The organism is Nonomuraea muscovyensis (assembly GCF_014207745.1).
GTDB classification, from domain to species: domain Bacteria; phylum Actinomycetota; class Actinomycetes; order Streptosporangiales; family Streptosporangiaceae; genus Nonomuraea; species Nonomuraea muscovyensis.
The window spans coordinates 1,016,259-1,125,776 of sequence record NZ_JACHJB010000002.1 but is presented as its reverse complement, the minus strand read 5'-3'; the positions used below and the strand labels follow the sequence as shown (position 1 = coordinate 1,125,776).

General features: G+C 70.0%; 111 protein-coding genes and 8 pseudogenes (2 of these 119 running past the window's edge). 61 read left to right on the top strand and 58 right to left on the bottom strand.

Annotated features, from left to right (window positions below; translation table 11 throughout):
* The 4 genes from FHU36_RS21870 to FHU36_RS21855 form a co-directional block, all read left to right on the top strand.
* A protein-coding gene (locus tag FHU36_RS21870) for a S41 family peptidase (protein ID WP_185085781.1) crosses the window boundary here: on the top strand, positions 1-1,167 show its 3' portion. 255 nt of this gene lie to the left of the window's left edge; only the last 1,167 of its 1,422 coding nucleotides appear in the window; its start codon lies off the left edge, out of view; the stop codon is at positions 1,165-1,167.
* Between the two features lie 11 nt (positions 1,168-1,178).
* Positions 1,179-2,336 carry an alpha/beta hydrolase family protein gene (locus tag FHU36_RS21865; protein WP_185085780.1) on the top strand — a complete coding sequence of 386 codons (1,158 nt, stop codon included), beginning with the start codon at positions 1,179-1,181 and terminating at the stop codon, positions 2,334-2,336.
* A 641-nt stretch (positions 2,337-2,977) separates the two neighbouring features.
* A complete protein-coding gene (locus FHU36_RS21860) occupies positions 2,978-3,775 on the top strand; it encodes a MerR family transcriptional regulator (RefSeq protein ID WP_185085779.1) in 798 nt (265 codons plus the stop codon).
* Positions 3,775-4,620: a hypothetical protein gene (locus tag FHU36_RS21855; protein WP_185087515.1), complete on the top strand. Its 846-nt coding sequence runs from the start codon at positions 3,775-3,777 to the stop codon at positions 4,618-4,620. Before FHU36_RS21860 ends, FHU36_RS21855 begins: the two co-directional genes overlap by 1 nt.
* A gap of 41 nt (positions 4,621-4,661) precedes the next feature.
* Here FHU36_RS21855 and FHU36_RS21850 read toward each other — a convergent pair whose 3' ends face one another.
* Both FHU36_RS21850 and FHU36_RS21845 read right to left on the bottom strand, forming a co-directional pair.
* Positions 4,662-5,294, bottom strand: a complete 633-nt coding sequence (locus tag FHU36_RS21850) for a cysteine hydrolase family protein (RefSeq protein ID WP_185085778.1) — start codon at positions 5,292-5,294, stop codon at positions 4,662-4,664.
* A gap of 214 nt (positions 5,295-5,508) precedes the next feature.
* Positions 5,509-6,753 carry an MFS transporter gene (locus tag FHU36_RS21845; protein WP_185085777.1) on the bottom strand — a complete coding sequence of 415 codons (1,245 nt, stop codon included), beginning with the start codon at positions 6,751-6,753 and terminating at the stop codon, positions 5,509-5,511.
* 135 nt (positions 6,754-6,888) lie between these two features.
* On the opposite strand from FHU36_RS21845, the gene FHU36_RS21840 reads away from it, so the two are divergent.
* Positions 6,889-7,824: a LysR family transcriptional regulator gene (locus FHU36_RS21840; RefSeq protein WP_185085776.1), complete on the top strand. Its 936-nt coding sequence runs from the start codon at positions 6,889-6,891 to the stop codon at positions 7,822-7,824.
* Positions 7,825-8,243: 419 nt separating this feature from the next.
* Complete coding sequence (locus FHU36_RS21835; RefSeq protein WP_246502531.1) at positions 8,244-8,447, top strand: DUF4158 domain-containing protein; 204 nt, start codon at positions 8,244-8,246, stop codon at positions 8,445-8,447.
* A 285-nt stretch (positions 8,448-8,732) separates the two neighbouring features.
* On the opposite strand, the gene FHU36_RS21830 is transcribed toward FHU36_RS21835, so the two are convergent.
* Positions 8,733-10,223: an MFS transporter gene (locus FHU36_RS21830; RefSeq protein WP_246502530.1), complete on the bottom strand. Its 1,491-nt coding sequence runs from the start codon at positions 10,221-10,223 to the stop codon at positions 8,733-8,735.
* Positions 10,224-10,276: 53 nt separating this feature from the next.
* On the opposite strand from FHU36_RS21830, the gene FHU36_RS21825 reads away from it, so the two are divergent.
* The gene (locus FHU36_RS21825) at positions 10,277-11,257 is read left to right on the top strand and encodes a helix-turn-helix transcriptional regulator (protein ID WP_185085775.1); all 981 of its coding nucleotides are present in this window, start codon (positions 10,277-10,279) and stop codon (positions 11,255-11,257) included.
* A gap of 69 nt (positions 11,258-11,326) precedes the next feature.
* On the opposite strand, the gene FHU36_RS21820 is transcribed toward FHU36_RS21825, so the two are convergent.
* A complete protein-coding gene (locus tag FHU36_RS21820) occupies positions 11,327-12,325 on the bottom strand; it encodes an ArsR/SmtB family transcription factor (RefSeq protein WP_185085774.1) in 999 nt (332 codons plus the stop codon).
* 59 nt (positions 12,326-12,384) lie between these two features.
* Between FHU36_RS21820 and FHU36_RS21815 the strand changes: the two genes are divergently transcribed.
* Positions 12,385-13,593 (top strand): MFS transporter, encoded by a 1,209-nt coding sequence (locus FHU36_RS21815; protein WP_185085773.1) that lies wholly within the window; start codon positions 12,385-12,387, stop codon positions 13,591-13,593.
* Positions 13,594-13,884: 291 nt separating this feature from the next.
* Here the strand turns inward: FHU36_RS21815 and FHU36_RS21810 are convergent, their stop codons facing one another.
* The 6 genes from FHU36_RS21810 to FHU36_RS21790 all read right to left on the bottom strand — a co-directional run bounded on the left by FHU36_RS21810 (position 13,885) and on the right by FHU36_RS21790 (position 18,584).
* Complete coding sequence (locus FHU36_RS21810) at positions 13,885-14,658, bottom strand: MerR family transcriptional regulator (RefSeq protein WP_185085772.1); 774 nt, start codon at positions 14,656-14,658, stop codon at positions 13,885-13,887.
* Between the two features lie 5 nt (positions 14,659-14,663).
* A complete protein-coding gene (locus FHU36_RS21805) occupies positions 14,664-15,467 on the bottom strand; it encodes an alpha/beta fold hydrolase (protein ID WP_185085771.1) in 804 nt (267 codons plus the stop codon).
* A gap of 128 nt (positions 15,468-15,595) precedes the next feature.
* On the bottom strand, positions 15,596-15,718 hold the full coding sequence (locus tag FHU36_RS45785; protein WP_281394322.1) for an OsmC family protein: 123 nt from the start codon (positions 15,716-15,718) through the stop codon (positions 15,596-15,598).
* 403 nt (positions 15,719-16,121) lie between these two features.
* Positions 16,122-17,432 carry an FAD-binding oxidoreductase gene (locus tag FHU36_RS21800; RefSeq protein WP_185085770.1) on the bottom strand — a complete coding sequence of 437 codons (1,311 nt, stop codon included), beginning with the start codon at positions 17,430-17,432 and terminating at the stop codon, positions 16,122-16,124.
* Between the two features lie 64 nt (positions 17,433-17,496).
* Positions 17,497-17,910: a DUF4267 domain-containing protein gene (locus FHU36_RS21795; RefSeq protein ID WP_185085769.1), complete on the bottom strand. Its 414-nt coding sequence runs from the start codon at positions 17,908-17,910 to the stop codon at positions 17,497-17,499.
* Between the two features lie 35 nt (positions 17,911-17,945).
* Positions 17,946-18,584, bottom strand: coding sequence for a hemerythrin domain-containing protein (locus tag FHU36_RS21790; RefSeq protein WP_185085768.1), 639 nt, complete (start codon positions 18,582-18,584; stop codon positions 17,946-17,948).
* Positions 18,585-18,685: 101 nt separating this feature from the next.
* Between FHU36_RS21790 and FHU36_RS21785 the strand changes: the two genes are divergently transcribed.
* A complete protein-coding gene (locus tag FHU36_RS21785; RefSeq protein WP_185085767.1) occupies positions 18,686-21,916 on the top strand; it encodes an ATP-binding protein in 3,231 nt (1,076 codons plus the stop codon).
* A 352-nt stretch (positions 21,917-22,268) separates the two neighbouring features.
* Here FHU36_RS21785 and FHU36_RS44715 read toward each other — a convergent pair whose 3' ends face one another.
* Genes FHU36_RS44715 through FHU36_RS21775 form a run of 3 tightly spaced genes read right to left on the bottom strand, consistent with a single transcriptional unit; the run spans position 22,269 to position 23,943 of the window.
* On the bottom strand, positions 22,269-22,997 hold the full coding sequence (locus tag FHU36_RS44715; protein WP_246502529.1) for a hypothetical protein: 729 nt from the start codon (positions 22,995-22,997) through the stop codon (positions 22,269-22,271).
* A complete protein-coding gene (locus FHU36_RS44710) occupies positions 22,997-23,503 on the bottom strand; it encodes an epoxide hydrolase N-terminal domain-containing protein (protein WP_246502528.1) in 507 nt (168 codons plus the stop codon). The genes FHU36_RS44715 and FHU36_RS44710 overlap by 1 nt, the downstream gene beginning before the upstream one ends.
* 11 nt (positions 23,504-23,514) lie before the next feature.
* Positions 23,515-23,943 carry a MarR family transcriptional regulator gene (locus FHU36_RS21775; RefSeq protein WP_185085766.1) on the bottom strand — a complete coding sequence of 143 codons (429 nt, stop codon included), beginning with the start codon at positions 23,941-23,943 and terminating at the stop codon, positions 23,515-23,517.
* A gap of 172 nt (positions 23,944-24,115) precedes the next feature.
* Between FHU36_RS21775 and FHU36_RS21770 the strand changes: the two genes are divergently transcribed.
* Positions 24,116-24,940 (top strand): nucleotidyltransferase domain-containing protein, encoded by an 825-nt coding sequence (locus tag FHU36_RS21770; protein WP_185085765.1) that lies wholly within the window; start codon positions 24,116-24,118, stop codon positions 24,938-24,940.
* Positions 24,941-25,228: 288 nt separating this feature from the next.
* Here the strand turns inward: FHU36_RS21770 and FHU36_RS21765 are convergent.
* Positions 25,229-25,419: pseudogene (locus tag FHU36_RS21765) on the bottom strand (IS5/IS1182 family transposase); the annotation flags it as partial.
* Between the two features lie 35 nt (positions 25,420-25,454).
* Here FHU36_RS21765 and FHU36_RS21760 point away from each other — a divergent pair.
* On the top strand, positions 25,455-26,189 hold the full coding sequence (locus FHU36_RS21760) for a PASTA domain-containing protein (RefSeq protein ID WP_185085763.1): 735 nt from the start codon (positions 25,455-25,457) through the stop codon (positions 26,187-26,189).
* On the opposite strand, the gene FHU36_RS44705 is transcribed toward FHU36_RS21760, so the two are convergent.
* On the bottom strand, positions 26,175-26,594 hold the full coding sequence (locus FHU36_RS44705) for an MmyB family transcriptional regulator (protein WP_376774173.1): 420 nt from the start codon (positions 26,592-26,594) through the stop codon (positions 26,175-26,177). The genes FHU36_RS21760 and FHU36_RS44705 overlap by 15 nt on opposite strands.
* Positions 26,595-26,934: 340 nt before the next feature.
* On the opposite strand from FHU36_RS44705, the gene FHU36_RS21750 reads away from it, so the two are divergent.
* Positions 26,935-27,657 carry a VOC family protein gene (locus FHU36_RS21750; RefSeq protein ID WP_185085762.1) on the top strand — a complete coding sequence of 241 codons (723 nt, stop codon included), beginning with the start codon at positions 26,935-26,937 and terminating at the stop codon, positions 27,655-27,657.
* Positions 27,658-27,769: 112 nt separating this feature from the next.
* Here FHU36_RS21750 and FHU36_RS21745 read toward each other — a convergent pair whose 3' ends face one another.
* From FHU36_RS21745 to FHU36_RS21730, 4 genes are all read right to left on the bottom strand, one after another.
* Positions 27,770-28,915 carry an RNA polymerase sigma factor gene (locus FHU36_RS21745; RefSeq protein ID WP_185085761.1) on the bottom strand — a complete coding sequence of 382 codons (1,146 nt, stop codon included), beginning with the start codon at positions 28,913-28,915 and terminating at the stop codon, positions 27,770-27,772.
* A 6-nt stretch (positions 28,916-28,921) separates the two neighbouring features.
* The gene (locus tag FHU36_RS21740; protein WP_221496743.1) at positions 28,922-29,329 is read right to left on the bottom strand and encodes a YciI family protein; all 408 of its coding nucleotides are present in this window, start codon (positions 29,327-29,329) and stop codon (positions 28,922-28,924) included.
* Between the two features lie 338 nt (positions 29,330-29,667).
* On the bottom strand, positions 29,668-30,015 hold the full coding sequence (locus tag FHU36_RS21735) for a VOC family protein (protein ID WP_185085759.1): 348 nt from the start codon (positions 30,013-30,015) through the stop codon (positions 29,668-29,670).
* Positions 30,016-30,214: 199 nt separating this feature from the next.
* A complete protein-coding gene (locus FHU36_RS21730; RefSeq protein WP_185085758.1) occupies positions 30,215-30,940 on the bottom strand; it encodes a DUF4158 domain-containing protein in 726 nt (241 codons plus the stop codon).
* 210 nt (positions 30,941-31,150) lie between these two features.
* On the opposite strand from FHU36_RS21730, the gene FHU36_RS21725 reads away from it, so the two are divergent.
* Positions 31,151-31,354, top strand: a complete 204-nt coding sequence (locus FHU36_RS21725) for a hypothetical protein (protein ID WP_185085757.1) — start codon at positions 31,151-31,153, stop codon at positions 31,352-31,354.
* A 240-nt stretch (positions 31,355-31,594) separates the two neighbouring features.
* Here the strand turns inward: FHU36_RS21725 and FHU36_RS21720 are convergent, their stop codons facing one another.
* On the bottom strand, positions 31,595-33,985 hold the full coding sequence (locus FHU36_RS21720) for a helix-turn-helix transcriptional regulator (RefSeq protein ID WP_185085756.1): 2,391 nt from the start codon (positions 33,983-33,985) through the stop codon (positions 31,595-31,597).
* A 24-nt stretch (positions 33,986-34,009) separates the two neighbouring features.
* On the opposite strand from FHU36_RS21720, the gene FHU36_RS21715 reads away from it, so the two are divergent.
* The 3 genes from FHU36_RS21715 (at position 34,010) to FHU36_RS21705 (ending at position 35,673) form a co-directional block, all read left to right on the top strand.
* Entirely contained in the window at positions 34,010-34,903 is an 894-nt protein-coding gene (locus FHU36_RS21715; RefSeq protein ID WP_512699250.1) for an efflux permease Rv1217c-related protein, read from the top strand.
* 5 nt (positions 34,904-34,908) lie between these two features.
* Positions 34,909-35,064: a hypothetical protein gene (locus FHU36_RS21710; protein WP_185085754.1), complete on the top strand. Its 156-nt coding sequence runs from the start codon at positions 34,909-34,911 to the stop codon at positions 35,062-35,064.
* A 189-nt stretch (positions 35,065-35,253) separates the two neighbouring features.
* Positions 35,254-35,673 (top strand): sigma-70 family RNA polymerase sigma factor family protein, encoded by a 420-nt coding sequence (locus tag FHU36_RS21705; RefSeq protein WP_185085753.1) that lies wholly within the window; start codon positions 35,254-35,256, stop codon positions 35,671-35,673.
* Between the two features lie 166 nt (positions 35,674-35,839).
* Here the strand turns inward: FHU36_RS21705 and FHU36_RS21700 are convergent, their stop codons facing one another.
* On the bottom strand, positions 35,840-36,451 hold the full coding sequence (locus tag FHU36_RS21700; RefSeq protein WP_185085752.1) for a TetR/AcrR family transcriptional regulator: 612 nt from the start codon (positions 36,449-36,451) through the stop codon (positions 35,840-35,842).
* A 93-nt stretch (positions 36,452-36,544) separates the two neighbouring features.
* Between FHU36_RS21700 and FHU36_RS21695 the strand changes: the two genes are divergently transcribed.
* Both FHU36_RS21695 and FHU36_RS21690 read left to right on the top strand, forming a co-directional pair.
* Positions 36,545-37,714 carry a cytochrome P450 gene (locus FHU36_RS21695; RefSeq protein ID WP_185085751.1) on the top strand — a complete coding sequence of 390 codons (1,170 nt, stop codon included), beginning with the start codon at positions 36,545-36,547 and terminating at the stop codon, positions 37,712-37,714.
* Positions 37,715-37,719: 5 nt separating this feature from the next.
* Entirely contained in the window at positions 37,720-38,382 is a 663-nt protein-coding gene (locus FHU36_RS21690) for a class I SAM-dependent methyltransferase (protein WP_185085750.1), read from the top strand.
* Positions 38,383-38,461: 79 nt separating this feature from the next.
* Here the strand turns inward: FHU36_RS21690 and FHU36_RS21685 are convergent, their stop codons facing one another.
* Positions 38,462-39,685, bottom strand: a complete 1,224-nt coding sequence (locus tag FHU36_RS21685) for a cysteine desulfurase family protein (protein ID WP_185085749.1) — start codon at positions 39,683-39,685, stop codon at positions 38,462-38,464.
* A gap of 299 nt (positions 39,686-39,984) precedes the next feature.
* Positions 39,985-40,671 carry an alpha/beta fold hydrolase gene (locus FHU36_RS21680; RefSeq protein ID WP_185085748.1) on the bottom strand — a complete coding sequence of 229 codons (687 nt, stop codon included), beginning with the start codon at positions 40,669-40,671 and terminating at the stop codon, positions 39,985-39,987.
* A 127-nt stretch (positions 40,672-40,798) separates the two neighbouring features.
* On the opposite strand from FHU36_RS21680, the gene FHU36_RS21675 reads away from it, so the two are divergent.
* Positions 40,799-41,791, top strand: coding sequence for a helix-turn-helix transcriptional regulator (locus tag FHU36_RS21675; protein WP_185085747.1), 993 nt, complete (start codon positions 40,799-40,801; stop codon positions 41,789-41,791).
* A 137-nt stretch (positions 41,792-41,928) separates the two neighbouring features.
* A complete protein-coding gene (locus tag FHU36_RS21670) occupies positions 41,929-42,744 on the top strand; it encodes a DUF899 domain-containing protein (protein ID WP_185085746.1) in 816 nt (271 codons plus the stop codon).
* Between the two features lie 210 nt (positions 42,745-42,954).
* Here the strand turns inward: FHU36_RS21670 and FHU36_RS21665 are convergent, their stop codons facing one another.
* Complete coding sequence (locus tag FHU36_RS21665) at positions 42,955-43,470, bottom strand: MarR family winged helix-turn-helix transcriptional regulator (protein WP_185085745.1); 516 nt, start codon at positions 43,468-43,470, stop codon at positions 42,955-42,957.
* Positions 43,471-43,578: 108 nt separating this feature from the next.
* Here FHU36_RS21665 and FHU36_RS21660 point away from each other — a divergent pair, with 108 nt between their 5' ends.
* Together FHU36_RS21660 and FHU36_RS21655 are read left to right on the top strand one after the other, a co-directional pair.
* Positions 43,579-44,520, top strand: coding sequence for an EamA family transporter (locus FHU36_RS21660; RefSeq protein ID WP_185085744.1), 942 nt, complete (start codon positions 43,579-43,581; stop codon positions 44,518-44,520).
* A 2-nt stretch (positions 44,521-44,522) separates the two neighbouring features.
* Positions 44,523-45,407 (top strand): SDR family oxidoreductase, encoded by an 885-nt coding sequence (locus tag FHU36_RS21655; protein WP_185085743.1) that lies wholly within the window; start codon positions 44,523-44,525, stop codon positions 45,405-45,407.
* Between the two features lie 326 nt (positions 45,408-45,733).
* On the opposite strand, the pseudogene FHU36_RS44700 reads toward FHU36_RS21655, so the two are convergent.
* The 3 genes and pseudogenes from FHU36_RS44700 to FHU36_RS21645 all read right to left on the bottom strand — a co-directional run.
* Positions 45,734-45,865 (bottom strand): annotated as a pseudogene (locus tag FHU36_RS44700) (IS701 family transposase); the annotation flags it as partial.
* A gap of 187 nt (positions 45,866-46,052) precedes the next feature.
* Positions 46,053-46,442 carry a hypothetical protein gene (locus FHU36_RS21650; RefSeq protein ID WP_185085742.1) on the bottom strand — a complete coding sequence of 130 codons (390 nt, stop codon included), beginning with the start codon at positions 46,440-46,442 and terminating at the stop codon, positions 46,053-46,055.
* Positions 46,443-46,940: 498 nt separating this feature from the next.
* Positions 46,941-47,552 carry a CGNR zinc finger domain-containing protein gene (locus FHU36_RS21645; protein WP_246502527.1) on the bottom strand — a complete coding sequence of 204 codons (612 nt, stop codon included), beginning with the start codon at positions 47,550-47,552 and terminating at the stop codon, positions 46,941-46,943.
* Between the two features lie 161 nt (positions 47,553-47,713).
* Between FHU36_RS21645 and FHU36_RS21640 the strand changes: the two are divergent.
* Together FHU36_RS21640 and FHU36_RS21635 are read left to right on the top strand one after the other, a co-directional pair.
* A pseudogene (locus FHU36_RS21640) lies at positions 47,714-48,109 on the top strand (VOC family protein); the annotation flags it as partial.
* Positions 48,001-48,420 carry an SRPBCC family protein gene (locus FHU36_RS21635; RefSeq protein WP_185085741.1) on the top strand — a complete coding sequence of 140 codons (420 nt, stop codon included), beginning with the start codon at positions 48,001-48,003 and terminating at the stop codon, positions 48,418-48,420. The pseudogene FHU36_RS21640 and the gene FHU36_RS21635, both read left to right, overlap by 109 nt.
* A 715-nt stretch (positions 48,421-49,135) precedes the next feature.
* On the opposite strand, the gene FHU36_RS21630 is transcribed toward FHU36_RS21635, so the two are convergent.
* Positions 49,136-49,621, bottom strand: a complete 486-nt coding sequence (locus tag FHU36_RS21630) for a hemerythrin domain-containing protein (RefSeq protein WP_185085740.1) — start codon at positions 49,619-49,621, stop codon at positions 49,136-49,138.
* Positions 49,622-49,910: 289 nt separating this feature from the next.
* Here FHU36_RS21630 and FHU36_RS45780 point away from each other — a divergent pair, with 289 nt between their 5' ends.
* From FHU36_RS45780 to FHU36_RS43655, 3 genes are all read left to right on the top strand, one after another.
* Positions 49,911-50,033: a hypothetical protein gene (locus tag FHU36_RS45780; RefSeq protein ID WP_281394320.1), complete on the top strand. Its 123-nt coding sequence runs from the start codon at positions 49,911-49,913 to the stop codon at positions 50,031-50,033.
* A 353-nt stretch (positions 50,034-50,386) separates the two neighbouring features.
* The gene (locus tag FHU36_RS21620; RefSeq protein ID WP_221496509.1) at positions 50,387-50,989 is read left to right on the top strand and encodes a hypothetical protein; all 603 of its coding nucleotides are present in this window, start codon (positions 50,387-50,389) and stop codon (positions 50,987-50,989) included.
* Positions 50,990-51,035: 46 nt separating this feature from the next.
* Positions 51,036-51,701, top strand: a complete 666-nt coding sequence (locus tag FHU36_RS43655) for a hypothetical protein (protein WP_221496508.1) — start codon at positions 51,036-51,038, stop codon at positions 51,699-51,701.
* A 53-nt stretch (positions 51,702-51,754) separates the two neighbouring features.
* Here FHU36_RS43655 and FHU36_RS21610 read toward each other — a convergent pair whose 3' ends face one another.
* On the bottom strand, positions 51,755-52,954 hold the full coding sequence (locus FHU36_RS21610; RefSeq protein ID WP_185085739.1) for a DUF418 domain-containing protein: 1,200 nt from the start codon (positions 52,952-52,954) through the stop codon (positions 51,755-51,757).
* A gap of 109 nt (positions 52,955-53,063) precedes the next feature.
* On the opposite strand from FHU36_RS21610, the gene FHU36_RS21605 reads away from it, so the two are divergent.
* Positions 53,064-53,822: a TetR/AcrR family transcriptional regulator gene (locus FHU36_RS21605; RefSeq protein ID WP_185085738.1), complete on the top strand. Its 759-nt coding sequence runs from the start codon at positions 53,064-53,066 to the stop codon at positions 53,820-53,822.
* Positions 53,823-54,184: 362 nt separating this feature from the next.
* Here the strand turns inward: FHU36_RS21605 and FHU36_RS21600 are convergent, their stop codons facing one another.
* Positions 54,185-54,613 carry a helix-turn-helix domain-containing protein gene (locus tag FHU36_RS21600; protein ID WP_246502526.1) on the bottom strand — a complete coding sequence of 143 codons (429 nt, stop codon included), beginning with the start codon at positions 54,611-54,613 and terminating at the stop codon, positions 54,185-54,187.
* A gap of 62 nt (positions 54,614-54,675) precedes the next feature.
* Here FHU36_RS21600 and FHU36_RS21595 point away from each other — a divergent pair, with 62 nt between their 5' ends.
* Together FHU36_RS21595 and FHU36_RS21590 are read left to right on the top strand one after the other, a co-directional pair.
* Positions 54,676-55,620 (top strand): NAD(P)/FAD-dependent oxidoreductase, encoded by a 945-nt coding sequence (locus FHU36_RS21595; RefSeq protein ID WP_185085737.1) that lies wholly within the window; start codon positions 54,676-54,678, stop codon positions 55,618-55,620.
* 2 nt (positions 55,621-55,622) lie between these two features.
* Positions 55,623-57,059 (top strand): MDR family MFS transporter, encoded by a 1,437-nt coding sequence (locus FHU36_RS21590; RefSeq protein WP_185085736.1) that lies wholly within the window; start codon positions 55,623-55,625, stop codon positions 57,057-57,059.
* Positions 57,060-57,132: 73 nt separating this feature from the next.
* Here the strand turns inward: FHU36_RS21590 and FHU36_RS21585 are convergent, their stop codons facing one another.
* From FHU36_RS21585 to FHU36_RS21570, 4 genes are all read right to left on the bottom strand, one after another.
* Entirely contained in the window at positions 57,133-58,119 is a 987-nt protein-coding gene (locus FHU36_RS21585; protein WP_185085735.1) for a hypothetical protein, read from the bottom strand.
* Positions 58,120-58,220: 101 nt separating this feature from the next.
* Entirely contained in the window at positions 58,221-58,454 is a 234-nt protein-coding gene (locus FHU36_RS21580) for a hypothetical protein (RefSeq protein WP_185085734.1), read from the bottom strand.
* Between the two features lie 432 nt (positions 58,455-58,886).
* A complete protein-coding gene (locus FHU36_RS21575) occupies positions 58,887-59,540 on the bottom strand; it encodes a response regulator (protein ID WP_185085733.1) in 654 nt (217 codons plus the stop codon).
* The gene (locus FHU36_RS21570) at positions 59,528-60,607 is read right to left on the bottom strand and encodes a sensor histidine kinase (RefSeq protein WP_246502525.1); all 1,080 of its coding nucleotides are present in this window, start codon (positions 60,605-60,607) and stop codon (positions 59,528-59,530) included. The genes FHU36_RS21575 and FHU36_RS21570 overlap by 13 nt, the downstream gene beginning before the upstream one ends.
* Before the next feature lie 176 nt (positions 60,608-60,783).
* Between FHU36_RS21570 and FHU36_RS21565 the strand changes: the two genes are divergently transcribed.
* Positions 60,784-61,161, top strand: a complete 378-nt coding sequence (locus FHU36_RS21565) for a DUF6069 family protein (RefSeq protein ID WP_185085732.1) — start codon at positions 60,784-60,786, stop codon at positions 61,159-61,161.
* A 162-nt stretch (positions 61,162-61,323) separates the two neighbouring features.
* A complete protein-coding gene (locus FHU36_RS21560; RefSeq protein WP_185085731.1) occupies positions 61,324-62,496 on the top strand; it encodes an alpha/beta hydrolase in 1,173 nt (390 codons plus the stop codon).
* Between the two features lie 848 nt (positions 62,497-63,344).
* Here FHU36_RS21560 and FHU36_RS21555 read toward each other — a convergent pair.
* The gene (locus FHU36_RS21555) at positions 63,345-63,959 is read right to left on the bottom strand and encodes a helix-turn-helix domain-containing protein (RefSeq protein WP_185085730.1); all 615 of its coding nucleotides are present in this window, start codon (positions 63,957-63,959) and stop codon (positions 63,345-63,347) included.
* 80 nt (positions 63,960-64,039) lie between these two features.
* On the opposite strand from FHU36_RS21555, the pseudogene FHU36_RS21550 reads away from it, so the two are divergent.
* From FHU36_RS21550 to FHU36_RS21535, 4 genes and pseudogenes are all read left to right on the top strand, one after another.
* Positions 64,040-64,210: pseudogene (locus FHU36_RS21550) on the top strand (FAD-binding protein); the annotation flags it as partial.
* 113 nt (positions 64,211-64,323) lie between these two features.
* The gene (locus FHU36_RS21545; protein ID WP_185085729.1) at positions 64,324-64,668 is read left to right on the top strand and encodes a YbaB/EbfC family nucleoid-associated protein; all 345 of its coding nucleotides are present in this window, start codon (positions 64,324-64,326) and stop codon (positions 64,666-64,668) included.
* Entirely contained in the window at positions 64,665-65,570 is a 906-nt protein-coding gene (locus tag FHU36_RS21540; RefSeq protein WP_185085728.1) for a WXG100-like domain-containing protein, read from the top strand. The genes FHU36_RS21545 and FHU36_RS21540 overlap by 4 nt, the downstream gene beginning before the upstream one ends.
* Positions 65,571-65,584: 14 nt before the next feature.
* Complete coding sequence (locus tag FHU36_RS21535; RefSeq protein ID WP_185085727.1) at positions 65,585-66,094, top strand: LysM peptidoglycan-binding domain-containing protein; 510 nt, start codon at positions 65,585-65,587, stop codon at positions 66,092-66,094.
* Positions 66,095-66,741: 647 nt separating this feature from the next.
* Here FHU36_RS21535 and FHU36_RS21530 read toward each other — a convergent pair.
* Positions 66,742-67,332, bottom strand: coding sequence for a TetR/AcrR family transcriptional regulator (locus FHU36_RS21530; RefSeq protein ID WP_185085726.1), 591 nt, complete (start codon positions 67,330-67,332; stop codon positions 66,742-66,744).
* 328 nt (positions 67,333-67,660) lie between these two features.
* On the opposite strand from FHU36_RS21530, the gene FHU36_RS46460 reads away from it, so the two are divergent.
* The 7 genes and pseudogenes from FHU36_RS46460 to FHU36_RS44685 form a co-directional block, all read left to right on the top strand.
* Positions 67,661-68,827: an amidohydrolase family protein gene (locus FHU36_RS46460; RefSeq protein ID WP_185085725.1), complete on the top strand. Its 1,167-nt coding sequence runs from the start codon at positions 67,661-67,663 to the stop codon at positions 68,825-68,827.
* A gap of 11 nt (positions 68,828-68,838) precedes the next feature.
* The gene (locus tag FHU36_RS21520) at positions 68,839-69,297 is read left to right on the top strand and encodes an anthrone oxygenase family protein (protein WP_185085724.1); all 459 of its coding nucleotides are present in this window, start codon (positions 68,839-68,841) and stop codon (positions 69,295-69,297) included.
* Positions 69,297-70,535: an SGNH/GDSL hydrolase family protein gene (locus FHU36_RS21515; RefSeq protein WP_185085723.1), complete on the top strand. Its 1,239-nt coding sequence runs from the start codon at positions 69,297-69,299 to the stop codon at positions 70,533-70,535. The genes FHU36_RS21520 and FHU36_RS21515 overlap by 1 nt, the downstream gene beginning before the upstream one ends.
* Before the next feature lie 163 nt (positions 70,536-70,698).
* Positions 70,699-71,112 (top strand): hypothetical protein, encoded by a 414-nt coding sequence (locus tag FHU36_RS21510; protein ID WP_185085722.1) that lies wholly within the window; start codon positions 70,699-70,701, stop codon positions 71,110-71,112.
* A 185-nt stretch (positions 71,113-71,297) separates the two neighbouring features.
* Positions 71,298-71,951 (top strand): maleylpyruvate isomerase family mycothiol-dependent enzyme, encoded by a 654-nt coding sequence (locus FHU36_RS21505; protein WP_185085721.1) that lies wholly within the window; start codon positions 71,298-71,300, stop codon positions 71,949-71,951.
* A gap of 146 nt (positions 71,952-72,097) precedes the next feature.
* Positions 72,098-72,250, top strand: a pseudogene (locus FHU36_RS44690) (transposase domain-containing protein); the annotation flags it as partial.
* Positions 72,251-72,265: 15 nt separating this feature from the next.
* Positions 72,266-72,608 (top strand): annotated as a pseudogene (locus tag FHU36_RS44685) (transposase); the annotation flags it as partial.
* Between the two features lie 103 nt (positions 72,609-72,711).
* Here FHU36_RS44685 and FHU36_RS21490 read toward each other — a convergent pair.
* The 7 genes and pseudogenes from FHU36_RS21490 to FHU36_RS21460 all read right to left on the bottom strand — a co-directional run bounded on the left by FHU36_RS21490 (position 72,712) and on the right by FHU36_RS21460 (position 79,996).
* On the bottom strand, positions 72,712-73,059 hold the full coding sequence (locus tag FHU36_RS21490) for a VOC family protein (protein ID WP_185087508.1): 348 nt from the start codon (positions 73,057-73,059) through the stop codon (positions 72,712-72,714).
* A 231-nt stretch (positions 73,060-73,290) separates the two neighbouring features.
* Positions 73,291-73,743 (bottom strand): annotated as a pseudogene (locus tag FHU36_RS21485) (recombinase family protein); the annotation flags it as partial.
* 199 nt (positions 73,744-73,942) lie between these two features.
* Complete coding sequence (gene pflA / locus FHU36_RS21480; RefSeq protein ID WP_185085720.1) at positions 73,943-74,719, bottom strand: pyruvate formate-lyase-activating protein; 777 nt, start codon at positions 74,717-74,719, stop codon at positions 73,943-73,945.
* The gene (gene pflB / locus FHU36_RS21475; RefSeq protein ID WP_185085719.1) at positions 74,716-76,962 is read right to left on the bottom strand and encodes a formate C-acetyltransferase; all 2,247 of its coding nucleotides are present in this window, start codon (positions 76,960-76,962) and stop codon (positions 74,716-74,718) included. The genes pflA and pflB overlap by 4 nt, the downstream gene beginning before the upstream one ends.
* A 105-nt stretch (positions 76,963-77,067) precedes the next feature.
* Positions 77,068-78,108 (bottom strand): zinc-dependent alcohol dehydrogenase family protein, encoded by a 1,041-nt coding sequence (locus FHU36_RS21470; protein WP_185085718.1) that lies wholly within the window; start codon positions 78,106-78,108, stop codon positions 77,068-77,070.
* Between the two features lie 302 nt (positions 78,109-78,410).
* A complete protein-coding gene (locus FHU36_RS21465; protein WP_185085717.1) occupies positions 78,411-79,235 on the bottom strand; it encodes an alpha/beta hydrolase in 825 nt (274 codons plus the stop codon).
* An 83-nt stretch (positions 79,236-79,318) separates the two neighbouring features.
* Positions 79,319-79,996 carry a hypothetical protein gene (locus tag FHU36_RS21460; RefSeq protein ID WP_185087767.1) on the bottom strand — a complete coding sequence of 226 codons (678 nt, stop codon included), beginning with the start codon at positions 79,994-79,996 and terminating at the stop codon, positions 79,319-79,321.
* A 21-nt stretch (positions 79,997-80,017) separates the two neighbouring features.
* Between FHU36_RS21460 and FHU36_RS44680 the strand changes: the two genes are divergently transcribed.
* A complete protein-coding gene (locus FHU36_RS44680; RefSeq protein WP_246502524.1) occupies positions 80,018-80,494 on the top strand; it encodes a hypothetical protein in 477 nt (158 codons plus the stop codon).
* Positions 80,495-80,615: 121 nt separating this feature from the next.
* Here FHU36_RS44680 and FHU36_RS44675 read toward each other — a convergent pair whose 3' ends face one another.
* The 6 genes from FHU36_RS44675 to FHU36_RS21430 form a co-directional block, all read right to left on the bottom strand.
* Positions 80,616-81,065 carry a hypothetical protein gene (locus FHU36_RS44675; protein WP_246502523.1) on the bottom strand — a complete coding sequence of 150 codons (450 nt, stop codon included), beginning with the start codon at positions 81,063-81,065 and terminating at the stop codon, positions 80,616-80,618.
* A 5-nt stretch (positions 81,066-81,070) separates the two neighbouring features.
* Positions 81,071-81,811, bottom strand: coding sequence for an ABC transporter ATP-binding protein (locus tag FHU36_RS21450; RefSeq protein WP_185085716.1), 741 nt, complete (start codon positions 81,809-81,811; stop codon positions 81,071-81,073).
* The gene (locus tag FHU36_RS21445; protein ID WP_185085715.1) at positions 81,808-82,341 is read right to left on the bottom strand and encodes a PadR family transcriptional regulator; all 534 of its coding nucleotides are present in this window, start codon (positions 82,339-82,341) and stop codon (positions 81,808-81,810) included. Before FHU36_RS21445 ends, FHU36_RS21450 begins: the two co-directional genes overlap by 4 nt.
* Positions 82,342-82,492: 151 nt before the next feature.
* Positions 82,493-82,984, bottom strand: a complete 492-nt coding sequence (locus FHU36_RS21440; RefSeq protein WP_185085714.1) for a hypothetical protein — start codon at positions 82,982-82,984, stop codon at positions 82,493-82,495.
* Entirely contained in the window at positions 82,981-84,471 is a 1,491-nt protein-coding gene (locus FHU36_RS21435) for an ATP-binding protein (RefSeq protein ID WP_312891727.1), read from the bottom strand. Before FHU36_RS21435 ends, FHU36_RS21440 begins: the two co-directional genes overlap by 4 nt.
* Positions 84,472-84,478: 7 nt before the next feature.
* Positions 84,479-85,153: a response regulator gene (locus FHU36_RS21430; RefSeq protein WP_185087507.1), complete on the bottom strand. Its 675-nt coding sequence runs from the start codon at positions 85,151-85,153 to the stop codon at positions 84,479-84,481.
* 191 nt (positions 85,154-85,344) lie between these two features.
* On the opposite strand from FHU36_RS21430, the gene vanY-N reads away from it, so the two are divergent.
* Together vanY-N and FHU36_RS21420 are read left to right on the top strand one after the other, a co-directional pair.
* Positions 85,345-86,157 carry a D,D-peptidase/D,D-carboxypeptidase VanY-N gene (gene vanY-N, locus FHU36_RS21425; RefSeq protein WP_246502522.1) on the top strand — a complete coding sequence of 271 codons (813 nt, stop codon included), beginning with the start codon at positions 85,345-85,347 and terminating at the stop codon, positions 86,155-86,157.
* Between the two features lie 2 nt (positions 86,158-86,159).
* Positions 86,160-87,500 (top strand): aspartyl protease family protein, encoded by a 1,341-nt coding sequence (locus tag FHU36_RS21420; protein ID WP_246502754.1) that lies wholly within the window; start codon positions 86,160-86,162, stop codon positions 87,498-87,500.
* Positions 87,501-87,620: 120 nt separating this feature from the next.
* On the opposite strand, the gene tnpA is transcribed toward FHU36_RS21420, so the two are convergent.
* On the bottom strand, positions 87,621-88,037 hold the full coding sequence (gene tnpA, locus FHU36_RS21415) for an IS200/IS605 family transposase (protein ID WP_185085711.1): 417 nt from the start codon (positions 88,035-88,037) through the stop codon (positions 87,621-87,623).
* A 22-nt stretch (positions 88,038-88,059) separates the two neighbouring features.
* Between tnpA and FHU36_RS21410 the strand changes: the two genes are divergently transcribed.
* On the top strand, positions 88,060-89,295 hold the full coding sequence (locus FHU36_RS21410) for an RNA-guided endonuclease InsQ/TnpB family protein (RefSeq protein WP_185085710.1): 1,236 nt from the start codon (positions 88,060-88,062) through the stop codon (positions 89,293-89,295).
* 48 nt (positions 89,296-89,343) lie between these two features.
* On the opposite strand, the gene FHU36_RS21405 is transcribed toward FHU36_RS21410, so the two are convergent.
* On the bottom strand, positions 89,344-89,688 hold the full coding sequence (locus tag FHU36_RS21405; protein WP_185085709.1) for a hypothetical protein: 345 nt from the start codon (positions 89,686-89,688) through the stop codon (positions 89,344-89,346).
* Positions 89,689-90,044: 356 nt separating this feature from the next.
* Between FHU36_RS21405 and FHU36_RS21400 the strand changes: the two genes are divergently transcribed.
* Together FHU36_RS21400 and FHU36_RS21395 are read left to right on the top strand one after the other, a co-directional pair.
* Entirely contained in the window at positions 90,045-90,968 is a 924-nt protein-coding gene (locus tag FHU36_RS21400; protein WP_185085708.1) for an endonuclease/exonuclease/phosphatase family protein, read from the top strand.
* A gap of 15 nt (positions 90,969-90,983) precedes the next feature.
* Positions 90,984-91,121 (top strand): hypothetical protein, encoded by a 138-nt coding sequence (locus tag FHU36_RS21395; protein ID WP_185085707.1) that lies wholly within the window; start codon positions 90,984-90,986, stop codon positions 91,119-91,121.
* 130 nt (positions 91,122-91,251) lie between these two features.
* On the opposite strand, the gene FHU36_RS21390 is transcribed toward FHU36_RS21395, so the two are convergent.
* Positions 91,252-91,866 carry a TetR/AcrR family transcriptional regulator C-terminal domain-containing protein gene (locus tag FHU36_RS21390; RefSeq protein WP_312891726.1) on the bottom strand — a complete coding sequence of 205 codons (615 nt, stop codon included), beginning with the start codon at positions 91,864-91,866 and terminating at the stop codon, positions 91,252-91,254.
* Between the two features lie 247 nt (positions 91,867-92,113).
* Here FHU36_RS21390 and FHU36_RS21385 point away from each other — a divergent pair, with 247 nt between their 5' ends.
* Both FHU36_RS21385 and FHU36_RS21380 read left to right on the top strand, forming a co-directional pair.
* Positions 92,114-93,082: an NAD(P)-dependent alcohol dehydrogenase gene (locus FHU36_RS21385; protein WP_221496502.1), complete on the top strand. Its 969-nt coding sequence runs from the start codon at positions 92,114-92,116 to the stop codon at positions 93,080-93,082.
* A gap of 95 nt (positions 93,083-93,177) precedes the next feature.
* Entirely contained in the window at positions 93,178-93,654 is a 477-nt protein-coding gene (locus FHU36_RS21380; RefSeq protein ID WP_185085704.1) for a DUF6326 family protein, read from the top strand.
* Between the two features lie 158 nt (positions 93,655-93,812).
* On the opposite strand, the gene FHU36_RS21375 is transcribed toward FHU36_RS21380, so the two are convergent.
* Positions 93,813-94,592: a class I SAM-dependent DNA methyltransferase gene (locus FHU36_RS21375; RefSeq protein ID WP_185085703.1), complete on the bottom strand. Its 780-nt coding sequence runs from the start codon at positions 94,590-94,592 to the stop codon at positions 93,813-93,815.
* A gap of 169 nt (positions 94,593-94,761) precedes the next feature.
* Positions 94,762-95,952 (bottom strand): cytochrome P450, encoded by a 1,191-nt coding sequence (locus FHU36_RS21370; protein WP_185085702.1) that lies wholly within the window; start codon positions 95,950-95,952, stop codon positions 94,762-94,764.
* A gap of 1,411 nt (positions 95,953-97,363) precedes the next feature.
* Here FHU36_RS21370 and FHU36_RS46885 point away from each other — a divergent pair.
* The 5 genes and pseudogenes from FHU36_RS46885 to FHU36_RS21350 all read left to right on the top strand — a co-directional run bounded on the left by FHU36_RS46885 (position 97,364) and on the right by FHU36_RS21350 (position 100,391).
* Positions 97,364-97,699 (top strand): rhamnogalacturonan lyase family protein, encoded by a 336-nt coding sequence (locus FHU36_RS46885; RefSeq protein WP_376774149.1) that lies wholly within the window; start codon positions 97,364-97,366, stop codon positions 97,697-97,699.
* A pseudogene (locus FHU36_RS46880) lies at positions 97,614-98,019 on the top strand (rhamnogalacturonan lyase family protein). Before FHU36_RS46885 ends, FHU36_RS46880 begins: the two are co-directional and overlap by 86 nt.
* Positions 98,003-98,920, top strand: a complete 918-nt coding sequence (locus tag FHU36_RS21360; RefSeq protein WP_185085700.1) for an ATP-binding cassette domain-containing protein — start codon at positions 98,003-98,005, stop codon at positions 98,918-98,920. The pseudogene FHU36_RS46880 and the gene FHU36_RS21360 overlap by 17 nt, the downstream one beginning before the upstream one ends.
* The gene (locus FHU36_RS21355; protein WP_185085699.1) at positions 98,917-99,654 is read left to right on the top strand and encodes an ABC transporter permease; all 738 of its coding nucleotides are present in this window, start codon (positions 98,917-98,919) and stop codon (positions 99,652-99,654) included. The genes FHU36_RS21360 and FHU36_RS21355 overlap by 4 nt, the downstream gene beginning before the upstream one ends.
* The gene (locus FHU36_RS21350; RefSeq protein ID WP_185085698.1) at positions 99,651-100,391 is read left to right on the top strand and encodes an ABC transporter permease; all 741 of its coding nucleotides are present in this window, start codon (positions 99,651-99,653) and stop codon (positions 100,389-100,391) included. The genes FHU36_RS21355 and FHU36_RS21350 overlap by 4 nt, the downstream gene beginning before the upstream one ends.
* On the opposite strand, the gene FHU36_RS21345 is transcribed toward FHU36_RS21350, so the two are convergent.
* Entirely contained in the window at positions 100,384-100,731 is a 348-nt protein-coding gene (locus FHU36_RS21345; protein ID WP_185085697.1) for an MmcQ/YjbR family DNA-binding protein, read from the bottom strand. The genes FHU36_RS21350 and FHU36_RS21345 overlap by 8 nt on opposite strands.
* 47 nt (positions 100,732-100,778) lie before the next feature.
* Here FHU36_RS21345 and FHU36_RS21340 point away from each other — a divergent pair, with 47 nt between their 5' ends.
* On the top strand, positions 100,779-101,789 hold the full coding sequence (locus tag FHU36_RS21340; RefSeq protein WP_221496501.1) for a phosphate acetyl/acyltransferase: 1,011 nt from the start codon (positions 100,779-100,781) through the stop codon (positions 101,787-101,789).
* A 19-nt stretch (positions 101,790-101,808) separates the two neighbouring features.
* Here FHU36_RS21340 and FHU36_RS21335 read toward each other — a convergent pair whose 3' ends face one another.
* Both FHU36_RS21335 and FHU36_RS21330 read right to left on the bottom strand, forming a co-directional pair.
* On the bottom strand, positions 101,809-102,396 hold the full coding sequence (locus tag FHU36_RS21335; RefSeq protein ID WP_185085695.1) for an NADPH-dependent FMN reductase: 588 nt from the start codon (positions 102,394-102,396) through the stop codon (positions 101,809-101,811).
* Complete coding sequence (locus FHU36_RS21330) at positions 102,393-103,496, bottom strand: LLM class flavin-dependent oxidoreductase (protein ID WP_185085694.1); 1,104 nt, start codon at positions 103,494-103,496, stop codon at positions 102,393-102,395. The genes FHU36_RS21335 and FHU36_RS21330 overlap by 4 nt, the downstream gene beginning before the upstream one ends.
* 96 nt (positions 103,497-103,592) lie before the next feature.
* Here FHU36_RS21330 and FHU36_RS21325 point away from each other — a divergent pair, with 96 nt between their 5' ends.
* Together FHU36_RS21325 and FHU36_RS21320 are read left to right on the top strand one after the other, a co-directional pair.
* Entirely contained in the window at positions 103,593-104,798 is a 1,206-nt protein-coding gene (locus tag FHU36_RS21325) for a cytochrome P450 (protein WP_221496500.1), read from the top strand.
* Positions 104,798-105,982 carry a cytochrome P450 gene (locus tag FHU36_RS21320; protein ID WP_185085693.1) on the top strand — a complete coding sequence of 395 codons (1,185 nt, stop codon included), beginning with the start codon at positions 104,798-104,800 and terminating at the stop codon, positions 105,980-105,982. Before FHU36_RS21325 ends, FHU36_RS21320 begins: the two co-directional genes overlap by 1 nt.
* Here FHU36_RS21320 and FHU36_RS21315 read toward each other — a convergent pair.
* Positions 105,969-107,234 carry a condensation domain-containing protein gene (locus FHU36_RS21315; RefSeq protein ID WP_185085692.1) on the bottom strand — a complete coding sequence of 422 codons (1,266 nt, stop codon included), beginning with the start codon at positions 107,232-107,234 and terminating at the stop codon, positions 105,969-105,971. The genes FHU36_RS21320 and FHU36_RS21315 overlap by 14 nt on opposite strands.
* 90 nt (positions 107,235-107,324) lie before the next feature.
* Here FHU36_RS21315 and FHU36_RS21310 point away from each other — a divergent pair, with 90 nt between their 5' ends.
* The gene (locus FHU36_RS21310) at positions 107,325-108,293 is read left to right on the top strand and encodes a ferritin-like domain-containing protein (RefSeq protein ID WP_185085691.1); all 969 of its coding nucleotides are present in this window, start codon (positions 107,325-107,327) and stop codon (positions 108,291-108,293) included.
* Positions 108,286-109,518, top strand: the start of a protein-coding gene (locus FHU36_RS21305; RefSeq protein ID WP_221496499.1) for a non-ribosomal peptide synthetase. 5,166 nt of this gene lie beyond the right edge of the window; only the first 1,233 of its 6,399 coding nucleotides appear in the window; it begins with the start codon at positions 108,286-108,288; the stop codon falls past the right edge of the window. The genes FHU36_RS21310 and FHU36_RS21305 overlap by 8 nt, the downstream gene beginning before the upstream one ends.

Here is a 109,518-nt window from a genome sequence, read left to right as displayed (position 1 = left end):
ACGCGGGAACTCAACCTCAGCGGGCGTGATGTGTCCGAGGCGACCATGCCGGCGTTGACCGGTGACCGGGAAGCCGACTGGACCGCTTTAGAGGCCGTCTATCGGAAGGTCACCGCTCGGGTCCCCGACCTGAGCGACACGCTGGCCGTCGTCACCCTCGACGCCATCGTGGCCGCCCTCGGCGACAATCACGCCAGGTGGGTGCACGACGTCGGAGGGGCGCCCCCCGACTACCATGACGGTGACGGTTACGGTCTGGGTCTTCAGGCGAGCGTCAACGGACCTCAGGTGAGCGGCAACCCCGGCGCCGCGATCCCCCCGCTGTTCGTCACCACCGTGGAGGGCGGCGCGGCGCAGGCCACGGGAGTGCGTCCGGGTGACATCATCGAATCGATCGACGGATCGGCGCCCTTCATCGACGGCAAGCCCACCCCCGCGATCGCCGCCCTCTACCCGCAGTACCCCGAAGCCGGCCCGGTCAAGCTGCGGCTTTTGCGGCAGAGCACCGGCCGCCGCTGGAGTGTGACGCTCAAGCCCGGCGTTTACGAGCGGGATCTGGCCGCCCTGCAAGGGGTGACGTCGAAGCTGCTGGAAGACGGCATCGCCTATGTGCGGTTGCGCGGGTTCGCTCCCGACGCCGGCGACAGGGTGTTCAAGGCGATCTCCCGGCTGCGCGCCGGCCGGACGCTCACTGGTGTCGTGCTGGACCTGCGGGGCAACGGCGGCGGCAGCGCCCCTGAAGCGATCCGGCTGGTGAGCGCTTTCGTCCATGGCAAGGTCACCGCCTACCTGTGCACTGTGGACGCCAAGTGCGAAGCCTTGCGGACCGACGACACCGTCGAGCTGCTCAACCTGCCGCTTGCGGTGCTCACCGACCGCAGTTGCGCCTCGGCGTGTGAGCACTTCAGCTCCGCGGTCAAGGACCTGGACATCGGCCGGCTGGTCGGCACCAGGACCGCCGGTGTCATCTCCGGCCCCTCGGAGCCGTTCCAGCTCAGCAACAACACCATGCTGGCCTTCCCCACCAGACACCACCTGGGGCCGAACCGCGAGACGCTCGACCGGATCGGCGTGGCTCCCGACCACCACGTGCCCCTGACCCCGCAGGACGCGGCCGCCGGGCGCGACCCCGCCCTGGCCAAGGCCCTGACCCTGCTGCACAAGTGAAGGGACTCTCGATGAGACTCCTCCTGGCAGCCGCTGCCGGACTGGCCGTCCTGGCCGCGTCCGCCTGCTCCGCGCCCACGCCGCCCCGGTCGGCTACCAGCCCGTCGGCCACGCCCACCGGTCCGGCCGTCCTGCCCGCGCCTACCGGCGCCCATCCGGTCGGCACCACCATCCTGTATGTGAACGACACCTCCCGCCCCGATCCCTGGAACCTCGACGTCGAGACCAGGGAGCTCAAGGTCACCCTGTGGTATCCGACCGAGCAGGAGGACGGGGAGCGTGCGCCGTACATGACGCCGAAGGAGTCGGAGCTCTTCCTGAAGGGCTCCGAGATCGCGGGCGTGCCGTCTGACACGCTGAGCAGGACGCGGACGAACGCCGTCGAGGACGCCGCACCCGCGGGGGAGAAGCTTCCGCTGGTGGTGCTCTCTCCCGGCTTCACCAAGCCGTTGAGCTCACTCACGTCCCTGGCGGAGGAGCTGGCCAGCCGGGGGTACGTCGTGGCCGGGATCGACCACACCTACGAGAGCTACGTCACGACCTTGTCCGATGGGAGGGTCGCCGAGTGCCTCGCGTGCGACGGCGACACCGACCCGGGCTTCGGCACGAGGGTGGTCCAGGGCCGGGCGGCCGACGTCTCCTTCGTGCTCGACCAGCTGCCGGCGAAGTGGGACGGCTCCGGCCTGATCGACAGGTCCAGGATCGCGATGGTCGGCCAGTCGATGGGCGGGGCCGGCGCCATGGCGGCCATGGTGAAGGACCCCCGCGTACGCGCCGGGATCGACATGGACGGCAGCACCTACGCCCGGATCCCCAAGAGTGGATTCTCCCGGCCGTTCATGTTCATCGGTTCGGAGCAGCACGTCCCCGGCGGCAGCGACTCCTCGTGGGACCGTGACTGGAAGCTGCTGACCGGGTGGAAGCGCTGGATCGTGGTGACGGATACAGACCACCAGGCGTTCACCGACATTCCGCTGGTGGGGCCCTCCCTCGGCATCAAGCCCGGCTACGGCGTCCTGCCTGCGAAGCGCAGCTCCGAGATCGCCCGCACATACGTGGCAGCCTTCCTCGACCAGCACCTGAAGGCGCGACGGCAGCCACTCCTGGACAAGCTGTCAACGCAGTACCCGGAGGTCAGGCTCTGCCCGGAAAATTGCGGTCAATCCTGATGCCCGAAACGCTCCCTGAAGCCACCGGGGGATGTTGACCACAGCTCGCCCAGGCGCAGAAGACGCGAAAGGAGAGCGGCACCGCGCGCCGACCGCCCTGAAGGAACTGCTCGGGCAGGAAGCTCCAAGGCCCACCGGCCGACACCCCGGAGCGGTTCACCAGCGGGAACCGCGCTTGCGCGGACCTCCACATCGTCCGCCGACGACGACATGCCCGCCACGTCCCCGGCAACCCGCCCAACGGCGACCAGCAGCGCCACCACACGACATGCCCAGACCGTCGGCCGGCCTCTGACCAGCTCTATTAGCCCTTTCCGGCGTACTTGGTCTGCCCCCCTACTGGGACAGCGGCACCGCACACCTGCTGCCGCCCCCCACCTGCGGGAGGACGCAGGCGCGCGATGCTGGCGACTACCGCGTCCGGCTGCTGTCCGGCGCGATCGCCCGCGCCGCCGTACGGTTGCGCCCTTGCGCCCGGACCCATCACCCTCACACGGATCTTGGACGCCCGCTGCCCGCTCCGAGGGCCGAACCGCAGAGCCACGCACCGTTGTCCATGGCGCGACTGGGTGGCTATCGCAGAATGGGTGTAGCTCCATGCACTTGACCTTGTCGTAGCGTCAACGTGTCCAATAAGGGGCATGAGGATCAGCGAGCTTGCCACGCTGGTCGGGGTGTCCACCCGGACCGTGCGCCACTACCACCACCTGGAACTTCTCCCCGAGCCCGAACGGCTGGCCAACGGCTACCGGGAGTACCGGCTGCGGGACGCGGTGGCTCTCGCCCGCGTGCGCCGGCTCGCCGAGCTGGGCCTCTCCCTGGACGAGATCCGCGACGTTCTAGCCGACGCCCAGGGCCGGGAGCTGCGGGAAATGCTCCTGGAGCTGGACGCCGACCTGGCCCGGCAGCAGGAGACGATCGGCGTCAGACGGGCCCGGCTGGCCGCGCTGCTGGCGGAGCCGGACTTGCATCCCGACTCGACGGTATCGCCCGAGATGGCGGCGGTGCTGCGCGATCTCCCCGCCGAGGACTCGAAGTCCGCTGAAATCGACCGGGAGCTGCTGGCTCTGATGGACACCGTGGCTGACCCTGCCGACCGGGCCGAATTCATCGATCTGTTCCGCCCGCTCACCAAGCCCGAGGCGGTCGCGCGGGGACACGCCCTCTACGCGCGGTTGGACGAGCTCGCCGACGCCGACCCCGGCGACTCCCGCGTCAGCACGCTCGCCGCCGACCTCGCCGCTTACGTTCCCGACGAGATGGCGACGGCGATGGTCGCGAACCTGGGCTCGGCTCCCGATCACATGCGCCCGCCAGGCACCGACTCGGTGGAGAACGCGGGTGGCGGGCAGTGGCTGACGTCGATGTACGCCGAGGTGTCCGCCGCCCAGGCCGAGGTGTTCCGGCTGCTCATGATCATGTTGAAGGAGCGAGGGTGATGGTGAAGGTCGCGCGCGCCGCGCTGTTTGCCATGGTCCCCGTGGAGCTGCTGGTCGCGGTCCTGCTCGTGTCCGGCGTGTCACTGCCCCGCCCGCTGATCGTGATAGCCGAGGCGGCCGTCGTCGCGGTGCTCACCCTGGAGGCGACGACCCTGTACCGGCTGTTCGGAGCCGAGCGCAGGGGCGGCGCGAACCGACGAACGGCGTTGCGGGCGGCCTTCGGCCGGTTGGTCCCCGATCAGGTTCGACGGATCGTGGGGTTCGATCTGCAGGGCATGGTCAGCCTGGCCTTGTGGGTCGCACGACGCCGCCACGGCGTGCCGCATGGCGCCACGGCTGTCTCTTACTCCGGCGCACAGACCTCCACGATGATGATATTTCTGTTTGCGATGATCGTGGAGCTGGTGGGCGCAGAGGTCCTGCTGCGAGCGTTCGGCGCACCGGTCGGCCTGCGCACCGTGATCTTGGTGGCTGACGCCTATACGGTCCTCATCGTGCTCGCGGTCATCGCGGCCTGCATCACGCGGCCCCACGTCGTCTCGGCCGACGAGGTGCGCATCCGCTACGGTGCGTTCTTCGACCTGCGCGTCCCGCGCGAGCAGATCGCCCAGTTGCGACACGTCCGCAACTTCAACGAGAACAGCACGGTCAAGGTGGAGGGCGACCGGCTCGCCGTGGCGGTGGCCTCCCAGACCAACCTGATCCTCGAACTGACCGAACCGATCACCGCCATCCGTCCCCTCGGCCGCCGCGCCGAGGTCCGCATGATCCGCTTCTTCGCTGACGATCCCAGAGCCGCCATCCACGTGCTGCAACGCCGCCGGGAACACGCGCCCGAATCCTGAGGGCATCAGCATCGGCAGCGGTCGCTGATCATCATTGACCGTTATGCCCTGCCGGTCTTTGCCCGATCGGGATGGCTCTCGTGCAGGAGCGAGCGCAGTTCGGCGGTGTCGATGATGTGGGCCAGTCTCGGGAAAACGCTGGTCATCAGGGTGTGGTGGGCTTGCGGGTCCGGGTCGGCGACGCCGTCGGAGAGGACGTAGAGCTGGTAGTCGCGGTCGGCGGCGTCGGTGACGGTGGACAGGACGACGCCGCTGGTGGTGAGGCCGGCGATGACCAGGGTGGTGATTCCGCGATCCCGCAGTTGCCGGTCCAGGTCGGTCGTGGACAGCGCGCCGTAGCGGGTCTTGCGGACGGTGATGTCGCCAGGCTCCGGGACGAGCTGATCGTGAAAGGCGCTGTCGGGCTCCTCGTGGTGCATGAGGCGGTGCCCGCCGATGAAGGAGAACGTCTTGTTGGCCGGCGGGATCGCTGCCCAGTCGGCTTCGGTGAATCCGACCCGCACGTAGGCGATGGCAGCACCATGCGCTCGCAAGTCGGCGATGGCGCCAGCCACCCGTGACAGCAGCGCTTCCACGTCGGCCAGGCCAGGGAGCGAAGCCAGGATTCCCTGCTGGAAATCCATGACGAGCAGTGCGGTCGTCCGGGGGTCCAGCGCCGGGGGCGTGACAATCATTTTCTCTCCTTGGGTGATGAGGGTGCCCTGACACGCGAGATCGCGCGCCGGGGCCGACTACACATGGGGCACGCGAGCCACGATGTGCCGCGCCGCGACTCCCACCGGCCGCGGCGGAGGCCGTCGCGCCTATCTCCGAGCTCTGATGCGGAAGGGCGAACCGCTCTCAAGAGGGGCGGCGCAGCCGGATCGCGGTGACGGCCATGGCGGCCCGTCAGGTGCGGCTCGGTACCGGCTCCGTCTCGGCGAGGGTCGCCGCCGCGCGTCGGGGGAGCAGCAGGGGAGTCGCCAGCAGGAGCACGCCCGCCAGGCCGATGGCCGTGCGCGGGCCGAGCACGCTGCCCAGCACGCCCCAGACGGCCGTCAGGAGCGCGGTCGAGGCTTTGGTCGTCACCGCCCAGGCGGACAGCGTGCGGGCGACCCGGTCGGTCGCGGTGCGCTCGAGGCGATAGGTGGCGCAGACGGGGTTGAAGACCCCGCAGCAGAAGATCAGCCCGAGCTCGACGCCCATCACCAGCAGCAGCCCTCCGGTCCCCGGTCCCAGGAAGACCAGCCCGACGGCCCAGATCGCGCGCAACGTCCCGGCCACGACCAGGACCCGGTGCTGCCCGAACCGGGAGACGAGTGGCCTGGCCAGCCGCGAACCGAGCAGCCCGCCGATCGCGGGCGCGGCGAAGGCGAGGCCGTACTGCCATGGCGCGAACCCGAGTTGGCCGAGCATCAAGACGGCCAGCAGCGCGTCGGTGGCCATCACCAGACCGTTGAACACGGCGGTGTTGAAGAACAGCGGACGCAGCGTCGCGTCGGCAAGGATGTACCGCCAGCCGTCGAGCAGGTCCCCGGCCCGCATGCGCGCGGCCTGCCGGCGCTCGGGCCGCGGCTCCTGGCCGCCCATCGCGCGGATGCCCAAGGCCGAGAGCAGGTAGCTGACCGCGTCGGCCACCACCGTCGCCACCGGACCGAGGAGCCCGATCGCGGCACCGCCCAGCGGCGGCCCGATGACCGTGGTCGTCCAGGCCGTGGACTCGAATCGGGCGTTGGCGACGAGCAGGTGCTCGGCCGGCAGCAGCGTCTTCAGGTACGCGCCGGAGGCGGCGCGGAAGGTGATGTCGGCCGCCGCGACGACGACCGAGACCAGCAGGAGCTGGACGAAGGACAGCACGCCGAGTGCGAACGCGGCGGGGATCGTCAGCAGCGCCGCGAACCGCACCAGGTCCATCCCGATCAGCACCGGTCGCTTGCGGCGGAACTCCACCCACGGGCCGAGCGGCACCGCCACGGCCGCGCCCGCCAAAGCCCCCACCGAGGACAACGCCGCGACCTCAGCCGGTCCGGCGTGCAGCACCTGGATGGCGATCAGCGGGAACGCGCCGAAGGCGAGCCACGTGCCGAGCGCGCTGGTCCCGTACGCCCCCCAGAGCCACCCGAACTGCCGTCCCAACCGGTGCCCGCTTCGCATGCCCAACGCTCCTCGCCACTCACTTGCACAACCGATACGCGATCGGAAGCATCAAAGCGCGCGCTGTACCAGGGGATCAAACAACTGCGGGGCCGTTCGCCACAACGAACAGTTGTACCCCTAAGGTGTGTCCGCATGGACCTCAACACCGTCCGAACCTTCGTCGCCGCCGCCGACGCGGGGCAGTTCCAGGAGGCCGCCGCCGACCTGGCGGTCACCCAGCAGGCCGTCTCCAAGCGCATCGCCGCGCTGGAGCGCAACCTCGGCGTGCGGCTGTTCGCCCGCACCCCGCGCGGCGCCGAGCTCACCATCGACGGGCAGGCGTTCCTGCCCCACGCCCGCGAACTGCTCCGGGTCGCCGAGCGCGCGGTCGCGTCCGTCCGCACCGGCAGCCGTCCGCTGCGCGTCGACGTGATCGCCTCGCGCAGCGCGCAGTCGGGCCTGATGCGCGGCTTCCACCGCGCGCACCCCGAGATCGAGCTCGACGTGGTGATGCTGTTCGACATCGAGGCGGCCGTGGCCGCCATCCGGTCCGGTGCGATCGACGTGTCCTTCCGCGCCGTCGGCATGCCGGGCCGGCCCCTTCCCGAGGACATCGAGTCCGTCCGGGTGCTTGACGAGGCGCACCAGCTCCTCACCGGGCCCGCCCACACGCTGGCGTCCGCCCGGTCGGTGACGCTGGCCCAGCTCGCCGGACACCGGATCTGGATGCCCGGCATCGTCCCCGGTACCGAGTGGGCCGCCTACTACGACGACCTCGTCGCCGAGTTCGGCCTCACCATCGAGGCGACCGGCCCCAACTTCGGCTCCGACGCACTGCTGGACACCATCGCCGACACCCCGGCCCTGGCCACCTTGATGGGCGGGCAGACCCGCCTGGTCTGGCCCGCCGGCCACGGCCTGCGCCGCATCCCGGTGACCGACCCCACGCCCGTCTACCCGCACTCGCTCCTGTGGCACCGCGACAACCCCCACCCCGCGCTGGCCACCCTCCGCGCCCACCTCGCCGCCACAGCGGCCGGCCACGGCGCCGCCGGGACCTGGGTGCCGGACTGGGCAATCCCGCGCTGAACGCCGCCTCGGCGGGCTGGACCGCTGAACCGGGATTCAGGAGGCAGGCGTGGCCATCGGCACCCTCCGGCCCCCAACCAGGGCAAACAGCCGTCGTCACCGAATCGTCGTCACGATCGACTTTCCAGCGCCAAAATCCGGTCCGATCCTCCCCGGAGGCCACTCCGCGCAGGGGATGACCGGGGTTGAGGAACCCAGGAACAGCGATTGGCAGCCGATAATGATCTTGGGCGAAGTGCGACGGTCCGGCTTCACTGCGATTGATCTAGGTTCGAGATCCAGACATCTGGCGTGATCGTCGCTCTGACGGTGATCAGTGACATGTCGCCGTCGTCGCCCATGCCTGTGGGGCTTTTATCGTATGGCCAGGTCAGGGCGTATACGGCGTTCGGGGTGCGCCGTCGCTGTCGGATCTGGAGATGTTCTTCTTCCTGGACGCGTCCGACCGGGACGTGATCGCGAGGTCACGCCAGGACTCGCACCGCCTGGGCGTAGCCGTCCAGATCGGGACGGTCCGTTACAAGGGGCTGTTCCTGGAAGATCCTTTGGCGGTGCCGTGGCCGGTGGTGGACCATCTGGCCGAGCAGTCGGGGGTCGGCGATCCCTCGCAGGTGAAGAGGTAGGCGGAGCGGCCGTGGGCCGCTACTCCATCTCCTCCTCCGCACTGGCCGAAGGCCGGCAGGACGGGACAGGCGCAAGTCTCACGGCTACGCGCCGATTCTCGCGCGGACGCGGTAAACGCTCCTGTCACCAAGTACACCCGCCGCATCTGCGGCCCTGGGGCCGACACCCCCTCCTCATCCACGCCGCCGCCGTCGGGGAGGTTGGGGATCTCGCCGAGCTGCCGTAGGCCGCTGCTTGCCTGTAGTGCCATGCCGGGGCGATACGTTCGCCCCGGCATGGGTTCTCTACTCGGCGTGCTCGACTGCGGCTTTCGGGAGTGCGAGCATCACGAGTGCCGTGATCAGGTAGAGCGCGGCGGAGACGATCAGCACGATGCTGAGCGCGTGACTGTAGTCGGGCAGCACCGGTGCTCCGGTGGCTGAATCGGTGACGGCGGTGAAGAAGAAGGTGCCGAGAACGGCGATGCCGACGGCGCCGCCGATCTGGTTGACGGTGGAGAGCACCCCGCCTGCGGCGCCTGCGTTGCGTCCGGGGACGCCTGCGAGGACGACGTTGACGAGAATGGGTGCGGCGAGACCGAGCCCGAGGCCACCGATGAAGAGTGCGAGGGCGAGGAGCCAGTATCCGGGATCGGTGCCATCCTTGACGATGAACCACAGGACGAGCTGAGATGCCGCGATGGTGAGCGAGCCGGTGATCAGGAGCGTCCTGCCCGCCTTGGCGGCGAGAGCGACGCCGAGGCCGGAGGTGATGATCGAGCCGAGCGCGTACGGGAGGATCACCAGGCCGGTCTCCCATGCGGTTCGGCCGGTTCCGTTCTGGAGGTAGATCGAGAGGGTGAGGAAGTACGACCCGATGCCGCCGAAGAAGAGCACCGAAGCGCTCAGGCCGACTGCGAAGGCGCGGATTCTCAGCAGAGCCGGGTCAAAGACAGGTTCGTCTCCGCGTTCGGTGAGGCGGCGCTCGTAGGCGAGGAAGATCGCGAGCACGGTGATTCCGGCTGCGAGGAGGGCGTAGCCGGCCCAGGTCCATCCCCATGTCTCGGTCTGGATGATCGGCAGCAGCAGGAGAAGGATGCCCGTGGCCGCGAGGAGCGCGCCTGGGAGGTCCAGTCGCGCGGTCGAGGCGGAGCGGGACTCCGGCAGGGCTTTCGCGCCGATGATGAGCGCCAGGATCGAGACCGGCACGTTGATCCAGAAGATCGTGCGCCAGCCCAGGTCGAACAGGTTGGCGTCGACGAGCAGCCCGCCCAGCAACGGGCCGGCGACCGAGGCGAGGCCCTGAACCGCTCCGTAGGCGCCGAACGCCTTGGCGCGCTCGCCCGGAGCGAATGATGCCCGGATGATCCCGAACACCTGCGGGACCATGATTCCGGCGGTCAGTCCCTGCCCGGCCCGCATGCCGATGAGCATCCCCGGATCGACGGCCAGCGCGCACAGCGCCGAGGTGACCATGAACCCGGCTAGCCCGATCATGAACAGCCGCTTGCGGCCGTACTGATCACCGAGCCGTCCACCGGTGATCAGGCCCGCGCCCAGGGCGAGGGTGTAGGCCGCGATCGTCCACTGGATCTGAGCGTCGCCGGCGCCCAGGTCTTGGGCTATCGCCGGGGCCGCGACGGTGACGATCGTCGCGTCGAGAAGGTCCATGAAGGAACCGAAGAGCACCACCAACAGCGCCGTGGTCGCGCCGGCGCTGGCGGTGAGTGCCTGGGAAGCCTCAGCTGTGCGGGTGCCCTCTCGTGGGCTCGGTGAATCGGTCATGTCGGCCACCATCGCCGGCATAGTTGCCATCGAGTGACCGCTATCGGTGAGAGAATCGGACAATCATGGCTGCTACCTCCGCGCGGACGCTCAAGCTGCTGTCGATCTTCGGGATCGGTGCGACCCTGACCGCCGAGGAACTCGCCACCCGACTCGGAGCGTCGGTGAGAACCGTGCGTCGCGATATCGATACGCTCCGGGACCTCGGGTACGAGATCGAGGCCGTCCGCGGAGCCGGTGGAGGATATCGGCTCGGTCGCGCCACCCGCTTGCCGCCGGTCGTATTCGATGAAGACCAGGCCGTCGCCACGGCCGTCGCACTCCAGACCGTGCCGACGGTCCTGTCCGGCATCCGCGAGAACGCGGCCCGTGCTCTCGCCACTCTGCACCAGGCGATGCCCGCGCGCAGCCGCCTGCATGCCGAAGCGTTCACCGTCTCTTCAGCCCGCAACTACTGGGAGTTCCCCGCGCCACCGATCGACGCCGAGGTCGTCCGCGCCGTTGGCAGCGCGATCAACCGGCAGCACCTCCTTCGCGTGGACTACACCGGTGACGGCGAACCTGTCACGCTCACGCTGGAACCGCACGGCCTCGTGGTCTGGGCCGCACGCTGGTACCTGGTCGCCTTCGACCCGGATGCGGATCGATGGCGCGCGATGCGCGTGGACCGCATCAAGCCACACATGCCCACGCACACCCCCTTCGACCGACGTGACATCCCCCACGGCGATCCCGTCGCCTTCGTCATGACCGCACACGACCGCGGAGACGCCGCCGCCGAATGGCAATGCCGCGGCTCGGCCATCGTCGCCCTGCCCGCCTCCACCGTCGCCCGGTTCGCCCCCGGCGGATCAACAGTCGGGTACGACACCGAAAACACTTGCCGACTCACGCTCGGCGCATGGTCATGGCCAGGACTGGCAGGACTGCTCCTCACCTTCGACGCCGACATCACAGACATCGAACCGGCCGAACTCAGGCAAGCCCTGCACTCCCTGCGCACCCGAATCGGCAAGGGACTCGGACCCGACCGGCATGACCGGTGATCTGCACATCTGGCGTCCGCGCTCCCAATCAGCCGCTGCTGGGATCCAGCCCGGCACCGGTGGCCGCGCTCAGTCGCCGGCCAGGATCCCGCCCAGAGGGGTGCGCTCGTAGCGCACGGATCGGCCGGTCCGCGTCCGCGTGACCAGGCCAGATTCGCGCAGCACGGCCAGGTGGCCGCCGACTGCGCCGAGGCTGAGACCCAGCTGGCGGACCAACTGCGTGGTCGTCGCCGGCACCGCGAGCGCCCGCAGCACCTGCGCGCGGTACGGGCCGACCAGCCGCGCCAGCGCCGCCGCACCGCCCTGCGGGGGCGGCGGCCCGAGCAGGTTCGCGACGCCACGCGCCGGATACACCAGGGCGTACGGCCAGGGCGGCTCGACGTAGCTGATGAGGGTGCCGAAGACGGTCGGCATCAGCAGCAGTCCCTTGCCGCCCAGCCGGTGCCGCTCCCACTCGTTCCGGGGGCCGGTGCGCACCTCGATCACACCGTCGTCCCCCTCGGAGCGCCAGCCCACCCGCGGATCCAGGTCGGACAGCGCCGCGGCCCAGCCGTGCATGGCGAGGTTCCCGGCGCGGTGCACCAGGTCGCGCTCCAGCACCGTACGCAGCCGCGGCCAGTCGGGCTCGACCAGCGCGTGCCAGGTCGCCTCGATCGCGTCCGAAAGCCGGGTGAGCACGTCCGGGGCGGCCAGGATCCGCTGGACGTGGCGCGGCGGCGTACGCAGCCCGACCAGGTTGCGGGCGATCTCCGCGCGAACCTGGCGCAGCGGGGTCGCCCGCACCGCGGCGAGTTCGACGGCGAAGTCGTCGCCGAGGCCCGAAGGCGGAGGATGGATGAAGTCGGCGTTGTAGCCGCCGCGGCGGAACAGCGTTGTCAGCGCCCCGACCGCGGGCGTCTCGCAGAGCAGCCGCGCGTACCGCGGCGCGATGCGCTCCGCCCAGGGCCGCAGCGGCCCGGCCGGCTGCTTGCCCGCCGCGACCCGCAGCGCGTTCATCGCTTCACCCAGCGGCGAGATCGCGTAGCGGGTGTGCGCCACGTCGACCGGCCCGACTTCGATGGCAAGCATCTTTCGCCTCCACGCGAAAGCTTAACGCCTCCGCCCGCACCGCCCCGAGACTGGCCCGCATGACGACACTCCAGGCCGCACCGGCGCGGGCCACCTACCGCGAGGTGTTCGCGGTAGGCCAGTTCCGCGTGCTGTTCACCGGCTACACGCTCTTCCTCGGCGGCGAGACGGTGAAGATGCTCGCGCTCTCGGTGACCGTCTACGCCGGCACCGGCTCGCCCCTGCTGGCCGCGCTGGCCTACGTCGCCGGCTTCCTGCCCTACGCCCTCGGCGGCACGCTGCTGCTGGCGTACGCCGACCGGTGGCCGCCGCGGGCCGTGATGGTCGGCTACGACCTGGTCCGCGCCGCGGTCGCCGCTGTGCTCGCCGCCGGGCTGCTCTCTCCCACCGCGATGCTGGTGCTGGTGTTCGTCACCGGCATCCCCAGCGCGGTCGCCTCCGCGGCGCGCAGCGCGCTGCTGCCCGAACTGCTCGACGGCGACCGGTACGTGCTCGGCCGGGCCGTATTCTCCATGGCCGCCGGCGGCACGCAGGTGCTCGGCTTCGCCGTGGGCGCAATGCTGATCGCGGCGCTCGGCCCGTACGGTGCGCTCTGGATCACCGTGGCGAGCTGCCTGCTGTCCGCCGCGCTGCTACGCCTGCGGCTGGCCGAGCGGCCGCGCCGCGGCACGGCCGCAGGGTACGCGGTACGCGAGACCTGGCGCGTCAATCGCGAACTGCTGCGCCGGCCGGCGATCCGTTCGCTGCTGCTGGCCCAGTGGCTGCCGCCCGCGCTCATGGTCGGCGCCGAGGGCGTGCTCGTCCCGTACGCCGTCCAGATCGGCATGCCGGACTCGGCCGGGCTGCTGTTCACCGCCGTGGCGCTCGGCATGTTCACCGGCGACCTCGCGATCGGCCGGCTGGTCACCCCGGCACGAAGGGAACGGCTGGCCGGGCCGCTGGCACTGCTGCTCGGCGCGCCGCTGCTCGGGTTCGTGCTCTCGCCCGGGCCGGTCACCGCGGCCCTGCTGCTCGCCGTGTCCGGGTTCGGGGTCGCGTACCAGTTGGGGCTGGCTCGGCGCTTCCTGGAGGCGGTGCCGGAGGCGAACCGAGGCCAGGCCTTCGGGCTGGCGCTGACCGGGACCATGACGTTGCAGGGGCTGTTCGCGGCCGGCGGCGGGGCGTTGGGCGAGGTGTCAGCGCCCGGCCTGGTCGTCGGCGCGGCGGGCGCGGCGTCCCTGCTGGCCGTATGGGGTCTCCGGCGCGTGCTCACGTCGCCGAGCGCGTAGGGGGTCGAGGAGGAAGCGCGCAGGAATCAGCGGTGGCAGAACCAGCAGTTCGTCGACCCGCACCGCCTGATGGCCACTCGGCGCTCGTGGGTGGCCGCGGAATAGCTGCTGGTCAGCGCTGCGTAGGCGGTGAAGCGGCCGATTTTGAGGGTGCGGGCGGTGCGGCTGCGCGCCCATCAGCTGGCGGACCTGGAAGTCCCAGGCGCGCGTGCGGATGTGATGCGGGCAGCCGATACCCGGACCGGATCGTGAACGGTGGTTCGGATCCGATTACGGTCACCCGGGCCGCGATCATTGGTGGGGGATGTCCACGCCGGCGGAGCGCAGTTTCGCCTCGACCAGCGTGGTCAGCCGGGCCATGGCCGGTGCCTGGTCTTCGCCGTGGTGGTTGAGCAGGCCGTAGCGGGTGGCGTCGGTGCGGGCCTGCAGGCCGTTCGGGATCGCGAGCAACGCGGGGTTGGCCAGGAAGCGGTCGGCCAGGGCGGTCGCGAGTTCCTTGATGCGGGGGTCGTCGGGATCCAGGTCCTTGGCGGCCCAGCATTGCTTGTTCAAGTCGACGAACCGGGTGTCGTCGAGGGCGTGCTCGGCCTTGGTGAGGTAGTCGTCGAAGCCGTCGGGGATCAGGGCCCTGGTCAGCACCATGCCCTCGCGGTAGGCGGCCACCTCGTCGGAGGTGAAGCCGAGGCCGGCGGCCCGGTCCAGCAGCGCGCAGGCCCGGTCGGGCAGCAGGGTCCGGTCACCGTTGGCCAGCCGGTCCAGCAGGTCGCGGCGCGTGATCAGCTCCTCGATCCGCTCGGTCAGCCGCCGCTTGACCTCGGCCAGGTCGGCGGCGAACCGCTGCGGGTCGGCGTCGAGCAGGGCGCTGATCTCGGACAGTGGTACGCCGGACTCGGCCAGGGTCCGGACCTGGACCAGCCGCAGCAGGTCGGACGAGCTGTAGCGGCGATAGCCAGAACTGTCGCGGTGCGGTTCGTCGACCAAGCCGAGCTGGTGGTAGTGGCGTATGGTCTTGATCGTGATGTTGGCGAAGGCCGCCGCCTGGCCGATGGTGACGCCGCCGACCATGGTCGTCAGCGCCTTTCGCGGGTGAGGGCGGCGACCTCGCGGGTGGCCTCGGCGATGGCGCGGAAATCCTTGCGCACGATCGTGCCGTGGTTGCTGGCGACCTTCGCACTGATCGCGAGGTTCGGGTTACGGGCTAGCACAGGGTTGAGGGTAGTGCGCATCTGCTCCTGTTCATCATTCTTGCTTCCCAGGGCCTCTCCCGAGCCGACCACGTAGCGGACCGGGACGGTCAGGCTGTTGAGGACAGGTTCGAGAGCGGCGTGGAGGATGTGGGCCTCGATGTTGATGTCGGCATGCTGTTCGGCGCTCATCCGCGCGGCGTTGCCGACGAGGCGCGCCATCGGCAACGCCCACCGGACCTTGTGGAACAGCCGCCGGATGCGTTCGTGGCCGGCATCGTCGGTCCAGCCGGACGGGAACGGGCCGTCGACCCCGACCACGCCGGCGACGCGGTCCGGGTACCGGGCGGCCCAGTGCACCCCGAGCAGCGCGCCATAGGACCAGCCCACCAGGATCGGCCGCTCCACCTTCCTGGCTCTCAGGACGGCGTCGAGGTCCCGGACGCAGGCCTCGAAGGAGTAGTCAGCTGACTTCTTCGATTTGCCGCGAGCCCGCTCGTCGTAGGTGATGTGCCGCCACCCCGGCCCCAGGTCGTCGATGACGGGTCGCCAGTGCCGCTGGCTGGCGTAGGAACCGTTCAGGTAGACCACGGGGGTAGCTGTCCCGCCGGTGTCGGTCACGGCCAGTGCGGTGTCTTCCACCGGCAACATGCCACTCCAGCCCGAGTGGGCCGCGTTTGCGTTCGTCATGCCACCAGCGTCGGCCCTGCCCTAAGGTCAAGGTCAAGCCGCACTTCCGTGAGCTCCGGCACAACAGGTGCGCAATGACGATCGCACCCTCACTTTCGTCAGGCATCAGCCCGGCGGCCTCGTACTCGTCAGTCGAGGAGCAGTTCGACGGGCATGTTGCCGCGGGTGGCGTTGGAGTAGGGGCACACCTGGTGGGTGGTGTCCAGGAGGGTTCGTGCCTGGTCCGCGGTGAGAGTGTCGGGCAGTTTCACGCGCAGGACGGCGTCCAGCTCGTAGCCGCCCTTGGTGGGGATGCGGCCGGTCTTGGTGGTGGTGCAGCGGTCGTGGAGGGGACATGCGGCGCGGTGGTGTCGATGAGGAAGTCATCCAGGGCGAACCCGCCGGGCACGACGCCGTCGCATCTGCGGCGCCGTGCGCGCAGTTCGCAGGCGTCCGCGGTGACGTTGCTGGCCGCGCTGTTGGTGGAGCGGGAGCGGGAGCGGGAGGTCACCGATGCGCCGGGGGATCTGCTGATCGCCACGGTGCACCGGAAACCCCTCATGCGCGAGTCCTTCGTGTATGGGTGTGCCCTTCACAGTGCTCGCGGCGATCACGCGGGTTCGGCGCGGCCCCGCCGCCCGGTGGGCGGAGGGGCCGTGACCTGCTGGGACCGATCTATCCGAGCACCGGGTAGTTCGCGCGGAACACGTTGTGCGGGTCACGGGCCCGCTTGATCTCCCGCAGCCGCGCGAGCGCGCTGCCGGAGAAGGACGTCGCCGCCGTGTCCCCGGGAGACAGCAGGGTGTACGGCTTGCGGCCGCTGATGTAGGCCTCCAGGTCGGCCACGACCTCGGCCTGCTTGGCGCGCGTCGCATCGGCCGCGTGCGGCAGGCCGAGACCCAGCAGGCCGAGCAGGTACGGCTCAGCCACCGCGCCGCTCGCACCGGCCCCGCCGCCCGGCTCGGCGAGCGCCCCGCCCAGGTGCCTGATCTGCACGTTGATGAGTGGTTCGACCGGCTTGGCCAGCAGGAGCTCCACCGCGTCCGCGTCCAGGCCGGTGAGCAGCTCCGCACGAGCGATGGATGGGGCCGGATCGGTGGGCTCGGCGGTGATGTCACCCAGGTCGGCAACCGGGACGACGCCGCGGCTGTCGGAGATCGCGCCCTCGATCTTGTCGATGCGCGCCAGCAGGTCCTCCCCCTGAGCCGCCTCACCCAGGTAGGCCAGATCCAGCGTGACCATCGGCGGCGCGCCGGGTGGCTGGAGCCGGTTGATCCAGACACTGAGTTCACGCGGCGCCTCGGCGGTGATCTCCAGGAACGCGTCGTACACCTCCCTGGTCCGGTGCTCCGGCCAGATCACGCGCCCGCCGTACAGGACTGGCGCGGGATACAGCTCGAGTTCGAGGGCGGTCACCACCGCGAAGTCCCCGCCACCGCCGCGCAGCGCCCAGAACAGCTCGGGATCGGATTCGGCGGTCACCCGGCCCGGCTCGCCATCGGCGTCCACGATGTCGACAGCCCGCACGCTGTCGGAGGCGAAGCCGTACTTGCGGCTGAACCAGCCGACCCCACCGCCCAGGGTGTAGCCGGTCACGCTGACTCCCGGCGCGCTGCCGGCCAGGCCGGTCAGACCCAGCGGACCGGCCGCCGCCAGCACCTGCCCCCACTTCACGCCCGCGCCCACCCGGACCACGCGCTCCTGCGCGCGTACCTCCACCTCGTTCAGCAGGCCGGTACGCAGCAGGATCAGGCCCTGCACATCACCCGAGGCGCCATGCCCGCTCGGCTGCGCGGTCACCGTCATACCCGCCCGCCGCGCATAACGCACGAGCGCCGCCACGTCATCGGCATCCGCGGCCTCCGCCACGGCCGCCACCGGCTGCCTGACGGTCAGATTCCACGCGGTGGCCGCCTGTTCGAAGCCGTCGTCATCGGGCAGGAGCACGCGCCCCTTGAGGACACCGCGCAGATCGTTGATCGTCATCGTCGTCTCCCTTTTTCGAGTTGTCAGAAAATGCGAAGGAATACCGTGCTGCACTACGGGGACGTCAGGCGGGCTGCGCGGCGGCCTCCTGGGCCTTGCGCGCCTTGCTGGTCTCGCGGACGATCAGCACTCCCGTGACCGCGATCAACGCCGAGGTCAGGCCGTGGATGCCGAACGCGGCGGCCGTGGAGCCATGGTGAGCCAGGACGTTGACCATGTCGCCGAACGGGGCGACGGCCACCATCAGCAGGACCCAGCCCAGGGCGCGGCGGTGACCCGTCACCAGCAGGACGCCCATGGCCAGGCCCATCGCGATTTCGCGGCTGCCCTTAACGATAGGGAAGCCGCTGTCGCCAGAGGGCCAGTTCGGCAGGCCCGGGAAGGACGTCTCGAGGGGCAGGACGAACGACAACCCGAGGTAGAGGGTGAACAGGACGACGGCGGTGGCCAGGACGGTGTTGAGCTTCTTCAGCGACATGGTTGTTCTCCTTTGACGTTCGGACTGGGCAGGGTTCAGCCGCGGACACGGCGGATGTGGCGGGCGTAGCGGTGGCGGCCGACGACGTGCCAGATGACGCGGACCGGGGCGGGCAGGCCGCCGAGGACGATGGCGCGCTCGGCCGGGTTCGCGTCTTCCAGGACGGCGCCGAAGAGCGTGAGCAGGGTGAGCTTGGGAGTGTTGTTCACCAGGTGGTCGCCCAGGGAGGCCCACTCCTGTTGTGTGATGTGCTTGGCCGCGAGCGGGAGGAGGGTGGCCTCCTCGTCGTCGAGGTGTTCCAGCAGGACCGAGCGGTGCTCGGACAGGGCGGCCACGAGGGTGTCGCGTTCGTCGGCGCCCGCGGTGGCCTCCCAGGCGGGGACCGCGGCGTCCAGCCTGGTCAGGGTGGCCGCGATGCGTTCGTGCTGGGCCTGCATGCGCAGGACGATGTCGGCCTCCAGGTCCACCCGGGAAAGCAGCGGCGGCCACAGCAGCTCGTCCTCGCCCTCGTGATGGTTGCGCAGGCCCAGCCGGTAGACGCGGAAGTGGTCGGCGATCACCTTGGCGCGAGCGGTGTCACCCGGGGTGACGGCCGCGACGAGCTCCATCAGCAGCCGTGACTCACGGCGGAGCACGCGGTGGACGATCTCCATGTCCTGGGTGTCGACGCTCATCTGTTCCTGCCCTCGGTCGGTTGCGATGTGTTCAGGCTGCTCCCGGGTATTTGGAGGGGGCTTGGAGCCGATTTGGAACGTCCACATACGATGTGCAGATCATGGTCTTCATCCGGGTGCTGGGCGCGTTCGCAGCGGAGGTGGACGGTGCGGCCGTTCACCTCGGCGGGCCGCGGCAGCGGGGCGTGCTGGCGTTGCTGGTGGCGGCGCGTGGGCAGGTCGTGCCGGTCGACCGGATGATCGAGGATCTGTGGCGCGGGGAGCCGCCCGCGCGGGCGCTGATGTCCCTGCAGGCGTATGTGTCCAACCTGCGTCGGTTGCTGGAGCCCGGACGTCCGCCGCGCACGCCGGCCCGGCTGCTGGTGAGCGCGGCGCCGGGTTATGCGCTGCGGCTGCCACCGGAGGCGGTGGACGCGTGGCGGTTCGAGGGCCTGCTGGGCCAGGCGCGTACGGACACCGACCTACGCGCCGCGCAGGCTCGGCTCGCCGAGGCGCTGGGGCTGTGGCAGGGACCGGCGTTCGCCGAGGTCGCCGACGAGCCGTGGGCCGCCGCCGAGACGGCCCGGCTGAACGAGCTACGCTTGGTCGCCACCGAGCTGCACGTCGCGGCGGGCCTGCGCATCGGCGACCCCGCCGCGGTGGTTCCCGAGGCCGAGCGGCTCACCCGCGACGAGCCCCTCCGCGAGGAAGGCTGGCGGCTGCACGCCCTGGCACTGTGGAGCAGCGGCCGCCAAGCCGACGCGCTGGCGACGCTCCGCCGCGCCCGCGGCATCCTCGCCGAGGAGCTCGGGCTCGACCCTGGCCCGGACCTGACGGCGTTGGAGGAGGCGATCCTCACCCAGCGCACAGACGTCCTGCGCGCGACCGTGCCCCCGCCCCCGCTGACCGCCCCGCTGCCGCAGGTGGCCCCTCTCCCGGGGGCGGCTCCGATCGTCGAGGCGCCGTTCGTCGGACGCGAGGCGCAGCTGTCGGCACTGGTCACGGCCGCCACCGGGGCCGCCACCGACGGCGCCCGCATCGCCCTTGTCACCGGCGAGGCCGGGCTCGGCAAGTCGACGCTGCTGGAACACCTCGGCAGGCGGCTCGAACATGACGGGTGGCTGGTCGCCGTCGGCCGCTGCCCCGAGGTCGACAGCGCGCCGCCCGCGTGGGCCTGGACTGAGGCGCTCAGAGCCGCCGCCGCGACCACGTCCCCGGGCGAGTTCGCGAACGACCTCGCGCCGCTGCTCACCGACACCGAGCCGGTGAACGCCGACGCCACCGCTGGACGGTTCCGCCTGCGCCAAGCCGTGTGGAAGTGGCTCGCGGCGGTCGCCACGGAACGCCCGGTCGCCGTCGTGCTGGACGACCTGCACTGGGCGGACGCCACCACGCTGGAACTGCTCGGCGGCGGCCTCGGCGTGCGGGCCCCGATCCTGGTCGTCGCCGCGTACCGCGCGGACGAGAGCGGGCACCTCACCGAAACGCTGGCCTCCCTCGCGCGCGCCACGCCCCTCCGCCTGGCGCTGCCGGGGCTGAACGACGAGGCCGTCGCGGAGCTCGTACGGGCCGAATGCGAGGCCGACGAGGAGACCATCGCAGGGATCGCCGAGCGCACCGGCGGCAACCCGTTCTACGTGCGCGAAAGCGCCCGGCTGCTGAACGGCGAAGGCGCGCTGGTCGCCCTCTCCGAGGTCCCCGAAGGCGTACGGGACGTCCTGCGCCGCCGGCTCGCGCGCCTGCCCGAGGGAGGCGTGTCCGTCCTCCGGCTCGCCGCGGTCGCAGGCCGGGAAAGCTCAGTGGACGTCCTCGTCAAGGCCGCCGACACCGACGAGGACGGGGTGATGGACGCCCTGGACGCGGGCGTCATCGCCGGGCTCCTCGACGAACCCGGCCCAGGCCTCATCCGCTTCGTCCACGCCCTCGTCAGGGACACGCTCATCGCCGACGTCAGCAGATTGCGTGCTACCCGGATGCACGCCCGGATCGCCGCCGCTCTTGAAGGCACCGACGACATCGCGGCGCTGGCCCACCACTACGCGCGCGCCGGCTCACCGAAGGCCGTCGGCTACTGCGTCCAGGCCGCCGAGCTTGCCGAGGCCCGCTACGCCCACGACGTTGCGGCCGACCTCCTCACCGACGCCGTCACCAACTCGACCGGACCGGACGAACGCGTCGAATTGCTCGGCAGGCTGCTGCGCGCGCAGATCCGGGCGGGAGCCGTCGCAGCCGCCCGCGAGACACGCCGTGAAGCCGTGGAGTACGCAGAGTCCCTGGGCCGCGACGACCTGATGATCGCCGCATTCACCGCGTGGACAGAGCCGACCGCCTGGCAGGCCCGGACGTACGGCACAGTGGACCGGCCCATCGTCGACCGCCTGAGCCGCCTGCTGAAGCGTGACCTGACCCCTTCGGTGCGGTCCCGGCTCCTGACGGCGTACGCGCACGAACTGGTCGGCGAGGACGACCCGACGGTTGTGGAGGCAGCGCAGGAGGCACTCGACCTCGCCACCGAACCCCGGTTGCGGGCCGCGGCACTCGAGATCCTGGCGGAAGTCCACGGCGACGCCGAGCTCTGCCGGGAGCTCGTGGAGATCGGCACCGAGCACGACCTGCCGGTCTACCGCGTCACCGGGCTGCTCAACCATGCCGGCGTCGCCGCCGCCGCCAACGACCCGGTGACCATGCACCAGGTGATCACCGAGGCCCTGGAACTCGCGCGCACCTACCGCATGCGCGAGGCGATCGCCGTCGCCGAGATCACGCTGGCGAGCCTGGCGCTCATCGAAGGCCGATTCGCCGACGCCGAACTCCTCTACATCAAGGCCGACGAGGGCATGCGGCGCATCGGATCGGTGCACGCCACGGGCTTTCTCGAACTCGCCCTGGCCACGATCTGGCTGAACGAGGGCACGCTCGGCGCGCACCTGGACGACGTGCGCGCCCTCCACGCCGCGCTCGGCTCCATGACCTCCGACCTGCTCGCGCTCGCCCTCCACGCCAACGGCCTGGACGCCGAAGCCCGCGAGGTCCGCGCGTCACCCAGCCCGATCCGCCCCGACTTCTTCTTCACCTTCCTCACCACGTTGCGCGCGATGGCCATCGTCGCCTTGAACGACCGCGACGCCGCCGAGGAGATCTACGCGACGCTGCTTCCGCACCGCAACGGCCCCCCGGCGGGCGCCGCGAGCCTGTCGGTGGCGCTGCGCCCGGTAGCCCACACCCTCGGCGAACTGGCCGTCCTCCTGGGCCGCACCGAGGCCGCCGCCCACTTCACCCAGGCCGCCACCATCGCCGACCGGTGGAACGCACCCCACTGGGCCGCCGAGGCCCGGTCGCGAACAACCACCTAGACCGACCCCGTCTCCGCTGATCATCACACCGACCGGTGACCACCGCTCACGAAGGCAACCGCACCCGCAGCGTCTGATCGTCATCAGCGTCAGTCTTGACCCACAGCCCCGCTCCAGCCAGAACTCGGCGGTAGGCGGCCACCTACTCGGCCGCGTTCCGGCCCAGACCGGCGCAGGCCACACGGAAGGGGGTGCACGCCCGGCCACCCTCCACTACGAACCCGGGCCGGGTGTCGCTGAACTCCACCAGCCCGGTGCCGCGCAGGATGTCTCGAACGCTGCGTAGGCTGACGCTGCGAAGGTCGACGTAAGCCCAGGACCTTAACGGGACAGACGCCGCCCGCAGGGCATTTCAGGGCCTGCGGCCGTGGAAGGTGCGGCGCAGGTCGTTCACCCAGGCGTCGGGGTTCTCCCAGGGGATGAAGTGGCCACCGTGGTCGTGGGCGTTGACGTTGACGTGGTTGAACCAGTCGGCCTGCGGGCCGGTCCTGAACGCCTGGACGCGCCCGGTGGCGGTGTGGATCCCGGGCGGGTTCTCGTATGTGGCGAAGGTGAGGCCGACCGGGGCCTGCACGACCGGGGTGCGATCGTGGGCGGGGGCCCAGGGGTAGCGGTTGGCGTTGGCGTAGTAACGCATCGACGTGGCGATGGAGTTGTTCACCCAGTAGATCACGGCGTGGGTGAGCAGGTCGTCCTTGGTGAAGACGGACTCGACGTCGCCGCCGTTGGCGCTCCAGGCGTTCCAGCGCTCCAGCAGCCAGGCCAGCAGTCCAGCGGGAGAGTCGCTCAGCCCGTGGGCCAGGGTGGCGCCGTCGAGCATCTGCACGGCAAGGTGGGACGCCCAGCGGTGGTCCAGCTCGATGATCCGGGCGCGGACGTCGACGGGCTGGTCATCGGTGAGGGGCCGATTCCGGGCGAAGTCCCAGGCCCGGGGGCCGGTGAAGAAGTCGAGCGGCAACCCGGAGCCGATGTGGATGCCGTACAGCTCGTCGGCGTACTTGTGGCCGAGCTGGCTGGAGACGATCCCGCCGATGTCGCAGCCCCCGGCGGCGTACTTCTCGTATCCCAGGGTCTCGGTCATCAGGGTGTGCCAGAGGTCGGAGACCTTCCAGAAGTTGACGTCCGGAAAACCGGTGAGGGGGCGGGGAAGCCGAAGCCGGGCAGGGACGGCACGATGACGTCGAACGCGTCGGCGGGGTCACCGCCGAACGCGGCCGGGTCGGCGAGCGGGTCGATCACCTTCGACCAGTGCCAGAACGTCCACGGCCAGCCGTGGGTGAGGATCAACGGGATCGGGCGGGGTCCGCGGCCGGGCTTGCGCATGAAGTGCACCGGGACACCGGCGACGCTCACCTGGTAGTGCTCGTAGGCGTTGATGGCGGCCTCGGCCTTGCGCCAGTCGTAGCCGTCCCGCCAGTAGGCGACCAGCTCACGGAGATAGCTGCCGGGGACGCCGTAGGACCAGTCCCCATTCCCCTCGTCCGGCGGCGGACGGGTCGATGCGAGGCGGGCGCGCAGGTCATCGAGGACCTCGTCGGACACATGGATCGGAACGGGCTTCAGGGGGAAGACGTGCGGGGTGCTCATCGCGTGGTTCCTTACTGGGCAGGGGGAAGCGGCGCCGTGGGCCTGTCGTGTGGCTGGGCGGCGAGCCGAGCCATTTCGAGGAGTGCGGGCAGCGACGCGGCCAGTGCCTGCCGGTGGTGCGGGTCGAGCCGGCCGGCAAGGGCGGCCAGGCGATCGATGCGCTCCTTGCGCCGCGACTCGACCACCTTGGCACCGGCGGGCGTGACCTGCACCAGCACCGCCCGGCGGTCCGAGGGGTCCGGGGACCGCACGGCCAGGCCGTCCCTCTCGAGCCGGGTGACGAGCGGGGTCATCGCCGGTTGTGTGACCCGCTCGCTCGCCGTCAGCTCAGACAGCCGCATCGGCCCGCTGCCCGCCAGAGTGTGCAGGACACCCAAGGTGGTGAAGCTCATTTGCTCTACCGACGCCAGACGGATGAACACCGCCGTGAACTGCTCCATGGCGAGGTCCAGCGCTTCGACGTTCAGGCAGACTGTGGTGGTGCTGCAGGCTTTGCACGGATAGTCCAGTTGGGAAGTCTGAGCAGAGATCCACGAAGCATTCCTCAAGCTGGCCCGGCCGGTCGGACCGCATGCTACGTTCGAAGACTTTGTTCGTAGCGAAAGGCCTGCCATGGACGCTCTCTCCCTGCACGACCGGTTCCTCACCGACGCGCTTCCTCGGATTCGGCAAGATCCGAGAGTGGCCGGTGTCGCCATCGCGGGATCGATCGCGAAGGGACACCCCGATGTCTACTCCGATGTCGATCTCATCGTGGTCATCGACGACGAGGCGTTCGACAGGGTCATGAAGGAACGTCTTGAGCTGATCGGCTCGTGGGCCGCCCTGGTGACGGGGTTCACCGGGGAGCACGTCGGCGAACCCCGCCTGATCATCACGCTCGTCGGGCCGCCCCTCCTCCATGTGGACTTCAAGTTCGTGCGGGCCTTCGACTTCGCCGAGCGCGCTGAGGACCCGGAGATCTTGTGGGACCGGGACGGCTCCCTGGCCGCCTGTCTGGCGGAGCATCCGCCGGCGGACCCGTCGCTCGACCTCCAGTGGATCGAGGACCGGTTCTGGGTCTGGGTGCACTACGGCGCGACGAAGCTCGGCCGCGGCGAACTGTTCGAGGTCATCGGCTTCCTCGGTTACCTGCGCGAGGCCGTGCTGGGTCCTCTGGCCGCTCGGCGGGTGGGTGCGCCACCGCGCGGCGTCCGCCACCTCGAATCCATCGCACCGGACGAGGCGCGCGCCCTTCAGGCAACTCTGTGCGGTTACGACCGGCACGACGCCGGTCGGGCTCTGCTCGCCTGCGTCGAGCTCTACCGGCAGTGGCTCGACGACCCCGAAACGGTGATCGAACCCCGTCGCCACGCCGAGAAGCTCGCCGTGCAGTACCTCCACGACGTCATCGATCAGGCGAAGCTGACCAGCCACCCCACCACGGACCGTCTCTGAGAGCCTGCTGACAAAGGGTGTGGTCGCTGAGGTCGGAGCCCGGGTTGGCCCGGGATCAGGCCATCTTCCCCTGATAGGCCCGCGGGCAAGAGAGAGCTCCTGATAGGTGAGGTGTTGTCTACACAACTCGGCGCCCATGACCGCCCTTTCTCTCGTGCTTGGTCTGCGGCCCTCTCATCGCTCATGGTCCACACCGTAAGCGAATCGAGACCTTAGCCATGGGTCCGGAGTAACAGCAGTTCAGGGACTACTTTGTTGGAAATTTCTGCATTGCTACCGGAACCCCGGGTAGGCCTGGTAGCCGTCGTCGCGCTGCTGCCGGCTCTTGTGAATGTGGCGGGCCTCGGGGTCGACGGTGGAGGTGATCCGCTCCGGTGCGGCGGGCGATCTGCCATCGCCGGTCGGTGCCATCGGACTGCGGGTTCGACGTCCTGGCCGCAGATCAGTGCCAGCAGGCCGACTGCCCGAGCGGCATCCTCGTCCAGATATCGCTCTCCTGCTCCCGCTCACGACCGTGACCGAAATCGTCGCCCTCGCACACTGCTACGGAACGATCACCAGCACGGTTGCCCTGCGGCGCGAAGACGGCCATGATCGTCGCGTCATGTCCGATCACGCTCGGGAGCGGCGAATGGTGGGGATCAGGCCCCTTGTTCTCGGTCTGTTGACGGTGCCCGTGTTCGGCCTGGCGGCCTGCTCGGGCGGGGGCGAGGACAACGCCTCCACCGAGGCGAGCCGGGGGAGCGGCGCAGGATCGCAACGTCCGTCACCTGCGTTGCCCTCCTTCAAAGGAAAGACCTACGACGCCGTCAGCGGCGAGCTGAGGCGCTCCTGGCCCGCCTACACCACCGCGTACAGGGCCCTGCCCGACGGTCATCTGTTCGACGGTGAGTCCTACTCCGGTACCTGGATCGTCTGCACGCAGGTCGAGGACTCTCAGGCGAGGAAGGTGGAGTTCGGTTTCCTGCCCCCGCAGGTGCCCTGCCCGCCCGACGGCCGCGTCACCACGTGGCCCGTCGTGCCGAACTTCGTCGGCACGACCGGCAATGAGGCGAAACAGGCCGCCTTGCAGTTTGGCTTCCCGCTCGTCAGCAGCCAGCCCCTCGTGACCGAGGGATACGACGACAGTTCCCACCTCGAACGCACCGTCTGCACCCAGGACCCACCCGCCGGCCAGAGCATGCGCCTGCACTACGGCACGACGCTGGACCTGCGGGTCGCCGACAGCAAGGGGTCATGCACCCCGTAGTCGCCCCTTTCGTACACACCGCATCCCGATCCCTTTCAGAGGGAGACCCGGGGTGTGTCGCCTGGAGTTGGGGCAGTGGCTACGTTCACCTGGCTGATCCGGTTCATGCCGGGCCTGTCGTGGGGAGGTGGGTGGCTCACCTTGGGGGGCAGCCGGAATCGGGTCTGTCCAGTGAAAACCGTGCAGTCCCCTCAATGCCTTCGGATGAAGTCCGGCTCGGTGTCCCGTCAATTCCGCCAGGCGTGCGCCCGTGGGGAATCGACCCGCGGTGAGTCGGAGGTAGGCGACGTGGACCCGGGCGAGCTCGTCCCAGTTACGGTGCAGGTCGCGGGTGAGCGGATCAAGGAAGAACATCCGGGAGAGGGACGGGCGGCGCGTTGGCTCCTGTGGTGCGTCGAATGCGATGTGCTCGGCAATGAGCGCGTGACCGGTGCGCCGTCACCGGCCTGCACCTGGCCGCCGCAGTGGCCGGCGTCCTGCACGTGGCACTCGGCATCCTCGCCCTTCGCCGGCTCCCCAGATCAGTGACGGCACCGGCCAACTCTGATACCCGATCCGAGGACACGACAGGTCGAGCGGAAAGCACGACTCGATGACTCACGCCAACGCGCCTCTGTCGATCGAGAGCGGGCGGCGCTCAAAAGCGTTGGCGTCGCAGTCATCGAGCGGGCTAGCGTTGGCCTCCGTCACGCGCAGGAGGGCATGCCCTGTCTGCGCCTAGGAGTCAGCAGATTGGAGATGCGGGATGACGTCTCAGCTCGTCGCGCTCTGCTTCGATGCGAACGACCCTCTCCGTCTCGCGCGTTTCTGGGCCGGAGTCCTGGGCTGGGAGATGGCCGACGACCCCCACGATGGCATCACGCTCCTACCCAGCGATGACACCGGGTTCCGGATCCGATGTCTTCCGTCCCAGGAGAAGAAGACCGGCCCGAACCAGATGCACTTCGATCTGACGAGCACGTCCCTCGAGGACCAGCAGCAGACGGTGGCGAGGTCGCTCGAACTCGGTGCGCGGCACATCGACATCGGGCAACGCCCCGAGGAGGGTCATGTGGTGCTCGCCGACCCCGAAGGCAATGAGTTCTGCGTCATCGGGCCGGGCAACAAGTTCCTCGCTGACTGCGGATTCATCGGAGCACTTGCGTCCGACGGCTCGCAGGAGGTCGGTTACTTCTGGAGCGAAGCGCTGGGCTGGCCGTTGGTCTGGGACCAGGACCAGGAGACCGCGATCCGGTCGCCGCACGGCGGCCCGAAGATCACGTGGGGCGGTCCGCCAGTGGCGCCGAAGACCGGGAAGAACAGACTGCACTTCGACCTTGCTCCGCCTGCGCACGGTGATCAGCAAGCGGAGGTCGACCGTCTCATCTCTCTCGGAGCGACTCGAATCGACATCGGCCAGGGCGAGGTCAGTCAGGTCGTGATGGCCGATCCCGATGGCAATGAGTTCTGTGTGCTGACCCCCCGATAGCGTGACCAGACCTGGGGCGGCGCCCTCCTGAACGGCAGGTGACGCGGTCCGGCCGGCCAACAGGGTGAGCCGGCCGTCCCTGCCGGATCGGTGAATGCCTGCCGCCCGCCGCTCAACTGCGCAGCTTCGCGTTGAGCCGTGCGGCCTGCCGCATGAGGTGGTCGCGTTCGGGGAGGCTGGGCGCCGATCGGGCGGCTTCGGCGTAGAGCCGTGCTGCGGTCATTGGGTCACCGTCACGCTCGTGCAGGTACGCCGCGACGGCGGCGTGGCGGGGCAGGGCGGGGTCGAGCTGCGCCAGGGCGGCCAGGCCGGCCCGCGGGCCGTCGGCCTCGCCGACCGCGACGGCCCTGTTGAGGCGGGCCACCGGGCTGTCGGTGAGGCGCACCAGCTCGTCGTACCACTCGACGATCTGCACCCAGTCGGTCTCCTCGGCCGTCCGGGCGTCGGCGTGGAGCGCGGCGATGGCGGCTTGGGCCTGGAACTCGCCCAGGCGGTCGCGGGTGAGGGCTGCCTGGAGCACGTCGACGCCCTCGGCGATCAGGCGGGTGTTCCACAGGCTGCGGTCCTGCTCGGCAAGAGGCACGAGCCTGCCGTCGGGGCCGGTCCGTGCCGGGCGCCGTGCGTGGTGAAGCAGCATGAGCGCGAGCAGGCCCGCGACCTCCTCATGATTGGTCGTGACCGCCAGCCGGCGAGTGAGCCGGATCGCCTCGCCGGCGAGGTCGACGTCGCCGGAGTAGCCCTCGTTGAAGACCAGATAGAGCACCCGCAGCACCGTGGCCACGTCACCGGGCTGGTTGAACCGGACGCCCGAGACGGTCCGCTTGGCCCTGCTGATCCGCTGGGCCATGGTCGTCTCCGGCACGAGGTAGGCCTGCGCGATCTGACGCGTGGTCAGGCCGCCGACCGCGCGCAGTGTGAGCGCGATGGCCGAAGCCGGTGGCAGGGACGGGTGCGCGCACAGGAAGTACAGCTGGAGCGTGTCGTCCCCCACCTCGCCCGGACCGGGTATGCGCTCGCCCTCGACGCGTACCTCGCGGTGCCGCCGGGAGGCATCGGCTCGGGCGGCGTCGAGGAACTTACGCCAGGCCACGGTGACCAGCCAGCCCTTGGGGTCCCGCGGCGGGTCGTCCGGCCACCCGCGCACGGCCTCGACCAGGGCGTCCTGTACGGCATCCTCGGCCGCCGCGAAGTCGGCTCCGCGACGGACGAGGATGCTGATCACGGTGGGGGTGAGGGTCCGCAGCAGGGCCTCGTCCACCGTGCGTCACTCCGTGATGGTCGAGTGCGCGGTCAGGAACGGGCGTACCTCGAGCCACTCGTGGATCGGCTTGCCACCCGCACCCGGAGCCGCGGACAACTCACCGGCCAGCTCCAGCGCCCGCTCGTAGGTCTCGACGTCGATCACCATCCAGCCGGCGATGACGTCCTTGGTCTCCGCGAACGGGCCGTCGGTGACCGGCGGTCGCCCCTCGCCGTCGTAGCGGACGAACGTGCCCTCCGGGGAGAGCGCCTGACAGTCGACGAGCTCGCCGGTGCCCTCCAGCCGAGCGGCGAAGTCCTGCATGTACCGCACGTGGGCCGAGAGCTCCTCCGGCGTCCACTGGTCCATCGGCACGTCGTTGACCGATGCCGGCGCGCCCCGGTAGTGCTTGAGCAGCAGGTACTTGGCCATCATGTTCTCCTCGGTGTGGTCCGGCCCATTGTGGCCGTGTTCACTCCGGGGACGAAGCCGTGCGCGGGTTCTCGACATCCCACCGCGACATTTTTTGGCGGACTTGGCGGACTTGGCGGTGTTCTCGCCGGGTAGCCCCGGCGCATTGCTGCACCAGGGACCCTCAGAGGGCGGTGATCGAAGTGTACTGCTCGGGTTCAAGGAGTCGTTGCAACACTGCCTCCCTGGCTGCCACCCAGGCCAACCTTCCGCCCCTGGCGCGGGCGTGTGTCGGTGCGCCGGTGTCCTGTGCCCGCGAACATTGAGTGTGTGCCATCAAGGGCCTGAATTTCTCCGATTCAGGGCGCAGGCGCAGTCTCGCCACCTATGCCCATCTCGTTGCCGTCGGCGTCATGGAAGATCCACTTGCAGACGTTGCCGTGCTGCTCCTTGTCCACCGGCTGCAGCCCGCGGGCTGCGATCCGGTCCACCTCGGACACCGGATCGTCCACCCAGATCATGCCAACGCCGCCTCCGGCGCGAGCGGCGTCCTCGACGACGTACACGTACCGGTCCTCGGCCAGCTGCCACACCGCTTCGACGTCGTTGGGCCAGAACGCCGGATCCTTACCAAGGAGCCTGGTGTACCACTCCACGGCGCTCTTACAGTCGCGGACAGGGATGCCCGCGAAGATCCCCACTGTCACTGTCGGATCTCCTCTCCGTCGGGCCGGAAGGTCCGGCTCACCCAAGGAACACGAACAACGACTTCACCGGAACAGGACCGCGGTCGGGCCCGGCGAGCAACCATGGTCGACGCTTACGAGTAAATTAATCGCACATCGCCGTGCTCTGCTTGCGTCACTCGCCGACGAGTGCGGACTGTTCGAGGGCACCCGGCGATGCTCACCGCAGGCGCTCAGCCCCGGGCAGGGGGGAATGGCGAGCCCGCCTGGGCGTGGCTTCTTTCGACAACTGCCCCGCGGCCGCGGAGCGGGCCGCCTTGATGGTCGTGAAGAGACGTTGCTTTCGATCACGGGCTGAGGGCATCCCTGGGCTTGGGAGAACCGCGGCGGGCGTCCGTTCCGTGTCTGGCTTTGCGGAGAAGTACTGCGGCCGCCGCCTCGCCCAGGGGGTAGGTATAGGTGCGCCCGGCGACGCGTTCCTTGCCTTTGAGGATCTTGCGGATCTGGCTGGCCTGGATCGGCGCGCCTCCCGGATCTGCTTGCGGTGATACTTGATCGTGCTGCCCGACCACTGATAGTCGGCGAACACAGCCGGATCGACCTTGACCTGCCCGGCCACGTACTCCACCGCGGCCTTGGGGATCTCACCAGCGTGCCGGGGGAACCGCGCGTCCAGCTCGAAGAACATCAGCAACAGGCAGAAGCCCAGCCGCGTCGCGCCGGTCTTGTCGGCCACCAACTGCCAGTCGTCATCCAGCAGCGGGCGGACGACCGCCGCGCCGGCGGGCAGCGCGCCACGCACGGCGCGGCTCCACGAGGCGGGGACGCCACTGCTGGTGCCGCCGAGCACGTTCCGCACCACAGAGAAGAGCGTCGCACCGGGCGAGCGGCGTACGTCGACGTGCACCTCGTCCAGTGAACCCAGTGATAATGCGCCTCCGGCCACGCGAGTCTCCTTGTCGCTCGATATCCGCGAAAAGTGAAAGCCCGGCAGCACGTAGCGCTCTTCCCCCTATTCCCGTCCGGCGTGGCGAGCCGAGCCTTTCGACATCCTCCGAATGGCTCGGGCCTGGGCGGTGCGCGTGATGAGCCTGGCTCCCGTAACCGGCGCCCGGGCTCGCGCCTTCCCGCCCGTTGCTGAACCCGTCCGGGCGTCATGCGAACCTGCACACCACCCCTCGGCCCCCGGGCGGAGACGCCTACCTGTACGGACGAGCTGCTGGCGCACATCCATCCGGCGCGCAGCCAGAACGCCGGCTTCTTCGGCTTGATCCTCGTGGAGGTTGAGGCGAAATCGGCCAAGCTGGATGGCGGCGGTGGCCGCTGCCCGGTCGCCATCACGAAGACGCTTTTGGTGTGAGGAGAGCGCCGGCCGGCCAGACGGTTACCTGGCCGGCCGGGCCGGGGAGGGAGGTGTGCGGATGCGACACCGGCCGCAAGTGGTGAGCCCTGGCCGCGGGCTTCCCGCGCTTCACCACGGTCTTCGGGTTCTTCGCACGCTGGGCGAAGGCCGGAGTGCTCGATGCCGTCCGCGGCCGGCTGCGGCGCGAGGTGTGCTCCCGGATGGGCCGCTCCCTGCACGGGGTGCGGGGAGAGTCGGTCACATCATCTGGGTGAGCAGGTTGAGACGAGCCAATTCCGTTCGGTTGGAGACGCCGAGCTTGGGAAACGCGCGGTAGAGGTGATGGCCGACCGTCTTGGGGCTGAGAAACAGCTGTGCTCCGATCTCCTTGTTCGTGGCGCCCGTAGCCGCCAGTCGTACGATCTGGAGCTCCTGCGAGGTGAGCCGGGCCAGCAGGTCCTCGGATGGGGAGGCGGCCGACTCGCCCGCCGCTCGTAGCTCGGTGCGCGCGTGATCGGCCCATGGGACGGCTCCCGCCTGCTCGAAGAGCTCCAGCGCCGCCCGCAACTGCCTCCGCGCCTCGTTCTTCCGCCGGGATCTGCGTAGCCATTCCCCGTTCAGGAGCCGGCTTCTCGCCTCCTGAAAAGGAAGATCGGGGCAGACCACCGCCTGCTCGAAGTGCTCCTCGGGGTCATCGGCGAGCAGGGCGAGGCAGCGATGCCGCACGGCTTGCGCCCACTGCCGGCCCGATGCCTCAGCCCAGCTTTCCCATCGTGCGATCGGGGCACGTTCCGGACGGCCGGACCTCACCGCGGCCTCCACCTGGTCGGGCGTGAAGTACACGCCCTGCGGGCGGCACGCCAGAGCCTCGAACCGATCGAGCGCCGCCTCGAATCGGCCCCGGCCGAGGTCGAGCATCGCGCGTGCCCGGCCCGCCCAATCGCCTTCTCCGCTGGGCTCCTCGCCGCGGAGCGCGGCGAGGAAGGCCAGCAGGCCACCGGCGTGGGAGGCGTGCCGGTGCTGGCCGGTGTCCTGGGCGATGCGCAGCGCCTCGGCGGCGGTGCTCGCGGCCTGCCTGGTGAGACCCAGCAAGGTCTCGCTCTCAGCCAGCACGGCCAGGGCGCCGGGAAGGAGGCCGATGGCGCCGCCGGAGCGAAGCCCGTCGGAGAGTCGCAGCAGATTCTCGCGGGCGTCCCGCAGATCCCCGGAGAGCAGGGCCAGCGAGGTGGCGCCGATCCGCAGTCCGTCCGCTCCAACGCGCCGCTCAGGGGCGTCGGCCGTGTGCCGTCTGAGCAGATCGAGGCCCGCGCCGGGGTCGCCGGACAGGAGCTCGATGGTGCCGGCGATCAGTGCCGCGAGTCCGTCGTCCCTGGCGAGCCGCTCCTTGACGGCGCGCAGGCCCGCCGTGTCCCCGACCGACCACGCGACCCGCGCCGCCTCGACGAGTAGATCCTCGTTGTCCGGTGCGGCGTCGAGGAGCAGCCGCCAGGCCGCTTCCGGTGAGCCGTGCCCGAACTCGATGCGCGCGCGGAGCCGAACCCTCTCGGCGGAGGTTCCGCCGAGATGAACGGCCTGGTCGATCAGTGCACGAGCACGGTCCAGCCGGCCTGAGTCGGCTGCGAGTTCGGCGGCCGCGGTGAGCCTGCGTGCGCGGTCCGGCGCGGTAGCGGTGAGCCGGGCGGCGCGTTCGAGTGCGGCCGACGCCTCGGCGTGCCCGGACAGCCTACGGGCCTGTCGGGCCGCATGCTCCAGAGCTGCCGCGACCGGCTCGTCCGGCCCGGTGGCAGCCGCGGCCAGGTGCCAGGCCCTCCGGTCGTCTCCCACGGCCCTTGCCAGGGCACGGTGTATGGCGGCACGTTCGGCGAACGGCGCGCCCTGGTAGGCGGCGGCCCGCACCAGCGGATGCCGGAAGGCGGCGCCTGCGCCCGTCACGGTGATCAGCCCCTCCCTCTCCGCCGGGGCGAGCGCGTCGACCGGCAGGCCAGTGGCCTGGAGCGCGGCGGGCAGGTCCTCGACCGCCAGCGCGAGGAGCAGGGTCCGGGTGTCCGAGGGAAGGGCGGTGATTCGTTCCTGGTAGGCCTCTTGGAGCCGGTGCGGTAGCGGCAGCGGTCCGGCGGCAAGGGAGTCCGTGTCCATCCCCGGCAACTCGATCAGCGCGAGCGGGTTGCCGCCCGCTTCCGCCACGATCCGATCCCGCACGTGTCCTGGCAGGCCCGGGGCGTGCTCGGCCAGCACCTGAAGGGCCGACTCCCGGTCCAGGCCCGCCAGCATGAGGTCCGGCAGACCGGCAGCCGCGAAGACGTCGCCGCCGCTGCCCCGGGTCGCGAAGAGCAGCACGACGCCTTCCACGTCCAGCCGCCGGGCGGCGAACAGCAGCGCCTGCGAAGAGGCGTGGTCGATCCAATGCGCGTCATCCACCAGGCATAGCAGCGGGCTGTGCTCGGCCAGCAGCGTCAGGGTGGCCAGGCCGATCAGGAACCGATCCGGCTCCGTGGTCCGCGCCGTCAGGCCCAGCGCGCCGCGCAGCGCTTCGGCCTGCGGCTTCGGCAGCGTGTCGAGGTCGTCGAGCAGTGGCCTCAGGAGCATCTGGAGCGCCGCGAACGGCAGTTCTGACGCGCTCTCGATGCCGCTCCCGCGCAGAACCCTCATCGGGGTGGCTTGCTCGGCGGCGTAGTGGAGCAGGGCGGACTGCGCACCGCTGCTGCTCGGCCTGGCGCTGTCCGCCGTGGTCGTGGCCGTCGCGTACCGGCTCGTCGCCCGCCGCGACCTCGGGCACGGACTCGTCCCGCAACGCCCCGGTCCCGCCGGATCGGCGCGGCTGCGCAGCCCTCTGTCGCTGGCCTGGCGCTGCAGAAGGGTCTGTTGTCCAGCTGGATCATCGGCTTCACCGTGGCGGGACTGGTACTGGGCGTGCTGGCCCGGTCCATCCCGGAAGTGTCCAGGCAAGGTGCCTCCGTCCAGGAGTTCCTGCGCCGCTACACCGCCTCGCCCGAGGCCTCCATGACCGATGCCTACCTGTGGTTGATCGCCCTCAGCCTCGGCTACGTCGCCGCGCTCTACCCGCTGCTGGTCCTGTTGCGGCTGCGCAAGGAAGAGGTCGAAGGCCGCGCCGAACTGCTGCTCAGCACGCCCGTCAGCCGACTGCGCTGGGCGGGTGGCCATCTGCTCATCGCTTTCGCGGGCAGCACCTCGATCCTCGTGGTCGCCGGCCTGGCGCTGGGGATCTCCGCGGGTGAGCCGACCGGCGTACTGGCCGGCACGCTGGTTCAGATCCCGGCCGTCTGGGTCCTCGCCGGAATCGGCACCGTGGCCTTCGGCCTCCTGCCCAGGACGGCGGCCGGGATCAGTTGGGCGACCTTCCTGTTCGTCAACCTCTTCGGGGAGGTGCTCGGCCCCGTCATCGGGATCGACTACTGGATCGCCAAGTACTTCGTGCCCTTCCCCAATCTGCCGATGGTGCTGTCCGGCGAGCCGTTCACCGCTCACGCCATCGCGATCATGACCGCTGTCACGATCGCCCTCACCACCGTGGGTCTCACTGCCCTCAACCGCCGGGATCTCATCTGAAGGCCGTGAAGAGGCGACCGGCCAGCCGGCGCGAGCAGGCCGGCGCTACCGGGTACACACGCTTGCGCCGCCGCTCGCCGTGGTCGCTCACGACACGGCTGCTCGCGCTCAAGGTCGAGGACGTCGACCTGGAGTTCCGCCGCGCCCGGGTCGTCCGGTGACCGCCGTGCGCGCGCGGAACAGGTCCCGCCAGTCGGCGGGCCAGGTGGCGAGGGCGATGATCGCCATGATGGTCAGGTGGATGGGAGCGGAGATGCTCTCGTAGATCGGGTCGTGGTTGACGACGTGCGTGGTGACCGCGCCGGTCAGGACCAGTTACCAGGGTCGAGGACCCCAGGAACCTGTAGCGCTTGTCCGGCAGCGCGTCTTGGGAGAGCCACCAGGTCGACCAGGCCACCGCCGGCGAACCCGACGCCGCCCGCCACCGCCAGCTCGTCGCGGCCTTCCTGGCCGCCTCACGCGGCGGTGACTTCGACGCACTGCTCACGCTGCTGGCCTCCGATGCCGTGCTGCGCAGCGACCCCACGGCCGCCCAGTCGGGCGCGAGCGCAGCCCGCGGCGCCCACGCCGTGGCCCGCAGCTTCGCCGGACGCGCCAAGGCCGCGCGACCGGCTCTCATCGACGGCGCTCCCGGACTCGTCTGGGCCTCGGCCGGACGAGTCCGCGTCGTGTTCGCCTTCACCATCGCCGACGGGAAGATCGCCGCGATCGACATCCTCGCCGACCCCGAACACCTCGAACGGCTCGACCTGCAACTCCTGGCCGGCTGACAGGAACGCGGCTCATCGCGCACCTGAAGGGCAGGCACGGCGGCTCGGCCGGGTCCACCGCGGTGAGCGCGGTGACAGTGCCGTTGACGGGACCGGGTGCCTTTCGGGGTGCTCGGTCCGTTGGGGGTGCGGACGGACGAGGGCCGGCCCATCCGGGTTGCCGAACTCAGGGTGCGCGTTCTGCTCGCCTGTCTGCCGGCTTCGCCGGCGCGGGCTGAGCGGCGTCGATGGCGCCGTGCACGATCTGGCCGATGCGGTCGGCGGCCTGTTCGGGGTCGGGTTGTCCGGCCTCCAGCCAGGCGATGACGGCCTCGATGGTCAGGGTGGGGATCAGCCGGGATGCCCAGTCCAGCCACGGGCCTTGCGGGATGCGGCTGGCGAGGTTCTTTTCGGCGATCTCGGTGGATGCGGCCGTGATGGTGTCGATCAGGTCGCGGAACTCGGGCTCGCGGGCGGCGTGGCAGAACAGCAGCCGGAAGCCGTCGGGGTCGGCGGCGGCGGCGCGTAGCAGGCCGGGGATGGCGTCGTCGTCGAAGTCGTCGCCGCCGGTCGCGGCGGCCAGGCGCTCGCAGGCGCGGTCGAGCACGGCCCGGTACAGGCCGGCCTTGGAGTCGAAGTGCCGGTACAGGATGACGTGGCTGATGGCCGCCTCGGCCGCCACGTCGTCCAGGCCGGTCCCGGAGTATCCAGCGCGGGCGAAGGCGCGGGTGGCGGCGTTGAGGATCTGCTCGCGTCGCTGGGCGCGGGGCATCCGCCGGGTCGGCTCTGCTGCGGTCATCGTCTGCACCCTCCCACTTGTTAAAGCCATTCTATACAAGTACTTTTGTTAAAGACAGCTTATACAAGATGACTTCAGCTTAGGAGGCGCGGCGTGACCGTGCAGCTCCCGTTCGAACGCACCCACCCGCTCCAGGTCGCGCCGCTGCTGCGCCGGCTTCAGCGCGAGGGCGACATCCATCGCATCCGCACCGCGGTGGGTCACGAAGCCTGGCTCGTCACCGGCTACGAGCAGGTGAAGGCACTGCTGGCCGACGGCCGGTTGGGCCGCTCCCACCCCGAGCCGGACAAGGCCGCCCGGACCGGCGAGTCGGCGATCTTCGGCGGACCGCTGGGCAACTACGACACCGAGGCGGCCGACAGCGCCAGGGTGCGCACGCTGCTGCAGCCGCAGTTCTCTCCCAAGCGGATGCGCGCCTTCCGCCCCCGGGTGGAAGAGCTGACCGCCCGTCTCCTGGACGACCTGGCCGCCCAGGGCTCGCCCGCCGACCTGCACACCGCGCTGGCGCTGCCGCTGCCGATCCTGGTCATCTGCGAGCTGCTCGGTGTGCCGTACGCCGAGCGCGAGCAGTTTCGCGCCTGGTCCGAGGCCGCCGGCGACATCCGCGACCGGGCCCGCTCCGAGGCCGGGCTCGGCGAGCTGTTCAGCTACGGCCGGCGGCTGGTCGCCCGCAAGCGCGAGCGGCCGGGTGACGACTTCATCTCCCGCATGTGCGCCGTCGGCGGCATCGGCGACGACGAGATCGCCATGATGTCGATGTTCATGCTGTTCGCCGGACACGAGACCACCGTGGTGGCGATCGGCATGGGCGCGCTGTGTCTGCTGACCAACCCCGGCCAACAGCAGGCCCTGGTCGACAACCCTGAGCTGGTCACCTCAGCGGTGGAGGAGATGCTGCGCGCGCCGGGCAAGGGCGGCGGCGGCGTTCCCCGCTACGCCCGCACTGACCTGGACATCGCCGGCGTGCGGGTGGCGGCGGGGGAGCTGGTGCTGCTCGACAACGGAGCCGCCAACCACGACGCGGGCATCTTCCCCGACCCGGACCGGTTCGACGTCACCCGCCGGGCGGCGCCGCACCTGTCGTTCGGGCACGGCGGCCACTACTGCATCGGCGCCCCGCTGGCGCGCATCGAACTGCAGGCCGTCTTCGCCCAACTGCTGGCCCGCTTCCCGGCGATACGGCTGGCCGTGCCCGTCGAGGAGCTACGGGTGCGCTCCGACGTGCTGACCGGCGGACTGCTCGCGCTGCCGGTGGAATGGTGAACGCGATGAGCGGCAGAGCAAATAGCAGGACCGACCAGCAGGCGAGCCTGCCCCGTCCGATCTTCGCCCGGCTGTATCCGCGGATGAGCCGGGCCATGAACGACGGCGGCATGACCGAGCAGCGCCAAGCGCTGGTGACCGGATTGAGCGGTCAGGTGATCGAGGTCGGTGCCGGTGACGGCACCACCTTCGCTCACTACCCGCCCGAAGTGAGCCGGGTGGTCGCGGTGGAGCCAGAACCACGGCTGCGCGCCCTGGCCGAAGCGGCCGCCGCCCATGCTCCGGTCCCGATCGAGGTGACGGCCGGGGTGGCCGAACATCTGCCCGCCGTCGGCCAGAGCGTCGATGCGGTGGTGTTCGCCATGGTGTTGTGCTCGATCCCGGACCAGGCGTCCGCACTGGGCGAGGCCGGGCGGGTGCTCAAGCCCGGTGGGCAGGTGCGGTTCCTGGAGCACGTACGGGCCGACAGCTCTGGGCTGGTGCGGGTGCAGCGGCTGCTGGACGCGACCGTGTGGCCTCGGCTGCTGGGCGGGTGCCGCACCGGCCGCGACACCGTCGCGGCGATCGAGCGGGCCGGGTTCGACGTCGTCGAGATCGAGCGGTTCCTGTTCCCGCAGGCGCTTACCCCGTTCTCCTTCCACGTCCGCGGGACCGCCCGCCGCCCCTAGCCGGTCTCGACCTGCGGGTCGCGCTGTTCGCCGGCGGGCACGAGCGCGGTGGTGTCGGTCATGCCTCGCCTGCTCCTCGTCACTCGTGTGAAGAGGCCGATGTCCCCTTACCCAGCGTGGCGGCCGCCTCGATCAGCGTGGTTGCCGCCGTTTCGATGTCGGCGGGTGTGCTCCAGCGGCCCAGCGACAGCCGCACCGCCCCCAGCGCGCGGCTTCGGACCAGGCCCATGGCGGTCAGGACAGGTGAGGGCGTGTGGGCGCCGCTGTGGCAGGCCGAGCCCGTGGAGGCCGCAAGACCGGGGGCGGCGGCGAGCAGCTCGTGCCCGAGCACACCGTCGATGCTGACGTTCAGCGTGTTGGGCAGGCGCCCCGTTCCGGGTCCGTTGAGGTGGACGCGGCCGGGCAGGGCGCCGGCCAGGCGCCGGTGCAGGCTGTCCCGAAGCGCCGCGAGACGGGTCGCTGCGCCGTCGGCGAGGTGCTCGGCGGCGAGCCGGGCGGCCGTGCCGAGCGCGACGGCGAGGGCCACGTTCTCCGTCCCGGCACGCAGGCCGCGCTCCTGCCCACCGCCGTAGACGACCGGCTCCAGCGTCACGCCCTCGCGCACGTACAGCGCGGCGATGCCCTTGGGCGCGTACATCTTGTGGCCCACCACGGTGAGCAGGTCCGCTCCCAGCTCGGTGATGTCCAGGGGGATCTTCCCGGCCGCCTGGGCGGCGTCGCAGTGGAACAGGGCGCCCTGCCGGCGGGCGAGTGCGGCGAGGCGGGCGACCGGCTGCAGGGCGCCGGTCTCGTTGTTGGCCGCCATCACCGACACCAGGACGGTGTCGGGCCGCAGCGCTTCGGCGAGCGCGGCGGGCGCGACAAGCCCGTCGCCGTCGACCGGCAGCACCGTGAGGCGCACGCCGTGCAGGCGCTGGAGGGCGCGGCAGGTTTCCAGCACGGCCGGGTGCTCGGTGACCTGGGTGATCACGTGTGGGCGCGGATGGCCGGAGGCGAGGACCACGCCGCGCAGGGCCAGCAGGTTCGCCTCCGACCCGGACGCGGTGAACACGATCTCCGGCGCCCTGGCACCGATCAACGCGGCGACCTGGGCGCGGGCGACGGCGAGCGCCCGGTGCGGGGCATCGGCGTAGCGGTGTCCGCTGGAGGGGTTGCCGAAATGCGTGCTCAGGTACGGCAGCGCCGCCTCCAGCACGCCGGGGTCGACCGGGGTGGTGGCGTTGTAGTCCAGGTAGATCGGCCCACCGGCCAGGGCGGGATGCGGCCCGCCGCCCGGCTGCGGCTGAAAGGCGGGGCTGCTCATCGGCGCTCCTTGGGGTGAGTCTCGTACAGGTGAGTCTCGTACATACGTGCCGCGACAAGTAGGCCGGACGGCCACCAGCGCCACCCCTTCGGCCAGTAGCGCCCGGACCGTGCCGAGTGCTGGCCTGCCGGAAACCGGCCCCTCCACCAGCACGACGATCGGGGCCGGCTCCCGTACGACACCTCAGGTCTCCTGCTCACCAAGATGGAAGGGCCGAAACCCGGCGCCGACCTCAGCGCGGGTGCAGCATAACGGCCCGATGTGGTCGAAGCGGGTGCCGCAGGATGGCCGGCAACGGGTCAGACGCCGGGGGCCGCCGCGGCCAGGAGCCGGGCCAGCTCGACCGGCCTGGTGATCATGGGCCAGTGGCCCGAGTCGATGTCCACGAGGTCAAGGTTCCTGACCTTGGCCAGTTCGGCCGCGTCACCGGCGGCGATCCACTCCTGAGCCTGGGCGGGGGTGAACTCGGGGCACACGACGAGGACGGGGACGTCGAACCGTCGCTCGTCCGTCAGGCGCACCACGCCCTTCGTAACCCCCTCGGGGACGGGGATCGCCACGGACGCGAAGTCCCGCCTGGCCTCCTCGCCGAGGTCGGCGGAGTCCGGGCCCTCGAACGGACCCCAGCCGGGGAAGGGCATGACGCCGTCCTTCAGCTCGAAGAAGTCGGCGTAGGGCTGCCCGTCGGCGGACGGGAAGCCGCCGATGAGCGCGACCTTGGCGATCCGCTCCGGGCGCGCGTCGGCGGCCAGCCAGGCCAGGGTACAGGCGGCGGAATGCCCCACCACCATGGGCTTTCCTGACGCCGCGTCCACGGCGGCGAGCACGGCCGCCACCTGGTCGTCGAGACTGGCCGAGGCGGATCCGTCGCCCTGACCGGGCAGGGTGATCGGCACGGGGCGGTGGCCGAGCGCCTCGAGCTCGGGCACGACGTCGTCCCACGCCGATCCGTCGAGCCACAGGCCGGCGACGAGCAGGATATCCATGATCAGTTCTCTTTCTCCAGAGTGTTCCGGCGAGGCCCTGCCCGCGGAAGTCGGTCAGGACGTCAGGCTAGGACCGATTCCGGACGTTCTACTTCCTATTCATCCCGTGACCTCCTAATGTGCTCGTGTGCCGACCGATCTCAGCCCCACCGCACGGGCTCTGCGCGCCATGGAGATCCTGCGGACCCGCCCCGGCGTGACCGCCGGCGAGCTCGCCGCCTGCCTGGGCGTCACGGAGCGGGCCGCGCGCCGGTACGTCGGAATCCTCCGCGAGGCGGGCATCCCCGTCGAGTCGGCCCGTGGCCCCTACGGCGGGTACCGGCTCGGCCGCGGGACGCGGCTGCCTCCGGTGGCCTTCACGGAACCCGAGGCGCTTGGCCTGGTCATGTCGGTGCTCGACGGCCGGCCGGCGGCCGCCGACGCCGGCGATCTCGTCGGCGCCGCCCTGGGCAAGGTCATCCGTGTCCTGCCCGAGGGCGTCGGACGGCAGGCGGCGGCGCTGCGCGAGCATGCGTCGGCGGCGCCCGACCGGTTCTCGGCCCGTCCGGATCCCGCCACCGCGAGCGCGCTCGTGGCCGCCATCGCGGACCGGCGGCGCGTGGTGGTCGCCTACCGGAGCGAGTCCGGCAACGAGTGGGAGACCGAAGTCGACCCCTGGGCGGTCGTCGTCCGCCACGGGCGCTGGTACCTGCTGTGCTACTCCCACCGCGCGGACGCCGTCCGCACCTACCGGGTCGACCGCGTCCGCCAGGTCCAGCGCAGCACGCACGCGTTCGAGCTGCCCGAGGGCCTCGACCCGGTGGCGACGCTGGAGGAGAACCTGGGCACAGGGTGGGAGTTCGCCACGCGCGTCGTGTTCGACGCTCCCCTCACCGAGGTGGCGCCCTGGATCCGGCCGCCCATGGGACGGCTCGAACCGGCGGGGGAGGGGTGCGTGCTCGTCGGCAGCACGAGCAATCCGACGATGTACGCCCAGGAGTGGCTGCCGAACGTGCCGTGCCCCTTCCGCGTCGAGGGCGGGCCGGAACTGCGCGCCGCGGTCGCGACGCTCGCCGCGCGTCTCGCCGCCGCCGTGGCGGGCCCGCCCATGGCCGACCTGCATGTCCCCGCCGGTCAGTGAGAGCGCGTCTGTGAACTTGCAGGCCCGACGTGCTCGGCCGAGGGCGCCCCTGCCGCGATGAGTTCCGGCCGGGTCGCGGGTCTGTTCTGGTGACCGTCGTACGACGCTGCCCGGCACCGGACACCACGGAGGACACTATGACGACCACGCCGAGTGACCCGACCCCCGCGCTGCCCGGCCGCCCGCCCATCGTCGACCTGGCCACCTGGCAGGCCGCCCGTGACGAGCTTCTGGTCCGCGAGAAGGCCCACACCCGCGAGGGCGACGCCATCGCCGCGGCCCGCCGCCGGCTGCCGATGGTGGAGCTCGACGGGGCGGTCGAGATCGTCGGACCTGACGGCCCGGTCCCGTTCCTGGACCTGTTCCAGGGTCGCGACGAGCTCGTGGTCTACAAGCACATGTGGTACGACGGCGCGCCGCACCAGGGGCAGTGCGAGGGCTGCACCACCACGGCCTGGCACCTGAAGGACGCCGTCTACCTCAACGCCCGCGGCGTCTCGTTCGCCATCCTGACCACGGGCCGGTGGGACGAGGTGGCCTCCTACATCGAGTTCATGGGCTACCCCCAGCCCTGGTACTCGGTGCGCGACGTGGAAGCGCCGGTCGGCGGAGCAATGGGGCACATCATCTGTTTTCTGCGCGACGGCGACCGTGTGTTCCTCACCTACTCCACGACGGGCCGTGGCAACGAGCCGGTCAACGGGTCCTTGGGCCTGCTCGACATGACGCCCTACGGCCGCCGCGAGGCGTGGGAGGACAACCCCGAGGGCTGGCCCGAGGCTCCTCAGGCCGGCTCGCCGGTCGGTGGGCATGGCTCGCCGATCTGCTGGTACTGGCGCTCGGACGCCGACGGCGTCGCCACCTGGGGCCCGACCAGCCGCCCCGTACCGCAGTGGACCCGCCCCGGCGCGACCCCCGTGGAGACCCTCGGCCGGCACGGCCACCACCACTGACAGGACGCTGCGTGCGGATGCGGCGTAAGACCCGGAGGCGGCACGAGAACCGGGGCACATGCTGCTGCAGATGTCGTGGTCGGAAACGCAGACCGACGGCCATGGCCTCGGGATGAACAATCGCCAGGGGCTCTGGCCGATACGGGGTCAGTCGGTGAGCGCCCGGGCAACCTCGACAGGCTGAATTCTCGGCCCAGCCCAAGCCGGTCTCTACGGATTCAGGGGATTGCCGGGCGAGTAGTCGCCGAGACTGGTGAGCAGCTTACGCAGTAGTCCGGCCAGATGTTCCTGGTCATGGCGGCTCAGCTTGCTGAGGAGCTTCGCCTCCAGGTCGACATGATTGACGACGACACGGTCGATGAGCTCCCGGCCGCGCTCGGTCAACGTGATCAACACGCTGCGCCGATTGAGGGGATCGACCTCGCGGGTCACCAGTTCTCTGGCGACGAGACGGTCGATCCGGTTGGTGATCGCTCCGGAGGTGACCATCGACGACTCGACCAACTGCCCCGCGGTGAGCTGATACGGATGCCCGGACCGGCGCAGCGTCCCCAGGATGTCGAATTCCCAGAGCTGCAGGTCATGCGTGGCGAAGTGGTCACGAAGCTCGCGTTCGAGTAGCCGGCAGGCGCGTTGGATCCGGGCCACCACGCCCATCGGCGTGGGGTCGATATCGGGCCGCTCGGTCCGCCACTGGTCCATCCGCCAGTCGACGTTGTCCTCCACGAGAGCTTGCCGCCTCCAGAACATCTCAACGTGAAACTGTTTGACGCCACCCTAACAGACGGCTACATTCGCCAACGTTAAACATTTCAACGTTAAGGAGATTGGATCATGCAGACCCTGAGCCGGTCGGCCACGGGCAGCGTGTCTCCGCCCGGCAACACCCTGGGACTGACCGCGCTGACCGCGGCCGCGCCGGTCAGCTGGGGCACCACGTACCTGGTCACCACCGAGTTCCTCCCGCCCGGCCACCCGCTGGTGTCCGGGGTGATCCGCGCGCTGCCGGCGGGGCTGATCCTGCTCGCCATCACGCGCAAGCTGCCCCATGGCACGTGGCTGTGGCGCTCGTTGCTGCTCGGCACCCTCAACATCGGCGCGCTCTTCGCGCTGCTGTTCGTCGCCGCCTATCGATTGCCGGGGGGCGTCGCGGCTACCCTTACCGCCGTCCAGCCGCTGCTCGTCGTCGGCCTGGCGTTCCTGCTGCTGGGGGAGAAGCCCACAGGCTGGCGGCTCGGCTGGGGCCTGGTCGGCGTGGTGGGCGTCGGCTTGATCGTCCTGCGCGGCCGGCTCGCCTTCGACCTGCTCGGCATCCTGGCCGGCATCGCAGCCGCCGGTGTGATGGCCGCCGGGATCGTCCTGACCAAACGTTGGGGACGTCCGGAGGGCGTCGGCGCAGCGACCATCGCCGGCTGGCAGCTCACCGCGGGTGGTCTCGTGCTCGTCCCGCTCGCGCTTGCGTTCGAGGGGCTTCCGCCCGCGCTGGATCTTCGTGCGATCGGCGGCTACGCGTGGCTGTCTGTTGTGGGGGCCCTGCTTTCCTTCCTGATCTGGTTCCACGGCATCGGCAAGCTGCCCGTGGTCGCCGTTTCGTTCCTGGCCCTGCTCTCACCCATGGTTGCCACGATCCTGGGCTGGCTGTTCGTCGGTGAATCCCTGACGCCGTGGCAGGGTGTCGGGTTCGTGCTCGCGCTGACCGCCATCGCCGCCGCGCAGCTGACCCCCGACGTCGTCCGCACCCTGGTCCGTATCCCCGTCACCACCGAAGGAGAATGAGCGTGTCACGCACCGTGCTGGTCACCGGAGCCACCGGAACCGTGTCCACCGCACTGATGAATGCGCTGGAAGGAGCCGATGTGCACCTTCGTGCTCTCGTCCACGAAGCGTCCAAGGCGGACGGCCCGCGCGGGCGGGGCGCCGAGGTCTTCGTCGGTGACCTCGATGACGCTCGGTCGCTGCCGCCCGCCTTCGAGGGCGTGCAGGACGTGTGGCTGCTCACCCCGAACGGCCCGCGCGCTCCGGAGAACAACATGAACGCCGTGTGGGCCGCACGCCAGGCCGGTGTGGAGCGCATCGTGCGCCTGTCCGTCGTCGGCGCGGCGCACGACGCGCCGACGCGCAGCGGCAGGCTGCACGCGCTGTCCGACCGGGAGACCGAACGGTGCGGCATGCGCTGGACGATCCTGCGTCCCCACTGGTTCATGCAGAACCTGCTGAACGAGGCTGGCGACATCGCCGCCACCGGCACCTTCTCGCTGAACATGGCCTCGGCGCGGATCGGCATGATCGACGTACGCGACATCGCCGAGTGCGCTGCCCGCGTGCTCCTCGACGACCCGGACCGTCACCACGGCGAGACGTACACGCTCACCGGCCCGCGCTCGCTGACGTTCGACGAGGTCGCCGACCCCCTGAGTCTCGCTCTCGGCAGGTCCATCACGTACCTGCCGGTCAGCGACGACGCCAAGCGCAAGACACTGCTCGGCTACGGCGTTCCGAAATGGATCGTCGACATGCTCGAGGAGTACGCGCAGGCGTATGCCGCCGGCTGGGGAGACTTCACCACCGATACGGTGGCCGGCCTGCTCGGCCACCCCCCGCGCGACATCGCCGACTTCGTCCGCGACCACGCCGCGGCGTTCGCCTCGGCCGATGACAACTGAGAGTGCGGCCCGCTGGTCAGCGGCCTGACATCGAGCGCGAGGTTCCCGCCGACCTCATCGACGGCCGGAGCCCAGCTCCTGCTCATTGATCACCCGGGTCGCCGTCGACAGACCGCCTGTCCGTACGAGGTTCCTGTGGTCCGGGGGGAATTGTGGTCGGATGTGCCTGACCTGCACTGATGCAGGCAAGTTCCGGTCGTTGATCGCCTCCGTTGCCCTTCGTACGATCCTGATCGGGTTGCGGTGCGGGGGCGGTCGGTGTCGACCCGGATGTTCTCCGAGGACCAGCAGGAGATCGGCCGCGACGGTCTGATCCGGTACTTCACTCTGGCGAAGCCGGTGTCGTCACCGACCAGCACCCCGTCGGCCTCGTCCAGGCGCTCCATCAGGTAGGCGCGAATGTCGTCGCGCACGCCGCCGACGTCCCATTCGGCGGCGTTGAACAGGCGCTGCATCCCAGGTTTCGCCCGCGCACTCGGCCAGGGACACGGCGCTGAGATGTTCTACTCTGGCCGCGGCCACCGCATGATCTTCAGTTCCATCACACCTGAATGATCACAGCGGTGGCCGTTGCCTCTTCCACCGCCTCGAAGCGCTACAGCGGTGCAGCTCACGCCGGCGATCGGATACCCGTTCGATGGCTTCTCAGCAGTTCTTCTCGCCCTTGAACACGATGTACATCGCCTCGTTGGGCCCCAGGACCAAGAGTCTGCGCGCATGGTCATACTGATCGATACCGCCAAACGGATCCCGCCAGAGGCGGCCGTCCGCGTCGGCATCGGCCCACACGCGCAGCCGGCGTTCCGGTCCGCCCACGCGGCGGATGGGGCCGTCGAGGAGCTCATCCAGGAGATGAGGGACGAGTTCGCCCGACTCGTTGCCGGCAGCTTCCTCGAGGCAGGCGGCGCGGAACGCCTCGACTTCGGTGAGAAACTCCGCCGTGTCCAACGGCCGGAGCCCGCCACCCGGTTCCCACACTGGGCGACCCTGCGAACGGCCGCCCATCGCTGATTCCACGCGGTGCTGCTCCGCCACTCGCGAACGGTACCCATGTCGGCAGTGGAGGGCAGCTCATGCTGCACCCATCCGACCTTGAACGAGGCGTAGCCGTCGAGGTCCAGCGGCGCACGGAGGGCGGCTCCGGCGCAGATGGCGCGCAGCCTCGCCTTGGCGAGCGCGTGACCCTATCCTCCAGCCGAGGATCGCCGTCGCACCAATGTCCCGCGAACAAGCAGGCCGGGTCACGGCCGATCCCGCGATCGGCCATGCGAACAACGCTGACGCGGGACGCCCACACCCTGAACGCGTCGGTGCTCGCCGACCCAGCCATCCCCGACGAGCAGATCGGCGGCATGCCGCGCAACACGATCGGGATGAGCAAGCTGCGCGAGGTCGTCTCCGAAGGCCGGAAGAAGCCGAACTCGTCGTACGCCGCGTCGTCTCCGCCGGCCAGTACGACAGAGACGCCATGCGAGCCCGTCGGCAGGGTGTCGATCCCGATCTCGCCTGATCCGCGCGCGGGCTGGCCCGCGATCAAGGGCGCGCGGTGGACTTGCGATGGTGAGAGGCGCGGGCTTTGGCGCGGTTCCCGCAAATGTCCATTGAGCACCAGGTCCGGCGCCGATTGCGGGAGTAGTCGTAGAAGGCCCATCGGCAGCTAGGCTCCCGGCAGGCCTTGAGCCGTGTCCACGTGTCGGCCGCCACGGCTTCGGCGACGACGGCGAGCAGTCGGGCCAGCGCGGCATCCACCGGCACCCGGGCCCGGGCCACCAGCCGGGGCGGAAGGACGGTCACGTCGAGCGTCAGCGGGAGGTCGCGAGCGAGGTCGGCGAGTTCGGCGCGGGCAGCGGGATTGAGGCCGTCCGGACGCGGGCTCGCGATGGGCTCGGCGTTGTTCTCGGCGATCAGCGCGCGCAGTCCCTCGCGTACCCGTTCGGCACGGTCGCGCTGCTCCGCGTTCACATCGGCGTCGCCAGGCATCAGGCCGCGGGTGTGCAGCCACTGCGCCAGCTGCTGTGGTGTTCCGATCTCGTCGCCGTCCCGGCGGCGAGTGTTGACGAACTCCTCGATCACGCGCAGCGGCATCGGCGCCGTCCCGGCCGTGAGGTTGTCCGGCACCGGCTCGGCAGCACGCTCATTCGCCATACCGCACAGCCTAACCAGCTATCAGCGATGGTAGGGTATCTAACCGTCGTAATGCCTACGTCAGTTAGATCAGAAAGGCTCGCTGTTGAGCGTCAGCATCGGCAACATCTGCATCGACCTGGCAGGCGGTCACTGGGTACCAGGTCGCTTCCTCGGATGAGGGCACCACCTGTCTGGAGGACTCGAACAAGAGCGGCGTGGGCCTGTCCCCGCAGGCCGTGCCCGAAGGCCGGGAGGGCAGGAGCCGGCTGCACCTGGACCTGTTCGCTGATGACCTGGTGGGCGAGGTCGACCGGATCCAAGCGCTCGGCGCGACCGAAGTGCAGCGCTTCGATGGCTGGGCTGTGCTGGCCGACCCCGAGGGCAACCAGTTCTGCCCGTCGTCGCCGCATAGACGCGCTCCCGGACGCGCAACGTCGGTTTCCAACCACTACAGGAGAGACAAGACATGGCCACCGTGCATAAAGAGATCATCATCGATGCCGACCCCGCGGCCGTGTGGGCGATCATCGGCGACTTCACCGACGGGCCCACCCGGATGGCACCGGGTTTGGTAACCGACAGCCGGCTCGACGAGCCGGACGTCAGGGTCGTCACGTTCGCCGACGGAACTGTGGCGCGTGAGCGGCTCATCACGCTCGACGAGGAGACGCGTCGGCTCGTCTTCTCTGTCATCGGCGACACCATGCAACCGACACACGACAACGCGTCGATGCAGGTCGTTGCGCACGGGGACGGCCGCAGCCGGTTCGTATGGATCCATGACGTGCAACCGGACGACCTCACCATCCCGATGGGCGCCGTAATGGACCACGGCCTGAGCATCTTCAAGCAGACGGTGGAGTCCTCCAGCGAGCACCTCCGCTAGGTCAGTTGTGTAATTGCGGGTCGCAGTCCTTCGATGAGGACCGCAACCCGAGGCAGTTGCCGAACGGGGGCTGCCCCACCGTTCCCGGCAGGCGCGTGCCTGCACGGCGATGGGATCGTGACTCGTCATCACAGCAAGATCAACTTGTGGCTGGTTTTCCCGCTGGTTCTGGATCCGGGCAGGAGGCCGGCGGCGTTGTGGTTATGCGGGCAGCGGGCGTTCATCAGGTCGGATCAACGGGTGAGGATGAGGTGGTCGCGCGTGTGTGGCGCTCGGCGAGACGGCGCAGGTGCATGAGGGTTGTGGCGGCCCGGTGACGCCGAAGTCCTCGCCGAGCAGGCCCAGGTGGACGGCGAGGGGCTCGACCGTGTCCGCGCCGGTGTGCAGGACACAGGTGCGTTCGTCGACGCGCTCGTCCGTTCCGGCTGCCGGGCTGATCCGATCGGCGACGACCTCGGCCGGCGCGCGCACGGTGACCTGCGCCCGATAGCGCCAGGCGGCGGAAACCCGGCGTGGCGCGTACGCGGCGAGGTCGTCGTGGGCAGGTCGCGCGGTCGGAAGCGGGGGCCGGTCGGGGCGCGAGGTCGTATCCGGTCGACGCGGAAGGCAGGCCACTCGCTCGGCTCGACGTCCCACGCCGGCAGATATCAGCGGCCGCAGTGGCTTGGCTGGGTGCGGGACGGCCGCTGGCACAGCTTCAGCGAACGCGGTGCGGTCAGTGGCGGTGTTCGGCGTGCGCCAACTCGACGAAGAGCTGCTCTGCCTCGGACGCCTGAAGCCGCTGTTCGAGGAGCGGCAGGTAGAGCTCCTCTTCTTTCGCGAAATGGACCTTGACCAACGTGTACAGGCCGTAGAGGACGCGGCGTAGAGCGGCCCGCCGTTCGTCGCTGAGCCCTTCTCTGTCCAGCGCGTCGTGCAGCGTGCCGAGCTCGTGCGCGAGCCGACCGACCTCGACGTGGTCCCTGGACATCGTCGCGGTGGCCTCCGCAGCTCCCATCACCCGGTCGATCACGGGATACAGCACCCGGTCCTCGGCTTCGGCGTGCGGGATGAGATGATCGCGCAAGAACAGTTCGAGCTCGGTAAGCGCAGTGTCGAGCGCCTCGGGTGTCGTGTGATCCAGCGTGTCGGCCACTGTGCACAGTGTTTCGATGTGCGGCAACAGGTGCGCGTGCTCGTCACGCAGCGGTTGGAGCAGCATGGTCGCAAGCTCCTCTCTGCGGAACCGGCGAAGTGGGCAGGCACAGGCGCCACTTTCGGATGCTTGTCCCTTTTGGTCAGGCTACAAGCTGCGGCGTCTCTCAGCGCATGAGGGTGGCAAGCATGGGGTCATGAGTGCGGCTGCTCCAGGGGAGGGCCTGACGCGGATCAACGGCCGCGCTTGAACACCCGACTATGACGAGACGCGGGGGCGGTCGCGTTGCGGGCGTCGGGGCTCCGCTGCGACGGGGTGCGGCTGTCATTGGCCGACGGGGAAGCCGCAGGACAGGATGTCTTCCCACGTGGTGCCGCGTTATCCGGGGGACGGCGTTGTGGTCACCACTGACTGGAAGAAGTGCTCGCGTGAGCTTCTCGACCACGACGCGGTGCTGATCCGGGAGGCGCTCGCGTGATTGCGGATACGGGCTGCTTCCACGGGCAGAGCGACCCGCAGACATGATCACCATGCCAGCGCTGCGGGCCTGGCGGTCACCCACCCAGAAGATTCGTGTCCGTGTATGTCGACTCTCGTGTGCGTTTACCTGAAGTTCTCGGCGCCCGTGCACATGCCCGCCTCGATTCGCCCTACGGCGTCACCGGCGAGCCTCCCTGTGACGTAGAACTGTTCACCAGAGCCACGGCCTCGTCGAGGAGTTGTCTCTCGTCCCGGCTCAGGGTCGGGTTGGCGGCCCGTATCGCCAGAGCCCTTTCGAGGTCGATCGCGTGGTCGACACCGCTGAGCAGGGAAACCAGGATCATACGGGCCATGGACGCCTCGACCCGCGAGGGGCTTGAAGCCGTCCGCGAGGAACACGGGGCGGGCCTGGCCGCGCTTGGTGGCCGGCGTCTGACTGGGTTCGCGCTCGTGCGTTTTGTCGAGGACGGAGACTGGTTCGCTGACTGCCCCGTCGTCTTGGACTTCGACGGCGTCCAGGCGGAGATCTGCCACTGGAAGTTCGATGAGCTGTCGATCAGCTGGAACAGCATCGACACGACGGCCGCGATCAGCGGCTGGGAGTACGTCGAGCAGACACCAGCGTGGTCCGACGCCGACGAGCGGCTCGAGTCGTTCGTCGGCCAGGAACTCCGCGAGGTTGCTCTGCTCGAGTGGCGGCCATCTTCACGTCACGACCTGGCGGACGGCACCCTCGCTGTGGAGTTCGTCTTCGGCGCAGGTCGATTCCACCTCGCCAACGCTCTTGATGAGAACAGCATCGATGTCGGCGATGCCCATCCGGATTTCGTGCGGCACCGGCTGGGCCGGGGCGCTGATTTGCCGGGGCGTGGGACCGGCGGGGGTGGAAATGTCAGCGAGCCGGCCGAGCAGCCGGTCCAGGGCATTCGTCTCCCGAGGTCGCCGATCGGGTGAGAGCTGAGTGGGCGGACACTGTCGCGGGCCCGCGTGGTCTCGCGGCATGCATCCGCATCCGCGCTTCCAGAACCTGCCGGCCATCCCTCATGAGGTGGTGGTCGAGACGTTGGAGCGGGCCCTGCGCGACCGCTCCCAGGAGGGCGAGGCGGCGAACGTGCTGGTCGGGATCGCGTTGTACGACAATGACCAGGCGTTCGTCGAGCACTGGTGCATGGAAGTCGGGACACGGGCCATGGCGGGTAGCCGCCTGCTCGGACTGGCGGGCCTCTGCCTGGGACATACCGCCCGACGCTTCCGGTATCTCCGCGATGAGGCACTTGCGCGCAGGCCCCTCGTGGCTGATGTCGTCGACCACCTCTCGGTGACCAGGAGGTCGGCCGGCTTGACCAGACTCCACCGTCGAGAACGGCAGGCCGTGCTCGGCAGGTCTGGACTACACGATCTTCTTGATCTCCCGGCGCTCGGGCAGCGGGAACGTCTTCGGGCGGCCATCCTTGCACTTGGGGTAGAGCGAGTTGAAGCCGTCGGCGTGTGGAGCACGTCCCGGACCCGGTCCGGGCAGGTGGACGTCACCGTCGCGATCTTGGCGACGTCCATTGCCCTGGGCGGACACACGCCGCCCGAACTCGAGTCCGGACGGCGCGTCACAACAGGGCGAAGGTCGCCTGATGCGGCACTGGATGGCACATCGTTGCTCAGCGGTCGGTGAGACGCAGGTCGAGCGGCTCTCCCCGGCCCCGGTCAGGGTGGTGTGCGCAGCGACTACGCCCGAGGCCCGTAGGTCAGGCGGCGCAGGACGAACTCGGCGGGACCGGCCTGCTTGCGCTTGTCGAGCAGACGGGCCACCAGAACGGTCGTGAGCCAGACGGTCACCGCGATGATCAGACCGGTCACCGTGGGACTGCCGAAACGGTTGCCGAGGGCGAGCGTGAAGGGCGCCAGGAGGACGAGCCAGGCCACCGATTGGAACAGGTATCCCGACAGCGAGCGCCGGCCCAGGGCCGAGAGGGCACCGACGACGGAGCCGGGCCGGGTCACCCGCATGGCGATCAGGCCGAAGACGGCCACGTAACCCGGGCCGGCGAACATGCCGCTGGCGCCGTGGAGCATCAGCGTCAGACCGGCGGCCGACTCCTCGACGTGCAGCCATCCGGCACTGACCAAGGCGGCCGGGAGCCCTCCGGCGATGGCGACGCCGAGTCCGAGGACGGCGGTCCACGCGAGCAGGGTCTTGTGGCGGGCGGGCTCTTCGAGGACGCGGCGGCGGGCGGCCCACATGCCGAGCCAGGCGATCATGATGAAGGGCAGGACGGTCAGGGTGTGCATCGGCCATTCGCCGAGGCGGTCCAGCATGGACTCCAGGTACCCGGGCGCGGCGAGGGAGTCGATGTGGCCCGCCGGCAGCGGGGCCGACCCGCCCAGACCCTCGAGGACGCGACTCGCCACGAGGGCGCCGATGACCAGGATCTGGACCGCCGACAGCGCCCAGAGCACCAGTACTATCCGGTGGAACCTCTCGCTGCGGCGCAGCAGCACCAGGGTCATCACGATCCCGACGATCCCGTAGGCGCCGAGGAAGTCGCCGTAGAACAGCAAGGCGGCGTGCGCGAACCCGAAGGCGACGAGCCAGAGATTGCGGTGGATCAGCACGGAGCGGACCTGCTTCGGCGTGGCGCCGGAGGCGTCCTGGCGGTGGGCGAGTTGGACGAGTCCGTAGCCGAACATGACGGCGAAGACCGGGTACCCGCGGGCGTGGACGAGTTCGAAGAGCAGGAAGTTGAGGCCGCGGTCGACTCCTTCCGGGGTGGCGTCGAGTCCGGGCTGGCTGGCGAAGACGACTCCGGCGACGTTGGCCAGCGCGATGATCAGCAGCATCGCGCCCCGGGCGAGGTCCGGCGCGAGAGCACGTTCGGCCCGTTGGACCGGTCCTCTCGACAGCCGCGGTGCGGCATGAACGCTCATGTTCGTCCCTCTCAAGATCCAGATTTAGTGTACGAGAGAAACTATCACGGATATACAAATAAGGTTCTGGCATGATGAGGGCTAACTTTCCGGGGCGAACGAGGGAGCCATGACCAGCGAGGACTTCGTTCCGGCGGCGCTGCGCCGGCTGTGGCGGATGCCGGACTCCTCGCGTCTCGGGCGGCCCGCGGCCCTCGACGTCGACCTGGTCGTCACCGCCGCGGTGGAGATCGCCGACCGTGACGGGCTCGGCGGCGTGACGATTCCCAAGGTCGCCAAGAGCCTCGGCTTCACGGGGATGTCCCTCTACCGGCACGTCGGATCCAAGGACGAGTTGCTCACGCTCATGGCCGACGCCGCTGCGGGCACGCCGCCGGACCTGGACACCGACGACTGGCGCGAAGGGCTGCGCACCTGGGCCTTCGCGCTGCGCGCGGTGTTCCGGCGTCGACCGTGGCTGACGCGCGTGCCCGCCTCCGGACCGCCCTCTGGCCCTAACCAGATCGCCTGGATGGAGGCCGCGCTCGCAATCATGTCCCGCACCCGCCTCGACTGGGCGCACAAGGTCGGCATCCTGACGCTGATCAACGGCTACGTGGTCCAGTCGGTGCGGCAGTACAGCGAGCTCGCCGAGGGCAGGGCCGAAGGCCAGGGGCAGGCCGACGCCGAGCGCGACTACGGTCGCGCGCTGGTCCGGCTCGTCGATTCCGAGCACTTCCCCGAGACGGCCCGGCTGTTCTCCTCGGCGCTGTTCGAGGCGCTGCCGTCGGACACCCCAGACGCGACGATCGCCGACATGGACTTCTCGCTCGGACTGGAGGTGATCCTCGACGGCGTCGCCGTCCGGATCGAGCGCTCCAGTTCCTGAGCCGCATCCGGCTCTTGCGACCTGACGCATACTTCGGCCTGAGACGTGGCGGCGGGCAATCGCGCTCTCTCAGGTCCATGTCCTGTTTGGCGGTTGATCGTTCGAACCGTCGTGACGACGTTCCGCCGATCTTCGGCGGCCTCCTGGCAGACAAGGGGCTTCACCCCCGAGGCCTACGGCTCCCGCCTGGACATCGACTTCGGCCGGCTGCATGACGGGCCGGCCGGGGTGGCCTGGCCGTCAGCCGGTGCTCGTCAGCCGGTCGCCTTCGGCCATCCGCCCGTTGCAGCGCTGCCGCGTTGCCTCTGCCGGGCAGGGCTGTGACCTGGCGCTGGATGTCCCACAGGACCTCTGGCGGTGGTTCAGATCACGCACCCGTCGTTGTGGAGGTTCTGGGGTCCAGCCGCGGTCTCCGCAATCCGCCGGTAGTCGGGGCACTGGGTGAAGTCGTCCGCTGTGCACTGCATAAGGTGCTCGATGAGCGCCTTGGAGGCCGATATCTCGTACAGCCGGCGTTCCAGTTCCGCGTGGTGCCGCTGGAGGAGTGCCTGGCGCTCGGCCTGGCCGGAGACGGTGAGAACCTCGCGGATCTGCTCCAAGCTCATGCCCGCCGCTTTGGCGCGGATGATCGTCATGACGCGGATGACGTGGTCGCGGGTGAAGCGGCGGCGGCCGTTGACCCTGGAGGCGGGGGCCAGCAGGCCCATGGCCTCCCAGTGGCGCAGGACATGCGGGGCCAGGTCGAACCGCTCCGCGAGTTCCCCGATCCGCATGGAATCGCTTGACTTCATGTTGACATTAACTTGCAGACTTGCCTTCACGTCAAGCGATGACCGCTCTTTGGAGGCAAGAAATGTTCGACGTCGTCATCGTCGGCGGAGGTCCGGCCGGCATGGCCGCTGCTCTGACCTTCGGACGGGTCCATCGGCCGGTGGTGTTGATCGACGCCGGGGAGGGCCGTAACGCCACCGCCGGCAACGTGCACAACTTCCTCACCCGGGACGGCACGCCTCCCGCCGAGTTGCGCAAGCTCGGCCGTGAGGAACTGGCCGCGTATCGAACGGTCCAGACAACGGCGGGGACGGTCACCGATGCCCGCGCGCTGGACGGTGGCGGCTTCCACCTGGACCTGTCCGGAGGTGGGACTGCAGCCGCGCGGCGCCTCCTGCTGGCTACCGGGCTGGCCGACGAGCTTCCCGGCCCGCGCGGAGTAGAAGCGCTGTGGGGCCGTTCCGCCTTCCACTGCCCCTACTGCCACGGCTACGAATGCACCGGCAAGCAGGTCGCCGTGCTCGGCGCGGATCCGGCCCGGGTACGGCTGGCGCTGCAGCTGAGCCGCTTCGCCGCCGACGTCGCGCTCTGCACCGGCGGTCAGCCGCTCGACCCGGCGGCGCGGGCCACGCTGGAATCGCATGGTGTCGCCGTGCGCTGCGAGGCCATCGCCCGGCTGGAGGGGACGGACGGCCGGCTGGAACAGATCGTGTTCGAAAAGGGCCCGTCCCTGGCCAGGGACGCGGTGTTCGTCGTCAACGTGCCGCGCCGGCGCTCCGATCTGGCTGATCGTCTCGGCTGCACGGTCTTCGCCGACGGGTGCGTGGAGGTGAACGAGTTCGGCCAGACCAGCGTGCCCGGCGTGTACGCGGCCGGTGACATGGCACGGCGGGTCACCGTGCCGATGCCCATGGCCGCGGTCATCGCTGCGGCGGCCAGTGGCACCGTCGCCGCGGCGGTCATCGACCAAGACCTGCTGTGCGCTGACTTCGGCCTGCCCAACCCGCTCGCGCAGGCTAGGGGCTGATCATGGTGTCCGCAGACCTCGCGCAGACCGCCGCCCCCTCGAAGGGCAGCAATGTGCCGCTCGCCACGGCCGGTCTGCTGATCGGCATGCTGCTGTCGGTCCTGGACCAGACAGTGGTGGCCATCGCCCTGCCCGACATCGCCGCCGACCTGGGCGGCATGGACGCGATCGGCTGGATCGTCACCTCCTACATGCTGGCCTCGACCGCGACCGGCGCGCTCTACGGCCGGATCAGCGACCGGTTCGGCCGGCGCCAGGTGTTCGTCACGGCGGTCGCCGTCTTCGTCGTGGGCTCCGCGCTGTGCGGCCTGGCCCAGACGACGCCCCAACTGATCGCCGCCAGGACCACCCAGGGCTTCGGGGCCGGAGCGCTGTTCGTGTTGCCGACGATCGCGTTGTCGGAGCTGTACCCGCAGCATCTACGCAGCAGGGTCCAGGGCTTCACCGGCGGCGTCTTCGCGCTGGCCAGCGTGGGCGGCCCGCTCGCCGGTGGCGCGATCACCGACGCCTGGGGCTGGCGCTGGATCTTCTACATCAACCTGCCCCTCGGCCTGCTCGCCATGGCGCTCACCGCGTTCGCGCTGCGACTGCCCAAGCCAGGCGGGGACGGCAAGGTCGACCTGGCCGGGGCCGTGCTGATCGCGGGCGCGACGGTGAGCCTGCTCCTGGTGGCCGAATGGGGCGGCCGCACGTACGCCTGGACGTCCGGCGTGATCCTGGCGCTGATCGGCGCGGTGGCGGTTCTGGCGGCTCTGTTCGGGTGGCGGGAACGCCGCGCGGCCAACCCGCTGCTGCCGCTGCGGCTGTTCGCCGACCCCACCCTGCGCGTCGCGCTCCCCGCCACCGCGCTGCTCGGCGCGCTGCTCGGCGGCTCGATCGTGTACCTGCCCACCTATCTGCAGGCCGCGTACGGCATGGGAGCCACCCAGGCGGGCCTGGCGCTCAACCCGTACGTGCTGACGTTCATGGCGGTCTCCTCGCTCGCCGGTGCCCGCATCGGCGCGAGCGGCCGGTTCAAGCCCTACCTGATCGCCGGCGCGGCGATCGCGGTGCTGGGATTCGCGCTGCTGAGCCGGCTCACCCCCGACACCCCATACGCCCTGCTGGCCGTGGAGATCGCGGTGCTGGGAGTCGGGTTCGGGCTCCTGATGCAGAACCTGGTGGTCGTCGCGCAGAACGCGGCCTCGCCCGCGGATCTGGCCGCCACCACCTCCGCCGCGGTGTCCGTCCGCGGCCTGGGCCTGTCGCTCGGCGTGGCGGTCTTCGGCACCCTCCTCGCCCGGGAACTCCAGGGCCGGGCCCCGAGCCCGGTGGCGACGGCCGCCGCCCTCCCGGACGTCCTGTTCTGGGGCGCCCCGGCTGCCGCCGTCCTGGTGGCGCTGATGGCCCTGCTGCCCCGCACGGCCCGGCACCCCACATCAGGAGAGGCGACGGCATGAACACCGGCAGACAGACCATCATGATCGAGGGATACGAGACCGTACGTACCCTGCCGGCGCTTCACGGCACGGCTCACGGCACGGCGGGTTGCCCGGCCGGGATCGGTGCGGTGATGGCGCGTTTGGCGGTGACGATCACCCATGTGGTGGCCGTCGCCGTGACCAGCAGCACTGCGCCAGCGGCGGTCAGGGTCGCCATGTCCGGGTGGATGAGGGACTGCCCACGCCCTGCCTGCCAGGTCACGATCGCGACCAGCCCGGAGTAGCCGAGGGCTGCGGTGCCGACCAGGCGGGCGCGTACCTTCTCGTCGCGCAGCCAGGCGTGCCTGCCGGCGAGGACGGCCAGGGCCGCGGTGAGCACGAGGAGCACCTGGATGCCGTGCAGGGCGAAGAAGTGGGGGACCCGGAAGTCGCCCCCGGTCACGCTCCAGCCGGTGAGGGGCATGCCGTGGCCGTCGGGGTCGCCGATGCCGTGCCCCTGGTACATCTGCACGGGCTCGCCGTTGGCGTCGGTCACCGTACGCGGGTGGATCTCGGCGACCATCCAGTAGATCGGCACCAGCATGCCGAAGGTGGCCAGCCCGAGCCCGGCGCGGATCGCCCGGTTCAGGGCTGGTCCGCCGGTGCGCTGGATCAGTACCACGATCGCGATGATCAGCTGCGCGATGAGGATGATCATCACGCCGTAGGTGAGGATGGGGACCAGGGCCAGGGTGACCGGATCGTTCTGGTTGGCGTTGAAGTGACTGATGGTGCCGCGGGCCGCCTGGACGGTGATGGCGGCGACCTCGATGATCGAGGCCAGCGCGAAGACGGTGCCGACCCACCAGCCCAGACGCCTTCCCCTGCTCAGCTTGGTGAGCAGCCAGGCCAGCGTGGCGGCATACAGGGCGAAGGCGAAGCCGAACTTCAACGGCTTGACCCACACCGACTCATCCAGCAGCGTCCGGTCGTCCACCACGAGCCCGACGCCGGCGGCCGGCACCAGGCTCAGCATGAGGAACGCGCAGACCACCAGTGGACGGTGCCAGGGGCGCGCAGGGGTGAGGAAGGAAGTCATGAGGGGCTCCGATCATGGCGACGAGCAGCCCTCGCCCGGGCGGCTGCGATCACGTCGCTTGTTTGCGAATAGCTAAAAGCTAACTTGCTTTCATCGATTCGTCAATCCAGAAAGCAACAAAAGCGGCTGCAATGCAGGATGAGGGCGTCAGGACTTGCAATGATGATGAAGGTGAACGCAAGTCCGGCCTCGACTCGTTTGCAATGGAGTGTCGGCGAACGCAATACTCGCCACACCGCCGGCGCCTGGTTTCGCGGTTGGACGGCCGGCGCCCGCCAGAAACGGCCTTCGAGGAGGCTGAGTGCAGAAAATGGCGGCAGGGAGTTGATCTTCATACCGGTTCGATGACGGCGCCCGTTTGGACTGGATACGGGGCCTACGTTCCTGGGCCATGCCCTTCGCGCTCCGCGCTGTAAACGTGTTCGCCGAAGGCTCCGAGCGGTGGAGCGCCCCGCGGGCCCGGCCGCTGTCGATGGCCGACGAGCTGCCCGTGGAGCTGCCCGTGGCCGTGGTCATCGTCGACACCGAGGAGAGGCCCGCGCCCTCCTGTCACAGTTGGACGGGCTGGACATCGAGGCCTGGGCGTCCTGGAGGAGGTCGGGGTCGTACACTGCCGCGGACGGCAGACAGCGCGATGAACTGGCTGCCGGTGCTGCCCGGCGGCGCGGTGGCAGCACCATTTCTGGTGCGCGCCGGCCGGAGATGCTGTCCCGGCCAAAACCAGCGAACGTCGCTGCTGTCACCCAGTTCCCGTGGGCACAGGCCGGTCAGGAAAGGCCTGCGTCGTGGACGAGGAGCGCGATCTGAGTGCGGTTGTCCAGGCCGAGCTTGGTCAGGATGCTGGAGACGTGAGCTTTCGCAGTCGTGATGCCCATGGCCAGCTCCGCGGCGATGTCCGCGTTCGTCCTGCCCTGAGCGATCGCCAGGGCAACCTCGTGTTCGCGCGGCGTGAGGATGGCCAGCGCGGCACGGGCCCTCTCATAGGCCCCGGCCTGGGTGACTGTGCGCTCCATCAACCGCCGGGTGATGCGCGGGGACAGAATCGGGTCACCCGCGGCGACCCGGGTGATGGCTTCGACGATCCGCGTCGGCGAGGTGTCCTTGAGCAGGAACCCGCTGGCGCCGGCGCGTAGTGCGTGCACGATGTTCTCGTCGGCGTCGAAGGTGGTCAGCATGATCACCTCCGGCGGGTGGGTGCGGGCACGCAGCCGACGGGTGGCGGTGATGCCGTCCACGCGGGGCATGCGCAGGTCCATCAGGACGATGTCCGGGGCGTGGGCATCGGTGGCGGTGATGGCCTCCTGGCCGTCGGCCGCCTCGGCGACGACGGTGATGCCGGCGGCGCCGTCGAGCATCATGGACAGCCCGGCACGGACCAGGGCGTCATCGTCCACCAGGAGCACGCGGATCACGCCGGCCATGGTAGCCGGGCATGGAGCCGGAACCGTCCGTCGGTGCTGTGGTGGTCCAGTTGTCCCCCGTCCAGCCGAACTCGCTCGGTGAGCCCGACCAGCCCGATGCCGCTGCTGGGAGCGGTTGGTGCCGCGCCCAGCGGCGGCATCGGGTTGGTGATGGTGATCAGCAGGGGCGTGCCGGGAGTACCGCGCAGTTGCACTTCCACTGGTTGGCCGGGGGCGTGCTTGCGGGCGTTGGTGAGCCCTTCTTGAACGACGCGGTAGCCGGTCCGCCCGGTGGCGGGCGGGACGGCGCCGGGGAGCTCGTCGCTGATGCGTACGTCCTGGCCGGCCTGGCATGCCTCGGCGATCAGGTCCGGCAGGTCGGCCAGCGTGGGCCAAGGTTCCCGCTCGTCCAGGAGGTCGTTCTCCTCACGGAGCAAGCCGATCACCTGGCGGAGTTCTTCCAGCGCCTGGTGCACTCCGGAGCGGACCACTCCGGCGGCCCGGGCGAGCTGGTCGGGGGAGGAATCCGGGCGGTATTCCAGTGCCCCGGCGTGGGTGGCTACCAGCGACAGGCGGTGGGCCAGCACGTCGTGCATCTCCCGGGCGAGCTTGCGGCGCTCGGCCATGCGCGCCTCGGCGATCCGCCGGCCCTGCTCGGTCTCGGCGCGGCGGGCGCGCTCGCGCAACGAGATGAGCAGGGCTCGGCGGGAACGGGCCAGCGCGCCCCAGCCGAGCAGGGCGCCGTACGCGGCACAGATCAGCAGCAGCCACCATCCGAAGGAGATGCCGGAGTTCGGCCGCCACAGCGCCTGGACCAGGTGAGCCGCGATGCCCGCCGCCGCCACCGCCCCAGCGACGCCGAACCGCCCGCACTGAGCCGCCTGCAGCGCCCCCAGCGTCGCCGCCGGCGTCGCCACCGGGGAGATCGCCGCGAGGAGCGTGGCGACGAGCGCCCCGGAGACCGGCCACCACAGCTGGGCGAGCGCCGCGACGAGGCTCACCACCGCGACGACGACGTCCAATCCCACGAAGGATCCGTCGACCTGCCCCCACAGCATCATGGTGGTCGGCGCGCTCACTCCGAGCATCACACTCACCATGCTCGTGGGCCCCGGGGGTCGCCTCTCACTCACCGGCTCAGGCTAGTGGCCGCTACGGCGCGGGCGTCACCTACCAAAGGAGGACCCGAACCCCACCGGGGAAGGACAAAGCGCGACCACGAGCCTGATGCGGCAACCCGCCCAGCGGGGCAAGGCTGATCAGCGTGAACACCTCCACCAGAAGACTCATCCTCACCGTGATCGGCGGCCCCACGGCCGCCCTGGCCGTGTGGGCCCTGGCGGTACCGGTGGCCGGAGCGACGTTGACCGTGCGGATGAGCGGCGGCACCCAAACGGTGGGACCGGCGCTGGTCGCCATGGTCAGCCTGCTGGCCGGGCTCGCGGGCTGGGCGTTCCTGGCCGTCCTGGAACGATGGCTGTCCAGTCCCGGCCGCATCTGGGCGATCATTGCCGTGGCCGTGTGCGCGCTGTCGCTTCTCGGCCCGCTGGGCAGCGCTGTCGGCGCCGCCGCGACGCTTGTGCTGATCCTGCTGCACCTGGTCGTCGGTGCCGTCCTCGTCCTGGGGCTGGCAAGGCGATGAACCTGCCCAATGGGTACCTGATCACTCTGGTTCTCATCGCGATCAAGCTTGGCTACCAGGCCTTCAGCTGGTGGGTCTTCCGCGGCCGGGCCGAGGATCCCGGCTACTCATGACCACACCTGGGCGGTCATGCCCTGTCAGATTTCGATCTTTGGAGCTTCTGTGCCCTTCGGGTATCTGTTCGCTGTAGCGCTCGTGGCGATCGGCACGCTGTTCGCGCTGCGGCCGGTGGCGTTCTCACGCCCGCTCGGCCGCCCGAGCTACTACTTCGGCCTGGCCGCCAATGAACTGCCGTTCGCGGCGTTCTGCTGGATGCTGCTGCTTCCTACTGCGCTGGCGTTCGCCGACGGTGACATCGACTCGGCGGGCGGTTGGGCGGTCGTCGCCCTGGCCGCCGTGACCGCGATCGGGCTCGCGGTCATCGCCTACCGCGCGCTGGGCGAGCGGGCCAGGATCGAGCGCGCGATGGACTTCGGGCTGGGCGCGGGGTGGCGCGTCGCCATCGACGCCGACCTCAGAGTTGGGCTGCGGCGCCGTCCTCCGTGGGGGCGCATCCTGTTCCTGCCCATCTTCCGGCGCCGCCTGGACGTCCGGCGTGTGGCCAACCTCGCCTACGGCGACGCGGGCCGCCGCAACCTGCTCGACCTCTACCACCACCGCTCGCGCCCCTCCGGCTCGCCCGTGATGATCCACCTGCACGGAGGCGGCTACTCCGGGGGCCACAAGAACAGCCAGTCACTTCCCCTGCTCCACCATCTCGCCGGCCAGGGCTGGGTGTGCATCAGCGCCAACTACCGGCTACGGCCGCAGGCCCAGCATCCGGACCACCTGATCGACCTCAAGAAGATCATCGCCTGGGTACGCGAGCACGCCCATGAGTACGGCGCCGACCCGTCGACGCTGTTCGTCGCGGGCAGTTCGGCGGGCGGGCATATGGCGGCACTGGCCGCACTCACCCAGAACAACCCCGCCTTCCAGCCGGGCTTCGAGGACGCCGACACCTCCGTGACCGGCGCCATCTACTTGAACGGCTGGTACGGCACCTACTTCGGCCAGGGCCCCGAGTCCTCGCCGCTGGCCCACATCGCACCGGACGCACCGCCGTTCCTCGTGGCCCACGGCGATCTGGACCCGCTGGTGCCCGTGGAGGATGCCCGGCACTTCGCCGACCGGCTACGCCAGGCCTCGGCCGCCCCCGTCGTCTACGCCGAGCTGCGCGGCGGGAACCACGCCTTCGACCTGTACCACTCGCTCCGCTTCGAGGCCGTCATCGATGCGATCGAAGGCTTCACCGCCTGGGTGAGATCACGGGAAAGAAGAGCCACAGCCGGCTAAGCCGCCGCCCTGGACACTCTCATCACGGACCGCTACCAGGCGAAGAAGCCACAGGTCGCTACCGCTCATTTCTGCACTAAGCCTCCTCGAAGGCCGAACACCATGCCGGCGACTTCTCCCGCCAAAGCGCCCAGATCCTCGGCGCGACCACACCCGCCGGTCCCGGATGCGTGGATTCCGGCAGGCCTCGGTGCGACGCCCTGACCTCGGGATCTGTACTTTGCGTCCCATGACGCCAACCCGGGCGGAAGGCCGTCGATGACGTCGCCGCCGGGGGTGAGCCGGTCGACGACGGCGGCGCAGCGGCGGGGTCGTGAGGGGCCTGGTCCAGCCGATGGTCCTGGCACCCCCGAGCGTCAGCGTGGAGTGGCCGCTGTCGGGGTGAAGGGGGCGCCGCGCCGGGGGTGGTGATGAGCTTGATCGACGGAGACAGTTCGTAGCCCTCCGCGTCCCGGTCCGTCCAGTCGTGGCCCTGGTAGATCGCCTTGTGATCGTGGATCCGCGCCCGGCCGAACAGGCCGACGCTGAGGATGTTGTCGGGCGCGCTCCGGTCAACAGTGGCACGAGCACCCCCTACCGTGGGTTTCGTGCCAAAGTCCCGGTCGGATCGCCGCCTGCGTCGAGCGGCCCGGCATGGTGCGCACCGACCCGGCCCGCCTCTGCCGGTGGAGCACGGCCTGGACCGGATCGCCGACGCCGATCTGCTCGCGGGATCGGGCAGGGTGGCGCGCCGCTCGTGGTCGCCGCGGACCGCGCTGGTCTGGAGCGAGAGCTTCGAGGTGTACGGCGTGCGCAAGATCTGGAAGGAACGCGACCGGCTGCTGACGAACCCGCGCGGTCACCGAGCCTCATCGCGTCGCCGGGTCACCCCCGGTCGGGCCTGCCGTCTTGGGGCGGGCGCGGAGGTGGGCGCGTTCGCCCTGCCTGCCGAACAGGCTGAGGAACTCGACCGGCGCGTCGTCGGCCGAGCCGAACCAGTGGGGGACCCGGGTGTCGAACTCGGCCGCTTCGCCGGGGGCGAGCACGAGGTCGTGTTCGCCGAGGACGAGTCGCAGCCGGCCGTTGAGGACGTAGAGCCATTCGTAACCCTCATGGGTCCGCGGGTCGGGTTCGCACCGGCGGCTGCCGGATGGGATCACGAGTTTGTACGCCTGGATGCCGCCGGTTCGGCGCGTCAGGGGCAGCATGGTCATGCCGTCGCGGGTGATCGGGCGCAGGTGGATGCGCGGGTCGCCGGTGGGCGGGGCGTCGACGAGCTCATCGAGGGTGACGCCGTGGACCCTGGCCAGGGGGAGCAGGAGTTCGAGGGTCGGTCTGCGGGCGCCGGACTCCAGCCGGGACAGGGTGCTCACCGAGATGCCGGTCGCCGCCGACAGGTCGGTCAGGGTGGTCTCCCGCTGCCGGCGCAGCGCGCGTAGCCGGGGTCCGACCGTGTCGAGGGCCCGGTCGAGGTCGTCTTCCATACCTATCAGTTTGCCAGATCAGCAAAGACACTTGCCGTATACGTCTGTGGATTCGCAGGATTGTCGTGGAGGTGGACAGGATGGCCGATCAGTTGAACGACGGCTATGACGTGGTGGTGGTCGGCGGGGGCGCCGTGGGGTTGAGCGGGGCGCTGATGCTCGCGCGGGCCCTGCGGCCGGTGGTGGTGGTGGACGCGGGCGTCCCGCGCAACGCGCCGGCCGCGGGTGTGCACGGGCTGCCGGCCCGCGAGCGCCGTCATGGCCTCGAGATTGCCTAGTTTACCTACCGCTTATGCTACTTTGAGGCGATCATGTATTCGAACCCGCCCGCACGCGGCCGAGCGTATCAGGGCTCAGGAGCACGATGACATCGCCTGCGGACGCGCTTCGGGGAAGCGGTGACGAGGAGCTTGACCGGCTGCTGGAGCAGTTCAGCGGCGAGATCACGGCTCTGGAGGAGCTCCAGGGACGGATCGCCGGGGTCCGCGGCCGCGGCGCGGACGACCAGGGACGCGTCATCGCCGAGACGTCGCTGACGGGTGCGCTGGTCGGTCTCACGATCGACCCGCGTGCCATGCGGCTGGGCTCGGCCGAGCTGGCCGAGGCGGTGCTCCGGGCGGCCGGCCAGGCGACCGCCGACGCCGAGAGGCAGGCCCAGGAGCTGGTCGGGCCGTTCCTCGCCGGCACCCCGCTGGACACAGGCGGTTGAGCGTCCGGCCCGGACGGGCCGCGATCTACACCACCGGCACGTTCGGGATCGCGGCGTTCGTCTTCAAGATGCTCGCGGTCGAGTATCCCGACGGCGATCCGGCGCGCGCCCGGCAGGCCCGAGACGTCTGGTCGCGGCTCGCCGACCGCCTCGAACAGAGCCCGAACCACACCTATCCCGCCGCCGAGGCGGTGTGGAAGAGGAACGGCGGCGCCGGCGTGGAGGCGTTCAAGGAGGCCGTGACCGCCGGGCTCTACCCACCGCCTCCCGACGTGGGATACCCCGGCCTCCTCGCCCGGGTCTGCCGCCGCAACAGCCAGGCGTGCGAGGAGTACGCGGAGGCCATCGAGACGGCGCAGCGCGCCTACTGGACGGCCGCCCTGGCGAACTTCGCGAGCTTCGTCTTCATCACCACCTTCCCTTGGCAGGCGGGGGTGGCCTACCAGCTGTCGCAGTTCCTCATCCGGCGGCTCCAGGCGAAGATCCTCTCCAAGCTGCTCGAACACACCGTCGCCAGGATCGTGGCCGGCAAACTCACCGAGTACACGATCGGCAGCACGTTCTTCGCCGTCGGCGACGTGGCGGTGGTGGCCGGCGTCCGGGCGGCGCGCGGTGAGGACCCGGGCTCGCTCGGCGACAACACCAGGCAGGCGCTGAAGGAGTTCGCCGCCTCGGTCGCCTTCTACGGGGTGTTCGACGCGGCGATGCCCGCTGCCCGGGCCGTCACCAAGAACGTCGACGTGCAGTACTTCCTCGGCCGCCTGGCCGGCGGCTCGATCGGCTACGGCCCCGCGTACGACCTGATGAACGGGCAGAGCGGCACGGAGCTCATCCCCACCTGGAAGGAGACCCTGGGCCGGATCCTGCTCTACTACACCATGGCCCACAAACCCGCCGGCTGAGGAGAGGCAGGCCCATGACCGAAGCGCCGGAGCGGCCGCAGAGCGTCACGGTGACGCCGGACGACACGCTGTGGAGTCTCGCCGAGGAGTACTTCGAGGACAGTTCGCGGTGGAACGCCATCTACGAGGCCAACCGCGACGTCCTCACCGACCCCACGGCGGTCCGGCCTGGCATGGTGCTGCGCCTGCCCATGGAGATCTACCCCCGCCACCTCAGGGCCGTCGCCGGCGTCTTCGCCACCGAGGGCGGCGACCTCGCGGACTTCGTCAGGCAGGCGGGTGACGACCTGAACGCCATCGGCGACTTCTGGGGCCAGGACAAGCTCGCGACCACCTTCTTCAAGGGAGAGGGCGGCAGCATGGGGTACGAGGCCGTCTCCAGCCAGATCGCGCGGGACTTCGAGTCGCTGCGGGAGGGCCACGCCGGGATAGCGGGACGGCTGCGCCTGATGGCCGACCACGTCGAGGTGGCCGACTGGGACAGTATCGCCGCGATCCTCGCCACCCTCTCCGAGCCCGACTAGAGAACGCGGTCATGCCCGAAGCTGACCTGTGAGCACGGCGACGAGGCCAAGGAGCTGAACTGGACCCGCGGCCGCCGGTCCCCCCGGCGCACCAACGGGGTTCATACCCGCCAAGTACGCCGACCACGTGGACAAGGCCCGCAAGCCCGGCGAGGACACAGCGTTCCGGCCCTTCTGGAAGCTCTGCGTGATCTTGTGCGTGCGGGACGGACTGCGCAGCGGCGATGTGTCCGTGCCAGGCTCGCGCCGCTGCGCCGACCCTCCCCCTACCTGCACACGCCCGAGCAGCGGGCGCCCCGGCGAAGCGAGTACTGCCGCCTGATGGGCAGCCGCCATGCGCGGTTCCTGCGCCGCGCCACGAGGAGGCGTAGGCCCGGTCCGGGTGAGTGTGACGATGAGTTGGAGCATGCCGTAGGCGGCCGTCATGGCGTCGGCATCGAACACGACGGTGCGCCCGCTCCTGGTGATGTCGGGCATGAGAGCGGCCAGATCCGCCGCGCGCGGATGATGCAGGGTCGACCTCGAGGCGGAGCGGCTCGGACACCGGGGCCGCGGGCCGGCGGCGTGAAACCGCATCGCCTGGGTGGCGCCCAGGCGCAGGCTCGATTGTGCCTCTCCTCAGGCTTGCCCATCCCGGGTCGGAACGATCAATCGGCCCCGCAGAGCAGCAGGACGCTTCTGGCCAGGGCGTCGCTGGCCTGCTTGGCCGTCATCCGTCCTGCCCGCACCTCGTCTCCGGCGGCGTGGCCGAGGGTGGCGACGGCGGTGACGAGCCAGGGTATGGGAAGGTCGGAGGCGAACTCGCCGGACTGCCGGCCTCGGCTGAGCACCCGTTCGAGGTGGTCGAAGGCCGACTCGTGCCGCTTGCCGTCGGCGGCGGAGTCGCCGGCCGGGGTGGAGACCGTCAGCAGGAGCGGATATCGCTGGAAGGTCCGCCAGCTGATGTCGAGCAGGCGCAGGAGCGCGTCCACGGCGGGTTCCCGGTCCAGCTGGGCTGCCTCCATCTGGGCCGCCGCCTCTGCGGCGATCTCGTCGAACACCGCGCCGATCAGCGCCTCCCTGGTCTTGAAGTGGGCGTAGACGGTCTGGCGGCTCACGCCGGCCGCGACGGCGATCTCCTCGACGCTCGCGTGCGGCTGCACGGCGAGGAGATCCTTGGTCGCCCTGAGGATCTCGCTGGCGCTGCGGTCGGCGTCGGCGCGGCGGCGTCTGCGCCGGGGGGGTGTTATCTCCGACATGTTGTCAAGTTTAACATCCCGCACTATGTTTGACAGCATGTCAGAGTTAATAACCAGGCGTGATGCGCTGAGGGCGGGAGCGATCATGGTGATGGCCGGGACCGCAGTGGGCACGGGTCAAGCCGCAGCGGCATCGGCGGCGCCCTGGATCGCGCTCACCGGCGTGACCGTTGTCGACGTCACCGGGCGCCCGCACCGGCGCAACAGCACCGTGCTCATCCGCGGACAGTGGATCGTCTCTGTGGGACCGCGCCCTGAGATTCCAGAGGGCACACAAGTCATCGACTTGCCCGGCAAATTCGTGATCCCAGGCTTGTGCGATGCCCACGTGCACAGCATTCCCGCCGAGCGCATCTCCCCTCCGCTGTACCTCGTCAACGGCGTAACCACCGTGCGCGAGATGTCCGGAACCCCGCTGCTTCACGCGTGGCGCAAGCGGATCGACCGGGGCGAGTTGCTCGGGCCGCGCTCGGTCATCGCCAGCAGGATCATCGACGGCGCGCCGACCATCGGCGACCCGTCGGTCTTCGCCGAGGTCGCGACCGAAGCCCAGGCCCGCGAAGCGGTCCGCCAGGCGAAGCGGGACGGCGCGGATTTCGTCAAGGTGTACTCCAGGCTCTCGCCCGAGCTGTACCGCGTGGTCGCCGACGAGGCGCGCAGGCACCGAATGCCGCTGGCCGGGCACTGCCCCGACGGGGTTGCGCTGAGCACAGCCAGCAGCCTCGGCCAGTGCAGCGTCGAGCACCTCTACTCCACCTGGTACGACACCTCCACACGGGAGCGGGAAGTGCGCTCCCGGATCGCCGACCTGGAGTTCGCCCAGAGCGACTACGTCAGCTGGATGCGTGAGATCCACCGGCTGGAGTGGGAGGCGGTCGCCGGCTACAGCGCCCGCAAGGCGGCGTCGGTCTTCGCCACGCTGGCGCGCAACCGGACCCGGGTCGTGCCGACTCTGACGGTCTACCAGGTACTGGACCGGCCGGATGAGCTGCTGGACGACGGGCGGCTCAAGTACGTGCCTGCCGCCGTGGCCGACGGCTGGCGGTGGGCGCTGGACAACATCATCAAGGCGGGCCGCACGCCCGAGGTCACCGCCCAGCGGCACGCGCTGTTCGACCGCCGTAAGGCCTTCGTGAACGAACTGGAGGCGGCCGGAGTGCCGGTGGTGGCGGGGACGGACGGCGGCGACGTGCCGTTCGTGGTGCCCGGCTTCAGCCTGCACGACGAGCTGGCCAACCTCGTGAGCTCCGGCCTGTCGCCTCTGCGCGCGCTGCGGGCCGCCACTCTGGAACCCGCGCGGCTGCTCGGGCTGGACGACTCGATCGGCACCATCGCGCCCGGCAAGGCCGCCGATCTGGTGGTCCTGGACGCCGACCCGCTGGCCGACATCCGCAACTCCACCCGCATCCACACAGTGGTGACCCGTGGCCGCGTCATCTCCACGGAGCAGCGGGCCCGGATGCTAGCCAAGATCGAAAGCGCGGCAGCCGCGTGAGGGCCCCGGACATGGTGATCCGCCTCGTCACCGCACTCAGCGTGCTGTCCACCGGTCTGCTCGCGGGCGCCTTCGGCTACGGCGCCGTCAACGTCGCGACCACCTTCAACGCGGTGCCGCTCGACGTGCGGCTGACCTTCCACTCCGCCCTCATGCGCATGAACGGCCCCGTCATGCAGACCATCATGGCGCTGGCCGCCTTGAGCTCGCTGGCCCTGGCCTTGCTTACTCGGCGCTATCTGGCCGGGGTGGCGGGCGTGCTGGCCGTGCTCTCGTTCCTGATCACCCGGTTCGGCAACGTGCCGATCAACGGCCAGATCAAGGTGTGGGCCGTCGGTACGCCCCCGGCCGACTACGCCGAGATCCTCCAGCGGTGGGAGATGTTCAACGTCCTCCGCACGCTTACGGCCTTCGTCGCCTTCGTCCTGATCATCACCCTCACCGTTCGAGCTCAGCGAGGAGATCACTAGTGCGTTTCGTCAGGATCCTCGTGGCGCTGGTCCTCACCACGACACTGGCCGCCCAGCAGCCCGCCTCGGCGGAGCCGGGGCTCGGCTGGAAAGCCGCCTGGTCGGCCGCGCCCCAGCGCCCGGGCACCAACTTCACCCCCAACTGGTCCGAGCAGGGCTTCGCGGGCCAGACCCTCCGGCAGGTAGTGCGGACCACCGTCTCCGGCGCCGCCGTCCGGATCCGGCTGACCAACGTATACGGCACCGCCCCGGTGACGGTCAGCGCCGCCACAGTGGCCCGCAGCTCCACCGGCGGCGCCGTGAAGACGGGATCGCTTCGGCGCCTGACCTCCGGACGCGCGGCGAGTTTCACCATCCCGGCCGGCGCGGAGCTGGTCAGCGACCCGGTGGCACTGCCGGTCTCGGCACTGGAACGGCTCACGGTCACGCTGCACTTCGCCAAGCCGACCGGGCCGGCGACCTACCACGCCCAAGCCATGGCCGCGAGCTTCCGCGCCGAGGGGAACCACGTGGCCGACCAAGGCTCCGCGGCCTTCACCGAATCCAGCGTGTCCTGGTACTACCTGTCCGGGGTCGATGTCCTGGGCGCCTCACGGGGCCGCGACGGCGTGGCGCTGTTCGGGGACTCGCTCACCGACGGTTACGGCTCCACTCCTGGAGCCGACAACCGCTACCCCGACGAGCTCGCCGAACGGCTGGTGGCCGCCCGCCGGCCGCGTGCCGTTCTCAATCAGGGCATCGGCGGCAACCGTCTGACCGTCGACTCCGCCTGGCTCGGCGACAAGGCCACCGCCCGGTTCGACCGCGACGTCCTCGGCCGTTCCGGCGTGGGCACGGTGATCGTCCTGCTGGGTGTCAACGACATCGGCATGAGCGTGGCACGTCAGCCCATGGCTGCACCGCACACCGAAGTCTCGGCCGCCGAGATCATCGCCGCGCACCGCGAGCTGATCCGCCGGGCGCATACCAAGGGCCTGCGCGTCATCGGCGGGACTATCCCGCCCATGAAGGGCTCGCGGTACTACACACCGCTCAGCGAGGCCAAGCGCGACGAGGTCAACGCCTGGATCCGCAGAACCGGCGAATACGACGCGGTGGCGGACTTCGACCGCGCGCTGGCCTCGCCCGCCGCCGAGGATCAACTCGACCCCGCCTACGACAGCGGCGACCATCTGCACCCCAGCGATGCGGGATACCGCGCGATGGCCGATGCCGTGGGTCTCGCAGATCTGGGATGAGCCATCATCCTTCGGGCGCCGCCGGTCACAGCGGCGGCCGCTACCTCGTGCACGTCATGCAGTGCATGGCTACCGGGACCCCGAGTTGGGTGGCGGGTTCGGGGCTCGCCGGGAGATCGAGGGCCTGGCGCCGGGGGGTGGCCGTTTCCCTGGGGTTCAGCAGGTGGCGGCCTGGCTGAACCCCAGGAAGCTGCGCCGGTTGCGCGACCCCGACCAGGACGCCGACCGCATCGTGTCCCTGCTGCGGCTCAGGGGCGGCCGCCGAGCTCGGGGCACCGCCGGACTGGTATGCGCCCACGACATGGACAGCGACTACGGCATCGACCTCGACGACCTCGACCCCGCCCACAGCCTCACCACCGACCCCACCGTGGTACGGCCGAGCCGGACCGCCAAGCTCCTGGGTGAGGACGTGTGGATCGCGGTGAAGCTGCCTGGATCCTACGAGGGCGATGACGACCTGCCCGAAGGCGCCACGGCCCGTGCTCGGCGCTGGTGTGCTCGCCCGCCTTGTGCAGCGCCACCAGATGCGGGGTTCCGGTATTTTCGGCCGAAAACCCAACGAGCACATTTCTGACCTGCACCGTCTCCACAGCAAGCCGGGGCGGGGCGCGCTGACCGCGCCTTGTATGAAGAGTCAGGTTAGAGAAGGGTTCGTTGGATTTTCCGCGATTGCTACCGGAACCCCCGAAGGCAGAGGCGGCATACCGAGGGAGTTGAATAACCACACTGAGTTTTTGGGTGCGTCGACAGGAGGCTGAGATGAACCGGGATGAGATATGGCTGGCGATCGATCACGAGCGGTCCACTCTCGCGGACCTTCTTGACGACCTCTCCGACCAGGAATGGGAGGTCGCATCCCTGTGCTCGGGCTGGCGGGTGCGCGACGTTGCCGCCCACCTGACCCTTGCCCATATGGGTGTCGCGCAGGCGGCGCGTGAGCTGCTGAAGGTCCGCGGAGACATCAACTGCATGCTTCACGACACCGCCGTACGGCAAGCCGAGTTGCCCGTGCGCCAGATCAGCGCCCTGTTGCGGGGCATGGTGGGCTCCCGCAGGAAAGCGCCCGGCGGGCAGCCGCTGTTGGACATCCTCGTCCACGGGCAGGACATTGCCATCCCCCTCGGACGAGACCGCCCAATGCCAGTGCGGGCCGCGGCCTTCTCCGCAACTCGGATCTGGACCATGAAATGGCCCTTCACCATGGGATGGTCCTTTCATGCCCGTCAGGAGTTGACCGGACTCGAGTTCGCGGCCACCGACCACGCCTGGTCCGTGGGACAAGGACAGAGAGTTGAAGGTTCCATCGCGGCGATCCTCCTTTTGCTGAATGGACGACGTGCCGCCCTGACACGCCTGTCGGGCCCCGGCATGACCGAACTGCGTGCTCGCCTGCCACTGGCCACCCAGATCTAGGGCCAATGCCGTGTAGTTAAGCGTGATGCGGGTGTAGTCAAGGGCCACTCGAAAAAGGAACGGAGCTCCTGCCAGAACGGTGTCGACCAAGATCACCTGTTAGAGCGGGGAGCTCCGTTGGAGACCAGGTTTGTCATCAATCGCACCTGGTGGTGGCATCGGGCCCCTTCGCCCCCGGCCATCTCGGGGAACTGACGCAACTGGTGCCCTTCGAGATGGTCGATGAGGCGCTGAAACAGACCGGCCGGGTGCGGCAGCGGGTACGTGACCTGCCTTCCCGGGTGGCGGTCTACCTGGTTCCGAAGTGGACGAAACGGCAGCGCGTCGACGGGATCAGGTGGCGGATGCGGACCGGTGCACCGTGGCGGGACGTGCCCGCCCGGTATGGCAAATGGGAGACGGTGTAGGGCCTGTTCCGGCATTGGCAGCGGGACGGAACGTGGGCGCGGATCCTGAAGGATCTCCAGGCCAGAGCGGACGCCAAGGGTTTGATCACGTGGGATGTGAGCGTGGATTCCACGATCACCCGAGCGCACCAGCACGCCGCAGGTGCGCGTAAGAGGGGATCTGCAGGTAGAACCACCCGGCGGAGTACAGCCCGAGCAGGCTGACCACGGGCTCGGACGATCTCGGGGCGGGCTGACCACGAAGCTGCACTGTCCGCCGAACAGGGCCAGAAGATGCTCTCGCTCGCCGCCATCGCCGCCATCAACGAATGGTGGTGACCTGCGCCCTGCACGGGAATGTGCAGTACAGCGATCTACCGGTGGCCCAGAACGTTGACGACTCGGCCGTTGGGATCCCGGACGAAGAACCGGCGCACTCCCCACTCCTCGTCCTGCAAGGGATGCACGATCTCAGCCCCGCTCTCCCGTACCGCCGCATAGGCCGCGTCCACGTCATCGACCTCGATACTCAGATCGGGTGCAATGGGTGCGGTCTTGTCATGGCTCATGAAGCTGACCTGGGCTTCCGGCACAGACCGAGAAGCCAGCGTCATGATCCAGCCATGGTTCATGACTTCCTCGAAGCCAAGAAGTCCGTAGAACTCCCGGCTCTCCTCCACAGCCTCCGACTGCACGTTAGGTACGACACGGCGAACATCCATCCACAGCTCCTGCCGACGAGCGAGAACGAATCTGCTGGCGATCGTCTCGACCAAGACTAGCCAGGAAGCCATCACCCCGCTCTTCTGAAACAGGCCCCAGTGCCGCATCAGGCAACGTTCGCCCTGTCCCGACCCCCAGGTGGCGCGAAAGGACGGCTCCTCTCGGGTCGACGAACCGATGCCGGACGCTGGGAGGATGAGGCGATGACGGACAGTGAGCCGGTGGCGCTCCTACGGGCGCGATGGGCGAAGGAACGGGCGCGGCCGGCGTGCTGTTGGCCACGTCCAGCAGCACGCCGGCGTGACGTGGGGTCTCCGGCGGGCGAGGTCGTGGCCGGGGAGCTCGGCGCTGGTGTGCTCGCCCGCCTTGTGCAGCGCCACCAGATGCGCCTCCTGCCGAGCGTTCAGCTTCGGTTTCCTACCGCGCAACCGCCCTTCGGCTTTGGCGATCTTCATGCCCTCGCGGGTCCGCATCCGCGCCAGGTCCGCCTCGAACTCCGCGACCATCGCCAACACGGTGAACAACAAGGTGCCCATCGAATTGGTCGGATCGTAGATCGACCCACCTAAGTTGAGCTTCACCGCGCGAGCGGTCAATTCATTCGCGATGTCGTGGGCGTCGGCTACCGAGCGCGCCAGCCGATTCAGCTTCGTCACCACCGGCTCATCGCCGGCCCTGCATGCCGCAAGAGCTGCGCGAGGCTTGGCCGGTCACGGTTTGTACCGGTCAATCCCTTATCGACATAGATTCGGTCGGCGCCAACACCGAGCTCAGCGAGGGCGTCCAACTGCGTGGCCAGGTCCGCTCGTCGGTGGACCCCCGAGCGTAGCCGATCATGAGGCGGCTCATGGCCCACACTCGCACCCGACGGCTTCGGCGGAGTCAGGTGGTGGGCACTCCGTGGCGGTGGAACTGATCGTGTACGCGGGCCAGGAGATCCTCGTCGGGGGGTGGGGTGTCGGCCAGGGGGAAGGGAAGGCCGAGTCGCCGGTACTTGCCGGTGGCCATGCGGTGGAAGGGCAGGACGTCGACGCGCTCGACGTTGCCCAGGCCTGACACGAAGCGGGCCAGGCCGTCGATGTCTGCCGGGTCGTCGGTGAGCCCGGGCACCAGGACGAACCTGATCCACGTGGGGCGGCCGAGGTTCGCCAGGCGGCGGGCGAAACGGAGGGTGGGCTGGAGCGGGCCCCCGGTCACGCGCCGGTAGGTGGCCGGGCTGTAGGACTTGATGTCGAGCAGGACGAGATCGGTGTCGGCGAGCATGGCGTCGGTGGCGCGCTCGCCCAGGAGGCCGGAGGTGTCGAGCGCCGTGTGCAGGCCGCTGTCGCGGCAGCGGTGGAGCAGGTCGGCGGTGAAGCGGGGCTGCAGGAGCGGTTCGCCGCCGCTGATCGTCACGCCGCCGCCCGCGACGGTGATGAAGCGCCGATAGTTGCCGATCTCGGTCATCACCTCCTCGGTGGTTACGGGGTGGCCGTCGCGCATGTGCCACGTCTCGGGGTTCTGGCAGTACAGGCAGCGCAGGGGGCAGCCGCTGGTGAAGACGACGAAGCGGGTGCCCGGGCCGTCCACGCCGACGGACAGGTCCCAGGAGCTGATGACGCCCGTTGCTGCCGGTGCGGGCTCGGTGGTCGGAGGCGGTACCGCCTGGCAGGGGTTCACAGTGATCCGTGGAAGGTTCGGTTGACGACGTCCTGCTGTTGTTCGGGGGTGAGGCGGACGAAGTTGACGGCGTAGCCGGAGACGCGGATGGTCAGCTGCGGGTAGCGGTCGGGGTGTTCCATGGCGTCCAGGAGCACGGCGCGGGTGAGGACGTTGACGTTCATGTGGAAGCCGGCTGCGTCGAAGTAGCCGTCCAGGACGCCGACCAGGTTGTCCACGCGTTCGGCCGCGGTGCGGCCGAGCGCTTCGGGGGTGACGGTGTTGGTCAGGGAGATACCGTCGAGTGCTTGGTCGTAGGGGAGTTTGGCGACCGACAGGGCGGAGGCGATCATGCCGTGGCGGTCGCGGCCGTTGCCGGGGTTGGCGCCGGGGGCGAAGGGCTCGCCGGCGCGGCGGCCGTCGGGGGTGTTGCCGGTGTGTTTGCCGTAGACGACGTTGGAGGTGATCGTGAGCACGGACTGGGTGTGCTCGGCGTCGCGGTAGGCGGGATGGCGGCGGATCTTGGCCAGGAACGAGCGGACCAGGTCGACGGCGATGGCGTCGGCGCGGTCGTCGTTGTTGCCGTAGGCCGGGTAGTCGCCGTCGATCTCGTAGTCCACCGCGAGGCCGCTACGGTCGCGGATGACCTTGACGTGGGCGTACTTGATGGCCGACAGGCTGTCGGCGGCGACCGACAGCCCGGCGATGCCGCAGGCCAGGGTGCGCTTGACGGGGTAGTCGTGCAGGGCCATCTCGAGGCGTTCGTAGGCGTACTTGTCGTGCATGAAGTGGATGATGTTGAGCGCGTTGACGTAGGTCCGCGCGAGCCAGTCCATCATCCGGTCGAAGGCGGCCTTGACCTCCTCGTAGTCGAGGACGTCGCCGGTCAGCGCGGGGTGGGCCGGGCCGACCTGGGCGCCCGTGATCTCGTCGCGGCCGCCGTTGATCGCGTACAGGAGCGTCTTGGCCAGGTTGACGCGGGCGCCGAAGAACTGCATCTGCCGGCCGACCGGAGCGGCCGACACGCAGCAGGCGATCGCGGTGTCGTCGCCGAGCCGGGGGCGCATGAGGTCGTCGCTCTCGTACTGCAGGGAGCTGGTCTCGATCGACAGTCCGGCGCAGAAACGTTTGAACGGCTCCGGGAGCTGCGGGGACCACAGCACGGTGAGGTTGGGCTCCGGTGCGGGGCCGAGGTCGCGCAGCGTCTGCAGGTAGCGGTAGCTGGTGCGGGTCACCAGGGGGCGGCCGTCCGCGCCGATGCCGCCGATCGACTCGGTCACCCAGGTGGGGTCGCCGGAGAAGAGCTGGTCGTACTCGGGGGTGCGCAGGAAGCGGATGATGCGGAGCTTGATGACGAAATCGTCGATGAGCTCCTGCGCCTGTTCCTCGGTGATCCGTCCTTCGGCGAGGTCGCGCTCCAGGTAGATGTCGAGGAAGGTGGAGGTGCGGCCGAGGGACATGGCCGCACCGTTCTGCTCCTTGACGGCGGCCAGGTAGGCGAAGTAGAGCCACTGGACGGCCTCGCGGGCGGTGGTGGCCGGTTCGGAGATGTCGTGGCCGTAGGAGGCGGCCATCCGCTTCAGCTCGTCCAGTGCGCGCAGCTGCTCGGACAGTTCCTCGCGGTCGCGGATCACCGCGTCGGTGGCCGAACAGCCGTCCAGGGAGCGCAGGTCGGCGTGCTTGTCCGCGATCAGCCGGTTCACGCCGTACAGGGCGACGCGCCGGTAGTCGCCGATGATGCGGCCGCGGCCGTAGGCGTCGGGCAGGCCGGTGATGACGCCGGAGCGGCGGGCGGCCAGAATCTCGGGGGTGTAGGCGTCGAACACGCCGTCGTTGTGGGTCTTGCGGTACTTGGTGAAGATCTCCTTCACCAGCGGGTCGAGCGTGAAGCCGTACGCGGCCAGGCCGTTCTCCACCATGCGCAGCCCGCCGGCGGGCATGATGGCGCGCTTCAGCGGCGCGTCGGTCTGGAGGCCGACGATCAGCTCCCGGTCGCGGTCGATGTAGCCGGGGCGGTGCGAGGTGATCGATGAGGGAGTCGCGGCGTCCACGTCATGGATCCCGCGCTCACGCTCCTCGGGGAACAGGGCCGACACCGCCGTCCACACGGCTCGCGTCCGCTCCGTCGGCCCCGCCAGGAAGCTCGCATCGCCCTCGTAGGGGGTGTAGTTGGCCTGGATGAAGGCGCGTACGTCGATCGTTGAGCGCCAGTCCGCGCCCTGGAAGCCGCGCCATGCGTCGACCTCGACCGCGGTGACCGTCATGATTACCCCTTGTTGTTAGTGAATGTCCGATCTCACGCTCGTCGCCCGAGCGCGGGATCACGTCGTTGCGGCCGTAGCTGTGGTGGTGCGGGTCCGTCTCGCCCGTCAGGGGCGGGACAGGACCACCTTGAGCGCTCCGGTCGACTTCGGGTCGGCGAAGGTCTCGTAGGCGGCGGCCATGTCGTTCATGGCGAAGCGGTGGGTGATGAACCCGGTGGGGTCCAGCCGGCCGGCGGCGATCATGTCGAGCAGGGCCGGGGTGGAGTAGGTGTCGACCAGGCCGGTGGTGATGGTCAGGTTGCGGATCCACAGGTCCTCCAGATGGAGGATGGCCGGTCGGCCGTGGACGCCGACGTTGGCCACGTGGCCGCCGGGACGCACCAGGCGGGTGCACAGCTCGAAGGTCTCCGGGATGCCGACGGCCTCGATGGTGACGTCCGCGCCCAGCCCACCGGTCAGCTCGGCGATCGCGGCGGCCGGGTCGTCACCGGCGCCGACGACCACGTCCGCGCCGAGCCGCTTGGCGGCTTCCAGCCGGGCCGGGGCGGGGTCGACGGCGATGATGTGGCTGGGTGTGAAGAGCTGGGCCGTCGTGATCGCGGCCAGGCCGATGGGGCCGGCGCCGACGACCGCGACGGTGTCGCCCGGCCGTACACGGCCGTTGAGCACGCCCACCTCGTAGGCGGTGGGCAGGATGTCGGCCAGCATGAGCGCCGCCTCGTCGGAGACGCCTTCGGGCAGCAGATGGGTGGAGGTGTCGGCGAAGGGGACGCGCACGTACTCGGCCTGGGTGCCGTTGACGCGGTGACCGAGGATCCATCCGCCGCCACCCAGGCACTGGCCGAACATGCCGGTGCGGCAGTAGCGGCAGCGTCCGCACGCCGAGATGCACGACACGAGGACGCGGTCGCCCGGTTTGACGGTGGTGACCGAGCTCCCGGTCGCCGTCACGGTGCCGACCGCCTCGTGGCCGAGGATCGTGCCCGGCCGCACGGCGGGCACATCGCCTTTCAGGATGTGCAGGTCGGTGCCGCAGATGGTGACCGCGTCCACTCTGACGATCGCGTCCGTCGCCTCGGCCAGTCGGGGATCGGGAGTCTCCTCCCAGGAACGCTGACCCGGTCCGTGGTAGATGAGTGCCCGCATCGTGCCTCCTCGTCGGCTTTCCTCGTCCACGCTCGCTCTTCCACGCTCGCTCTTCCACGTTCGCCGGTGACGGGCCGCATCGGCCAGGGACGAAGGTCACTGCACATCGTGGCTTTGGCCTTCGGGAGATCGTGGGCGGCGACGACCGGGACGGCTGCGAGCCGCGGCGGCGTCGCCACGGGGTCAGAGCACTTGGGCCGGCACAGGGCTTCTACGTCGTCGGGGCGCAAGGTCCGCTGGTGGACGGTGAGGTGGAGCGGGCTCGGCGTGCGGGGACCGCGGCACCTGACACCGCGCCTGCCTCATGGGCACCGTGCCAAGAAGCTCAAGATCGTACGTGCCAGGGTCACGCGATGGTCCGACAACGCGTGGTCGGTCGCGAAGAGGTGGTGTTCGAGGTGTTTGACGGGCTGCGCCTGGTAGGCCGCGACGACGGGGTCGTGATGCACGTCGTTGGGGGTGACGGTGTCGAGGCTGGTGCCGATCAGGAGCACGGAGCGGTCCGCCAGTCGTGGTGCGAGCACGGCCAGCCGCCACGAGTCGCCGGCCGCCTCCATCTCGCTGACGAGCGCCTCCCCGCTGGTGCCCCGGAGAGGACCCAGTTCGCCGGTGAACGCCTCGACATAGCTTGCCCGGACACTCGGGTCGGCACGGCAGAGCGCCGCTACCGTGCCGAAGTCGAATGCGGCCACTGAGGCGACCGCGGCGACGGACGGTTCGGCCGCCGCGGTCATGAGCGCGGCGAAGCCGCCCATGCTGTGGCCGATCAGCACCAACCGCCGCGGGTCGAGCCGGTGAGCCGCGGCGAGGCCGTGCAGTCCGGCCACGACCGCTGCCGTGTCCTCCAGCACGTGCCCCCACGACCACGAGCCGCCGACGCCCCACGAACCGCGGTAGTGGAACACCAAGGACGCGTAGCCCGCACGGCGCAGCACCTGGGCGAGATCGAAGTTGCGTTCGTCGCCGGGGAATCCGTGCAGCAGCACGACGACAGGATGCGGCCCCCGGCCTGCCGGCACGTGCAACACACCGAGCAAGGATGCGCCCCCGCTGGTGAAGGTCAGTGCCGGCGTGCTGGCCGGGAAGTCAGGGTCGTGCGGAGGGTCGGCGGCAAGCGGGTCAAACACGGGAAAGCTCCCCAAGGTCGAACCGATCGGTACGATCCGAATACGTTAGCACCGGATCGAACCGATCGGTACCATCTATCGGATCATGCCTGCTCGGCGTCGGCCGCGTTGGGCGGGACCGGCTCGGCAGCGACCGCGTTGGGCAGGAACAGCGTCCCGAGTGCCAGCCCGATCAGCCCGGCGACGACCGGCGCGCCGGTCCACAGCTCGGGCACCGCGGGCAGGCCGCCGCCGGTGGCCGAGGCGATCCCGATGTACAGCGACCAGGTGGCGAAGGCCGACAGCCCGGCGAACGCCCAGTAGGCGGCGCGCCGCTCACCCGACGGCCGCAGCCGGCGGATCAGCAGGTCGCTCACGAGCCCGGCGGCCACGAACGACAACAGGATCGGCAGGTTGCGGAACGCCGTCTGAGCGCCCGGCATGAGCGCCATGATCGTGTACATGACGGTCACCGAGCCGAACGGCAACAGCCAGCGGCGCAGCAGGAACAGGACCGGGCTGAGCATGACGACGTTGGTGACGACCATCGCCACGGCCAGCTGCTCGGTGCCCGGCCCCACCGCCACGCGGGCGGCGCCCCGCGGGGCGCCGCCCGCGTTCTGCAGCATGGACAACGCCCGGACGATGCCCTCGGGGCGGTACTGCGAGGCGTCGCCGTACGACAGGAACAGCGACACCAGCGTGGTGGCGAACGCGAGCCCGAGCAGCGCAGGCAGCAGGCGGGCGAGCGAGGGCGGGCGCCGAGATGGGTGGCGTTCCACGCCGAGCGCAGCGGTGTCGTGATGATGAGCATCATCGTCACGACGAGGCCGAGGTGTGACGGGCTGAAGAAGATGTCGATGGTCGTCTCGATGCCGAGGATGGTGTGCCACATCATGTCCAGGTACTCGGTGAGCAGGACGGCGGCGATCAGACCGGGGGTGGCGCCGACGGCCTTGAGTAGCCCGGCCCGCCGGGTCCGCTGGACGGCGCGGCCCGCGGCCAGTGCCGCCACCCCGGTGACGGCCAGGAAGCTGAGCAGCCAGCTGCCGAGGACCAGGATCGGCTGGGCGCCCCTGAGGATGACGGCGTCCTGCTCGGCTGCGAACTGCCAGGAGTGGAAGTTGATCCTGACGTCGGAGCCGCGGTGGGCGTGGCGGAAGGATTCGGTGGCGGCGGGGTCGCGCAGCTTGAGGTCCATGGCCGTCGTCACCGGCAGATCGTGGGAGGAGGCCAGGGAGCGGGCGTCGGAGCGGGTCATCCAGGCCAGGCCGCTGTAGTCGCTGCCGCCGCCGTACGGGCCGATCTGCTGTGCCCAGGGGTAGATGGAGGTGGCCGCGGTGACGGCGATCCCGACGACGGGGTAGGACCGGCCGGCGATGGTGACGTGGTCGCCGACACCTACGCCCAGCGCGGTGGCGAAGCCGCGCTCGAGGACAGTGCCGTCGGAACGCACCCACTGCCCGGAGTCACCAACGGCCGGTTGAGCGCGCCGGGCTTCTCGGCGAAGCCGTGCACCACCACCGGGGACGCCGTGGTGTCGCGCGTGGTGAGATCGGCGTAGACGATGCGATAGAGGCCATGGTGGGCGACCACTTCGGGAGCGTCCGCCAGCTCGGCCAGGGCCGGGGTCACAGCGGGGCCCGTTTCGCCGGACAGCGCCACCACGTCCGGCCCGGCGGTGGCCGCGCGGGTCTGCTCGTACAGCGTCCTGCTCGTCCCACTGAGGGACAGGCCCAGAGCCAGAGTGACGGTGGCGGTAGTCACCGCGAACAAGAGCATCGCGACCTGGGACGGGTACCGGCGAACGTCGGCGAGCACCAGGCGCACGACGAGCACGATGGAGCCCACGATGTTCAGTCCTCCAGCCTGATCAGGTCGCCGAGCCCGCGCGTGGGGGAGCCGGCCAGCCGGGTGTCGTCGACGAACATCCCGTCGCGCATCGAGACCAGCCGATCCGCCGTGGCCGCCACCCGCTCGTCGTGCGTGACGATCACGAGGGTCTGCCCTGCGGAACGCAGCTCCTGGAAGATCCTCAACATGTCGAGGGTCGCGGCGGTGTCGAGGTTGCCGGTCGGCTCGTCGGCCAGGAGGACCAGCGGGTCGTTGGCCAGCGCGCGGGCGACGACGACCCGCTGACGCTGCCCGCCTGACAGTTGCGAGGGCAGGTGCCGGCCACGGTCGGCGAGCCCAACCCGTTCCAGCAGCAGGCTCGCTCGCCGCCTGGCCTGGCGGCGCGAGCGCCCGGCCAGCAGCGCGGGCAGCTCCACGTTCTCGGCCGCCGACAACTCCTCCACCAGATGGAAGGCCTGGAAGATGAACCCCACCGACTGGCGCCGCAGCCGCGCCAGGGCCCGCTCGCTCAAGGTGTCGATGCGCCGCCCGGCCACCCACACCTCCCCACCGGTGGGCCGCTCCAGGCCACCCAGCAGGTGCAGCAGAGTGGATTTCCCGCAGCCGCTGGGCCCCATCACCGCCAGTGTCTGCCCCTGAGGCACCTCCAGGTCGACCGCGTCCACCGCGCGGACCCGGGTCTGCCCCTGACCATGTTGCTTCACCAGGTCGCGGACCCGGACCACAGCACCCGACACGTTCATGCACCCTCAACTTCGTCATCGACCTTGGACCAGGCCCGCTCGCAGACCCCCAACCAGCGCAGGTCCGCCTGCAGCCGCAGCACGACCCCTTCCAGCAGCAGGCCGGCGCCCGACCCCGCCGGCTCGGCCAGAGCCGCCTGCTGCGCCTCACGCAGGCGGCGCAGCAACTCACGGCGCTGCGCCGCCACCAGCTCGACCGGGTCGGCCAGCCGGGCCGCGGCTGCCGCGACGAGCTTGAGATGAAACTCCGCCAGATCCGGTTTCGGCCAGCCCACCTCGGTCAGCCAGGCGGCCACCCGCTGCTGCCCGGCCGGCGTCAGCGCGTAGACCTTCCGCTCCGGCCGTTCAGGCAGGCCATCGGCCCGCTCGCAGACCACGAGTCCCGCCTTTTCCAGCCTGGCCAGGGTCACATAGATCTGACCGGGGTTCATCGACTCGCCCAACGGGCCGAGACTCTGCCGCAGCCGAGCGCGTAGACCGTATCCATGCGTCGGCTCCTTGGCGAGCATCGCCAGCACCGCGTCCTGCACTCCATCCCCTAACGGTTAGCCGATAGCTAGCGGTTAGCCATAAGAGATGTCAAAACCGGGGTTGGGGAACCTGCGGCCAGCCGTTGGCGGGACCCGCGAGTAACTTAGCTGGACGCATTGGCAGGTCGTCCTGCGTTGATCATTTCCGTCTTTATGGCGGGCAGCTCCTGGGGCCGACGCTCTGCCCGGCGCCGACGACCGTGACCTGGGCGGAGCGTTCCGGCGGGCGCGTCGCGGCGACGACCGTACAGACGATCTGGTCGACGGCCAGTGCCGACAGTTCGTCTGCCGGGGTGGCTACGGTCACCACCAGGCGGTCCACCCGTTCGGTGCTGACCGAGAACGGGGCGGCATCGCGCGGGATGTCGGTGGTGAGCCCTTCCGCCTGTTCGCTCGGCGTGGGTCCCTCCGCCAGCAGCATGAGCGCGTTCGCTTGGGATGGTCCACGAGCGGATCGCCGCGTCACCGTGCTGAGCCGGCCGTCCTTCACCAGGTAGAGGGTGATCTTCCAGGTAGGTGCGACGGATCCGCTCGGCGGGGCGCCCGCGGGGATGGCGTCGCTGGGTTGCACGCCGCAGCCGGCCACGGCGAACAGCGATACCAGGCCCGCGGCGAGCACCAGGCGGGCGAGCCCGGGCCTCACTGGGGGCCTCCGTCCAGATCGCGCGGCAGGCGCAGCGTGAACCGGGCGCCGCCGTCCGGGACGTTGCTGACGGTGAGGTCGCCCCGGTGCAGACGGGCGTTCTCGAGCGCGATGGCGAGGCCGAGGCCGCTGCCCTCGGACCTGGCCCTGGCCGCGCTGGCCTTGTAGAACCGGTCGAACACACGCGGCAGCACCGCCTCGTCCAGCCCCGGTCCATGGTCGCGGACCTCGAGGGTGACCCAGTACGGATCGGCGGCGAGCCGTACCGACACAGGAGGCTCGCCGTGGCGCAGGGCATTGCCGACCAGGTTCGCGAGGATGACGTCCACCCGGCGCGGGTCCAGCCGGGCCGTCACCCCGGCGGGAAGCTCGGTTTCGACCGACTCCGACCAGCCCCGGCTACGCAGGGTGGCGCGCACCAGCTCGGCCACGTCGACCTCGTTCAGCGCGAGGGCAGCGACGCCGGAGTCGAACCTGCTGATCTCGATGAGGTCGTTCACCAGCCCGGTGAGGTTGAGCGTCTCCTGGCTGACCAGCCGGGCGGCCCTGCCGGCGGGCTCGGGCAGGTGGGCCGCCTCCTCGTCGAGGACGTCGGCGACCGCGGCGAGCGCCGCCAGCGGGGTGCGCAGCTCGTGGGACACGTCGGCGACGAACCGGCGGGCGTCGGCCTCCATCTGCCGCAGCTGCTCGACGTGCCGTTCCAGCTCCGCGGCGGTGTTGTTGAACGTGCGTGCCACGTCGGCCAGCTCGTCGGAGCCGGTGACCGCGATCCTAGTCCGCAGCTCGCCCTCGCCCAGCAGGCGCGCCGCCCTGCCGAGCTCGCGCACCGGGCGCAGCACGCCACGGGTGGCCAGCAACGCCAGCACGACCGCGAACGCCAGGCCCGCCCCGCCGGTGAGCCAGGCGAAGGTGGCGAGCCGGCCGATGCTGCGCTGTTCGGGCTGCAGGCTGTGCAGGACGTAGACCTCGATGCCGGACATCCGCGCCGTCCCGTCCGGCTCGGCGATCAGCAGCGGCGCGCCGATGAGCAGGTAGGGCGCGCCCGGCCACACCACCACGCGTTGCCACGCGACATTGCCGCCGGCCACCTCGCGTCGCAGGGACAGTGGAAGCATCTCGGGATCCACGACCGGCGTGTTACCGCCCTGCCTGCGGAGCCCCGCCGAGCCCCCCGGCGGGTCGGCCGGCGCCGGGTCGCCTGTGGAGTACGCCCCGCGGTAGATGGCCATCGCGCGGACGTTTCCTTCGGTCATCTTGTTGGCGATACCGCGGAGCTCGTCCGGGCCGGGCTCCGCACTCCGCAACGGGAAGAGCCCCTCCAACTGGCTCTTCGTCGCCAGCACCGCGGCATCCTGGGCTCGCTGGAGGATGTCGTTGCGGGCCGCGACGTAGATCGCGCCGGCCACCGCCGCCGCGGTGACCACGCTCAGCAGCGCGAACGCGGACAGCAGCCGCGGGCGCAGCCCCAGGCTCGGCCGAGGTGCCACCGGCGGCTCACACCGGCCCGAACCGGTACCCGAACCCACGCACCGTCTGCACATAGACGGGCGCCGCCGAGTCGTCCTCGATCTTTGCGCGCAACCGCTGCACGCACGCGTCCACGAGGCGCGAGTCGCCGAAGTACCCGTGCTCCCACACCGACTCCAGCAGCTGCTGGCGGCTGTGCACGCGGCCCGGCGTGGCGGACAGCTCGAGCAGCAGGCGCAGCTCGGTCGGGGCGAGGCTGACCGGCTCGCCGCGGTTGGCGACCACCAGCCCGGCCCGGTCGATGGTCAGGTCGCCGTGCCGCTCCAGCTCCGCCTGGTCCCGGCCGATGCGCCGGAGCACCGCGCGGATGCGCGCCTCGAGCACCCTGGGCTGCACCGGCTTGACCACATAGTCGTCGGCGCCCGCCTCCAGCCCGACCACCACGTCGATGTCGTCGCCGCGCGCGGTCAGCATGATGATCGGCACCTCCCCGGCGGCCCGGATGCGGCGGCAGACCTCGAACCCGTCCATCCCGGGCAGCATGAGATCGAGTATGACGACGTCGGGAAGGTCTGTAAGCAGCCGGTCCAGCCCCTGCTCGCCGGACTCCACCGCGCGCACCCGGTGCCCGTGCCGGCTCAGGGCCAGCTCAAGGCCCTCCCGCACAGCCGGGTCATCCTCGATCAACAACACCCGCGACACGCCGCCGAGTTTCACCGTACGCTCCGTAACTCGCCCGCCGGTCAACCCAATCTACTGTCGGCCAGCAGCGTTCTCGCCTTGTCAGCGCCGTGTCATGGTTGTGTCACGGTATCCCCGGGCGGCGCAGCCGTCGAGAAACGCTGACATTCAGCGGACAACCCGCGCACGTTCGCCGCCGATCGTGGTTCGTCATGAGCGAACCACGGACCATCCCCTCTCGGCCCCGAGACCGGCTGTTCGCCGCGGTCACACTGGTGCTCGCGGTGCTCTTACTGCCCGCGGCGTTCGTCCGCCGTCCCGGCCGCGCCCGCGAGCTGGCCTGCCGCTGGGCGTTGCGGTTGCGATTCCCCGCCGAGAACCTCACCGGGCTCACCGACGGCGCCCTGGCGGCGTTCACCGCGGCGCGCACCGAAGCACTGTGGCGTCACCGCCAGCTCATCGGCCTCACCTCGGGATACCGCGAGCCCCTCATCCAGCAGCGGATGTTCGACGAGGAGGTGCGCCGCTCCGGCTCCCCGGCCGCAGCCCGCATGCTCGTGCTCCCGCCCGCGGAATCCAACCACGTCAAGGGCATCGCCCTGGACGTACGCCCGCACGAAGGGGCGCGCTGGCTCGAGGAACACGGCGCCCGCTACGACCTCTACCGCATGTACGAGAACGAGTGGTGGCACTTCGAATACCGCCCGGACTGCGGCGGCACGCCACCACGACGGCGACCTCACCCCGGTGCCGGCTACGCGTGGTGCTGGCCGGACCACGTCTCCAGCGGGCGGCAGGTGCCGATCGCCAGCGTCACCAAGGTGATGACCGCGACCGCCGCCAAGCTGGCCAGGCAGGCGATGAGTTCCAGGTCGAAGTCGGATCCGCCGTGGAAGATCGGGTCTGTCCCGGTCTTGGCGTTGATCACGGAGAAGAGCGTCACCTGGACGCGGTCGACCAGGCCGGCGGCCATCAGCGCCCGGTCCAGCGTCAGGCTGCCGTACGAGCTGCAGCAGTTCACGTGAAGATGACCAAGAATAAGGAGAAGGCCTTGGTTAATGACGGAGTGTGGGACCGGCGTTCGCTGCTGCGGGGCGCCGCCGTGCTGGCCGGCGCGGCCGCGACGGCGCCGCTGTCGGGTGGGGCGGCGCCGGCCGGCAGCGGTGACGCGGACGCGCTGTTCAAGGCTGGGAAGTTCGAGCAGGCCGGCCGCGCGTATGAGGAGATTCTGAAAAAGGATCCCAAGAACCTGCTCGCGGCCCGCCAGCGCGGCCATGTCGGGCTGCTGTCCAACCGGTTCCCCGACGCCGAGAAATACCTCAAGATGGCCCTCAAGCCGGCGCCCGACGACAAGGAAACCAACCAGCTCCTGGGCGACTGCTACATCCGGCAGGACAAGTTCGCCCTGTCCGCACCACACTGGAAAGCGGCCGGCGAAGAAAACTACGCCAAGTGGTTCGCGGCAGTCCGCGGCGAGGCGTATCAGGTCCACGGCGAGACCGCGCGGGTGACGTTCCAGCAGATGGACCCGATGCCGCTGGTGGAGGCCTCGGTCAACGGCGGACCGACGAAGCGCTTCACGTTCTACACCGGCGCCCCGAATCTGAGCGTGCGCGCGTCGGTGGCCAAGGAGGCCGGGCTGCGCCCCGTCGCCAGTCAGGAGGCCGATTTCGGGGGCGGCACCGTGTTGGCGTACTGGGGGATCCTGGACTCCTTCAAGCTGGGCGGCATCGAACTACGCAACATCCCCGTGAGCTGGTCGGCAACGGAGTCGGGCGAAGATGTCGACACCGACAGCGACGGCCTGATCGGCATGTGGGTCTTCTACCACTTGCTGCCCACCTTCGACTACGCGGGCCGGCAGCTGATCCTGCGCCGCCGCACCGCCGAAACGGCCAGGAAGGCACGCGCCGCCGCCACACGGGCGGGCGCCGAACCCCTGCCGCTGTGGCTGGCCCGTGAGCAATACCTGCACAGCACGGGCAGCTTCGTCGGCGCCACCGGCTCCCGCACAGGGGTGGTGGGCGTGAACTTCGGCGGAGTCGGCGAGATCGCCGCGGGCGTGCGCGGGAAAACGGCCGAGCAGTTGGGGATCCGCACCGACTACGACCGCCAGATCGGGACTTTTGCCCAAAGCCACCCGGCCGTCGTCTACCCCTGCTACCCGAAGGAAATCCGCCTCGGCAACGCCGTCGCCAAGGAGGTCTACTGCTACACGAACCCAAACCAGCCGGTCAACGTGCCCTGGCCCTATGGGACAGGGTTCGACTCGATGGGCTGGTTTTCCCACTGCTTCTGGAAGCCCTACAACATCACCGTCGACTTCACCGGCATGAACCTCTACATCGCCCGCGGCAAGGCCGCCTGATCACCGCTACCGGAATCGTCGGTAGTGCTCCGGCCTTCAGGCCGGGGGTGAAGCCGACCGTCCCGCGTAGCGGGGCAGGGATAGCCGATTCGCCGCCAGGCGGACCGGCGTCCACCTGACTCACAGGGGCCGGTTCTGCTGCTCGATGTACTGGCGCAGGACACTGATCGGCGCTCCACCCACTGAACCGGCGAAGTAGGAGCCAGACCACAACGTGTTCGCCCGGTAGGAGTGGGCGGCCAGTTCGGGGAACTCTTGCCGCATCCGCCTGGAGGAGACGCCCTTGAGGCTGTTGACCAGCTTGGACAAGGCGATCTTGGGCGGGAAGTTGACCAGCAGGTGGACGTGGTTGTTCTCGCCGTTGAACTCGGCCAGGCCGGTTTCGAAGTAGGCGCTGACCGCTCTCATGATCTCTTCCAGGCGGGTCAGGTGGGTGTCGGTGAACACCCGATACCGGAACTTCGTCACGAAAACCAAATGAGCGTGCAGGACGAAAACACAGTGTCTGCCGGTTCTGATATCGCCGTACTCGGCCATAAACCAACTGTAGGATGATCGAGTGCAGTTGCGGTACTCCTACCGGATCGACCCGACCCCCGGCCAGCGGATCGACCTGGCCAAGGCATTCGGGTGCGCCCGCGTGGTGTTCAACGACGCGCTCGCGCTGCGCAATCACGCTCATGAGCAAGGACTGCCGTTCCTCACCGACGCCGACCTGTCCCGCGCTGTGATCACCGAGGCGAAGAAGACCCCGCGGCGGGCCTGGCTGGGCGAGGTGTCCGCCGTGGTACTCCAGCAGGCCCTGGCGGACTGCACCACCGCGTTCCGCAACTTCTTCGCCTCTGTCTCCGGCGGGCGCAAGGGGCCGAAACTCGCGCCGCCCCGCTTCCGGTCCCGCAAGGACAACCGGCAGGCGATCCGGTTCACCAAGAACGCCCGCTTCTCGATCACCGCGCAGGGCAGGCTGCGCTTGCCGAAGATCGGGGATGTGGCGGTGCGCTGGTCACGGGAACTGCCCGCCGAGTCGTCGTCGGTCACGGTCTTCAAGGACGCGGCCGGGCGATACTTCGCCTCGTTCGTGCTCCAGGTGACCCAGACGGCGTTGCCCGAGACCGGCGCCGAGACGGGCACTGAGACCGGCACTGAGACCGGCGCTGAGACGGGGATCGACCTGGGGCTGGGGCACTTCGCCGTCCTGGCCGACGGCACCAAGGTGTCCTCGCCGAGATTCCTGCGCCGTGCGGAGAAGAAGCTCAGGAAACTCCAGCGGGCGCTGTCGCGCAAGCAGAAAGGATCGAGCAACCGGGCCAGGGCCCGCCTGCGGGTTGCCCGCCAGCACGCCAGGGTCGCCGACGCGCGCCGCGAGTTCCACCACCAGACCTCCACGCGGATTATCCGCGACAACCAAGCGGTGTATGTGGAGGACCTGGCGGTCAAGGGACTGGCCCGCACCCGGTTGGCCAAGAGCGTCCACGATGCCGGGTGGTCGGCGTTCGTGGGCATGCTGGAGTACAAGGCGAAGCTGTATGGCAGGTACTTCGCCAAGGTCGGCCGGTTCTTCCCCTCCTCCAAGCTGTGTTCGGCGTGCGGTGTCGTCGCCGAGGCGATGCCGCTGTCGGTGCGGGAGTGGACCTGCCCGTGCGGGGTCACCCACGACCGGGATGTGAACGCCGCGATCAACATTCTCGCCGCCGGACGAGCGGAGAGACAAAACGCCTGTGGAGATCAGGTAAGACCCGGATCCGTCCGGGCACAGATCAGCGAAACAGGAAGCCGGGGAAGTGCCGCCGCGTGAACGGGACGGCACAGGCCAGAATCTCCGGGCTTCAGCCCGGAGAGCGCGTCAATGCACCGGGATCGGAAGCCGGTACAGCAGCGTGCAGGCGACGCTGAGGTAGAGGACCGCCCGTAACAGCCGGACCGGCCTGTCGTTGACCGCCCGCGTGCCGGCCGGCCGGCCGCGCAGCACCTGCCAGTAGGCCCAGCCCTGCAGGACTCCGCCCGCGACCATGAGGAGCTCCACCCGCCAGGTGTAGGGCACGAAGTCCGGGTCCCACCCGCCCGTGACGATCTCGCGCAGTAGCGCGGGTTCGCCGGTGGCCAGCGCGAGGACGCCGGACACGACGACCGCGGCCACATAGATGGCGGCGAACAGCGTGGCGATTCTGCCGAAACGATAGCGGCGCACTGAATTACCCTCGGGCACGAGCGGACAGGATCCGAACAAAGGCGCCCAACCCTAGCGAGCCGCCACCGAAACGATCAAGCGCCGTCATGGATCTACAGTCTTGGTCCATGACCTGCGCGCCTCGTGGGCGCACCACGAGGCCCGCGCGATCGAGTTCGCGGCCGTTTCGGCTGCTGCGAGGTCTCCAAGCCGCCACAAACGGGCCGTGCGATGCCCGCAGGCGCTGCCGGTGGAAAGGCTCATTTCAGGTGCAGCATGCCGGTGAAGTCGTCGACACCGAACGTCGTGCGAGCGCTTGGCACCCGCGCGTGAACGCCTATCGGGCTTGGCGGCGATACAGGGACGTGCGTACATGGATGAGCTGGATCGCCGTTGTGCCGTTCGCCGGGTGGGCGCTGGTGCGGCTGAGCGGGTTCGAGCCGGACTGGCCGTGGGTGCCGGTGGTGGCGTACACGCCGTACGCGGCGGCCGGTGCCGTGGCCGGCGTGGCGCTGGCGTGGGTGCTGAGGCGGCGGGCGGCGGGGGTGGTGGGGATCGCGGCCGTGATGGCATTGGGGAGCGCCGTCGTGCCTCGGGCCTTCGCCGACGGCAATCCGGCTGCGAACGGGCCGGTGTTGCGGGTGCTGGCGGCCAACCTGATGGTGGGCCAGGCGGACACGGACCAGCTGATGGCCCTGGTCGGCCAGATACGGCCGGATGTGCTGACGCTGCAGGAACTCACCCCGGAGGCCATGCGGCGGCTGGAGGACGCGGGCGTGCGTGAGAGGTTGCCGCACGCCGTCACGCGGCCGTTGCCGGGGGTCGGTGGGTCCGCCGTGTACGCGAGGTATCCGCTGACGGCCGGGGAGATGATCAAGGTGGGTGCGTTCGGGCAGGCCAGGGCATGGTTGGCGCATCCCGGCGGGGACCGTGTGGAGATCGTCTCCGTGCACCCGTGCGCGCCCAAACGCGTCGGCCGGCAACCGTGCTGGCAGGGTGGCCTCCACGCGTTGCCGCGAGGCGGTGGGCAGCTGCGGCTGCTGGCGGGGGACTTCAACGCCACGCTCGACCACCTGCCGATGCGTGAGCTGCTGGCATCGGGGTATCGGGACGCGGCCGACGTCATGGGGCGCGGATTCACGGCGACCTGGCCGCAGGCGCTGGGCCGAACGTGGCGACTGCCCGGCGTGACGATCGACCACGTGCTCGTGGACTCACGGATGGCGGTGCGAGACTTCCGCGTGCTGCGGTTGAGGCACACCGATCACCGGCCGATCTTCGCCGAGGTCAGGCTCCCGTGACGACCGCCATGACAATTGACCGGCACGGCAGCCTTCTTCACATCTGAAGTCGCCCTCGCTGTCGCCGGCCACTGCAGCTTCACCCCGCCCGACCTCGACTCCGATGGTCGCCGCGCCCTGCGCGACCCGGGCACCGACGACGGGCAGATGTGAGCCGCCCGGCCGGCGGGTGTCAATCCCCAACCAAGTTCAACTTTTTGGCCCCTGGTCGCAAGTTCGTCAGGAAACCCCTTATGGATCGGAACTGCGGTGCAGGGGGCCGCGCGACGGTCCGCGAGCGTCGCTATGCGGAGGCTCTCAGGGGCTCGAGGGCGGCTAGGACGAGGTCGAGGCCGAAGATGAACTCCTCCGCCGGGTCGTAGCCGGCAGCGATGAGCGCGGCGGCGGACTCGTTGAGGAAGGGGAACTCGTCAGGAGGCAGCTGGGGCAGGAAGACGTCCTCGGTCATGTCCGCGAACTCATCGGCGGTGTCGAACTGCAGGCTGGCTTCCTGCAGGGCGAAACCGTAGACATAGCTGTTGAGCAACCAATTGGCGTGCGTCGCCATCACAACCGAGAAGCCAGCCCTCCGCAGGCAGGCGGTGACCGCCTCGCGGTGGCGGAGGTTCGCGGGCCCCGGCGATGTCCGCGACTCCATCAGGCCGATCGCCCACGGGTGGCGCGCGAGAACCTGTCGGGCGGATACCGCCTCCCGTCGCATCGCCGACTGCCAGTCGGTCTCTTCGGGCGGGAGCTCGATCTCCTCGAAAACGACGTCGATCATGGCGTCCAGCAGCTCCTCCTTGCTCGCCACGTAGTAGTAGAGCGACATCGCGCCCGCGCCGAGCGCGCCGGCCAGCCGGCGCATGCTCAGTCCGTCGACCCCCTCGCGGTCGGCGAGCCGGACCGCCTCGGCCACCACCCGCTGCTTGCTCAGCCCCGCGTCTGACGCGACCTGGTGTTGTTCCCTCGCAGACACGGTTCTCCTCGCTCTCGAACGGCTTGACAATCGTACAGCGTACTATCATAGTACGGCGTACGAAGTACGGTGTACGAGCCTGCGAGAGTCGCAGCTCGGACGTGAGGAGGCTGCGGTGGGAATCGAACAGCGATCGAAGGCCGGAGCACGCCTGGCGCCGGGGGCGAGTCCGGCCAGGGCGGCGACGATGCGGGCCGCCGTCCAGTACCGCTACGGGCCGCCCTCAGTGCTCGAGTCGTCCGCCGTCGGGCTACCGCTGCCCGGTCGAGGCGATGTGCTCGTCCAGGTCGGCGCAGCCTCGGTGCATCCTGGCGACTACTTCGTCATGACCGGTGAGCCGTACGTGGTGCGCCTGGTGTTCGGGCTCCACCGGCCCCGCCACGGCATCCCCGGCAGGGACCTCGCCGGCGTGGTGGCAGCGGTCGGGAAGGATGTCACCGCTCTCCGCCCCGGCGACGAGGTGTTCGGCTGGAGCACCGCTGGAACGCTCGCGGAGTACGCCTGCGTCCCGGCGGACAACCTCGTGTCCACGCCTGCAAACCTGTCGGTCGTGGACGCGGCAGCGGTGCCCACGTCGGCCATGACGGCGTTGCAGGCATTGCGCAAGATCGCGAACGTTCAACCGGGCCAGACGGTGCTGGTCACGGGCGCGTCGGGCGGCGTGGGTTCCTTCGCCGTGCAGATCGCCAAGGCGTTCGGCACCGAGGTGACAGGTGTGTGCAGCACCCGCAACGTCGACTTGGTCCGGTCGCTCGGGGCCGACCATGTCGTTGACTACACGGAGACCGACTTCACCCGCACCGAGAAGCGCTACGACGTCATCCTCGACAACGTGGAAGCCCAGCCCCTGGCTGCTGTCCGCCGAGTGCTGACGCCCACCGGCACCCTCATCCCCAACAGCGGACGCGGCGGCCGCTGGCTCGGGCCCCTCGGTCGGATCGTCAAAGCGCGCGTGCTGTCCGGGTTCACCCGTCAGCAGCTGAAGCCCTTCACGTCGGTCGGGAAGCGTCAGGACCTGCTTACTCTGGCCGACCTGCTCACGAGCGGGCAGGTCACGCCCGTCATCGACCGCACCTACCCCCTCGACGAAGCAGCCGACGCCCTCCGCTACGTCGCGGCCGGCCACACCCGAGGGAAGGTCGTCGTCACCGTCTGACGACCGGACCGACGAAACGACCCAACCCGTGCGTATGCACGCCCAGACCTGCCGCCACTCCGGCGGACGGACCGCTCCTGTCGAAAGAAGAACCGATGACCATCCGAACAAGATCGCCGAACCTGCTCGACAACCCGCCGATTCCCGTGCAGGCCAAGCTCGCCGCCGCATGGACCAGCTTCATGTTCCTCTACATCTACGTCGACTACTTCCACCTCTACAAGCCTGGCGCCATCGACGACATCCTGGCTGGCGTCGTCGTCGGGTTCGACATCAGCCCGACGTTGTTGACCATGATGCTCGCGTCCGTGGCGATCCCGGCCCTGATGGTGATGCTCTCCATGACGCTGCCCACCCGGGTGAACCGCGCCACGAACCTCGTCGTGGCATCGCTCTACATCCCCTACTCGGTGGTCAACGCGGTAGGGGAGTCCTGGGACTGGGCCTCCTTCTACGGCCTCTCCATCGGAGTCGAGGTGCTGCTCCTGGCCTTCATCCTGCGCTCCGCCCGGACATGGCCTCGAACCCCCGCCGTCCCGGCAGGTCCCGCGACGACCGACCTTCGACAGTAGGTATCCGTGTAAGCGCGCCTCGGAAAGTCCTGCCGCGTGAAGCCCGCCGCCGCGGACACCGCCGGCCGTGACCAGCTCAGTCGCCGTATGCGCCTTTCTCGCCGCCACCGACGCCTCCGACCACACCGCGCTGAGCGAGCCCGCCATCCCGGCCGACGTCAGCCGGCCCGGCGGGCGACGTACAGGATGCGGTCGTGGTCGGTCTCGTCGGCCGGGTCCCGCGTCGACGTCCCCACCAGCCCGTGGGCGGCCACGACGTGCAGTCCGGACTGCTCGGCCACCTTGCGCACCGTCCGGTCGGAATGGTGCTGCTGCACGTGGCGCATCGACAGCCGCTCCCAGCCCGCGCCGTTCCGTTCGAACAGGTCGAACTGCGTGACCACGACTGCGTCGGCCTCGATCCGCGGGGACTCTGCGAACCAGGCCACGTACCGGTTGCCTCGGTCGGCGACAGTGGGGACGCTGAACATGCGGCGGTAGTAGCCGATGGTGTTCAGGTCGAAGACCAGTACCCCGTCCTCGGCGAGCTGGTCGCGGGCGGCCGTCAGCGCCTGTCGCAGCTGGTCCGTGCCGGTCAGGTACGCCATCGGCACGTCTACGCAGGTGACCACGTCGAAGCCGGTCAGCCTGGGTGGGGGCTCCTGCAGCCGTCCCACCAGGAACCCGATCTCCTCGGCCCCGGGCCGGCGGCGGGCCATCGCGACCATCGCGGGGGACAGGTCGTAGCCGGTCACCTCGAACCCGCGCTCGCGGAAGGCCACGCTGCTGCGGCCGGTTCCGCAGCCGGCGTCCAGCAGGCGCCGACCGCCTGGCCCGTACCGATCGACCGCCTCCACGAAGCGGGCCACGAGGCTGGAGGTGTCCATCCGCGCGTTCAGCTCGTCGTAGCGGGCCGCGATGCTCTCGTAGGCGGCCAGCGTCTCATCCACCTGCGACATGGGTGCCTCCTGGGTGCGGGTGTCCCGCCTCGTCGGGAGCGGAGCCGTGCCGGGCCGTCGGGCCCGGCACGGCCGCCGGAGATGGACTACCAGATGAACCAGGCCTGCCGGTTGATCCGGCGGCCGGTGACGCGGCGCAGCAACTTCTTCATGGAGTTCACCTCCTTTCTCAACGAGCGAAGGGGGTCCGGTGCAGTTGGAACGGGGGAGGGGTGATGATGCCCGCCACGTGGGGCTGTCCGCGACCGCCGCGTACTTCAAGACGGGCGCTGTCGGTCACGGCGGCGAGCAGTTCGGAGGCCAGGTTGCGGGCGACGGCGGCGCCGGCGCAGGTGAACGGGCCGCCGCCGAAGGGCAGGTAGGGCCCACGGGGGCCAGGGCCGTCCCACCTGCCGGGCCGGAACCGGGTGGCCTCGGGCCAGTGCCGTTCGTCGCGGTGCAGCAGATAGGCGCAGACCGACACGCTGTCCCCTGGCGCCAGCTGCACGCCGCCGACCTGATGGGCGCGCAGTACGGGGCGGCCCAGCAGCCACGCCACCGGCCACAGCCGCAGCGACTCCCGTACGGCCGACTCCGCGGGCACGGCCGCCAGGTCGACGCCGTCGGTCGCGGCTTTCAGCAGCGCCCAGGCGACCACGTGGCCCACCGGCGCCACCGAGGTTCGGAAGAGCAGCAGATATACCTGGGCGAGCTGCGCGGCAGGCGTATCGGGTGGGCCGGCCTCGAGTATGGCGTCCAGCAGGTCGCCCCGCCCGCCGGGCCGCGGGCCGGCCCGGCGGGCGAGTACCTCGCCGGTGAGCGCTCGCACCACGCGTGCCCACAGCGCCCGCCGCATCACGCTCGCCAGCCGGCCGCGGGGACGGATCAGGACATCGTTGCGCACCACCTGCTCCATCAGCTCCCGCAAGAGCGGCGGGCTGTCCGGCCGCAGCAGCGCCTCGGCCAGGAACTGGTACGCGGCGGCCCGCCCGGCCGAAGGCCATTCGCTGACCTCTCCCAGCTCCGCCACCACGGCGGGCAGCCGCTCCCGATGCGCTGCCAGATGGGCGCGTAACGTCACGCGGGCCGCCCGCCCGATCGCGACCTGCGTCTCCCGCGGCTCCAGCCGGCCGCCGCGGACGTGGAAGAAGTCGGACACGTCGTCGTAGTGGCCCTCCTCGTCGTGCAGCACCCGCAAGGCCTCCGCCGGGTCGGCCACGCACAGCGACCCGTCGTCGGGCAGCCGGAACACCGGGCCCCGCTCGCGGGCTGCGTGCTCGACGAACCCCAGCGGATCCCGGCGATACCACCGCGCCGCGCCGTGCGGCCACGGCCGCGTCCCGCCGGGAGCGGCCCGATCCGGTTCTCCGACCGTCGTCATTCCCACCTGCCCCATGCATCCGTGATCTCGGGTGTACGCGCACGCCCGCCGCCTGCCGGTACGCGGTAACGGCGGCAAGGACGACACCAAATCAGGAATAGTGCCGGTTAATAAGTGAACGGTGAGGAGTATCGCCACTGAATTTACAGAATTGGTGGAATTTCGGCAATGAATGCGTTGTGTCGCAATGGCATTGCTGACCGTGTGGAAGATGGCGCTATGTCTCCGAGAAAGCGCCGCCGGGCGCGAAGGTGAAATGGCATTTCACGGGGGCGCCGCCGTATCACCGCGCCCGGAGTCCGCGACGCCGCGCCGGGATCGCGGCCCCGCTCGTCCCCGAAGAGGCGAGCGGGGGCTTCGTCGTGTTTCTCCGCCCGGCCCCAGGCCCAGGCCAGGTTCCGCCCCGCTCAACGCACCCGTCACCGAACCGACGCCAAGATCAGCCCACTACGCGTATCACCGGAATACGGCAGAAACGGCCGCAAGACCGCGAAGCCACAGAATCCGATTGCGGCGGGACTGATGCGCCTGGTGGGGTACCTGCATGGACGGTGCTACTGAGCAGGTACAACGCGCGAGGACAGGAGAAGATAGTACGATCACGCGGCAGCCGGCTCCATGGCACAAGCTGGCGGTGCTTGGGGCCCTGATGCTGGCCACTCTAACCTTCAACACCGCGGAGAACCTGCCGGTCGGCCTTTTGGAGCTCATCTCCGATGACCTACGGGTGTCCCTGTCAGCGGTTGGCTGCTGGTTACTGGTTACGGCGTGACGGTGGCCATCGCTGGGCGAGGTGCAGGTACCGGACCGTGCCGGACTTGTTCTCCCGCTTTGTCGTCTTCACGTAAACGGCTCTAGATCATACGAGATACGGCCAGTTCGGTGCAGGCGAATCGAGATAATCGCGTCTCTAGGGACTTCCGAGCTTCTCTGCCTCTTTCAGCCCGATGGCCTGCGCCTTCAGCTCCGCAGTACCTCTAGAACCCGCGAATTATGTCGAACCCGGGTTGCGAGAATGGCATGGGTTGCGCGGGCGAATGGTGATCACATGTTGAACCTGGCGTCCCGAGGTCAAGGGATCCGTCACATGCCGATCTACGGTCGGCCGAACCCGGCGTGGCTGGAGCGCGAGCGGTCCATCCAGGCCGAGACCCGCAAAGAAGCACTCCGCCTCAAGCAACGCTAGACAGCTGACATCCGGCCCGCCTGCGGCGGGGCGGCCAGCCCGCGGCAGGGCAGCCGGCGGCAGGGCGGCCGGCGGCCGCGGCGTGGGTGGAGCACGGATCGTCGGCAGGGTCCACCCCGCGCCGATGGGCGGGGTGGACGATCCCGTACGTCACGGGCGGATCTTCACCTGGCCGGTGAAGGCCTCCTCTACCACCTCTACCGGGACGACAAGCGGATCGCCGTCGTGACCGGTACCGGCCACACCGACGAGATCGTGCCCAGCGACCCGGGCGAGGAAGCCTGGGCCTCCAACGGGGCCGGGCTCCGGACCGCCACCGGCCGCCTCATCTCGACGAAGACCCCGGCGATCGGCGACGCCATCTGGTGGGACGGCGACCTGTCCAGGGAGATCCTGGACCACGACTACTGCCGACAAGCTGACCGGCGTGCCGACCATCGGCAAGTGGAACCCGGCCACGCAGAGCACGGTCAACATGCTCACCGCGTCCGGCGCCTCCTCCAACAACACGACCAAGGGCAACCCCTCACTCCAGGCCGACATCCTGGGCGACTGGCGTGAGGAACTGATCGTCCGGACCGAGGACTCCACCACTCTGCGGCTACGGCACGCCGTACGCGACGGACCACCGCTTCCCGACGCTCACACACGACCCGGTCTACCAGGCCGGGATCGTCTGGCAGAACGTCGGCTACAACCAGCCTCCGCACACCGGCTTCTTCCTGTGGACCGGGATGACCACCCCACCGGCGCCGTACCTGACCACCGGCGCGCTGCTCGGCGGGACGCTAGGCGTGGATTCGTGTTTCTTGTTTTCATGCCGGTCGTTGACACGCGCGTGGAAAGCCAAGAAGGTTGATGCTTATGACCGCCATTGTTGAGTTGGATCGTCTCAGCAAGTCGTTCGGTTCCACCACCGCGCTCGACGGGGTGTCGTTCGAGGTCTCTCAGGGCAGCGTGCTCGGCCTGCTGGGGCCGAACGGAGCGGGCAAGACCACCCTGATCAACTGCCTGACCACGCTGATCAGGCCCGATTCGGGGACCGCGCGGATCGCGGGGTTCGACCTGGTGTCGGAGCCGGAGCGGGTCCGGGGGAGCATCGCGGCCACCGGACAGTTCGCCGCCGTCGACGAGTTGCTGACCGCGAGGGAGAATCTCGTTTTCTTCGCCCGCCTGCTCAAGCTCGGCAAGAGCCGGGCACGGGAGCGGGCGGGGCGGCTCATCGAGGAGTTCGGCCTCGGGGAGCAGGCGGACAAACCGGTGCGGACGCTGTCGGGAGGCACGCGCAGACGCCTCGACCTGGCGGTCAGCCTCGTCGTGGAACGGCCGGTGCTCTTCCTGGACGAGCCGACCACCGGCCTCGACCTGCACAGCCGTGACGCGCTCTGGGACAGGGTGCGGGCGCTGCGCGCGGCCGGCGTGACGATCCTGCTCACGACGCAGTACCTGGAGGAAGCCGACGCGCTCGCCGACCGGATCGTGATGATCGACCACAGCCGGGTGATCGCGGAAGGGACACCGGAGGAACTGAAGGACCGGGTGGGCGGAGGCGCGGTCTGCGAGGTGCAGATCGCCGACCCCGACCGGCGGGCCAAGGCGCTGGCCGTGCTCGACGACGCGGCCGAGGTCGACGGGGCGGTGGTGCTCCCGGCCGACGGGATCGGCGTGCTGGCCAGAGTCATCAGGAGCCTCGAGGGGGCCGGGATCGAACCCGACGACCTCACCATGCGCAGACCCACGCTGGACGACGTCTTCAGGGCACTGACGGGGAGGCCGGATTGATTCGCGAGATCGGCGTCATGACCGGCCGCAACCTGCGCATCTCGCTCACCGTGCGGTCGCTGGTCCAGCTCGTCATCACCCCGCTGGTGTTCTTCGCCGGGTTCGGCATCGTGCTCGCCCAGTTGCTGACCTCGCGCGGCGTCCCCTTCGCCCAGTTCCTGCCGCCCGCGATCATCATGATGGCGATGGGGTTCACCACCATCTCCACCGCGTTCTTCATCGCCGCCGACCGGCGCGACGGCATGATCGACCGGTTTCGGACGCTGCCGATCAGCGGCCTGTCGGTGCTCGTCGCGCGGCTGGGCGCGGACGCGGTGCGCTGCCTGGTGCCGATCGCGGTGATCGTCGCGGCGGGGTACGTGGTCGGGTTCCGGTTCGCCGATCCGTTGGGCGCGGCGGCGTTCGTCGTCGTGGCGGTCGCCTTCGCGCTGAGCTTCGCCCTCGGAGCCGCGGTCATCGGGCTGCGCTCCTCCGAGCCCGAGGCCATCGGCTCGATGGTCTTCCTGGTGACGCTGCCGGTGCTGAACCTGTCGACGGTGTTCGCCCCGGCCGGAGTCTTCCCCGGCTGGCTGCAGCCGGTCGTCCACGCCAACCCCTACACCGCCGTCGTCGACGCGCTGCGCGGCCTGGCCGCCGGCCAGGCGGTCGCGTGGGGGCCGCCGCTGGCCTGGATCGCCGGGCTCTGCGCGGTCTTCGGCTGGATCGCCGTACGAGCCTTCAGGAGGTCGGGATGACGGAGGTCGGCGTGCTGGCCGGCAGGACCATGCGGCGCTTCCTGCGCACTCCCCAGCTGGTCATCTCCGGTTTCGCGTTTCCCGTCCTGCTGATGTTCACGATCCTGCCGGTCTACGGCGGACTCGTCGGCGACGGCTACATCCAGCGGTTCGCGCCGCTCATCGTGCTGTCCACGGTGACCTTCGGCATGGCGCCGAGCGCGGTCGGCCTCTTCACCGACCTGCGGGAGGGCATCTTCGACCGGCTGCGGACCATGCCGGTCGGCGCCGCGTCCACACTGGCCGGCCGGCTGCTCGGGGACGTGCTGAGGATGGTCGCGGTGGCGGTGGTGGCCGTCGCCGTCGCCCACGTCCCCGGGTTCCGCTTCTCGGGAGGCGTCCTGGCGGCCCTCGCCTTCTTCGGGCTGATCGCCGCCGTCGGAGCCATGTGCATGGCGATCGCGCTGTTCGCGGCGCTGTCGGCGGCGAGCGTGGAGACGGTGCGTGGGGCCCTCGAACCGCCGACGACGCTGGTGTTCTTCCTGTGCTCGGGTTTCGTCCCGCTGGAGGCCTTCCCCGGCTGGCTCCAGCCCGTGGTGCGGGTGAACCCGCTGTCCACGGCCAGCGAGGCGTTGCGCCGGCTGGCCGGCGGCGAGCCCGCGGGCGCGTACGTGCTCTTCACGCTGGCGTGGGCGGCCGGCGCCGGGGTGATCTTCGGCGTGCTGAGCGTGCGCCGCTACCGCAGGCGAGTCAGCTAGTGCCGCGTTCGTCGAAGACCTTCAGGAGCCGCTTCGGCGCGGTCATGCGCCACGCCTCAGTGATCAGCTCGCGGAGCTCGTCGTCGGCGAGCGCCGCGGTCTTGACCAGCATGTAGGGATATTTCTCGTAATGAGGAGTGACGATGAAGACCTCGGGTCGCTCCCGCGTGAGCGCGTCGCGCTCATCCAGCGCGACCTTCACCACCATGAGCTCGGGATCCTCGTGCTGACGCAGGATCATCTTGCCGCCGACCTTCAGCGACGGGGTGCCCCACGACTCGGACTGCTCGACTCCCGGCAGGTCCTCCGCGAGATCGCGAACTCGGTTGTAATCAAGCATTTCGTCAGCATGACACATCTTGGTTCTGTTGTTCTGGAGGTCGCGGGGTGAAGAGCGGGCGGACGGCCGTGGCCTTGGACGGCATGGGGGGTGACCAGGGGCCGGGCCCCGTCATGGAGGCGGCGCTGGACTTCCCCGACGACGTGGACCTGATGCTGGTGGGGTCCGTACCGGTCCTGCGCGAGCATCTGGGCTCACGCCCCCTGCCGGGCCACATCACGCTGCTGGACGCGCCGGAATCGGTGTCGATGGCCGACGATCCGCTGGCCGTGACGTGGGGCAGGCGCGGGTCGTCGCTGCTCGTCGCGGCGCAGGCGGTGCGGACCGGGCTCGCCGACGCGATGGTCACCCCGGGCAACACCGGCGCGGCGGTGCTGGCCGCCGCGGTACGGCTGCGCCGGGTGCCGGGCGTGCGGAACCCGGCCCTGGCCACGGTGCTGCGCGGTCCGGGTGCCGGCCAGACGGTCCTGCTGGACATCGGGGCGACGGTCGTGGCCCAGCCGGAGTGGCTGGTCGAGTTCGCCGTCATGGGCGTGCAGTACGCCAGGGCCCGGCTGGGTGTCCCGCATCCCCGGGTCGGCCTGCTGTCCAACGGCCACGAGGTGACCAAGGGCGGCCCGGCCCAACGCGACGCCCACCTCATGCTGGCCACGCTGCCCGGCTACGTGGGCCAGATCGAGGCGTATGACGTGCTCAGCGACCGCGTGGACGTGGCCGTCACCGACGGCTTCACCGGCGATGTGATGCTCAAGACCTACGAGCGGACGCTCGATCTGACCGCCCTGGCCGCGGTGAGCGCCGTCCGCTCCTTCTCGGGATCCCTGGCCGACCGGCGCGCCCGGCAAGTGTCCCAGGCGGTGCGCGACGCGCTCGCGGCCGACTCCGGCGGGGTGCTGCTCGGGGTCCGCGGCGTGTGCGTGGTCTGCCACGGGGCGGCCACCGCGCACGACATAGCGGGCGCGGTGCGCCTGGCGGCCGACTGCGTGCGCGCCGACGTGACGGGCGGGGTGACGGCCGCGTTCGCCGTGGCCCGCCGTACGGACCGCATCGCGGGATGACGCGGACGGGCGGACGGGGTCAGAGGGCGAGGACGGCGGACAGGACCGGGGTGGCCGCGGCGCGCCAGCGGGCGACCGCCTCGTCGAGCGCGCCGAAGTCGGCCTCCAGGACGGTGAGCCCCTGCACGGGCACCGTCGCGCCCAGCTCGACCAGCAGCGGCCGCAGGCAGGCGTCCACGGCGAAGGTGTGCGCCGGGCTGGCCGCCGTCATGACCGGCACGCAGACGACACCCGTGAGCGCGCGGCGCGGGAGCCGGTCGAGGAAGAGCTTCAGCAGACCCGAGTAGCTGGCCTTCAGCGTCGGACTGGCCACCAGGAGCAGCCGAGAGGCGCACACGGTGGCGGTCGCCGCGTCCGCGGCCGGCGGGCTCGATTCCCAGCGGGCCAGGTCGGGGCCGATGGCCGAGAGGTCGACGAGGCCGGGCTCGCCGAGCGGGACGCCGCTGTCCAGCAGGTCGCCGTGGAGCATGGCGCCGACTCTAGTGGCGATGTCGAGCGTGCGTGAGCCGCGCCGCGGGTTGCCCACCAGCACGGACACCGGAAGGGCGACAGGCGCGTGGCCCCGGGCGGTCCCGGGCTGCGCCGCGACTTCCACGTGGGACGTCATGAGCCCGCGGACGTCTCTTCGAGTAGGCCGCGCGCCCTCAGGAGCGGCATCACGCCCTCGCCGAACCAGTAGGCCTCCTCCAGGTGCGGCTGGCCGGACAGGATGAGGTGGTCGATGCCGCTCTTGTGGTATTCGGCGATCCGATCGGCCACCTCCTCGTGGCTGCCGACGAGCGCGATCCCCGCGCCGGGGCGGACCAGCCCGTATCCGGCCCACACGTTGGGGTAGATCTCCAGGTCGTCGGTGCGGCCGCCGTGCAGCGCCGAGGCCCGGCGCTGGCCCTCCGACTCGGTGCGGCGGAAGCGCTCCTGCGCCTGGGCGATCAGAGCGGGGTCCATGCCCTCGATCAGCCGGTTCGCGGTCTCCCACGCCTCCTCGGCGGTGTCGCGGGAGATGACGTGGAAGCGCGTGCCGAGCCGCACGTCGCGTCCCGTCGCGTCGCTCTGCCGCCTGAAGTCGGTCATGAGCTCCCCGAGCTGCGGCGGCGGCTCCCCCCAGGCGAGGTAGACGTCGGCGTGCTCGGCGGCGACGCGTCTGGCGGCGGCGGACGAGCCGCCCAGGTGGATCTGCGGCATGGTGGCGGGGCGGGTGAGCAGGCCGGCCTTGAGGCGGTAGTGATCGCCGTCGAAGTCGACGGGCCCGCCCTGCCACAGTCCGCGCAGCACCGTCAGGAACTCGGCCGTCCGCGCGTAGCGGTCGTCATGCGCCAGCCAGTCGCCGTAGCGGCGCTGCTCGTCGGCGTCCCCGCCGGCCACGATGTTGAACACCAGCCGGTCACCGGAGACGCGCTGGAAGGTCGCCGCCATCTGCGCGGTCAGCAGGGGAGACGTGAGCCCGGACCGCAGAGCGATCATGAACTTGACGCGGCGCGTCCTGGCCGCCAGCGCCGCGCTGACCACCCAGGGGTCCTCGCAGAACAGCCCCGTGGGGACCAGCATGCCGGTGAAGCCGAGCGTGTCGGCCGCCTGGGCGACCTGGGCCAGGTAGTCGATGTCGGGTGCGCGGCGGATCGTGCGGGCCCGGCCCTGGTCCGTCGCGGTCTTGCCCACCTCCCTGCCGTCCCCGTGCGAAGGAAGGAACCAGTACAGGTGCAGTGGCATCCGTGGGCACCCTTCATCCGTCGAGAATGCGACCTTCGACAAACACTAGGGTTTTCAGAATACAAGAAGCAATATCCGATGAAGTATTGTGTGCGCATGGCGCGTGTGGGCATGCGGTTGCCGGAGCGCTTCGACGCTCTCGATCCCGCCGTGATTGAGGACCCTTATCCGACCTACGAGAGGCTCCGTGCGCAGGGGCCGCTGTGCCGGATGGGACCGGCCAGCTTCGGCGTCACCCGCTACGCGGACGTGGCCGCGCTGGTGCGCGATCCCCGGCTCGGCAGCGAGTTCCCGCCTCTCTACCACGAGATGTCGGCGGGCGACGGCCCCGCGGCCGCCTTCTTCCAGCGGATCATCCTGTACCGCGACCCTCCGGCGCACACCAGGCTCCGCAGGCTGATGAGCAAGGCGTTCAGCCCCGGCCTGGTGCGCGGTCTGCGCGAGCACATCGGCGACCTGGTGGACGAGCTGCTCGACCCGGCCGCCGAGCGCGGCTGGTTCGACGCCGTGGAGGAGCTGGCCTTCCCGCTTCCGGTGCTGGTGGTGTGCGAGCTGATGGGAATCCCGCGAGCCGACCGCAGCGAGGTGCGGCCGCACGCGCTCAACCTGAGCAAGGCGTTCGCCGCGATGGTCCCGGAGGCCGACCGGGCCGACGCCGACGCCTCGGTGCTCTGGCTCAGGGACTACCTGGCCGAGCTGCTCGCGCAGCGGAGCAAGGCACCGAGCCGTGACCTGCTGTCGCTGCTGCTGGCCGCCCGGGAGGGCGACGACCGGCTGACCGAGGAGGAGATCGTGGACAACGCGGTCTTCTCCTTCTTCGCCGGTTTCGAGACCACGGCCAACCTGCTGGCCAGCGGCTGCGCCGCGCTGCTGGAGCATCCGGGCGAGCTGGCCCGGCTGCGCGCCGATCGCGGGCTGCTGCCGACGGCGGTGGAGGAGTTCCTGCGCTACGACGCGCCGATCCAGGGAACGGCGCGCCTGGTCCGCTCGCCCGTCGAGGTCGGCGACCACACCGTGCGCGCGGGCCGTGTCCTGGTGTTGCTCCTCGGGTCGGCCAACCGGGACGAGCGGCAGTTCGGCGACCCCGGCCGGCTCGACGTCGGGCGCGACCCCAATCCGCACGTCAGCTTCGGCGGCGGGCTGCACCACTGCATGGGCGCGGCACTGGCCAGGGTTGAGGGCGCGGTGGCCTTCGGCAGGCTCCTGGACCGCTTCGGCGCGATCGAGCCCGCCGGTCCCGCGCTCCGCCGTACCAACACCACATTCAGGGCTTATGCCTCCGTCCCCGTGCGAGTCGCCTGATGCGTGCCAAGCTGCTGCCCAAGTTCGACGCCCTCGACCCGGAGGTCCTCGACGATCCCTACCCGACCTACGCGCGGCTGCGCGCCGAGGGGCCGCTGTGCCGGGTCTCGCCGGCCAGCTTCGGCGTGACCCGGCTGGAGCACGTGGCCCCGCTGCTGAGAGACCGGCGGCTCGGCAACGACTTCCCCGAGGACAATCCGGCCTTCGCGGTGGCGGAGGGGGCGGCGGGTCGGGTCTTCCGTCGCATCCTGCCGACGCAGGACGTCGAGGAGCACTCGCGCCTGCACCGGCTGATGGTGGCCGCCTTCAGCCCGCGTACGGCCCGCGGTCACACCGACCGCATCCGCGCCGTCGTCGACGAGTGCCTGGCGCCTGCGCTGGACACGGGCCGCCTCGACGTGCCGGGCGAGCTGGCCTTCCCCGTGGCCGTGACGGTGGTGTGCGAGCTGATGGGGCTGCCCGCCGACGCGCGAGGGGAGATCTGGGCCCGCGCCGGGGCGCTGGCCAAGGCGTTCACGCCGTTCCTGCCCGAGCCGGACCGTCCGGCCGCCGACGAGGCGCTGGCCTGGCTGCGCGGCTACGTCACCGACGTGCTCCACGAGCGCAGGCGCCGTCCCGCCGGTGACCTCGTCTCCCGTATGCTGGGCGAGCTGTCGGACGACGAGATCGTCGACAACCTCGCCTTCCTCTGCTTCACCGGTTTCGAGACCACCATGAACATGGTGTCGACCGGATGCCTGGCCCTGGCCCGGTTCCCCGGGGAGTTCGCCAGGTTACGCGCGGACCGGTCGCTGGTCAGGACGGCGGTGGAGGAGTTCGTCCGGCTGGACGCGCCCATCCAGTACACGGCCAGGGTCACTCGCGAGCCCGTCACGATCGGTGACAAGACCATCAAGGAGGGACGGTCGGTGCTGCTCATGCTCGGCTGCGCCAACCACGACGAGCGGGCCTTCGCCGACCCGGGCAGGCTGGACGTGGGCCGCGACCCCAACCCGCACGTGGGGTTCGGCGGGGGGGTGCGCGGATGTCTCGGCGCCGCGCTGGCCAGGGTCGAGGGTGCCGTCGTGTTCGACGCGCTGCTCGACCGCGTACGCGCCCTGGAGCTCGCCGGGCGGCCCGTGCGCCAGCCCAGTGCCCTGTTCCGCAGCTACGCGAGCATCCCGCTGGTGGTCACGCCTTCGTGAAGGAGCGCAGCAGGTCGCCGTACCCGGCGATGAACTCCCGCGACCACGCGTCGGCGAACCAGTCACGCCGGTAGAACAGGACCGGCCGCAGGCCGGTGCCGAGGGGTGCCACCGCCAGCTCGAAACTGAACCTGCTGCCGATCGCGTCGGGCACGAGCAGCTCGAACTCCAGGCCGCCGGCGTGCCCCTTGTACTGGGGGTCGGTGACGACCTGGAACACGACATCGTCCGCCCGCAGGCCCCCGGTGTCGATCAGGCGGGGCGGGAGCGTCTGGAACGGCTGCTGCTCGTTCGCGAACGCCCCGACCGCGGCGACGTGCGCGGCCTTGATGAGCAGCCGCGGATCGGCGTCGGCCCGGCGGGACCTGAGCATGGCCATGTTGGCCAGGAATCCGACCGTGCCGCGCGACTCGGGCCGGGACCGGTTGGCGAACAGGGAGGCCACGGTGAGGTCCCTGTCGCCGGTCGCCCGGTGCAGCTGAGCGAAGTATCCGGCGAGCAGCACCGAGAAGAGCGTGACGCGCAGGTCGCGGGCGACGTCCTTCAACGCCCGGGTGACGTCGGCCGGCAGCGTGACGGCCGCCACCCCGGTGGGCCCGCTGGCCGCGCTTCCCGCGCCGGGCAGCCTGGGCGGCCTGGCCAGACGCGCGCCGTCGAGCTGGCGCAGCCAGTAGCCGCGCTGGCGGTCGAGGGCGCCGCTGTCGGTCTGGTGCCGCTGCCAGCGGGCGAAGTCCAGATACTGCCACGGCATCTCAGGCAAGACCGACAGGTCACCTCCGTGGGCGTAGAGGGTCTGCAGCTCCTTGAACAGCACGCCTGTCGACCAGGCGTCGGTGACCATGTGGTGCAGGTTCAGGCACAGGACGTGGTCGGTGTCGGAGACCTGCCAGCACGTCACGCGGATCGGGGAGAGGCCCACGTCGATCCGCGTGCGCAGCTCGGCCGCCAGCTGCGCCTCGAGGTCCGCCGGCGCCGGTGGCTGCGGGGCGTCGCGCCAGTCGACGCCGACCGGCTCGGCGGGCAGCACCCGCTGCAGCAGGTCGCGTCCCCGGCCCGCGAAGACCGTACGCAGCGACTCGTGCCTGCGCACGAGCCCGTTGACGGCGGCGCCGAGCGCCGCGCGGTCCAGCCGGCCGCGCAGACGGCACAGCACGGGGCAGTTGAACGTGCCGTACTCCTCCGTCGCCCGGTAGTGCCCCATCATCCACAGCAGCCGCTGGCCGACGGTTGCCGGAGCCTCTCGTACGGTCACGTGCGCATGCTAGGGGATACTCGTATTTCCGGTAAACCCGTGTATCTCGGGTCTTCCCCCACCTTGTATCTGTTCAGTAGTGTTTCTGGTATGGCCGACCTGAGGGTGACCACTCCCGTCGAAGCCCGGCTCAACTGGGACTACGAGCCGCAGTCCGACCGGATCGCTGTCCTGTACGAGCGTGCCAAGCAAGCCCAGTGGAACGCCTCCACCGACATCGACTGGTCGACGGAGGTGGCGTTCGGCTCTCCGCTGCCCGACGACTCCTACTTCGCGATGTCGGCGTTCGCCGCCTCCCCGCTGGCGCGTAGGGGCCGCCCGATGTGGGACACCTTCAGGTGGGAGCTCCAGTCGTGGATGGTGTCGCAGTTCCTCCACGGAGAGCAGGGCGCGCTTGTGGTCGCCGCCCGGCTGGTCGAGGTGATGCCGGACGTCGAGAGCAAGTACTACGCGGCCAGCCAGGCGGCTGACGAGGCAAGGCACGTGGAGGCGTTCTCCCGCTACCTGCGCGAGAAGGTGCCCGAGCCGTACGCCATCAGCTCGCCGCTGCGGGCGCTGCTCACCGACATTCTGTCCGACGAGCGGTGGGACGTCACCGCCCTCGGCATGCAGATCATGGTCGAGGCGCTGGCCATGGCGGCGTTCCGGTTGGCCAACAGCACCTTCAACGACGACCTGATCAAAGAGATCACCCGGCTGGTGGCCAGGGACGAGGCGCGGCACGTCTCCTTCGGCGTGCTCTCCCTGAGCGGGATCTATCCGGAGATGACCCAGGCGGAGCTGGCCGACCGTGAGGACCTGGTCCTGGAGGCGGCCAGCCTCATGCGCCGGCGGTTCCTCCTCGAGGACGTCTGGGACCGCATCGAGGTGCCGACGGCCGAAGGCGTCGACTTCGCCGCCACCCACGAACTGATGATCAAGTACCGGCAGGCGATCTTCGCCAAGGTCATCTCGTCGCTCCAGCACATCGGCCTGCTGACCGGCCGGGTGCGTGACGGGCTGGCCAAGCTCGACCTGCTCGACTTCGGCGTCCACCGTACGAGGAGGGCTGATGTCTGACGAACTGAGCCTGGAGGGGATGCGGTCCGCCATAGCCGCCATGCTGGGCGCGGACACGGTGGCCGACGACGCCGACCTGCTGCGGCTCGGCATGGACTCCATCCAGGTGATCAGGCTGGCCAGCCGGTGGCGGCGGGCCGGAGCCGACGTCACCTTCGCCGAGCTGGTCGAGTACCGCACGCTGGCCGAGTGGTTCGAGCTGGTGTCGTCGAAGGTGGCCTCGAACGTCGCCGGCCCCGTCGTGCCGGCCGAACCTGAGGTGGACGAGTCCCAGCCGTTCGACCTGGCGACGATGCAGCACGCCTACTGGGTCGGCCGCGACCGCGAACAGGTGCTCGGCGGGGTGGGCGCCCAGTTCTACTGCGAGTTCGACGGGACGGGAGTCGACCCCGCGCGGCTGGAGCAGGCGGTCCGTGCCCTGATCGCCAGGCACGGCATGCTGCGCGCCCGCTTCCTCGACGACGGACGCCAGCAGATCATGGACGACAGTCCCTGGCCGGGTGTCACCGTGCACGACCTGCGCGACGACCCCGCGCGGGCCGACCAGGTGCGCGCCGAGCTGTCGCACCGCAAGATGGCGGTGGAGCGCGGCGAAATCCTCGACATCCACCTGTCCCTGCTCCCCGGCGGGCTGACCAGGCTTCACCTGGCGATCGAGATGCTCGTCTCCGACGCGCAGAGCTTCCAGATCCTGCTGGACGACCTGGCGAGGCTCTACCGCGACCCCGGCACACCGCTGCCGCCGCTCGGCTACAGCTTCCCGCGCTACCTGGCCGGCCAGGAGTCGCGTCGGGCGCGCAAGCGCGCCGAGGACCGCGCGTGGTGGATGGAGCGCCTGCCCGACCTGCCCGGCGCTCCGCAACTGCCGCTCGCCACGCCTCCCGAACGGATCGAGCAGCGGCACAACGTACGGCTGTCGCACAGCCTGTCCAGCGAGGAGTGGAAGCGGCTGACGGAGTGCGCCCGCGAGCACTCCGTCCTGCTCTCGATGGTCTTCGTCACCGCCTTCGCCGAGGTCGTCGGCGCGTGGAGCGACAGCCGGCGGTTCCTGCTCAACCTGCCGTTCTACGACCGCGACGAGGTGCACCAGGACGTCAACCGGATCGTCGGCGACTTCACCAACCTCGTCCTGCTGGGCGTCGACGTCTCCGAGCCGCTCCCGTTCATCGAGCGGGTCCGCGACGTGCAGAGCCGTTTCCACCGCGACCTCGCCCACGCCTCGTTC

What these genes read in the sequence shown, in the direction of transcription:
- FHU36_RS21865 (WP_185085780.1), top strand. Translation starts at nt 1,179, where the DNA reads ATGAGACTCCTCCTGGCAGCCGCTGCCGGACTGGCCGTCCTGGCCGCG.
- FHU36_RS21860 (WP_185085779.1), top strand. Translation starts at nt 2,978, where the DNA reads ATGAGGATCAGCGAGCTTGCCACGCTGGTCGGGGTGTCCACCCGGACC.
- FHU36_RS21855 (WP_185087515.1), top strand. Translation starts at nt 3,775, where the DNA reads ATGGTGAAGGTCGCGCGCGCCGCGCTGTTTGCCATGGTCCCCGTGGAG.
- FHU36_RS21850 (WP_185085778.1), bottom strand. Translation starts at nt 5,294, where the DNA reads ATGATTGTCACGCCCCCGGCGCTGGACCCCCGGACGACCGCACTGCTC.
- FHU36_RS21845 (WP_185085777.1), bottom strand. Translation starts at nt 6,753, where the DNA reads ATGCGAAGCGGGCACCGGTTGGGACGGCAGTTCGGGTGGCTCTGGGGG.
- FHU36_RS21840 (WP_185085776.1), top strand. Translation starts at nt 6,889, where the DNA reads ATGGACCTCAACACCGTCCGAACCTTCGTCGCCGCCGCCGACGCGGGG.
- FHU36_RS21835 (WP_246502531.1), top strand. Translation starts at nt 8,244, where the DNA reads ATGTTCTTCTTCCTGGACGCGTCCGACCGGGACGTGATCGCGAGGTCA.
- FHU36_RS21830 (WP_246502530.1), bottom strand. Translation starts at nt 10,223, where the DNA reads ATGGTGGCCGACATGACCGATTCACCGAGCCCACGAGAGGGCACCCGC.
- FHU36_RS21825 (WP_185085775.1), top strand. Translation starts at nt 10,277, where the DNA reads ATGGCTGCTACCTCCGCGCGGACGCTCAAGCTGCTGTCGATCTTCGGG.
- FHU36_RS21820 (WP_185085774.1), bottom strand. Translation starts at nt 12,325, where the DNA reads ATGCTTGCCATCGAAGTCGGGCCGGTCGACGTGGCGCACACCCGCTAC.
- FHU36_RS21815 (WP_185085773.1), top strand. Translation starts at nt 12,385, where the DNA reads ATGACGACACTCCAGGCCGCACCGGCGCGGGCCACCTACCGCGAGGTG.
- FHU36_RS21810 (WP_185085772.1), bottom strand. Translation starts at nt 14,658, where the DNA reads ATGGTCGGCGGCGTCACCATCGGCCAGGCGGCGGCCTTCGCCAACATC.
- FHU36_RS21805 (WP_185085771.1), bottom strand. Translation starts at nt 15,467, where the DNA reads ATGACGAACGCAAACGCGGCCCACTCGGGCTGGAGTGGCATGTTGCCG.
- FHU36_RS21800 (WP_185085770.1), bottom strand. Translation starts at nt 17,432, where the DNA reads ATGACGATCAACGATCTGCGCGGTGTCCTCAAGGGGCGCGTGCTCCTG.
- FHU36_RS21795 (WP_185085769.1), bottom strand. Translation starts at nt 17,910, where the DNA reads ATGTCGCTGAAGAAGCTCAACACCGTCCTGGCCACCGCCGTCGTCCTG.
- FHU36_RS21790 (WP_185085768.1), bottom strand. Translation starts at nt 18,584, where the DNA reads ATGAGCGTCGACACCCAGGACATGGAGATCGTCCACCGCGTGCTCCGC.
- FHU36_RS21785 (WP_185085767.1), top strand. Translation starts at nt 18,686, where the DNA reads ATGGTCTTCATCCGGGTGCTGGGCGCGTTCGCAGCGGAGGTGGACGGT.
- FHU36_RS44715 (WP_246502529.1), bottom strand. Translation starts at nt 22,997, where the DNA reads ATGACCGAGACCCTGGGATACGAGAAGTACGCCGCCGGGGGCTGCGAC.
- FHU36_RS44710 (WP_246502528.1), bottom strand. Translation starts at nt 23,503, where the DNA reads ATGAGCACCCCGCACGTCTTCCCCCTGAAGCCCGTTCCGATCCATGTG.
- FHU36_RS21775 (WP_185085766.1), bottom strand. Translation starts at nt 23,943, where the DNA reads ATGGAGCAGTTCACGGCGGTGTTCATCCGTCTGGCGTCGGTAGAGCAA.
- FHU36_RS21770 (WP_185085765.1), top strand. Translation starts at nt 24,116, where the DNA reads ATGGACGCTCTCTCCCTGCACGACCGGTTCCTCACCGACGCGCTTCCT.
- FHU36_RS21750 (WP_185085762.1), top strand. Translation starts at nt 26,935, where the DNA reads ATGACGTCTCAGCTCGTCGCGCTCTGCTTCGATGCGAACGACCCTCTC.
- FHU36_RS21740 (WP_221496743.1), bottom strand. Translation starts at nt 29,329, where the DNA reads ATGGCCAAGTACCTGCTGCTCAAGCACTACCGGGGCGCGCCGGCATCG.
- FHU36_RS21725 (WP_185085757.1), top strand. Translation starts at nt 31,151, where the DNA reads ATGCGAACCTGCACACCACCCCTCGGCCCCCGGGCGGAGACGCCTACC.
- FHU36_RS21720 (WP_185085756.1), bottom strand. Translation starts at nt 33,985, where the DNA reads ATGAGGGTTCTGCGCGGGAGCGGCATCGAGAGCGCGTCAGAACTGCCG.
- FHU36_RS21700 (WP_185085752.1), bottom strand. Translation starts at nt 36,451, where the DNA reads ATGACCGCAGCAGAGCCGACCCGGCGGATGCCCCGCGCCCAGCGACGC.
- FHU36_RS21690 (WP_185085750.1), top strand. Translation starts at nt 37,720, where the DNA reads ATGAGCGGCAGAGCAAATAGCAGGACCGACCAGCAGGCGAGCCTGCCC.
- FHU36_RS21685 (WP_185085749.1), bottom strand. Translation starts at nt 39,685, where the DNA reads ATGAGCAGCCCCGCCTTTCAGCCGCAGCCGGGCGGCGGGCCGCATCCC.
- FHU36_RS21680 (WP_185085748.1), bottom strand. Translation starts at nt 40,671, where the DNA reads ATGGATATCCTGCTCGTCGCCGGCCTGTGGCTCGACGGATCGGCGTGG.
- FHU36_RS21670 (WP_185085746.1), top strand. Translation starts at nt 41,929, where the DNA reads ATGACGACCACGCCGAGTGACCCGACCCCCGCGCTGCCCGGCCGCCCG.
- FHU36_RS21660 (WP_185085744.1), top strand. Translation starts at nt 43,579, where the DNA reads ATGCAGACCCTGAGCCGGTCGGCCACGGGCAGCGTGTCTCCGCCCGGC.
- FHU36_RS21645 (WP_246502527.1), bottom strand. Translation starts at nt 47,552, where the DNA reads ATGGCGAATGAGCGTGCTGCCGAGCCGGTGCCGGACAACCTCACGGCC.
- FHU36_RS21635 (WP_185085741.1), top strand. Translation starts at nt 48,001, where the DNA reads ATGGCCACCGTGCATAAAGAGATCATCATCGATGCCGACCCCGCGGCC.
- FHU36_RS21630 (WP_185085740.1), bottom strand. Translation starts at nt 49,621, where the DNA reads ATGCTGCTCCAACCGCTGCGTGACGAGCACGCGCACCTGTTGCCGCAC.
- FHU36_RS45780 (WP_281394320.1), top strand. Translation starts at nt 49,911, where the DNA reads ATGTCTTCCCACGTGGTGCCGCGTTATCCGGGGGACGGCGTTGTGGTC.
- FHU36_RS21620 (WP_221496509.1), top strand. Translation starts at nt 50,387, where the DNA reads ATGGACGCCTCGACCCGCGAGGGGCTTGAAGCCGTCCGCGAGGAACAC.
- FHU36_RS43655 (WP_221496508.1), top strand. Translation starts at nt 51,036, where the DNA reads ATGCATCCGCATCCGCGCTTCCAGAACCTGCCGGCCATCCCTCATGAG.
- FHU36_RS21610 (WP_185085739.1), bottom strand. Translation starts at nt 52,954, where the DNA reads ATGAGCGTTCATGCCGCACCGCGGCTGTCGAGAGGACCGGTCCAACGG.
- FHU36_RS21605 (WP_185085738.1), top strand. Translation starts at nt 53,064, where the DNA reads ATGACCAGCGAGGACTTCGTTCCGGCGGCGCTGCGCCGGCTGTGGCGG.
- FHU36_RS21600 (WP_246502526.1), bottom strand. Translation starts at nt 54,613, where the DNA reads ATGAAGTCAAGCGATTCCATGCGGATCGGGGAACTCGCGGAGCGGTTC.
- FHU36_RS21595 (WP_185085737.1), top strand. Translation starts at nt 54,676, where the DNA reads ATGTTCGACGTCGTCATCGTCGGCGGAGGTCCGGCCGGCATGGCCGCT.
- FHU36_RS21590 (WP_185085736.1), top strand. Translation starts at nt 55,623, where the DNA reads ATGGTGTCCGCAGACCTCGCGCAGACCGCCGCCCCCTCGAAGGGCAGC.
- FHU36_RS21585 (WP_185085735.1), bottom strand. Translation starts at nt 58,119, where the DNA reads ATGACTTCCTTCCTCACCCCTGCGCGCCCCTGGCACCGTCCACTGGTG.
- FHU36_RS21580 (WP_185085734.1), bottom strand. Translation starts at nt 58,454, where the DNA reads ATGAAGATCAACTCCCTGCCGCCATTTTCTGCACTCAGCCTCCTCGAA.
- FHU36_RS21575 (WP_185085733.1), bottom strand. Translation starts at nt 59,540, where the DNA reads ATGGCCGGCGTGATCCGCGTGCTCCTGGTGGACGATGACGCCCTGGTC.
- FHU36_RS21570 (WP_246502525.1), bottom strand. Translation starts at nt 60,607, where the DNA reads ATGCTCGGAGTGAGCGCGCCGACCACCATGATGCTGTGGGGGCAGGTC.
- FHU36_RS21555 (WP_185085730.1), bottom strand. Translation starts at nt 63,959, where the DNA reads ATGGAAGACGACCTCGACCGGGCCCTCGACACGGTCGGACCCCGGCTA.
- FHU36_RS21545 (WP_185085729.1), top strand. Translation starts at nt 64,324, where the DNA reads ATGACATCGCCTGCGGACGCGCTTCGGGGAAGCGGTGACGAGGAGCTT.
- FHU36_RS21535 (WP_185085727.1), top strand. Translation starts at nt 65,585, where the DNA reads ATGACCGAAGCGCCGGAGCGGCCGCAGAGCGTCACGGTGACGCCGGAC.
- FHU36_RS21530 (WP_185085726.1), bottom strand. Translation starts at nt 67,332, where the DNA reads ATGTCGGAGATAACACCCCCCCGGCGCAGACGCCGCCGCGCCGACGCC.
- FHU36_RS21520 (WP_185085724.1), top strand. Translation starts at nt 68,839, where the DNA reads ATGGTGATCCGCCTCGTCACCGCACTCAGCGTGCTGTCCACCGGTCTG.
- FHU36_RS21505 (WP_185085721.1), top strand. Translation starts at nt 71,298, where the DNA reads ATGAACCGGGATGAGATATGGCTGGCGATCGATCACGAGCGGTCCACT.
- FHU36_RS21490 (WP_185087508.1), bottom strand. Translation starts at nt 73,059, where the DNA reads ATGGATGTTCGCCGTGTCGTACCTAACGTGCAGTCGGAGGCTGTGGAG.
- pflB (WP_185085719.1), bottom strand. Translation starts at nt 76,962, where the DNA reads ATGACGGTCACCGCGGTCGAGGTCGACGCATGGCGCGGCTTCCAGGGC.
- FHU36_RS21470 (WP_185085718.1), bottom strand. Translation starts at nt 78,108, where the DNA reads ATGCGGGCACTCATCTACCACGGACCGGGTCAGCGTTCCTGGGAGGAG.
- FHU36_RS44680 (WP_246502524.1), top strand. Translation starts at nt 80,018, where the DNA reads ATGATGAGCATCATCGTCACGACGAGGCCGAGGTGTGACGGGCTGAAG.
- FHU36_RS21450 (WP_185085716.1), bottom strand. Translation starts at nt 81,811, where the DNA reads ATGAACGTGTCGGGTGCTGTGGTCCGGGTCCGCGACCTGGTGAAGCAA.
- vanY-N (WP_246502522.1), top strand. Translation starts at nt 85,345, where the DNA reads ATGAGCGAACCACGGACCATCCCCTCTCGGCCCCGAGACCGGCTGTTC.
- FHU36_RS21420 (WP_246502754.1), top strand. Translation starts at nt 86,160, where the DNA reads ATGACCAAGAATAAGGAGAAGGCCTTGGTTAATGACGGAGTGTGGGAC.
- tnpA (WP_185085711.1), bottom strand. Translation starts at nt 88,037, where the DNA reads ATGGCCGAGTACGGCGATATCAGAACCGGCAGACACTGTGTTTTCGTC.
- FHU36_RS21400 (WP_185085708.1), top strand. Translation starts at nt 90,045, where the DNA reads ATGAGCTGGATCGCCGTTGTGCCGTTCGCCGGGTGGGCGCTGGTGCGG.
- FHU36_RS21385 (WP_221496502.1), top strand. Translation starts at nt 92,114, where the DNA reads ATGCGGGCCGCCGTCCAGTACCGCTACGGGCCGCCCTCAGTGCTCGAG.
- FHU36_RS21380 (WP_185085704.1), top strand. Translation starts at nt 93,178, where the DNA reads ATGACCATCCGAACAAGATCGCCGAACCTGCTCGACAACCCGCCGATT.
- FHU36_RS21375 (WP_185085703.1), bottom strand. Translation starts at nt 94,592, where the DNA reads ATGTCGCAGGTGGATGAGACGCTGGCCGCCTACGAGAGCATCGCGGCC.
- FHU36_RS21370 (WP_185085702.1), bottom strand. Translation starts at nt 95,952, where the DNA reads ATGACGACGGTCGGAGAACCGGATCGGGCCGCTCCCGGCGGGACGCGG.
- FHU36_RS21360 (WP_185085700.1), top strand. Translation starts at nt 98,003, where the DNA reads ATGACCGCCATTGTTGAGTTGGATCGTCTCAGCAAGTCGTTCGGTTCC.
- FHU36_RS21350 (WP_185085698.1), top strand. Translation starts at nt 99,651, where the DNA reads ATGACGGAGGTCGGCGTGCTGGCCGGCAGGACCATGCGGCGCTTCCTG.
- FHU36_RS21345 (WP_185085697.1), bottom strand. Translation starts at nt 100,731, where the DNA reads ATGCTTGATTACAACCGAGTTCGCGATCTCGCGGAGGACCTGCCGGGA.
- FHU36_RS21335 (WP_185085695.1), bottom strand. Translation starts at nt 102,396, where the DNA reads ATGACGTCCCACGTGGAAGTCGCGGCGCAGCCCGGGACCGCCCGGGGC.
- FHU36_RS21330 (WP_185085694.1), bottom strand. Translation starts at nt 103,496, where the DNA reads ATGCCACTGCACCTGTACTGGTTCCTTCCTTCGCACGGGGACGGCAGG.
- FHU36_RS21325 (WP_221496500.1), top strand. Translation starts at nt 103,593, where the DNA reads ATGGCGCGTGTGGGCATGCGGTTGCCGGAGCGCTTCGACGCTCTCGAT.
- FHU36_RS21320 (WP_185085693.1), top strand. Translation starts at nt 104,798, where the DNA reads ATGCGTGCCAAGCTGCTGCCCAAGTTCGACGCCCTCGACCCGGAGGTC.
- FHU36_RS21310 (WP_185085691.1), top strand. Translation starts at nt 107,325, where the DNA reads ATGGCCGACCTGAGGGTGACCACTCCCGTCGAAGCCCGGCTCAACTGG.